An 81164-nucleotide genomic window follows, 5' to 3' on the forward strand; every position below is an offset into this window, starting at 1 on the left:
TCGCCGCCCAGGTACGCATCGTCTATCTCCACGCGCTCGTCCAGGCGCCGCGCGGCCTCGCGCAGCAGCATGGTCTGCATCAGCTTGTGTTTGAGCAGCCAGGCCGTTTTATAGGACACCCCCAACTGGCGCTTGAGCGCCAAGGCGCTGATGCCGCTCTTGTGCTGGGTCAGCAGGTACAGCGCCAGGAACCAGGTGCGCAAAGGCAGCTTGGTGTGCTCGAACACCGTACCCGCGATGCTGGAGCACTGGTAGCCGCAGATAAAACACTCCCACAGCTGGCGACCTTTGCCGTTGCGCGTGAGAAAAAAACGCTTGCAACCGCAGTGCGCGCACTGCCAGCCGTGGGGCCAGCGACAGGCCGCGCTGGAATTGGATGGCGTTCATGGACATATCGCTCTCCTTGGCCTCCCGGTGCATTGGGCCTGTTGGTTGGAGGCAAAGCTTTGACGCGGAGTTCCAAGGAGGTCTGAGGCAAGTCGCTAATCAGGCAGTTTTATGCCTATTCGAGGATTTTCTTGGCCAGCCGGCAGAGGCTAGGGGGTGTCAAGGCGGCCGGAACGGCCTACAGTGAAGGCTCCGCTTTTTGGAGAATCACATGCTCAACTATTCCATCATGAAATCCGAAGGCATTTTGGTGCTCAGTCCCAGCGCGCCCTTGAGCAAGGATGACTTCGTCGGCCTTAGCGCAGATGTTGACGCCTATCTCTCCGAGCACCCCAGACTTCAAGGCGTCATGGTTCACGCCAAAGGTTTTCCCGGCTGGGAGAGCTTTGCCGGCTTCACCGCCCACATGCACTTCGTCCGTGAGCACCACAAGCAGGTCGAACGCATCGCCGTGGTGACAGACAGCCCGCTGGCCGGCATGGCGGAATTGCTGGGCAAGCACTTCACCTCGGCCGAAGTCCGGCACTTCGCCTTTGCCGACGACGCCAAGGCGCTGGAGTGGTTGCTGGCGGCTTGAGGTGGGTGTGGGGGAGCGGGCGCATGGGCGGCTATGGCGTGTCCGCTCTATGGCCCTAATGAGGCTCTCTCGCAGTGCCCGAGACCTCAGTCAAACTTGAGCTTTACCTGCTGCGCCAGCTTCTTCCACTTCTGATTGTCGCCAGAGATGAAGCGCGCCGTCTCTTGTGCCGTGCCGCCTCCCTTGACGGTACCGGAGGCGCGCAGAACGTCCTGTAAGGCTGGTGAGCCAACAATGGCGTTGAACCAGCCATTGAGTCGCTGCACGTAGGCCTCAGGCGTTCCCACCGGCACGCCGACAGCAAACCACTGGGACGCCTCGTAGTCTTTGAAACCCGCCTCCTGGAAGGTGGGCACCTGCGGCATGGTTTCCAGTCGATAGCGAGTGGTTACGGCGTATGCCTTGAGCTTTCCCGACTGCACATGGGGCAACACCGGCGAGGCTCCCAGGATGGCCAGAGGCACCTGGCCGCCGACCACGTCGGCAATGGCCTGTCCGCCTCCTTTATAGGGGATGTGCGTCGCCTGAATACCCGCTACCTGGTTGAACAGCTCGCCCGCCAGGTGCTGCGATGTGCCGGTGCCAGAGCTGGCATAGCTCCAGTCCTTGGGGGACTGCCGGATCGCCTTCACGAGCGCTTGCAAATCTGGCGCTGCGGTGCTGGCTGGACCGACCAGCACCATGGGGCCCTGCGCCAGCATGGCCACAGCCTGCAACTCCTTACCAACTTCCGGCACCTGCTGCGCAAACAAAATGGGGCCAGGCAGGGTGATGAGGGTGTAGCCGTCGGGCGCCGCCTTGGCAGCCTGGTGCAAAGCCAGCACACCGGAGGCACCGGGCCGGTTGTCGACCACAACGGGGCGGCCGGTCTTTTCGCTCAGCTGGCGCGCCACGGCGCGCGTCAGCACGTCAGCCGATCCACCGGGCGCGAAGCCCACCAGCCAAGTAATGGGCTTGGCGTTGGGCCATTCAGGGTCTGCCGCACGGGCGACCGACGGCAAGGCCGCCGCAAGGCCGGCGCACATCAAGGCCAGTGCGTTGCGACGACGGACGGAGAGGGGACGATTCAACATGGCATCACCGTTGGATTGAAAAGATAAGAGCACTCAAAAAAACGTCAATCACCCTGACCGGGGGACGTATTCGGAAACTGCTGGCAACTGAGCTGAAATTGGCGCACCAATTTCAGGATGGGGCCCAGCACCCAGGTGTTATGGATGCACACGTCCGTCTCTTCCTTGGGATCACGGGTGACATTGAACAGGTAGGGCGACTCCAGTTTGCCCTTGCCCTCGTTGACCTCGGGTTCCCAATAGAAATGCAACTTCCAGTCGCGCCACTTGACGGCCCGCAAGTCTCCCTTGATGTAAAACGGGAAACCTTCCCGCGCTGATTTTTCCTGTGCGCCTAGCAAAAATGGCAATTGGTCAAGGCCGTCGATGGGGCGATCCTGCGGCGGCTCGGCGCCTGCAACGCCGGCGAGCGTGGTGAACAAGTCGGTGACGTGGACGATCTCATTGCTGACGCGTCCTGCGGCCACCCGGCCCGGCCAGCGCACGATACAGGGCACTCGCAAACTGCCTTCCATCGCCGTATGGTAAGTGCCGCTCCATGGACCCGCCGTGCCGCGGTAGGGCACCCGGTATTCAGGCCCGTTGTCGCTGCAAAAGATCAGCAGTGTGTCCTCCGCGAGGCCGAGTCGATCAATCTCTTGCACCACCTGTCCGACACGGTAGTCCATTTCAACCATGGAGTCTGCGAAATCACCTGCACCGGTACGTCCGGCGAAGTCGCGGTGAGGCAAGGTCGGAAAGTGCAAATGCACCAATGGCAGGTAGAGGAAGAAGGGCTTGGCCGCTGCCTGCTGGCGGCGCATGAACGACAAGGACTGTTCGACCAGGTCTTCGTCAATGCTGCGGCGCGACTCGAGGTCATAGACTTTCACGCCTTCGGTGGCCTCGCCCGCCTTGCCCTGCATGATCCAGGGCAAGTCAACAACGGTGGGATCGAAGCCCACCGTTGAGGTGAACTGGCTCTCGTCGGTGGTGCGCGGTATGCCATACCACTCGTCAAAACCCCGGTCTGACGGATACCGGCCGGGCACATCGCCCAGATGCCATTTGCCGTAGTGAGCGGTGGCATAGCCCTGCTGTGACAGCAGTTGCGCCAAGGTAACTTCCCAGCGCGTGAGGCCTTGGGGCAATCCGGGTGGCACCGACTGCAGGCACCCGGTTCGTATCGGGTGGCGCCCGGTCATCAAGGCCGACCTGGTGGGAACGCAATCGCTCTCCACGTTGAAGTTTTGCAGCAGCAGGCCTTGGCGCGCCAGCGCATCGATGTGCGGCGTGGGCGCGCCACGCAGGGCGCCGCCACCATAGCAGCCCAGCTCACCCCAACCCAGGTTGTCGGCGACGATCAGGACGATGTTGGGAGGACGTGTTTCCATAGTTGGCCTTTGTGCTTGCTGAGCCTTCAATATATGAAGGTTGAGCATCCAAGGGCATTCCACAGAAATCAAAAAGTCATAAAATTTAGGAATGCCTCTAGCCATTCGAGACGTTCAGTATTTCCTGGCGGTCGCCCAAGCCGGCCTGCTGTCGAGCGCTGCCGAAGAATGTGGCGTAACCCAGCCCACGCTCACCAAGGCGGTACAGCGTGTGGAAGCTGAGTTTGGCGTACCGCTGTTCGAGCGCACCGCCCGTGGCATGGCATTGACCTCGGCCGGTCTGCGTGTGGTGGAGCAGGCCCAGCGCTTGCATGCCGGCTATGCCGACACCATGCTGCTGGCCAGCGAGATGCGGGCCCAGCATGCAGGACTGCTACGCATCGGAGTGACCGACACAACAGGAGAGAACATGATCGTGCCGGCGCTGGCCAGGCTGATAGAGCAGCGTCCGGCGATGCGGGTGCGCATGCGCTACGGCCGCTCTGACGCCTTAGTGTCACAGGTGCGGGATGGCGACCTGGATGTGGCGCTCGTGCCCGCCTACGAAGGCCAGCCTTTGGAAGGCGAGAGAACCCTGATCGGCAACGACCCCATGCAGATCGTGGTGCGTGCGGCCCATCCCTTGGCGGGAAAATCGCGCCCCACGCTGGAAGACCTGGTGCCCTATGGCTGGATCATGGGCAGCAGCACATCCGCAGCCTACCGCGCCTTGGAAGCGGTCTTTGCGCGCAGCAAGTTGCCTACGCCGCGAGTCATCATGGAGGTTCCATACGTATCGGCATTGACTGTCGGCGTACTCGCCAGGACGGACCTGGTCGCCGTGGTGCCGGCCTCGTTCTTGCGCCACGAGGCGAGCGGAAATTTCGCCGTGTTGAACATACCGCAACTGCAACTGGCTCGGGCCGTGTTGCTGATCACGCGCGAGGGCTCTTCCTGGTCACCGTTGATGACGGCATTGAGGGACATGCTGATGCACGGTCGACGGCCGGAGACAAGCTGATGAGCCAATGCGAGTTGCTTGCAACATGACACGCAATAACTCCTAAACGGTTGCTGCGGCATTTCAAATTACTGCGGCAGCCATCAGCGCGTGGCCGTTTTCTGGCCGCCACGAACGACTCCTGAGCGGCAATCAAAAAATCGCAGTCGGGCTTGCGTAAAGCGGCCGGTGAGCAATCCCCGCTACCGCTGCGTTGCTGACGATCAAAGGGGCTCGGCGACCAACTACAAAAGACTGGTAAGCGACATTCGACTTTCCGAACTGCCTGCTCCAAACCTGACGTTGACATCTATAGTCCAACGGGCGGCTATATGACGATGATTTCGTCAAAGGGAGCAACTGTCATCGGCCAACATCGGGCCTTCGGATTTATAAGGACCTATAACTGTCAGGGTCTCCCCGGAAGCGCATACGGGCCAGAGCGCAGGCGGCTTGGTTTTTGATCTCAATCAGTCTGATGGTCCCTAAGCCGCCATGAAGGCGGTGACAGCGCGTTTGACCGTCGCGTTGATTTCTTCCATGGTGACATCCTTCAGGACTTGAAACAGTAAGCGGTCAAACCACTTTGCTTCCATCAGCCCCCGGAGATGAAAGGCTGCGACCCGGGCATCGGCTTTGGTTTGATGCACCTGCTGGGCTTCCGCTTCGCGCCGCGTATCCGTGACCTGGGCGACACCAAGCTGTTCATCCCCAAAGGCGATGCTGCCTATGCCGCGCTCAAGCCGATGATTAGCAGCGACAGCCTGAACATCAAGCAAATTCGCACCCATTGGGACGAAATTCTACGGCTGGCCACCTCGATCAAGCAGGGTACGGTGACGGCCTCGCTGAGGCTCAGGAAACTCGGCAGCTACGCCTGTCGGTCGGCCTGGAGGACATAGAGAACCTGATCGAAGACGTGGACCGGGCGATAGCGGCATCGCGGCAGGGAAGCAGACGCCCTCATCAAGCAACGCGCTACAAAATAGAGAGCGCATCACGTCCGCCCTGCTCGGACTTCATATCCGGCGCGTGCAGTCCTCCGGCCGCAGCGAAGCCAGCATGGCCTCGATCAGGTTTTGGGCGAAAGCATGGCGCAAAGGGGCCTCCTCAAGTTTGCCGAGTGACGCGAGACCCACCTGGTACGCAATACGCGGCCGGAAAGGCCTGCTCGCGAAGCCCATGTCGCGGCAGTAACTCGCAAGCAGTGCGTTGACGATAGAAACGCCCAAGCCCCTGGACACAAAACTGCAGGCGATGCCGACGGAATGAACTTCTGCGCAGATGCGCGGGATGAAGCGGGCCTGGCGAAACGCCATATCGATTTCATGCCGCATCAGCCGTTGCCGGCCCAACAAGATGAGCGGAAGATCTTCCAGGTTCTCAATTGCCACCGTGTCGAGCCGCTCCAGCGCATGTCCCTTGGGCATGATGCAAACCGCCTCCGATTCCAGGCAGGGCACAACCTCCAGCCCTGGCAGCTCGGTCGGCAGCCGGACAAAGCCGATATCGGCTTCTCGGCTCAGGATGGCTCGTTCGGCGTCAGCGTAGGAACCCGACAACACCTCCAGCACCACCCCCGGTTGCTCACGCATGAAGTTTTCGACGACGGCGGGCATGAGCTGCAAGGCCAATGTGCCGGGCACGGCCACCTTGAGCAGCTTGCGCCGGAAACCGCCCAGGCGCAACTGCTCCGAATGCCGGCGAAAGCATTGGGCTGAATCGACCAAGCCCTGCGCGTCCTGCAGCAAGGCATGGGCCTCTGCGGTAGGCACCAGGCGCCCCTTCTCGCGCACGAACAGGCGCAGACCCAGGTCTTCCTCGAACTGCGTCAGCAGCCGGCTCACGGCCGACTGCGACAGTCCCAGGCGCTCTGCCGCACCGGTGGTGGAGCCGGTGCTCATGATCGCCTGAAACGCTTCTAGCTGCCTGAAATTCATGGAGGAAATAGAGTCGGACATGCTGGCCCACAAGCAAAGAAGTGATTGAGTGGTACTGCCGTCACGCGCTTCGTTGCGTCGCAAGTCGCATAGGGCAATGCTGAAGCGTCATACCGTTGCGCACTTTGCAAGCCGCAACAAGAATTCAACCCAGGCAAGTCTATTCACAACCTCTCAACGGAGCAACACCTTCGTGAAACGACAAGTCCCGGCGACCGTTCTGGGCGCGGCCATGGCCGCGCTGCTTTCAGAATGGCATTTCTGAAAATTTGAAACGATGAATCGTTTGACAAAACATAATTACAGGAGCATTAACTTGAAGATCGCATTGAGCAGACTTACATTCGCCGTGGCGTGCGCCGCAGGCGTCCCCTTGGCCGCCGTGGCGCAAAGCACAGTCACGATTTACGGCAGGCTGGACACCAGCCTGGAAAGCACGAAAACAGGGTCACTCACGCAAACACAGGTGCGAGACAACGCCTCGCGCGTCGGCTTTCGGGGCACTGAAGACTTGGGCGGGGGCTTGAATGCGGTATTTGGCCTCGAGATGGGCTTCGCCTCCGACACGGGTGCGGCGACCACGCCGGCCTATCGCAATTCCTATGTCGGCCTCACGGGTGGATTCGGGGCGGTCGCCGTTGGACGACTCGATTCCGCCAACCCGACCGGGTCTCCTATCTATTCGCTGATCACGCGCCACACCGAGTTCGTGATCCATGATGCGGGTGCCACCGCGATCGGCACCTCGGTGCTGAACTCGCGCAATCGTGAGTCCAACGCCATCGGCTACATCAGCCCTAAGTTTGGCGATGTTGTCTTTCGCGCACGCTACTACATGAACGGTGAAGGCGTGGCCGAGGTGCCCGTCGGGCCGGTACGTTTCGAGAGCGATATCAAGCAGACCGATCTCTCCCTAAGCTATGGCGAGGGCAAAGGCCCGTTCGGACTTGGCGTGGCCTACGGTCAGGACAAAAGGAACGGCGGAGCCACCCTTAACACCTTCAAAGACAAATGGATGCTGGTGGGCGCGTATGACTTCGGAACAGTCAAAGCATGGGCGGTTGCCGGGCGCGATAACTACCAGGGTGCGTCTACCACGCGCAGCCAGGTGAATATCCGGCTGGTCGGCGCCTCGCTCAAGGTCGGAAACAGCGACAGCAAGGTCGTTGCCAACTACATGACGCGCGATGTGCAGAGCGATCCCAACGGAACCCTCAAGAAATTTCAGCTGGGTTACGCCCACCCGCTCAGCAAGCGATCCATGCTGTACGCCTTTTACGATCGCCAAGACCCCAATTCACGGCTGCCCAACGACACCATCCGCAGCGTCGGCGTCGGTATTCAGCACAACTTCTAAAGCATCATGATCATGATCAAGACCCGACGTTTCCTGCTGGCCGCCCTTGCGGCGCTCGCCACGCAAGCCGCTTTTGCCGCTTATCCCGAAAAGCCCGTGCGCATCATCGTGCCCTTCCCGGCAGGCGCGGCTGCCGACACGGCCATGCGCGTGGTCGCGCGCAAGATGTCGGAGATCTGGCGCCAGCCCGTCGTCATCGAAAACCGTGCCGGTGCGGCCGGCATGCAGTCCGGTGCCACCGCGCGGGCCGACGGCTACACCCTCATGGTGGGCGCGGGCTCGCTCATGGTCACGGCGCCGCTGCTGTCCAGCAAGCTCGCCTACAACCCGTCGCGCGACTTCGTGCCCGTGGGGCGCGTGTTGATCAACGTGCCCATCCTCACCACGCACCCCAGCCTGCGCACCAACACGCTGCAAGAGCTGATAGCGTTGGCGCGCAAGAACCCCGGCACGCTCAACTACAGTTCCAGCGGCAACGGCAGTCCGGGCCATTTGTCCATGGAAATGTTCCAGGCCGCCACCGGAACGCAGATGGTGCAGATTCCCTACAAGGGCGGCGCACCCGCCGTGAATGAGCTCGTGGGAGGCCATGTGCAACTGGGCATCAATGCCGTGCCCAGCGTGCTGAACCAGATCAAGGCCGGCCAGCTCATTCCGCTGGCCGTGGCCAGCGCCAAGCGCTCGCGCGCGCTGCCCAATGTGCCCACCATGGCCGAGGCGGGCGTGAAGGACTTTGAGTATGACATCTGGTACGCGCTCTTCGCCCCCGCGAACACGCCTGCCGGAGCCGTGGAGAACGCCAGTGCGACACTGCGCCGCGCGCTCAGCGATCCCGAGGTAGCGAATCAGCTCATCGCCCAGGGCGCGGAGCCTGCGCCCACCACTTCGCAAGAGCTGTCGCGCTTCATCCAGGACGACACGGCGCGCTGGGCCAAGCTCGTCAAGGAACGCAACCTCAAGCTGGACTGATCGGGCCCCATATGAGCGAACAACTGATTACCCTGAGCGGCGGTGTTATACGGTCCACCCACCGGGTGGCCATGCGCGACGGCGTGCGCCTCGCGACGGACCTGTATCTGCCCGTGGATGCCCACGGTCCGTTGCCCGTGCTGCTGGAGCGCACTCCCTACGGCAAGGATGCCGAGGCCCGGCGCGAGCGCAGCGTGGCCGATCCACGGCCCCTGCGCCGCGGCGAGGCGGCGGCGCGCTTCGCGCAGGAAGGCTACGCCGTGGTGGTGCAGGACTGCCGCGGGCGCTTCGACTCTGAAGGCCAGTTCACCAAGTACCTGGGCGAGGCAAACGACGGCGCCGACACCATGGCATGGATCACCGGCCAGCCCTGGTGCGACGGCAGCGTGGGCACCTATGGCCTGTCGTATGCCGCGCACACGCAGACGGCGCTGGCCAGCCAGCGGCCCCAGGGGCTCAAGGCCATGTTCCTGGAATGCGGGGGCTTTGCGAATGCGTACCGTGGCGGCATACGCCATGGCGGCGCGTTCGAGCTCAAGCAGGCGACCTGGGCGTTTCGCAATGCCCAGAACGGCATCAATCACGATGACCCCGCCGCGCAGCAGGCCCTTGCGGCGGCCGACATTGGCGCCTGGTTCAAGCGCCTGCCCTGGACACGCGGCGACTCGCCGCTGCAATGGGTGCCCGAGTACGAGGACTACCTGTTCGAGCAATGGGAGCGCGGCAGCTTCGACGACTACTGGCGCCAGCCCGAGCTGTATGCGGCCGGGCATTACGCGGCGTTCGACGGCGTGGCCGTGATGCTGCTGTGCGGCTGGTGGGACCCCTATGCCCAGACCACGACCGACAACTACCTGGGCCTCTCGCGGCGCGCGCCCGGCCAGGCCCGGATGGTCTTGGGCCCGTGGACGCATGGCGAGCGCAGCGTCACCTACGCGGGCAACGTGGACTTCGGCCCCGCGGCCACGCTCGATGGTGCGCTGGCCGAGGACTATGTGCGCATGCGCCTGGCCTGGTTCGACCACTGGCTCAAGGGCCGGCCTATGCCGCAGGGGCAGGACGCGGTGGTGCGCTACTTTCGCATGGGTGGCGGCTCTGGCCGGCGCACGCCGGCGGGGCGGCTCGACCACGGCGGCGGCTGGCACACTGCAGCGGACTGGCCAGTGCCTGGCACCCAGTTTGAACCCTGGTATTTGCACGCCAACGGCACACTAGCGTTGCAGCCTGCCGAACAGGACGGTGTGCTGGCGTATGAGTTCGATCCGTCCAACCCGGTGCCCACGATAGGCGGCTCCATCACGTCCGGCGAGCCGCTGATGACCGCCGGTGCCTACGACCAGCGTACCCACGAAAACATATTCGGCGCGCGGCTTCCCCACGGACCACTGGCCGAACGCGAGGATGTGCTGGTGTTCGAGTCGGCGCCGCTGGCGCAGGATCTCGAACTCACGGGGCCTGTGGTGATCAAGCTGTGGATTTCGTCGAGCGCACCCGACACGGATTTCACCGCCAAGCTCATCGACCTTTATCCACCCAGCGCCGATTATCCGCAGGGTTATGCCATGAATCTCACGGACGGCATCCTGCGCTGCCGTTACCGGCGGTCCTGGGAACAGCCCGAACTTCTAGCGCCCGGTGAGGTGGCTGAAATCACGATCGAGCCCATGCCCACATCAAACCTGTTCAAGAAGGGGCACCGCATCCGCCTGGACATTTCAAGCAGCAATTTCCCACGCTTCGACGTGAATCCGAACACGGGCGCGCCGGAAGCCAGCGCCGGCCCCCGCCAGACGGCCTTCAACCGGGTCCATATGTCGCCGGGACGGCCCTCGCAGTTGCTGCTGCCGGTCGTGCCACTCCGTGCGCCGCTAGCGTCAGCCCCCGGTTTCGGCCACCCTCAACCAGATGTCGGTCATTCCGACTTGAACTCATAGGAGCGATGATGTCCATCAAGATAGGTGCAATGCTGGCTGCAGCAGCCATGGTGTTGGGGAGCACGGCAGCGGCAGCGCAACAAGCAACAGCGAATCCGACGGCGCAAGCAGAGGAAGGCAAGTTGTCCCCAAACTGGATCAATGCCAGCGTCCCCAATGGCTTTACGCTAGTGGCTGCGGGAGATCTCATCATCACCGAAGCGGTATCGCCGATGATGAAGCGCAAGTCCCCGGACTTGATCAAACTGTTGCAGAGTGCGGATGTCAGCTTCGCTTGTATCCGAGGGGTCGAAATAGAAAAGGTCGTAGTCCTTGATTGCGGCCTCGGGCTCACACTCGGACTGGACATTCCAGACCGTCTGGAAAAGGCAGCTTGCTACCAGCCAACCGACGAGGAGCGCAAGCTCATCCCAGCGCTCAAGGATGGCGCGGTTGTGTGGGTTGCGGAGTACGTCAGTGAAGAAACGATCTTTCATGGACGAACGTCCGTAAATGGCCGACTCCGGCCTGAGGTGGAACTGCAGTTTACGACCGCTTCCGATGGCGGATTCAACCGGTCGATGCAACAAGTTGGCTGAATCGTTCAGCGGGCGTCTCGTAGTTTAGAGTTTTCCTTGGGCGCTCGTTCAGTTTTCTCGCAATTGCATTTAGCTGTGCCTGCGAGTAATGCGAGATGTCGATTCCCTTGGGGAAGTACTGCCGCAATAGTCCGTTCGTATTTTCATTGCTCCCTCGCTGCCAAGGGCTCTGGGGATCACAGAAATAAACGCTGATGTCAGTGGCCAATGTGAAACGCTTGTGGCCCGCCATTTCATGACCCCGATCCCAAGTCAACGACTTGTAGAGTTCCTGGGGTAGCTTGCGAGCATTTTTGATCAGTGCATTGATGACCGTCTGGGTATCTTTGCTGGCAACCTTCACCAGCATCACGTAACGCGTCTGACGCTCAACCAGTGTCGCAACCTGGGTGTTGAGGCTACCAAACAGCAAATCGCCTTCCCAGTGGCCCGGTACGGCCCGATCATCCGCCGAGGCTGGACGCTCACTGATGGATACGGCGTTGGTGATCTTGCCGTGGTTGTCTGTCTTTTGGGTGTGGTGGCGCGAACGGCGCATGGCCCTGGTGCGCCTCAAATGTTGCTGCAGTTCTTTCTTCAGGGCACCGCGGGCCTGTATGAAGAGACTTCGATAGATGGTTTCGTGTGACACCTGATAGTTCTCGTCGTCCGCATAAGCCTGCTTTAGCCATCCAGCAATTTGCTGTGGTGACCATTGCAATTGGAGCTTACCAGCCACGATGTTCGCCAGCTTGCGCTTCTCCACCAGCTTGCAAGTCTTGGGGCGACACGCCCGATCCCAAGTCGCCAGGTCGGCCTGGGTCGCGCGGTAGCAGCCTTGGCCACCGTTGCGCTGGATCTCACGGCTGCCTCTCGAATCACCTAGTCCCATATGCGGACATTGCAGACGCTCTGCACCTAGTAGCACCCCGGTCTGGTCAGCTCATCCCGGCACACCGGATTGTTGCGCAAGGGTCGGATAGTCGGTGTAGCCCTTTGAGCCTGGCGTGTAGAACGTCGCCATATCTACGGTATTCAGCGCCGATTCGGCTCGCATGCGCTCCACCAGGTCGGGGTTGGCGAGGAAAGGACGGGCGAAGGCGATGAGGTCTGCCTGACCCGCCTGAAGCGTCGCTTGCGCAGAGCTGCGATCGAAACCTCCGGCCAGGATGAACACACCCTGAAAGGCAGCACGAAGCCGCGCTTTCAACTCGGCCGGCACGGGCGGTGCGCCCATGGCGGAATGGTCCAGCAGGTGCACGTACTGCAGGTCCAGCTTCGACAGTTCCTGAACGAGCGCCAGGTACTGAGCATCGACGTCGGAGAACACGCCCGTGCCCTGGAGCGCGCCATAGGGCGACAGGCGAATCCCTACGCGATGGGCCCCGATGGCGGCTACCGTGGCACGGGCGACCGCTAGCGCAAAGCGATTGCGACCTTCGATGCTGCCGCCGTAGGCATCGGTGCGCTGGTTCACATTGGCGTTCAGAAATTGTTCGATCAGATAGCCGTTCGCTGCATGCACTTCGACGCCATCGAAGCCTGCTTCGATGGCGAGCTGGGCCGACTTGGCATACTCCCCTACGGCATGGGCAATGTCTTCTGTGGTCATTGCGCGTGGAGCGCTGTGCGGCTGCATGCCCTGTGCGTCGGTGTACATCTCGCCGGGGCACACATTGGCCATCGGCGCGAGCACTTCCGCGCCCGCAGGCAGGTTGGCCGTGTGGGTTACGCGGCCGGTATGCATCAGTTGCACGATGATCTTGCCGCCCTTGGCGTGAACCGCATCGGTGACCGCCTTCCATCCGCGCACCTGCGCATCATTGAAGAGCCCCGGGATGCGCGCGTAACCCAGGCCGTTGGGCGACGGCGAGGTGCCCTCGGTGATGATCAGGCCAGCCGTTGCACGCTGGCCGTAGTAGTCGGCCATCAATGCATTGGGGGTGTTGGCATCAACGGCGCGGCTGCGCGTCATCGGCGCCATGACGGCGCGGTTGGCGAGTTGAATCGAGGGGGTGACGAGAGGGTCGAAGAGCATGGGGTTCCTTGGATGGACGGGTGGCGATCTGGTTGAGGGAAGTGGGTTGGCGAGGTTGACCGAGGTGTCCCTCAGGACGCTTGCGGCAGATAGCTCGGCCGGGCGGCCGTCAAACCCAGCTTGACCCGCTGGGTGATCGCGTCTGCCAGCACCTCGTCGGCGCCGGATTCGATGCCGTCAAGCGCGCGCTTGACGATCTCCTCGGAGCTGGATTTCGGGGCTTCCAGCCCGCGTGTGAGGTCGGTATCCACATAGGCCATGTGCAGGCCGAGAACCTGCGTCTTCTGCGCGGCAAGTTCGTTTCGTAGCGCGTTGGTCAGGGACCATGCTGCGGACTTGCTGGCTGCGTAAGCGGCCAATTCGCCGCCGTTCAGCCAGGAGGCGACGGACAAGACATTGAGCAGCGCGCCACCGCCGTTGGCCTTGAGAATCGGCGCAAACGCCTTACTCATGCGCAACACGCCGAAAAAATTGGTCTCAAAGATGCGCCGTGCGACGTCTTCGCTGTCGGCCGCCAGAAAGCCGCCAGGCTGGGCAATACCGGCGTTGTTGATGACCAGCGTCACATCCGATGCCAGCGCGGCGGCGGCAGCCACATCTTCGGGCTTGTTGACGTCAAGTCGCAGGGCTTGCACGCCGGATTGGGTGACGGCCTGCGGATCCCGCGCGCCAGCGTAGACCTTGCGGGCGCCACGGGCGAGCAGCTCGTGAGCGAAAGCTTGGCCGATGCCGCGATTGGCACCCGTGACAAGAACAACAGCGTTTTTGATTTGCATGAGAAAACTCCAGTGGTTAGGGAAAACAGGCTCACTTGACCTTGACAACAACCTTGCCCTTTGCGCGGCCTGAATCGACGTAGGTCATGGCCTCGGGGGTGGATTCGAACGGGAAGACCTTGTCGATCACGGGGCGGATCGCACCCCCTTCGATGAGACGGGTGATCTCCCGCAGCTGGGCGCCGTTCGCTTTCATGAAGAGGAAGGCGTAGCCAACGCCCAGGCCTCGCGCCTTTCGCCGGACGCCCGCGCTCAGCAGCCTCATGACCAGTCTGACGAACCCGGGGGCCGCGATCTCCTTGCCAAACTCGGGAGCCGGCGGTCCGGAGATGGAAATGAGCTGACCGCCACGCTTGAGTACGCGCAGGGATTTTGCTAGCGTCTTGCCATCCTGGCTGTGCAAAACGATGTCGTAGTCGCGCAAGACGCTCTCGAAGTCCTGCGTCTTGTAGTCGATGACGACATCCGCGCCCAGGCGCTTCACGAGCGCGACGTTGGCCGTGCTCGTCGTCGTGGCAACGGTGGCGCCCAGCTGTTTGGCCAGCTGGATGGCGAACGTGCCGACGCCGCCGGAGCCGGCCTGGATGAAGACTTTCTGCCCTTTCTTCAGTTCGCCCTGCTCGACCAGTGCCTGCCAGGCCGTCAGGCCCACCAGGGGAATAGACGCGGCCTCCTCCATCGTGAGGCCCTGGGGCTTGAGCGCCAGGGAGGCTTCCTTGACCGGGACGAATTCGGCGAACGTACCGATCCGGAAGTCGTCCGCTCGTGCATACACCTCGTCGCCCGACTTGAACTGCCGCACACGCGAACCGACCTTGACCACCACCCCGGCCACATCGTGCCCCAGGATGAGGGGCAGGCGATAGGGCAGGATGAGCTTGAACGCGCCGTCCCTGATCCTGGCGTCCAGCTGGTTCACGCCCGCCGCATGGACCTGAACCAGAACCTCGTCATCGCGCAATTCCGGTTCCAGCATGTCGGCCAAGCGCAAAGCGCGCTTTTTCCCGTAGCGCTCGAGAATGAATGCTTTCATGGTTTTTCCTTATTCCTGGTGCATCCAAGCTTGCGAATGGTCCAAGGCGGCCGGCCGATATCGGCGCGTGTCCTGTGCTTCCTGCCGGTGTCGGCTCCTGCGGTTGAGGCTGCTTGGCCAGCGAGCAGCAGCGTGGGGATGATTGATGACATGTGTGCTCCTTTCTCAATGACTGCATTGCCAAACAGAATGACTCGCCAAGAGACAGAATTTTTGCATCGCATGATGATCGTCATATATTTATGCGAACGAAAAGAAGGTGTGTCTCAGTGGATTCAGGCGGGGGGCAGATGCTTCAATGCGGCCGCGCACAGGCTGTCCGATAGCGCGGGTTCGTCGACTGCACGAGCCAGCAGCAATGTGCCCACCATGGTCGCGACAGTCACGAGGGCGCGTTCGTGGGCGCCGGGTTGCCCCCAGTCAGGCGACTGACGGGCGACAAGATCGATCATTTCCTTGATGTGCCGGGTGGTCACGCGGCGGACTTCGGGGGCCTGGCGAGGCGTCTCCGAGCCCAGCGCGGCCAGGGGACATCCCATTTCAATCTGCTCCAGGTGCTCCCGCGAGAGGTAGCTGCGAAGCATGGATGCCAAGGCCTGCGCGGAGGGCACGCTGGCGACAACCTCCGCCACTACGGCGGCTGACTCCGCGCACGCCCGACCCGCTGCTTCCGCCAGCATGGCCTCGCGCGACGCGAAGTGGGCGTAGAAGGCGCCATGGGTCAGGCCGGCCTCCTTCATGATGTCGGCGACTCCGGTACCGTCGTAGCCGCTACGGCGGATCGCCCGTGCAGCTGCGGACACGATGCGCTCGTGCGAGGCCTCCTTGGCTGCCGTTCTGACGTTGTGCTTCGTATTTGACATGATGCATATCATACGACATTTTGCGAAACACGTACTGAGATGTTTTTGGAAGCGCCGACAGTCGGCCCTGCGCAAGCGCAAGGGGTGTTGCCCCCCCCTAGTGAGAAGTGTTGCGCTGTAATTGAGCAGCGAAAAACTTATACCTGGCCAGGGAAATTGCGGGTTTTAGCCTAGTTGGAGCTGGTCAGAGAATGAATGACGTACTTGGTCAAATCTGCGCCGGCGCCAGCAGAGTAGGCTTACTCAGCAGTCTCGCCAGAATCCTTGATAACCTTGGTCCATCGCTCCATCTCGCCTTGAACGAATGTCTTGTGGCCAGCCGGAGCGAGTCTCGAGTCCGTTACAACCCGCAATCCGAGGGCCTCCTGGCGTTTGATCAGGTCTGGGTCCTTTAGGGCTGTTCGCATCGCTGCATTCAAGCGCGCCAATACATCGGGAGGTGTGCCGCGCGGCGCGTAAAGCCCATGCCAAACCGTGACGTTGAAGCCCGGGAGACCCGCCTCGGACAGTGTCGGTGTCTGCGCAAGAGACGGCAGGGCGAGGCGGTCCGTGCTGCTAACGCCATAAACCTTTACCTTGTTGCCTTCGATCTGCGGCACTGCGTTGGTAGCCTGTTCACACATCAGGTCCACCTGGCCGCCTATCAGGTCCGTCATGGCCGGGGCGGTACCCTTATAAGGAACCGTGGTCATTTTGGATTTCAGCGCGCTTTGCAGCATCAGCCCGCAAAGGTGGGATGCCGACCCTACGCCGGCATTGGCGAGATTCACACGCCCGTCAGAATCTGCCATCCATTTTCTCAATTCACTCAAATTGTTGGCGGCCAGCGTCGTTCTGCCTATCAGCACGGAAGGCGCTTCGTTGATCAGGCCGAGATACTCGAAGTCGGTCAGCGTGTTGTAGGGCAACTTTTTATAGAGCGCCGGCGCGGTGGCCAGACCAATATGGTGAACCAATAGCGTGTAGCCGTCCGGCTTGGCACGTGCGACGCGCGCTGCACCGATAGTCCCGCCGGCGCCGGCGGTGTTGTCAACAATGATGGTTTGGCCCAGCGGTTTTCGCAAGGCTTCCGCGAGGTCGCGAGCGATTTTGTCGCTTGGGCCGCCCGCCGCGAAGGGCACCACCAGGGTGACCGGTTTATCGGGGAACTGAGCCCAGGCCGCATGGGTAAATACGGCCAGGCTTGCCCCTGCGATCGTCAGATTCCGTTTGAGATTTTTCATGTCTTTGTCTCCGTTGTATTTATCGAACGAATCAGGCCGAGAGCGCGTACATCTGGGCGTAGAGGTCTGTCTTGCCTTCAAAGCCGATGCCTGGTAACTCCGGCAAGGTGACGTGGCCGTCGATGACCTTCACGCCATCCGGGAAGCCGCCGTAAGGCTGAAAAAGGTCGGGATAGCTCTCGTTTCCGCCGAGGCCGAGGCCGGCGGCGATGTTGAGGGACATCTGATGCCCACCGTGCGGGACGCAACGCGACGGTGACCAACCAAACTGTTTGAGAACCTCCAGGGTCCGCAAATACTCGACCAGGCCATAGGAGAGCGCGCAGTCGAACTGCAGCCAGTCGCGGTCGGGTCGCATGCCGCCATGACGCAGCAGGTTGCGCGCGTCCTGATGCGAGAACAGGTTCTCGCCGGTCGCCATAGGTCCGGGATAGTATTCCGAGATCGCGGCCTGCAGCGAATAGTCGAGCGGGTCGCCGATCTCCTCGTACCAGAACAGCGGATACTCGCGCAGCATCTTGGCGTAGGCGATGCCGGTCTCCAGGTCGAATCGGCCGTTCGCGTCCACCGCGAGCTGAGCTTCGGAACCGATCTCTTTCAGAACTGCTTCGATGCGGCCGCGATCCTCGTCGATCGAGGCACCACCGATTTTCATTTTCACGACGTTGTAGCCACGGTCCAGATAACTGCGCATTTCCGCGCAGAGCGCACTGTTGTCCTTGCCGGGGTAGTAATAGCCGCCGGCCGCATAGACAAAGACGCGCGGATTTGCCTCCCGGTCGTTGCGTTCGGCCAGCATTCGGAACAGCGGCTTGCCCTCGATCTTGGCTACCGCGTCCCAGATAGCCATGTCGATGGTGCCGACAGCGACGGAGCGTTCACCGTGTCCACCCGGTTTCTCGTTGCTCATGACCGCTGCCCACACCTTGGAGGGATCGATATTGGTGCCGGCTTGATCGAGCAAACTCTCGGGCGCAGCCTGAAGAATGCGGTCGCGGAAGCGCTCACGGATGAGCCCCCCCTGCCCGTAGCGGCCGTTGGAGTTGAAGCCGTAGCCTACGACCGGCTTGCCGTCCCGAATGACGTCCGTGATCACGGCCACCAGGCTCAAGGTCATCTTGCTAAAGTCGATATAGGCGTTGCGGATAGGCGAACTGATAGGGACTGTTTTTTCTCTGATCTCGACGATTTTCATGTTTGATTCCGTGAAAGGTTTGGCTCGGATCGCTATGATCGTCAAGACCGCTGCATTTGACCAATGCTGTTTTTCTTCTCTTCAATGCTTTCAAGGCACTGGGCATGAACGTCTCCTGGCTCGAAGATTTTTTGGTGCTGGCGACGACGGGCAACTTTTCCCGCGCCGCAGATGAGCGCCACATGACCCAGCCGGCTTTCGGTCGCCGGGTACGGGCGCTGGAGGAGTGGATAGGCACCGAGCTTTTTGACAGGAGCTCACAGCCCGTTCGCCTGACAGAGGCAGGGCAGTGGTTTCACGGCGTTGCGCATGATTTGCTGGCCCAGGTGGCCCGTGTACCGGGCGAGGCCCGGGCCGTGGCCGAGGCCAGTTCGAATTCACTTCGTTTTGCGGCCACACATGCCTTGTCCTTTACCTTTATGCCGGGCTGGCTGCGCAGTTTCGAGGCGCACACCATGGCGGGCACCATCCAGCTGGAGTCCGATGTGCTGCTGCGCTGCGAGGCCCTGATGGAGCAGAGCAAGGTGCAGTTTGTGGTGTGTCATGCGCATCCCCAAGCGGTCGGCCGGCTGCAGGCGGATGGTTATCCCTCCGTGAAGATCGGCGCGGATGTTCTCGTGCCGGTGACAGCTGTGAATTCCGCTGGTCACCCGGTACACACGCTCCAGGCCGGCAAAACGCCTGTTCCGCTTCTGAGCTACAGCGCCGAGTCGGGCCTTGGACGCATCTTGCGCGAAACACGGCTTGATGCCCTGGAGAACGTTTCAACGCAGATCGTGTTCACGGCACATCTCGCATCGGTTCTCAGGACCATGGTGCTGGACGGACGCGGCGTTGCCTGGCTGCCGCAAACTCTTATCCAGGACGATCTTGCCAGTCATCGTGTCACCAGGGCAGGAGTGGAGGACTTGTGCATAGAGCTTGAAATAAGGCTTTTCCGGTCTCGCAATTCGATGGGGCGTGCAGCAGAGGCGCTGTGGGACGCCGTAGTTGGTTCTGGCGTTGCTATCGCGTAACCGGAAGTGACTAGTTTGTCATCCTGCGTCGTGCCAAGAAGCTCACACAAACGAGCGAAAAATATTGCTTGCTAAAACTGCGGTCCATGACCAGCGCGGATAAAGGAACAGTGGCCGACAGGCCGCGCGCACCTTCGCGCAATCGTGGCGATCGATTTCGAGCATCGGGTTCGTTGCCAGCAATCCGGATGCGGGCATTCAGTGCACGCGGCCGTGCATATCGTCAAGGAGTCCAGCCTGGTTGTGGGTTCGACATGCTTCGCCAAGCGACACGGATCGGCTGGCACGCTCGGCGCCGTACAGCACGGCGGTGACCTCGGCCGAAAGCTCACCAATAAAGAGCGCATCTTGCTCGCCGAGAATTCTCAAATGTTGCTGGCCCATTTCGAAGAACAAGAGACGGTTTCTATGGCCAACACTGTTCAAGCTATCAAGCTATCAAGCTATCAAGCTATCAAGCTATCAAGCTATCAAGCTATCAAGCTATCAAGCTATCAAGCTATCAAGCTATCAAGCTATCAAGCTATCAAGCTTTTTCAGAGCTGCGGATTTCGCGGCCCCAAGGTCGGTCGTTGACCGGCCGCTCTCAAGTCACCGCCACGACGCGGGGCATGAACATGAACGATGGGAAGGCTTCGGGCACGAAGCTGGCCGCCACGAGATATGGCTGACAGGTAGCCCAACCCATGGAATTTGGTCGCCAGGAAGCGGGCACTGCCCATCGGCAGCTACCGCTTGCAGATTCAACCGGTCGATGTATTTTCCTGCTGACCACTTCGAGGCTGACAGCAGCCAGCCAGAGCGCGGCGATCTGTACATGATGACGACTCAAAGAGGGCTATTCGTGAGGTCTGAATCGAGGGCCATAGGATACGCTTGAGGTCTGATCTCGGGAGCAATGTTCAGGATGCGGATTGCTCCGTCCCACCATAGGACAAATGCTGCATTCGCTTGATGTCCCGCTGGGGCGGCGCACCAAACAGGCGGCTGTAATCACGACTGAACTGTGAGGCGCTTTCGTAGCCCACGCGCGCCGCTGTACTGCTCGCATCCAGGGCCTGATTCAGCATCAATTGCCGCGCCTCTTGCAGGCGCAATTGCCTCTGGTACTGCACGGGGCTCATGCCCGTGAGGTTGCGGAAGTGTTGCCGGAATGTCGATGGACTCATGTGCACGCTGGCGGCAAGTTCGTTTATCAGTACGTCGCGGCTGAAATTCTGTTTGAGCCATGCCATGGCTTGTGCTATTTGGTGGCTGGGTGAGCCCGCTGCCACCAGCTGCCGAAGGTAGGGCCCGTGAGGGCCGGACAGCAGTCTCACCATGATCTCCCGCTGAATCAAGGGAGCAATTGGGGTGATGAGTTGGGGCTCATTCAGCAGTTGGACCAGGCGGGTTAACGCGTCGAGCAAAGGCGCTTCCAGCAGGCTCAGAGAAATCGCGCGCGGCACCTGCTCTCGTGACAGAGGCGGCAGATCCATCTCTGTCGCCAATTGCACAAGGGCGCTCCCATCCAGCCGCAGCATCATGCCCAGAAAAGGCTGGGCCAGATTGGCCTGGGTGACATGTGAAACGACGGGCAGATCAACCGTCGTCAGCAAGGATTGTCCTGGCCCATAGGCAATCACCTGCTCGCCCAGGGTGACCTGCTTTCCGCCCTGTGCCGTGATGCCCAGCCCCAGCCCGTAAATGCAGTGCATGGGCTCCGTCGTGGCACTGCGCCGGTGAAGAGTGAGTCGCGGGATGCCCGTTTGGTGATCGCCGTCATTTTGAGCAATCCGGCCAATCTCGTAGGCCAAGGTTTCTATGGACATGGTCAGCTCGCCTGGGTGGGGTGATTTGTTTCTGAAATTGAAGGAGAGAGTCAAGGAGGCCGAGATAGGGCTCGCTGAGGAGGACTGTACATCTGGTGCATCCAGGCAGATCAATTTTTGGTGGTGAAACATCAAAAAAGGCAAGACAAGAATCAAAAATGGCAAGCTTGTCACAAGGCAAAAGCAGATACTTCCATGCAACGATCCCCGTTTGGAACCATCAGATGTCTTCTCTCTTCGCGCCCTTCACGCTCAAGGGCATCACCCTGCGCAACCGCATTGCGGCCTCGCCCATGTGCCAGTACCAGGCTGAGGACGGGCGCCTGAACGAATGGCACCAGTCCCACTACACCAGCATGGCCCGGGGTGGTGCCGGTCTGGTGGTGGTAGAAGCGACAGCCGTGGTCCCTGAAGGCCGCATCACGCCAGGGGATGCGGGCCTGTGGAGCGATGCCCAGGTTGCCGGTTTTGCGTCTGTGTCCAGCGCCATCAAAACTGCCGGCGCCGTGCCGGGTATCCAGCTGGGTCATGCTGGCCGCAAGGCGGGCTGCAAGCGTCCATGGGAAGGCGGCGAACCGCTGGACAAGGCCGACCCGCAGGCATGGCAGCCGGTGGGCCCCAGTGCCGTACCATTCATGCCCGGTTCCGGCTACATTCCCCGCGAGATGACGCTGGACGATATCCGCCAAGCAAAGCAGCATTTCGTGGACGCAACCCAACGCGCGCGCGAAGCGGGATTCGAGTGGCTGGAACTGCACTTCGCCCATGGCTTTCTGGGTCAGAACTTCTTGTCGAAGCACGCCAACCAGCGCCAGGATCAATACGGTGGCTCGCTGGAAAACCGAGCCCGATTCCTGATTGAGACGGTGCGTGAGGTGCGCGAGGTCTGGCCAGAGCAGTACCCGCTAACGGTGCGCCTGGGGGTGGTCGAGTTCGATGACGGGCAAGCCGAATCGCTGACCGACGCCATCCAGGTGCTGAAATGGCTCAAGGACGCCGGTCTGGATCTGGTGGATGCCGGTTTGGCCCTGTCCACCCCCGGCGAGCTGGTGCCCTGGGGGCCGGACTTCATGGTTCCTTACGCGGCGCAGATTCGCCAAGTCACGGGTCTGCCCGTGGCCACCAGCTGGATGATCACCGACGCCCTACAGGCCGACGAGTTTGTCCGCAGCGGACAAGTCGACCTGGTGTTCCTGGCGCGCACCCTGCTGGCCAATCCGCACTGGCCCTACCAGGCTGCCCGTGAGCTCCAGATCGCGCGCCCGGCCGAAGTGCTGCCCACCCCTTACGCCTTCTGGTTGCAGACCTGGTCGAACTGACCCGCAGGACCCGAAGACTCATCGCCATACATCGTTCCGCCCCACCTACCCTACGGAGAACTGACCCACCATGAACACGCTCAACGTTAACGGCAATGACCACACGGTCGACGCCGACCCCGGCACCCCCATCCTCTGGGCCCTGCGCGACACGCTGGGCCTGACCGGCACCAAGTTCGGTTGCGGTGCCGCGCTGTGCGGCGCCTGCACCGTGCATCTGGACGGCCAGGCCATCCGCTCCTGCATCACACCCATCTCCGCCGCCGAAGGCAAGAAGATCACCACGATCGAATCAGCAACCGATGGCAGTGACCGTGTCGGTACAGCCGTACACGCCGCCTGGGTCAAGCACGACGTGGCGCAGTGCGGTTACTGCCAGAGCGGCCAGATCATGAGCGCCACCGCCTTCCTTAAATCGCAGCCCAAGGGCAAGCAACCCACAGCAGCTGAAATCGACTCGGCCATGGCTGGCAATATCTGCCGCTGTGGTACCTACGCCCGCATTCGCGCCGCCGTGGCCGATGCCGCCAAAACCCTGGCCTGAAGGAGTACCCGTCATGATGCCCATCCCTATGTACCCCAGCGAGTTGCCGCGCGTCCTGCAGCACATGCTGGAACGCGACCAAGCCGGCGAAACTGCTGCCGCCACGCTGCCACGCCGCAGTTTCTTGAAAATGGCCGGCATCGGCGGCCTGACGCTCGGCGCCTTTCCCCATCTGGCCATGGCACAGGCCGATGGTGTTGCAAAGCCGGCCGAGGCCCTGAAGCCGACGCAGCAACCCTCGGCTTTCGTGCAGATCGCTCCCAACGGCGAGGTCACTGTGACCATCAACCGGCTGGAGTTCGGCCAAGGGGTGCAGACCGGCTTGCCGATGATCCTGGCCGAGGAGCTTGATGCCGACTGGAGCCTGGTGCGCAGCAAGAGCGGCACCAACGATGCTGCCTATCACGACCCGCTCTTTGGGATGCACCTGACCGGCGGCTCCAACTCCATCAAGAACAGCTTCACGCAGTACCGCGAGCTCGGCGCGCGTGCGCGGGCCATGCTGTTGTCTGCTGCGGCTATGAAATGGAAGGTCGATGTTGCCACGCTGCGCACGCAGGCCGGCCAGGTGCTGGCGCCTGACGGGCGCAAGCTCGGCTACGGTGAACTGGCCGAAGCCGCCATGGCCCTGCCGGTGCCCGAGAAGGTCACTCTGAAAGACCCCAAGGACTTCCGCATCATCGGCCAGCCGACCACGCGATTGGATGCTCGCGCCAAGAGCAGCGGACGTCAGGACTTCGGCATCGACGTCAAGCATCCCGGCCAACTCACGGCCGTGGTGGCGCATCCGCCGGTGTTCGGTGCCCGCCTGAAGTCGGTCGACGACAGCGCGGCGCGCGCCATCAAGGGTGTGAAGACGGTACTGCGCATCCCATTGGACCGGGGCGGCGAAGGCGTGGCCGTGGTGGCCGACGGCTACTGGCCGGCCAAGCTGGGCCGCGACGCACTGAAGCTGCAATGGGACACCGCCGCCGTGGAGAAGGTGGACAGCGAAAAGCAACTGGCGCAGTACCGGGAACTGGCCAAGCAGCCCGGCGCGCGCAAGTTTGATGCGGACATGTCTGCGCTGGACAAGGCACCCCGTCAGCTCGAGGCCGAGTTCGTGTTCCCCTACCTCGCTCATGTGCCGATGGAGCCATTGAACTGCACCGTTCAGCTGACCAGCGATCACGCCGAACTGTGGGTCGGTACCCAAAGCGCCGGACTGGACGCGGCCGCAGCTGCGAAAGCGCTAGGCCTGAAGCCCGAACAAGTGAAGCTGAATGTGCAGATGGCGGGCGGTGGCTTCGGCCGGCGTTTCGTTGGCAGCAGCGACTACGTGGTCGAGGCCTGCGAGATCGCCAAGGCCGCGCAAGCCGCGGGCCTGAACGCGCCGCTGCGCCTGCTGTGGAGCCGTGAGGACGACGTCAAGGGCGGTTACTACCGCCCCATGCACCTGCACCGCGCCCGCATCGGCTTCGACGAGCGCGGCAAAGTATTGGCCTGGGATCACGTCATCGTCGGCCAGTCCATCCTCGCGGGAACGGTGTTCGAAGCCTTTCAGGTAAAGGATGGCGTTGACGCCTCGGCCACGGAGGGCATGCGCGATCCGTATCCGTTGCCTATGCGCTTGACCGTGCATCACCCCAAGCTCAACGTGCCGGTGCTGTGGTGGCGTAGCGTGGGCTCCACCCATACCGCGTTCGTGATGGAAACCTTGCTCGACGAGATCGCGCGCAGCATCGGGCAAGACCCGGTGACTTACAGGATGCAGCTGTTCGGCGCCAAGCATCCGCGCCACCGCGCAGCGCTGCAACTGGCGGTAGACCAGAGCGGCTACGGCAAGAAACAGCTGCCCGCCGGCCGCGCCTGGGGCGTGGCTGTGCACGAGTCCTTCGAGTCCGTGGTGGCCTACGTCGTGGAGGCATCCGTCAAGGACGGCCAGCCGGTGCTGCACCGCGCCACTGCCGGCGTGCACTGCAATCTGGCCGTCAACCCACGCAGCGTGGAAGCCCAGGTGCAGGGTGCGGCGGTCATGGGACTGTCGATGTGCCTGCCAGGTTCGGCCATCACGCTCAAGGACGGCGTCGTCGAGCAGAGCAACTTCGGCGATTTCACGGTAGCGCGCATCACCGACATGCCAGAGATCGCGGTACATGTGGTGCCCAGCGCCGAGCCGCCCAAAGGCATGGGCGAGCCCGGCCTGCCACCGCTGGCGCCGGCGTTTGCCAACGCCATCGCACGGCTGACCGGCAAGCCGCTGCGCCAGCTGCCGTTCAAGCTGGCCTGAACCCAGAAGGACCCGGCACCATGGAAGACCTCGACACTCTGGTCCTGCGCACTGCGCTGCGCTGGCAGGCCGCAGGCCAGCCCGTGGTGCTCGTCACCGTTGCGCGGACCTGGGGCTCCTCGCCCCGGCCGCCCGGATCGCTCATGGCTATCAATGGCAGGGGCGAGACGGTCGGCTCGGTGTCGGGCGGCTGCATCGAGGATGACTTGATCCAGCGCATCCGGGAAGGCGGCGTGCGGGCGGCCTGCGCTACGCTCACGCCCGCCGTACTGCGTTATGGCATCTCGGCCGATGAGGCGCACCGCTTCGGTCTGCCCTGTGGCGGCACGGTGGAACTGGTGCTGGAGCCGGTATCAAGTCACAGCCGGCTGGACGAATTGCTACTGGCCTGTCAACAGCGGCGTAGCACCGAGCGGACACTGGACCTGCGCACGGGCCGGGTGGCTCTGCACGAAGGCCAGCGCGACGGTGTGCCCCGGCTGGACGACCGCCACCTCACCACCTACCTGGGTCCGAAGGCACGCCTCATCTTGATCGGCGCCGGCGATCTCTCGCGCTACCTGTGCCAGATGGCCTTGAGCCTGGGCTTCGAAGTGATCGTCTGCGACCCGCGCGAGGAGCACCGCGCCAGTTGGAGTCTGGAGGGCGTGGTGGTGAGCCATGAGATGCCCGATGACCTGATCCTGCGGCTTCGCCCCGATGCCCGCACCGCCGTGGTGGCCCTGACGCACGACCCGAAACTCGATGACCTGGCATTGATCGACGCATTGCAGTCCGACGCGTTCTACGTCGGTGCCATCGGCTCCCGCCGCAACACCGCCCAGCGCCGGGAGCGGCTGCGTGAGCACTTCGATCTCTCTGAAGCTGCATTGCAGGCCTTGCATGGACCGGCAGGCCTGTACATCGGCAGTAAGACGCCCGCAGAGATCGCACTGTCGATCATGGCGGAAGTGGTGGCCGTCAAGAATGGCATTCAGTTGAGCATGTCGGCGCAGGTCGCGGGTGGCAAGTGGCACCATGAAGTGCCAGGATTCGAGGCTGTAGCCATGGCCGGCTGTGTGGTCTGATTATGAGCGTCCGCTTTCGGGCGGATCAACGGGGGACACCTTCTGGTCGGAAGCAGCCCACAGGATCAGTTGACGCTTTAAAGAATCGCTGCGCGCAAACAGCGGCATGACTTGGTTCGAGGCCAGCAGATCGTGGAGTTCAACATTCACCGATTGGCCCGCTTGCTGTCGTGCGCCTAAGACGGCACACTGGCATAGTTAGTTTCCATAGCGCAATGCAAATTGGAGGTGAGAAATGGCCGGATCTGAAGGAACCCCAATTGACCCGCTGCTGCTCGTGGGCCAGATTGAAAATCAGGTCCGCGTCGCTATCGGGGAAGCGAGGTCCGATGTCGGCACTGCGAGAAGTGAGGACAATATAAAAGTTTCCCTTCAGAAATTAATTAAGTTACATTTAGATACTTTTTCAATAATAGAGCAATTGGATGAAGTCGGAAGGGCGAGGCATTTGGAAAACAAAAAGAATTTTGATCGAATTTCTGAGAATATTGATTCAGTGAGAGATTACTTCTCCGCCGACCTAAAACGTGTTTTTAAGGAAATCTCGAATCTGCGCAACGACGCAAAAGAACGAGATGCACGTTTAGCAACCAAAACGGAACTCGCCTCGTTTGCCGCCATTTTTGAAGGTCAGTTGGAGGCTATTAATTCGAAGCTGGAAGTTCTTCTTCAACAACGCCTGGGCTAGCTATATGCCAGTCAAAGGTGAAAAATTCGGAACGAAGCAGGAAGACTTTGAAAATCTTAGAGTCGATGGCAATGATCTTTACTGGCACGACAAGAAGATTAAGGTCGGCGGGTGGACACGGGCCGAAAAGATATCTTTGATTGGCGTGATCGTGAGCGCGTCTGTCGCGCTTCTCGTCGCTGTGCTTGTCTACTTCGACAAGATCGAAACAACAATTCGGACAGTAGAAGAGCAACTTTGCCAGACCGGGCAGTTTCAATTCTGTAAGTCAATCTCACCGGCAAAACCCACATCCGGCACTGCCTCGGCCCCCCGCTAGGTGCTTGGCGGTATGGTTTGATCGGGTCAAGCTCTCGGCGGGTATGCATGCTCAAACCGCGCGGCATTCAGCCTACTGTCCCAACTTGTGTGTCTGATGGCACTCTGCGGATCGACACGAAACGCTGTTGACCTGAAGAAAATTGGGCAGCCAGAAAGCTGTCGCTGGCGGATGCCCACTTCCGCTGCAAAACGGAAGTCCGTTTCAGACTGACTGCGGCTGTAGAGGTTTCAGAACTGTTCGCTCCAAAGCAGTCCCCGAACTCTGCAAGTCGAATGTCGGCTATGTGGCAATGATTTCAATGATTGCGGCACCGGCACCCGGCCAATTTCAGCCTTTCAGTTTCCTTCCCCAAATCAGGCATTCACGCTTTGATCAAATCATCTTGGGAAAATATAACTTGATTGACAGCCGGTCATTAACTCCTTAGCCTCAAAGAAGTTGTTAATTCGCTGCCGCGCTTCACAATTTTTATACTGCTGTAAATATTCAGTACATACGCCACAACGCGTTTAGGTAAGCCATTCTGGAAGGCTTTTTGTGACCAGCGCTATTCGTTAGGCCCATACACTCACAGCCCGTTCATTTCCACCTCGAAAGGAGATGCAATGCTTACGTCCCACCTTGCACGGTCAGTCGGTCGCTGCCTCATCAGCGCGATTTTTGTCGCATTGGCGGCAGGCGCCCCCACTGCGGGCAATGCGCAGGTGGCGCGGATGGAGGTTCATGTGTTCCAGTCGACGACGTTAACGGATCAGGAGTTCCTGAGCGGCCGCAAAGAGGGCAAGCCAGTCACCTTGGCGGGGGAGCTTCGCTTGCCACGTCCGGGAAATGATCGGTTGCCGGTCGTCGTCCTGTTGCATGAGTCGGGCGGAATCGGTGGGCATGTCACCGATTGGGAGCAGTACTTCAATGGGATGGGCGTGGCCACCTTTGTCATCGACAGCTTCACGGCACGAGGCATCGTCAGCACCGTTAACGATCAATCCCAACTTGGACGCCTCGCGATGACCGTCGACGCCTATCGGGCGCTCGATCTGCTCGCCAAGCACCCGAGAGTCGATCCAGCGCGGATTGCACTTATGGGCTTCTCACGGGGTGCCCAGTCAACTCTCTACGCGAGCATGAAGCGCTTCCAGCGCATGCACGGTCCGGTGGGCCAGGAGTTCGCCGCCTATATCCCGTTCTATGCGGACTGCGGCACGAGTTATCTCGACGACGAGGACGTGACTGATAAGCCTATTCGGTTGTTTCATGGCAGCGCAGACGACTACAACCCCGTTGCGCCGTGTCGCACCTACGTCGAGCGGCTGAAAGCGAAAGGCAAGGATATTCAGTTGACCGAATACGCTGGCGCGGGGCACGTTTTCGATGGACAGGCGTTTAAGAAGCCCCTGAAGCTTGAGAGGGCGCAAACCACAAGACAATGCCAGCTCGCTGAAGCGCAAGATGGCGTGGTTATCAATGCCAAGACAAAGCAGCCGTTCAGCTACGCCGATCCGTGCGTGGCATATGGCCCGACGGTTGCTTATGACGAGAAGGCGTATCTCGAGGCGAGAAAGGCGGTCGGGGAATTTGTAGCTGCCACGCTCAGACCAAAATGAAAGCATCAACCGGGCCTAACCATCGAGCGGACACACAAGGGCGGGACACGTTTGCTCGCTCCGCCAAGGTCTGCGGCGCCGTTGTGTGCCGCTCATGTCAAACGTTGAACGTCCGGCTTTTCGATGCTCGACAGGCTGCGAAGGGTCGTCAAGTGCCGGTCATGACCGACCGCTGACTGGAAATCAATTGGGTTGCCGGTAAGCCGACACCGACAATCGGCAGCTACCGCTGCGAAGCAGTCTCTGGGATGTGACTGGCGAGCGACTGCAGTGGGTCAAAAGCTGCAGTGCGCTTCGTCTCAAAGTAGGCTCTGCTATTCCATGAACACTTGCCGTGAAGCATCTCGAAAACTTCGTCAATGAAATTTGCGATGACTTAGCCAGCGGTTCTTTTGGGCGCAAGATTGGTCAACAGGAAAGTGTGGCTGCTGGAACTGCTCAGACCTATCCGATGGAGGGGAAAGGGAGGAACAGCTCCCAAACGTCGAGGCGTGGCGACTATAGCTGGCGACATGGCTGCATTGCGTGCATAACGATGGACGGATCAGGCAAGCAGTATGTATATTCCAAACTGCTATATCAAACTCTATATATTCGTTTGCGTCACACACCATCCAAAAGGAATGCATGTCTATCCAATCCATCCTGAAATCCACCGTGGTCGCATTGGCGATCGTGACCGGTGCACCGCTTTTCGCACAGGGCACGCCCATCAATACTGCGGCGTTTGATGCGCTGGTCGCGCAGGGCCCCGTCGCCGATGCAGCGACCATCGCGTCGAGCACCTGGGCCAGCAAGATCAAGCAGGCCGGCTCGCTGCGCCTCGGTAGCACCCAAACTTCGAATCTTTTTTCGCTGCTTAACGAGAAGGACGGCAAGATCCGAGGCTTCGACGCAGGTCTGGCCCAGCTCATCACGCGCTACATCTTGGGCGATGGTGCCAAGTACCAGTTCACGCAGGTGACCTCGTCCACGCGCGAACAGGTGCTGATCAACGACCAGGTGGACATGGTGTTCGCCACCTACTCCATCACCCCCGCTCGCGCCGAGAAGATCTCGTTCGCCGGTCCTTACTACACCTCGCAGGCCGGGGTGCTGGTCAAGGCGAACAACAAGACGATCCAGTCGTACAACAATCTCGCTGGCAAGAAGACCGCCACGCAGGCCGGCTCCACCGGGCCCGCAATCCTGGCGCAAGTCGCGCCCAAGGCTACCGTACAAGAATTCCAGACGCACCAGGAGGCCCTCGACGCACTGCGCCAGGGGCGCGTGGACGCCTACGTCACCGACTACACGCTGCTGCTCAATGCCCTGAGCCTCGGAACCGGCGACGCGCAACTGGCGGGCGCGCCCTTTGGTGCGCAGGACCCCTACGGCGTTGGCCTGCCCAAGGGCTCGGATGGCGTGGCCTTCATCAATGCCTTCCTGAAGAAGATTGAAGCCGACGGCACCTGGGCCAAGCTTTGGACAGTGTCCATCGGACAGCGCACCGGCAGCACGGCCGTTCCGACGCCGCCCGCCCTCCCGTAACCGATGGGCAGTTTCTCCCGGCTCCTGGCCGACTACGGGCCTGCCTTCGGGCAGGCCCTTCTGCTGACATGGAAGCTCACAGTGGTGTCGTTCGTGGCCGGCTTCTTGCTGGGCATGGTCGTGACGGTGCTCCGGCTCTTCCCGCTGCGGCCACTCCGCTTCGTCCTGACCGGCTACGTCGAGATCTTCCGCAACATTCCGAGCGCTGCGCTGCTGATCTTCATCGTGTTCGCGTTGCCCGATCTCCAGGTCTTGATCGACTATGAGCCCGCCGTGATCCTGACGTTGACGCTGGTCTGTTCCGCATTCACGGCGGACTACCTGCGTGCGGGCATCAACACCGTCGACGGCGGCCAAGTGGAGGCCGCACTCAGCCTGGGCATGCGCCCGATGCGCATCATCACTGCGGTGGTATTGCCGCAGGCGCTGCGCGCGGTGGTGCAGCCGATGACCTCGCTGCTCATTGCGCTGATGCTGTCGACCTCGCTGGCGTCGCAGGTGCCGTTTCCGGGCCGGGAACTCACCGCGCTCGTGGCCAAACTCGCCAACGACTCCGCCGCCGGCATGCCCGCGTTCGCGGTGGCCGCTGCGATGTACGTGGCGTCGGGGCTGCTCATCGCCTGGGCTGGTGCCACCCTGGAAAAGAAAGTGCGAATATTGCGATGAGCCGCCCTCTGGAAGACATTCTGTTTGGTGATCCGAGCCGCGAGGCCCAGACCGTCACTCGGGCCGTGAGCGTGACCGCCGCGGTCGTGCTACTCCTGCTGGCTGCGGGCATCGTGTTCCGGTTTCATGCCGCAGGGCAGTTCGACGCGCGGTTCTGGGAATTCTTCGCCTGGCCGACGACCTGGGCCTTCCTGGGCACGGGCCTGCTCGGCACGCTGGCATCGGCGGCGACGGCCGCCGTCATTGCGCTGGTGCTCGGGCTGGTACTGCTGGTGGGGCGCCTGTCGCGGCTGCGGCTCGTGCGTTGGCCGAGCGTCGCGGTCATCGAGTTCCTGCGTGGCGTGCCAACGCTGCTGCTCATCTATGTGTGTTTTCTGGTGCTTCCGTCGGCCGGGATTAAGCTGAGCACGTACTGGATGTTGACGTTGCCCATCGGCCTTAGCACCGCCGCAGTGGTGGCCGAGGTATACCGCGCGGGCGTGCTCGCCGTTCCCCGCGGCCAGACAGATGCTGCGCGAAGCCTGGGGCTGACCGAAGCCCAGGTCTTCTTCCTCATCGTCTTCCCACAGGCCCTACGCTACATTGTCCCGGCACTGGTCGCGCAACTGGTCATCGTGGTCAAGGACACCACCTTCGGCTACGTCGTCACCTACGGCGAATTGATGCAGAACGCCAAGGTGCTCATAGCCAACTACCACGCACTGGTGCCCGTATACCTCGTTGTAGCTGCACTTTACTGCCTCGTGAACTACGCGATATCAAGGGCGAGCAAACGGCTCGGCCGGCCGATGCATTGACCGTCACCAGGCTGCTCAAGTGTCGGTGACGCGGCGCTCTGGCAAAGGAAAAAGGTGTAGGTCCGGTTATGGCCGGGAACGGTTGCTCAGCTCGCGCTCATCGATGCAAGCTAAAGACTGAAGGCGGCTGTAGAGCACTCCGAATTGGGCGCTTCATTCCTGACATTGACGTCGGCCGATTGGGTGTCGGCAATGTGGCGACGATTTCGTCTACCGGAGCACCTGCAACCGGCCAACGCCTGCCGTTCGATCTGTGGCCAGATCGCAGACGGTCAACCGACATCGGCGCCAAGATGCGGCCCTTCATCCGGACAGCGGCTGTGACGCTTTCCCGAATTTCTCTGTGTGACTGACAAGGCCCGTGCGATTTCACTTAACGCATCAAGCCCGGATCAATCCGCCGGCTCTGTCAGCGCTATCTTGGTCTCGAACTTGGAACAGTTCATGGCGAAGGTGCTTTTGAAATTGCGCACGTTGTTGTTGGATGAAAACACCTCACGCGTGAACGCGTGGTAGCGCTCCATGGACGCCGAGTTGACGATCAGCAGGAAGTCGAACTCCCCCGATACCTCATAGCACGCCATCACGTCAGCCTCGGCGGCCATTTTCTTCTCGAAGTTGCGCAGCAGCGCGTCGTTCTGCTTGTCCAGTTCGACCGAGACGAACACCGTCAAGGGTCGGCCGACGCGCAGGCGGTCGACGATGGCCACTTGCTTGAGCAGAACCCCCCTGGCCTTGAGCTGGGCAATGCGTCGCTGGCAGGTGGCGGGCGAGGCATGTACCTGTTCGGCCAACGTGCGCAGTGGCACGGTCGCGTCCTGCTGCAGCAGATTCAGGATCTGGGTGTCCAGCCGGTCCAGGATCATGGACGGCCTCACGAGTTGATTTGTCATGGGAAATTATTTCACCAAGCTTCCATGAATGGGTCAAAACACTCAAATTGTGCAAATGATTGATAAATTGTCTCAAGCAGGCTTTCTAAGATCGGTCTATGGATCACCCGACACTGGAGCCCGTCATGACCGACCCTGACTTCGAGCCGCAACTGGTGCGCTGGCGTCACCACTTGCACCGCCACCCCGAAACCGGGTTTGAAGAGCTGCACACCGCCGACTATGTAGCCAGCGTGCTCAAGGCGCTGGGCCTGGAGGTGCACCGCGGCATAGGCGGCACCGGCCTGGTGGCAAACCTGACGGTGGGCGACGGCAAGGGCGTGATTGGCCTGCGTGCTGACATGGACGCGCTGGCCATCACCGAGACGGCAGAAAGCCGGGAACATGCCTCGCAGACGCCGGGCCGCATGCACGCCTGCGGCCACGACGGTCACATGGCGATGGTGCTGGGCGCGGCCCAGTTGCTGCGCGAACGGCGCAACTTCAATGGCACGGTGCGTTTTATCTTTCAGCCGGCCGAGGAGCATGGGCGCGGCGCCAAGGCCATGATGGACGATGGCCTGTTCGAACGCTTTCCTGTGGACGAGATCTATGGTGCGCACAACATGCCAGGCCTGCCGGCCGGCCACTTTGCGACCCGGGCTGGCGGCATCATGGCCAGCGAGGACAACTTCGTCATTCACGTGAAAGGGCGCGGCACCCACGCCGCGCGCCCGCATATGGGCGTAGACCCTCTGGTAATTGCCGCCGAGATCGTGCTGGCGCTGCAGACCATCGTCTCGCGCTCGCTGGACCCGAGCCTGCCGGCGGTCATTTCCTGCACCGAGTTCATCACCGACGGCATACGCAATGCCATTCCGTCCAATGTCATCATCAAAGGCGACACGCGAAGCTACGCGCCCGAGGTGCAGGCCTTGCTGGAAAAACGCATGCGCGAGGTCAGCGTTGGCATCTGCCGCACCCATGGCGCCGAATGCGCCTTCGAGTACACGCATGAATTCGCGCCCACCGTCAATTGGGACCAGTGTGTGCCCACGGCCCTGGCTGCGGCCACCGCCATCGTGGGAGCGGACAAGGTGGATGGCAACGTGCAGCCCATGATGATTTCGGAGGACTTCGGCGCCTTTCTTCGCGTGGTTCCGGGGGCCTTTGTGTTCATCGGCAATGGCGACAACGGTGCCCCTGGCAGTACGCCGCTGCACAACGCGCGCTACGACTTCAATGACAGCGTGCTGCCCGTCGGGGCGCGCTATTTCGCCGAATTGGCGCGCATCCGCTTGCCTCAATGATTCCCGCCCTGAAAGACCCTCCCATGCTGATCCCCAACCCACTCGCCCGGCGTGGCACCTATGAGGCCGCCCTGCAACTAGTCATGAACATCGCCCTGGCGCGCGAAAGCCGGCGCTGGCTCTCACACTGGGCGGTCCTGAACCCCGGCGCCACGCCAGTCTGGCAACTGCCGCAACTGGCGCAGCGCCTGTCCGTCGGACAGATCAGCGTCAAGGATGAATCCACGCGCTCGTCGCTGGGCAGCTTCAAGGTGCTGGGCGCGCCGATTGCCCTGCTGCGCCTGATCCAACGCCGCTGGCCCGACAAGGCTTTCAAGCCGGAGGACCTGCTGGCCGGCCGCCATGCGCAGGACTTGCAGGGCTTGGTGGTCATCAGCGCCACCGACGGCAACCATGGCCGCGCGCTCGCCGCCGCGGCCCAGAGCATGGGCTGCCGCTGCGTGATCGTGCTGCACGCCCAGGTGAGCGTTGAGCGCGAAGCGCCGATTGCCGCATTCGGCGCCGAGATCGTGCGTATCAGCGGCAACTACGATGAATCCGTGCAGGAAGCTGCTCGTCTGGCAGCGGCCAACGATTGGCAGGTGGTTTCCGACACGTCTTATGAGGGCTACGAGGAAATTCCGCGTGATGTGATGCAGGGCTATGCCACCATCGTCGATGAGCTGCTGGAGGGCCAGGCCGCTGCAGCCGCACCTTGCCCTTACACCCATGTGATCCTGCAAGGCGGCGTGGGCGGCATGGCTGCAGGCGTCGTGAGCTACTTCTGGGAACGCTACGGCGAGCGGAGGCCGACCTTCATCGTGGTCGAGCCGGAGCAGGCCGACTGCCTCTACCAAAGCGCGCGGCTGGGCCGCCCGGCCCAGGCCACCGGCTCGGTCGACTCGGTGATGGCGGGCCTGGCCTGCGGTGAGACCTCGCCGCTGGCGTGGCGCTTTCTTCAGCCGGCCGTGGACTTCTTTATGACGGTCTCCGACGAACAGGCAGTGGATGCGATGCGCACGCTGGCCTCGGGCGAGGCCGGCGATGTGCCCGTGCTGAGCGGCGAATCGGGCGCTGCGGGGCTGGCGGCCCTGAAGGCGCTGGCGGGTTCGCCCGAGTTGCGCCGGCAAACCGGTCTGGGCGCCGATTCCCATGTGCTGCTCATCAGCACCGAGGGCGCCACGGCGCCTGCCGTGTATGCGCAGCTAACGGGTCGTTCCGCCCCCTCAGTGCTGGCGGCGCAGGTCGACTGGCAGCAACGGGTCGTCAAGAGCCGGTCATGAACGACCGTTGGCGGGAAATCAATTGGGTTTCCGGTAAGTTGACATGGACGATAGGCAGCAAACTGTGCAATCCGGTCCCTCTACAGGGCTTGCGGCGACTGGCTGTAATAGGCTGAACCCCGACATACACACGTCCCAATGACCCACGTAGAACCCGGGTGCGATACTTGAGCCCATGCGCTGCATCTCCGTCTGCGCGGGCCTTTGAAGGCGCAAGATGCGGCGCATGCCCCCATCCTTCATCGCTTCCTGTCATGTACCAACTAGCCGCCCCCGCCAGCGCTGAAATCGAGGTCAAAAAAAGCCGTTTTATCGGTATGCTGTTCGCGGTCGGCAGTCGGGCCGAGGCGCAATTGCTGCTGGCCGCGCAGCGCAAGCAGCATCCGGGCGCTTGCCATGTGTGCTGGGCGCTGGTCTGCGACGGCGATTCCGGCCTGGACGACGATGGCGAGCCGTCCGGCACAGCGGCCAAGCCCATGTACAACGTGCTGATGCACAAGGATTTGATGAATGTGCTGGCGGTGGTCGTGCGCTATTGGGGCGGCATCAAGCTGGGCGCGGGCGGGCTGACGCGGGCCTATGGCCAGGCGATTTCCGAGGCGGTCAAGAATGCTGATCTGCAGCCGGTCGAGCCACAATGCGAGCGGCGCTGCGTGCTGCAGTTTGCCGATGAATCCAGCTTGCGCCGGCTGTGCGAACAGCAGCAGATCACGGTACTGGATGCCGCTTACGCCGATGCCGTCACGCTGGTGCTGCGCATGAAGCAGCGCCAGGCCGAGGCGTTTGAAGAGGCGGCGCGCAACCTGCTGCGCGGCGCGCTGCATTTCAGCCGGGCGCCTACGCCGCGCAAGCATCCATAGCGAGCCCACCATGGAAATCGGCAAGCTGTTCGACGCGATTCCGGCCAGCCTGCCGGACGAAATCAGCGAATGTCTGCTGCGGTCAGGTAGCCTCAGGGTAGAGTGCATCGTCTCCAAGGGCCAGCATTCGGCCCCTGGCTTTTGGGATGCCTAGAAAACGAGAGCGACAAAAAGTCGAATGAACGAGGCACAGTGGCCCAATCCATTCGGTTTGCGTGGATGTGTTGACGACTAGGCGGTCAGAGAGGCGCAATCGATGACGAAGCGGTACTTCACGTCGCCCTTGAGCATGCGCTCATAGGCGTCATTGATCTCGTTGGCCGGGATCATCTCGATATCGGACACGATGCCATGCTCGGCGCAGAAATCCAGCATCTCCTGCGTTTCGGGAATGCCGCCGATCAGCGAACCGGCCAGGCTGCGGCGCTTCATGATCAGGTTGAACACTTGCGGTGAGGGATGTGGAGAGGCCGGCGCACCGACCAGCGTCATCGTGCCGTCACGCTTGAGCAGGGTCAGGAAGGCGTCCAGATCATGCGGTGCGGCGACCGTGTTGAGAATGAAGTCAAAGCTCTTGGCATGTGCTGCCATTTCATCGGCATTGCGAGAGACGACGACTTCATCCGCGCCCAGGGCCTTGGCCGCTTCGCGCTTGGATTCGGACGTGGTGAAGGCCACGACGTGTGCGCCCATCGCGTGTGCCAATTTAAGGCCCATATGGCCGAGGCCACCGATGCCGACCACGCCCACCTTTTGACCCGGCCCTACCTTCCAATGCCGCAGCGGCGAGTAAGTCGTGATGCCCGCGCAGAGCAAGGGCGCGACAGCTGCCAGCTGGGCCTCGGGATGGCGGATGCGCAGCACATAGCGCTCGTGCACGACGATTTGCTGCGAATAGCCGCCCAGCGTATGGCCAGGCGCGTCCGGTGTCGGGCCGTTGTACGTGCCGACCATGTGGTCGCAGTAGTTCTCCAGGCCTTCGCCACAGTCCTCGCAGTGCTTGCAGCTATCGACGATGCAGCCGACGCCCACCAGGTCACCGAGCTTGAGGCCCGACACGTGTACGCCCACGGCGGATACGCGGCCAACGATTTCGTGACCCGGCACGCAGGGGTAGAGCGTGCCCGCCCACTCGGAGCGCACCTGGTGAACGTCCGAGTGGCATACGCCGCAGTAAGCGATGGCTATCTGAACGTCGTGTGCGCCCGGCGTGCGCCGGGTGATGTCGATCGGTTCGAGGGGGCTGTTACCCGCATGGGCGCCATAGGCTTTGATGTTCATGATGTGGACTCCTTCGTTAATCTGGAAAAACTAGTCTTTAGAAAAAATGACTCGTACGCCACGCCGGCCTAGCGCCTGAGCCAAACCAGAGGGGTCGTCTACGCGGCCAAGGCGCGTGTACGCATACGACGACTCGAATGCCAAATAAAAAACGACCAGCGTGTCAGGTCCATACAGCATGAGGTCGCCATTGCGAATCGCGCCCGGTCGGCTCGGATCCGTAGGCAGCGCTTTCGGCAAGTTGGCGTGCTTTTCGTTGCCATTGAGCTCGGCCATGTCGAGCATCATCGGTAACTGATCGGCGAACGCAAGGGCAGCCGCGCTGTCAGCCAAGTTGATGGCGAAACGACGTTCGCCGACGGTCATCCACATACGTGATTCCTCAGGTTTGGCGACCGTCGCACCGACACGTCCGGCAGCCACAGCGAGTGGACTCTGAGCCGGTTGAGTGCCGGCATTGCAAGCGCTCAACACCAGCAGAGCGAGCAGCGGGCTCAGCACGCGCAGGCAACTGCGGCCCCGGGTATGGTGATGTTCAGTCTCCGTGGCGCGGGGACGCTGGCCATGCTTCCATGCTGTGAGGTAGTTTATGCGCATGGCGTCATCTTTGCTACGACCGTGTCCTATATGGTGCCAGGGGCTTGCGAGCGTGAGGTCAGGAAGGTCAGAGAAGCCGCGATCAGCAGCACGACCGCGCTTGCGACAAATGTGCTCTGGTATCCGCTAGCATCGAACAGCAGGCCGCCGATGGTGGAGCCCAACGCAATGGCGAGTTGGACCACGGCAACCATCAGCCCTCCGCCAGCCTCTGCATCACCAGGCAAAGTTTTTGCCAACCAGGACCACCAGCCTACCGGCGCTGCGGTGGCAACCAGCCCCCACAGGCCTAACAGCGCTGCCACTGCCGCAACCTCGCTGCCAAAGGCGGTGAGTGCCACGGCAATCGCCGCCATCAGAATTGGAATGCCGATCAGCGTGCGGTAGAAGTCCCACTTCAGAAACGTGCTGATGGCCGTGGTGCCGATGAATCCAGCGACACCGATCGTCAACAGAACGAGCGACAGCGTGGTCACGTCCACACGGGTCACTGTTTCAAGGAACGGGCGCAGATAAGTAAACAAGGCGAACTGTCCCATGAAGAAGGTGCTGATAGCCAGCATGCCGACAAGGACCGCCGGGTTCTTGAGCAGTCTGAGGACGTTGCCGGAACCCGCCGAGCGGGCCTGCGCCGGCATGGAAGGCAGGCTGATCCACTGCCAGACAAAGGCGATCAGTGCTACCGGCAACAAACAGAAGAAGGCACCACGCCACCCGATGATCGAACCCAGGTAACTACCCAAGGGAGCAGCGATGACCATTGCCAGCGCATTGCCGCCATTGAAGATGGCCAAAGCTCGCGGCACCAGATGGGACGGCACCAGACGCATGGCAGTGGCTGCCGACAAGGACCAGAATCCGCCGACCACCACCCCGATCAGCGCACGGCCGGCCATGTACGTCAGATAGTTCGGCGCCAACGCTACAACGACCCCGGAGACGGCCATCAGCGCGGTCAGCCCCAGCAAAAGCACCTTGCGGTTCATGCTGCCGGCGATGAACGAGATCGACAGACTTGTCAGCACCGCGAACGCGCCAGAGATGGCAATGCCCTGTCCGGCAAGTCCTTCGCTGACCCGGAGATCGTTGGCCATGGGCGTCAGCAGGCTGACGGGCATGAACTCCGAGGCGATCAGCGCAAAGACGCACAGCGTCATCGCGAGGACGCCGCCCCACATCGCGGGCGGTGCTTCGACGGTGCGCTGCCTGTGCGCGCCATGGAGGGTGGCGGTGCCTATTGGTGCTGTCATGGAGTGCGCTTATGCCAGGTTTTTGTGGAAGAACAAGTTCAGCTTGTCCCACGGAATGAGGCTCACCCTGTCATACAGGTCGACGTGTCCCGCGCCCGGAACAATGACCAGCTCCTTGGGCTGGCCAGCAAGCCGGAACGCTACTTCGCTGAACTCTTTTGAATGGGCCTGGTCGCCCGTGATGAACAGCATAGGGCGCGGCGAAATCGTCTCGATGTCATTGAACGGGTAGAAGTTCATGAACTTGACGTTGCTGGTCAGCGTCGGGTGGGTCGTCAGCGCGGTCGAGGAACTCGCGGGGGTGAACTCACCGCGCGGCGTGCGATAAAAATCGTAAAACTCGCGCTGAATCGGATGGGTGTCCTTGTCCAGCTTGTGCACCGTCCCGCTGGTGTACTGGGTCTTGCCGCCGGTGAACTCTGCATAGCGCTGTTGCGCCGCCTGCGCGATCATCTGCTTGCGCTGTTCGAGCGACTGCGAATGATTTAACGCATCGCGGTTGGCCGCGCCCATGTCATACATGCTGACCGTGGCGATGACCTTCATGCGCGGGTCGATCTTGGCGGCGCTGATGACGAAGCTGCCACTGCCGCATAGGCCGAGAACGCCGATGCGCTCTCGGTTTACAAACGCCTGGGTGCCCAGGTAGTCCACCGCTGCGCTGAAGGCTTCGGCATAGATGTCAGGAGCGACGACGTTGCGCGGCTGGCCCTCGCTCTCGCCCCAGAACGACTGGTCGATCGCCAGGGTGACGAAGCCCTGTTCGGCCAGCTTTTGTGCGTACAGCTTAGCGCTTTGTTCTTTCACCGCGCCCATGGGATGGCCGACGATGATTGCCGGATGTTTGGCATTGCGGTTGAGGTTCTTGGGCGTGAACAGATTCCCAACCACCTTCATTTGGTACTGGTTGTTGAAAGTGACCTTCTGTGCGGACACTGTCGCGCTCTTGTAGAAGTTGTCGGCACCATTGGATATGTCTGGCACTGGCTTGTTGTCCGCAGCCAAGGCTGCGTTGCCAGCTAGGGACAAGACACCCAGCGCAGCCACGGTAGAGCCAGTTGTCTTCAGGAACTCGCGGCGATCCGATTCTTGTTGGGGCATATACAAGTCTTCATTCATGGTTAAGTTGGAGGCGCAGGCGTCAGATGGTCTGCCTGCCGTCGCTTTTCATACCCAGAATTTTGGCGAATAGAGTGCTTCTCTACTAGCTAATGAATGCTTATATTGCCTATTAGTACTGCTAATCAATATTCATGGGAAACTTCACCATGGCCAGACGAAACCTCAACGATCTCTTGTCCTTCGTGACGGTGGCCCGTGAAGGCAGTTTCACCCGTGCCGCCGCACTGTTGGGCGTGACTCAATCGGCCCTCAGCCAAGCCATCAGCGGCCTGGAGGCCAAGCTCGAAATCCGGCTGCTTACCCGCACCACGCGCAGCGTGTCTCCGACGGCGGCTGGCGAACAGCTCTTGCAAGCCATTGGCCACCGCTTTGATGAAATCGAAGCGGAGTTGGACGCTTTGACCGAGCTGCGCGATAAACCCGCAGGCACCGTGCGCATCACCTGCGGCGACCACGTCGTGCGAACAACGCTGCTGCCGAAGATCGCGCCGCTATTGACCGAGTTTCCCGACATCAATGTCGAGTTCGACATCAACTATGGTTTTCGGGACATCGTGGCGGATCGCTTTGACGCTGGCGTGCGCCTGGGCGATACCATCGACAAGGACATGATTGCGGTACCGATAGGCCCGAAGCTGCGCATGGCTGCGGTCGCCTCGCCAGCGTACTTCGCCAAGCACCCGGCGCCGAAGACCCCGCGTGAGTTGGTGGCGCACTGCTGCATCAACATGCGCTTTCCTACGCATGGCGGGCTGTATGTTTGGGAGTTTGAGCGCAGAGGTGAGCCCTTGAATGTTCGCGTCGATGGGCAGGTCGTGCTCAACAGCTCACCCCATATCGTGCTCGCGGCGCTCGAAGGGTTGGGAATTGCCTTCCTCCCGGAAGAGGAGTTCGCACCGCACATAGAGGAGGGGCGGCTGATGCGTGTACTGCAGGACTGGTGCGCCCCCTTCGAGGGCTATTACCTCTACTATCCGAGCCGGCGACAGCCGTCTCCGGCGTTCTCGCGTGTGGTTGACGCTGTGCGTTTCAAACAAGAAAAGCGTTGATAAGGCCGCTCCCGGCACGAAGGCGCAACGCTGACAAATCGGGCGGCCATGCCGTTTCGAACACGGCTTTTTTCCAGTCGCTTTGCGCAGCTGCAAAAGGGGCTGCTGGCGGATCTTGACAATGAAAAAGAGCACGCTTGAAATAGATCGCAAGCGTGCTCTTTTTTCGATAGCTGTCAGCGACCGACCACAAAGGGCTAGAGCGCTATTTGACCGATATTTTTCTTAATCACCCATCACCACGCCCTCGCGCCGTGGATCGGCGCCGCCCAGCCAGACTGGCGTGCCGTGGGCCTGGCCGCGCGTGATGGCTTGCAGGCCGCTGGTCATGGTCACTTCGCGCACTTCGGCGCCGCGGGCCCGCAGGGCTTCGACGGTGGCCGGGGCGAAGCGCTTTTCTTCCAGCAGGCTGGGGCCGTTGAGCGAGCCGAAGTTGGGCAGGTCAATCGCCTGCTGCGGCATCATGCCCCAGTTCAGCACGCCGTACAGCGTCTTGGCCGTGAAGTGGATGATGAGCGCGCCGCCGGGGCTGCCGCCGCTCATGATGAGCTGGCCGCTGGCCTTGTCGAACACCAGCGTGGGTGCCATGGACGAACGCGGCCGCTTGCCGGCCTGCACGCGGTTGACCACCGGCTTGCCTTCGGCGTCGGTGGGGGCAAAGCTGAAGTCGGTCAGCTCGTTATTGAGCAAAAAGCCGCCCGCCTTGCCGGTGCCGCCATCGGTCATCAGGCGCGAGCCAAACTGGTCTTCAATCGTCGTGGTCATGGCCACTGCGTTGCCGAAGCCGTCCACGATGCTGATGTGCGAGGTGCCGTATTCGGGCTGGTCAGGCATGGGCGCGTAGGAGGTTTTGCCCGCGCCGGGCACGCCGGGCTTGGCAACTTTCATGCTCGGGCCCGCTGGCTGGATCAGCTTGGCGCGCTCGCTTAGGTAGCCTGGGTCTAGCAAGCTCATCCAGCTGCCGGCGGGCGGCTGCACAAAGTCCGGGTCGCCCAGGTACTGGCCGCGGTCGGCAAAGGCCAGGCGGGAGGCTTCGGTGTACAGGTGCAGCCAGTCGGCCGAGGGCGTGGGGCCCACGGTGCCGGGCACGCCGCCCATGCCGCTGACCAGGGGCAGGGTGGCGGCATTGGTGTTGTTCAGGATGCCCAGGATTTGCCCGATGGCAATCGCGCCCGAGCTGGGCGGCGGCATGCCGCACAGGCGGTAGGTTTGCTGGTTGGCGCTGTAGTCGGAGCAGATCGGCTCGCGCTTCTTGGCCTGGTAGTTGGCCAGGTCGCTCAGGGCCAGCTTGCCGGGATTGGTCGGGTGGCTTTGCACCTTGCTGACGATGGCCTGGGCCACCGGGCCGGTCAGCAGGGCGTTGGAGCCTTTGCTGGCGATTTGCCGCAGCACCTCGGCCAGGGCCGGGTTGCGCAGCGTGACACCGACATCGACCGGCGTGCCGTCGGGCTTGTAGAAATAGGCGGCCGCCGTGCGGTCGTTCTTTAGATACTTCTCGTCCTTGAGCAAGGTGTTGAGCCTTGCGCTGACCTTGAAGCCGTTTTCGGCCAGCTGGATGGCGGGCACAAAGAGCTGGGCCCAGGGCAGCTTGCCGTATTGCTTGTGTGCCATTTCCAGCATGCGCACGGTGCCTGGCGTGCCGACCGCGCGGCCGCCCACCACGCCGTCGTAAAACGCCAGCGGCTTGCCATCGGCGCCTATGAAGAGCTTGTCGTCGGCGGCGGCCGGAGCGGTTTCCCGACCGTCGAAGGCCTCGACCTTGCTGCCGCTGGAATGCAGCAAAAAGGCGCCCCCGCCTATGCCGCTGGACTGCGGCTCCACCAGCGCCAGCACCATCTGCACCGCAATCGCGGCATCAATCGCCGAGCCGCCGGCCTTCAAGACCTGATAGCCGGCATCAGTGGCCAGCGGGTTGGCGGCAGCGACGGCGAACTTGGTGGTGGCCCAGCCCGGTTTCGCGCTGTAACCCGAGGAGCCTTCGGGCTGCGCCGGCACGGTGTAGCTGAATTGGCTGGATGGGCCGGCGCAGGCCGCCAGCAGGGCGGCTGCGGCAACCGGGGCGACGACGAGGGTCAACAGGCGTTTCATGCAATCTCCTCTGGGTTGATGGTGAGCCGCCATGGTACGCCGGAGCATTCGCCTCAGGAAGAATTTGCCGCTATTTAGTCATTTCGGCCTCTAGCCCTTGTTGGATGGCCGGTAGCAGCTATCAAAAGGTGAGTGAGATGGTGCTCAGGCCCCTAGGGCCGTTTCAACAGCTGCTGGACCAGTGGATGCATCACCTTGCGTTCTGTGCTGATGGCGTAGTAATGCTCCTGCACGCTTTCACAAGCGCCTATCAGCCGGACCTGGCTGCGCTTGAGCAGGTCGTTTTGCGCCGCCAGCGCCGCCGGAAAGACACCCAGGCCGGTGCCGCCGAAGGTTTCCAACAGCGCGCTGTCTTCAAACTCTCCCACCACCCGCGGGCGCAGGCCTTGCTGTGCCAGCCATTTGTCCAGGGGATTACGCACGATGGAATGCGTGGTCGGCAGCAAGATGGGCACGTCTTGCAGTGACGCCGGAAAGCCCGCATGCGCCAGCTCCCACCAGTGCTGCACCCCGTACCAGCCCATTTCCGAGCTGCCTAGCGGGTGGCTGTGCACCTTCAGGCGCGGGTTGAAGGGCGCGGGGTGATCGGTCAGCACCACATCGAGCTTGTGCACGGCCAGGTCGGCCAGCAGGTCGGCCATCTCGCCCTCGTGGCAGATCAGGCGCAGATCCGGCACCTGCAGCACCGGATGCAGCAGGCGCTGCACTTCCAGCTTGGGCAGCCCATCGGCAATGCCCACGGCCAGGCGTACCGACGGCGTCTGCACGGCCGCGTGCACCTGCGCGGGCAGCGCCTCGCCCAGCTGGAAGATCTGTTCGGCCTGTTGCAGCGCCACCAGCCCGGCTTCGGTGAGCGTCAGGCCGCGGCCGGCAGGCTTGAGCAGCTGACAGCCCAGGTCCCGCTCCAGTTCGCGCACCTGCGCGCTCACGGTTTGCACCGCCATGTCCAGCCGTGCGGCCGCGTGGGACATGCCGCCTTCCTTGGCCACGACCCAGAAGTAGTAGAGGTGTCGGTAGTTGAAAGCCAGGCTCATATTCAGGATTTACAGGAAGATAGTTCATGCATTGTCTGCTTTTTCATGTGGCGTTAAGCCCTTATCGTTAACCGCTTGATGTGCAGCTCCCTGCACGCACTAAAGGTAAACCTCATGAAATGCCCCCATTGCAATGACACAGCCCTGGTGATGTCCGATCGCCAAGGCGTTGAAATAGACTACTGTCCTCAGTGCCGCGGCGTGTGGCTGGACCGTGGCGAGCTCGACAAGCTGATTGAAAGAAGCACGGCAGCCGCGCCAGCGCCTCAGCCGGTGTATCAGCAGCAGCCAGGGCGCAGGCCCGACTTCGTGGACTCTGACCACCATTACAAGCAGCCTGGCTATGGCCAGCGCAAGCAGAAATCGTGGCTCAGCGAAATTTTCGACTGAGCCTAGCGACCCTGTCGCCCTAGTCCCTGTGGCTGCCGGCGACTTCTCTTTTTTACTTTTTTTCAGGAAACCTCATGCGTACTTCTTTTGTCTCCGCCACCGCCGTGATCGCTTTGACCGTTGCCTCGCTCGCGGCTCCGTCGCTGGCACAGGCCAAACGCTTTGCCAGCAAGGCCAAACCCATGGCGCCTGCAAGCATCAACAAGGCACCGGCCGCTGCTCCGGCCGCCCCAGTGGCCGCTAAAGCCGCTGCGCCGGCAGCGGCAGCACCGGCTGCGGCGCCTGCAGCTGCGGCAGCGCCTGCCGCCGGCTCGGGCATGATGGGCACCATGGGCGCTGTCGCCGTGGGCGCGGTCGTTGGCTCCATGGCGGGCAATGCGCTGGCCGGCTCCCCTGCCGACAAGGAAGCCAAAGAGAAGGAGGCCAAGGCCAAGGAAGCAGAAGCCGCCGCCAAGGCCGCCCCTGCCGCAGCCAAGTAAGCCTGCTGGCACGATGCCTGTCGGATTCGATGGATTCAAGCCCTGAGTCGGCTGCGCGTTAAAGCGCAGCCGCTGGGCACGTGCCGGGGCGCCGCCCATTGCAGGCGGCGCAGGGTTTTTAGCGCGGTGCCAGGCGGATCGCGCCGTCCAGGCGAATCACTTCGCCGTTGAGCATGTCGTTTTCAATGATGTGTTTGGCCAGCTTGGCATAGTCCTGCGGCGTGCCCAGGCGCGACGGGAAGGGCACGCCAGCGGCCAGCGAGTCCTGCACTTCCTGCGGCATGCCAAACAGCATGGGCGTGCCGAAGATGCCGGGGGCGATGGTCATGTTGCGGATGCCGTTGCGCGCCAGGTCGCGGGCGATCGGCAGGGTCATGCCGACGATGCCGCCCTTGGAGGCGCTATAGGCGGCCTGGCCGATCTGGCCGTCATAGGCCGCCACCGAGGCGGTGGAGATCAGCACGCCGCGCTCGCCGGTGGCTTCGGGCTCGTTCTTGCACATGGCGTCGGAGGCCAGGCGGATCATGTTGAAGCTGCCCACCAGGTTGACGGTGATGGTCTTGCTGAAGGTGGCCAGGCTGTGGGCGCCGTTCTTGCCCACGGTTTTCTCGGCGGGCGCAATGCCGGCGCAGTTGACCAGGCCCATCAGCTTGCCCATGGCCACGGCCTTGGCCACCACGGCCTGGCCGTCGGCTTCCTGGCTGACGTCGCACTTCACAAAGGCGGCTTTGTCTGCGCCCAGCTCTTTGGCGATGGCTTCGCCTTTTTCGGCTTGCATGTCGGCAATCACGACCTTGGCGCCATTGGCTACCAGCATGCGTGCCGTGCCTTCACCCAGGCCGGATGCGCCGCCGGTGACGATGAATACTTTGCCTGCGATTTCCATGAGCTTGTTCCTTGAAGTTGAACGGTTGAGATAGGGGCTGGCTGAGCGCCTGTGTGGATGTTGACGTTAACGTAAACGTAAATGCAAACATCAATTATGACCCATGAAAAAAGCCCGGTCACCGATGGCCGGGCTTGTGGCAGCTGCAATTACTGCTTACTTGGCTTACTTGTAGCCGACGCGGTCAAGCATCTGCTGGACTTTCAGCTGGTTGTTGCCAATGGCGCTGACCGGAATGGTGTCTGACTTGAAGCTGCCGCCCGTCATGGCCTGCAGGGCCGGGTTGCGGAATTTCACGCTGGGCACGGCAGGCCATTCGTTGTTGCCGTTGGCAAAGTAGTTTTGTGCATCGGCGCCGGCCAGGTATTCCATGAATTTGACGGCGTTGGCGGGGTTTTTGGCGTTTTTGGCGACGGCGGCGCCGGCGATGTTCACGTGCGTGCCCCAGCTGTCCTGGTTGGGGAAAACCACACCGACACGATCGGCCACCAGTTTGTCCTCGGGGGCGTTGGAACGCATGATGCGCGCCAGGTAGTAGGAGTTGGTCAGCGCAATGCCGCATTCGCCGCTGGCCACGGCCTTGATCTGGTCGGTGTCGCCGCCCTTGGGCGCCCGCGCCATGTTGGCCACCAAGCCCTTGAGCCACTGCTCGGTCTTGGCTTCGCCCAGGTGTTCGGTCACACCCGAAAACAGCGACAGGTTGTAGGGGTGAGCGCCGGAGCGCGTGCACAGCAAGCCCTTGTTCTTCGGATCAGCCAGCTCTTCGTAGCTGTCCACGTCGGCTTTTTTCACCTTCATCTTGTCATAGACCACGATGCGGGCGCGGGTGGAAAAACCGAACCAGGTCGTGCCTTCGGCGCTGGCAGAAGCGCGCAGATGGGCGGGAATGGCGGCTTCCAGCTCGGCAGATTTGATGGGCTTGAACAGGCCGTCGGCATCGCCCTTGCCCAGGCGGGCAGCGTCAACCAGCAAAATCACGTCGGCGGGAGAGGCCGCGCCTTCGGCCTTGAGCCGCGCCAGAATGCCAGCGTCGTCAGCGTCCACGCGGTTGACTTTGATGCCGGTCGCCTTGGTGAAGTTGCTGTACAGGGCTTCGTCGGTCTGGTAGTGACGTGCAGAATACAAGTTGACGACCTGATCCTGGGCGCTGGCGTTGCCTACCGCACCCAACAGGGCGGCAGTGGCAAGGGCGGTCACTACTGGCACTTTTTTGAACATGAAAAAATCCTGATGAATGGTAAGTTAATGAGTTTAATGCAAACGCGAATTAGTCGTAATAACCTTGCGGCACTAAAAACCCGTGCTAGCCAGGGCCGTCGTCGCCTTCTCGGGCGTTTGGGTGCTTGGCTCTTGCCCGCCTTGCTGCTGGCCGGCTGCGCCACGCCGCCTGCTGGTCCGGTTGTCGTGCCGCCAGCCGTGACGGTGAAGAAACCGCTCAAGATCGGTTTGGCGCTGGGCGGCGGTGCGGCGCGCGGTTTTGCCCATGTTGGCGTGATCGAGGTGCTGGAGGAGGCCGGGCTCAGGCCCCAGGTGGTGGTCGGTACCTCGGCCGGCAGCTTGGTGGCGGCGATTTATGCCAGCGGCAAGAACGGTGCTCAGTTGCGTCAGACGGCGCTGAATATGGAAGAGGTCGCCATCACCGACTGGATGCTGCCCATCATTGGCCGCGGCATGTTTCGCGGCGAGGCGCTGGGCCGCTACGTGAACCAGCTGGTGGGTGGGCGTCTGATTGAGAACATGGCTATTCCGCTGGGCATTGTGGCCACCGACCTGAACAGCGGCGATGCCGTGCTGTTCCGGCGCGGCGACACCGGCACGGCGGTGCGCGCCTCCAGCGCGGTGCCGGCGGTGTTTGTGCCGGTCAAGATCAGTGGTCGCGAATATGTCGATGGTGGCCTGGTGTCGCCGGTGCCGGTGCGCTTCGCTCGGCAGATGGGCGCTGAGCTGGTGATTGCCGTCGATATTTCCAACCCGCCGGAAAGCAACCCGGCCGACGGCACCCTGCAAATCCTGCTGCAGACTTTTGCCATCATGGGCAAAAGCATCAACCAGTACGAGCTCAAAGACGCCGATGTGCTGGTGCGGCCTTCGCAAGCGGGCTTGAAGAGCGCCGACTTTTCCGCCCGCAAGCAGGCCATAGACGCCGGCCGGGCCGCCATGCTGGCGGCGCTGCCAGCGCTCAAGGCCAAGTTGGAGGCTGGGGTGGCGCTGGCCCACAGCCCATGAGGGCCGCAGAGAAACTATTGTTTTAATAGCGCCTTGCGCCCTCTGCTATTGGGCTGGAGGCATTTTTGATCAAAAAAAAGCCCAATCGGAAGATTGGGCTTTAAACGGATCCGTGAAACTGAATTTCTGGAAGGACCCGAGGAGACAACTGGTTTTCTTTCAGCGCTCAGGGCGCTGAAAGCGTTGGCAGTGATTCGCTAGTGATTAGCGCTTTTTGGCCAAGTTCTTGGAAGCGTTCACTGCAGAAGCTGCTGCCGTATTGAAGTTGGCTTCGGCGATGTCGCCGGCTTGCTTGACGGCTTTTTGCACGGATTCGTAAGCGTTGTTGGCAGCTGCCACGGCGCTTTTCATCACGGCAACGGCGGACTCGGAGCCGGCTGGTGCGTTCTGGGCGGCGGTTTCAACCAGGCCGGTGAATTTCTTTTGGGCTTCGGCCGTCTGGGCTTCAAAGGCCTTGCCGAGTTCGGCGCCGGCGGCTTGAGCGATGTCATACAGATGACGGCTGTAGGCGGCGGTTTTTTCGGCCAGGGGCTGGGCCAGACCGGATTGCAGTGCCAGCAGTTCCTGGGCATCTTTCACGCTCAGCACGGCTTGTGTGTGGCTGGCGCTTTCGGTCAATGCGGCCTTGGTGGCTTGCACGTTCAGTTCGACCAGTTTTTCAACGCCTTCAAAGGCTTTTTGGGTCAGACCAAACAGGGTGTCGATGTTGGCTTTGTGGGCGGCCATGAGTTGTTCAGCAGTCAGCATAGGTAATCTCCAGATAGTGGTTTAACGGTGAATAGTTGCCTTGAGCCAAATTGCTGCACTGCAACATAATTGAAAGTATAGGGCTTGTTGACGGCATTGCAAGTGTTTTTTGCTGCACTGCAACATTTTTAGGTCTGGCGACCTAACTGGGCGCTGTTTGCCAGGCCTCTGGTGGGTCCGGCTATCAGTCTAGCCGGGGGGGCTCGCGGCCACAATGGCAATAGGACGGGTGTCTGCCAGGTTTTTTGTGTCTATTTATTTCCTTTGAGGTCAAGCGCCGGTGCAAGCCTTTTACGCCACTCATTTTGTGTTGCCGCTGCCGCCCGGGCACCGCTTTCCCATGGCCAAGTACCAGCTCTTGCACGATCGCCTGGCCCATGAATTGCCGGCCGTGCGCATGGACCAGGCGCCCATCGCCAACGATGGCGAACTGGCCTTGGCGCACACGCCTGCCTATATAGAGGCCATCACGCAGGGCACCTTGGCGGCGCCGGCCCAGCGCGAGATCGGTTTTCCCTGGAGCCCGCAAATGGCCGAACGCGCACGCCGTTCGGTCGGCGCCACGGTGGCGGCGGCGCGACTGGCCTTGGGCCTGGCAGCCGGCGGCGTGGCCGGCATTGCAGCCAATCTGGCGGGCGGCACCCACCATGCTTATGCCGACAAGGGAGCTGGTTTTTGCGTTTTTAACGACGCCGCCGTGGCGGCCAAACTGATGCAGGCCGAATGGGCGCGCCAGCATCGCCAGGCGCGCCGTCCTTTGCAGGTGGCCGTGATCGATCTTGATGTGCACCAGGGCAATGGCACGGCCAGCATCTTCGCTGGCGACGACAGCGTGTTCACCTTGTCGCTGCACGGGCAAAAGAACTTTCCCTTTCGCAAGGAGGCCAGTGACCTCGATGTGGAGCTGCCCGATGGCTGCCTGGATGCACCTTATCTTCAGGCACTGGAGCTGGCCCTCGATGAGCTGGAGCGGCGCTTTGAACCGGGGTTGATCCTGTTTCTGGCCGGCGCCGATCCGTTTGAAGGCGATCGCCTGGGGCGTCTGTCATTGAGCTATGACGGGCTGGAGGCGCGCGACCGCCGCGTTTTTGACTGGGCTTGGCAGCGCCGCATCCCGCTGGCCCTAGCCATGGCGGGCGGCTATGGCGTCAACATTGATGACACCGTGCAGGTGCAAATGAACACCTATCGCGTTGCGCTGGAATATTGGCGGCGCTGGCATTTATAGCGTCTCTACGCTGGCAAAATAAGCCTTCATGATTAACTCCCCGCGCCCCCAAGCCGAGGCCCGTAGCGCCTACCCTGTGTTTCGCGATATCGGCACGCGCTGGTCCGACAACGACGTCTACGGCCACGTCAACAACGTCGTCTACTACAGCTGGTTTGACACCGCCGTCAATGGCCTGTTGATAGCGCGCGGCGCGCTCGATATTCATGGCGGCAGCGTGATTGGCCTGGTGGTCGAGACCCAGTGCAACTACTTTGCACCGCTGGCCTTTCCCGAGCCGGTGGTGGCCGGCATTCGCGTGGCGCACATAGGCGCGTCCAGCGTGCGTTATGAGATAGGCCTGTTTCCCGGTGATGAGGCCTTGCCCTGTGCGGCCAAAGGCCATTTTGTTCATGTCTATGTAGACCGTGCCACGCGCCGCCCGGCGCCTTTGCCCCCCGAATTGCTGCATGTATTGGAGACTCTGAAGTGAAACACGCCGTGCCTACTTCCAAGCCCATCGTTGCCGGAGACTTTGCCGCCGTTGACGCGCCGGACAGCGCACTGGCCCAGCCGGCCAACCCGGTGGACCACGCCATCGAAAGCCGTCAGTCCATGCGCGAATTCCTGCCCACGCCGGTGTCCCGCGCCACCATCACGCATCTGCTGGAACTCGCCAGCCGCGCACCCTCGGGCACCAATACCCAGCCCTGGAAGGTCTATGTGCTGCAGGGCGCCAGCAAGAACAGCCTGATGGACAAGGTCTGCCGGGCGCACGATGCCTTGCGCGACAACCCGGCGCTGGCCGAAGAGTACAAAGAGGAATACGCCTACTACCCGGAGAAATGGGTCTCGCCCTATATCGACAGGCGCCGCGAAAACGGCTGGGGCTTGTATGGCCTGCTGGGCATCACCAAGGGCGACAAGGACAAGATGCACGCCCAGCACCAGCGCAACTACCGCTTCTTCGACGCACCGGTGGGCCTGATGTTCACACTGGACCGGGTGATGGGGCGCGGCTCGCTGGTGGACTACGGCATGTTTTTGCAAAACATCATGGTCGCCGCGCGCGGCCATGGCCTGCACACCTGCCCGCAGGCCGCCTGGAACGGCTTTGCCAAAATCATCCTGCCGCATATAGGCGCAGCCGACAACGAGATGCTGGTTTGCGGCATGGCGCTGGGCTATGCCGACGAAACGGCGCGGGTCAATACCTTTCGCACGCCGCGCGTTGGCGCCGCTGAGTTCACGAGCTGGCTGGACTGATGAGCGCTGCGCACAACCATCAGCCTCTTGAAGACTCAACTTCTTTTTTGGCCGAGCTTGATCAGGCGTTCAGGGACTGGGATGACTTGACGGCAGGCCTGCCGCACAGGGAACGGACGCAGAACCCCGAAGACCCGTCCAGCGGCGGTATGAACTCGGTCTGCGGGGCAGGGCCGGGGGCGTGAATTTTTCGCTGCTCCAGCTGCTGGCCGCTCACGCCGACCAGCTTGTCTGGCTGGTTGCGGGTAAAGTCAGGGATTCGTAAAAAAGCCCGGATTTATTCTTTCGGACCCGTTTTTTTAGTTTGATTTTTCGATTCATTTTCAGAAGGACTTTGTCATGACCACCACCACCACTCCCTCAGGACTGCAATACGAAGACACCGTGCTGGGCACCGGTGCCATCGCCAAGGCCGGACAACATGTCAAGGTGCATTACACCGGCTGGCTTTTCAACGACGGCGTGCAGGGCGCGAAGTTCGACTCCAGCAAAGACCGTGGCCAGCCGTTCCAGTTCGCGCTGGGTGCCGGGCAGGTCATCAAGGGTTGGGACGAAGGCGTACAGGGCATGTCGGTTGGCGGTACGCGCCGTCTGGTGATCCCGGCCGAACTCGGCTATGGCGCACGCGGCGCCGGCGGTGTGATTCCTCCCAATGCCACCTTGCTGTTTGAAGTGGATTTTCTGGGCACCTGATCCAGCCTGAATCTGTCCGAGTATTGGCCAGACCCGTAATGGGTCTGCGCACCTGATTACCCACCATGGGCCACAAGCGTTCTCCATGATCATCACCAGCCTGCTCGATACCGATCTGTACAAGTTCACCATGATGCAGGTGGTGTTGCACCAGTTTCCTGGCGCTGAGGTGGAGTACAAGTTCAAGTGCCGCAATGCCGGCGCGCCCGGAATTGAAAATCTGGCGCCCTTTGTCAGCGAGATTCGCGAAGAAATCCGCGGGCTTTGCGGTTTGCGCTTTGAGGCGGAAGAGCTGGCTTACCTGAAGGCCATGCGCTTCATCAAGAGCGATTTTGTTGATTTCCTGGGTATTTTTCAGCTCAACGAAAAATACGTCAGCGTCAGTGCCTTGCCCTCGGGCGAGATTGAGGTGTCCATCAAGGGCCCGTGGCTGCACACCATCTTGTTTGAAATCCCGGTGCTGGCCATCATCAACGAGGTCTACTTTCGCAACACGCAAAAGCAGCCCAACCTGGTTGAAGGCCGCAAACGCCTGGACACCAAAATACTTGAGCTGCAAACCAAGGGCCTGGGTGAACTCAAGATTGCCGACTACGGCACACGCCGGCGCTTTGGCAAGGCTTGGCACGAAGAAGTGCTGCGCACGCTGGTGACACGCCTGGGCACGGGCGCGTCCGGGCAGCTGGCCGGCACCAGCAATGTGTTGTTTGCCATGAAGCTGGGCTTGATCCCCCTGGGCACCATGGCGCACGAGTATTTGCAGGCTTGCCAGGCGCTGGGCCCGCGCCTGCGTGACAGCCAGGTGTTCGGTTTTGAAATGTGGGCCAAGGAATACCGCGGCGACCTCGGCATTGCGCTGTCTGATGTCTACGGCATGAGCGCCTTTTTGCGCGACTTCGACCTCTACTTCTGCAAGCTGTTCGATGGCGCCCGTCATGACAGCGGTGACCCGTTTCAGTGGGGCGAGCGCATGCTGGCGCACTACCTGGCCAATCGTGTTGACCCGAAAACCAAGACGCTGATTTTTAGCGATGGGCTGACCATGACGCGCACCATAGAGCTTTACCAGCAGTTCAGGGGCCGCTGCCAACTGGCCTTTGGCATAGGCACCAATCTGACCAACGACCTGGGCCACGAGCCGCTGCAGATCGTGATCAAAATGCTGCGCTGCAATGGCCAGCCGGTGGCGAAGCTTTCCGACACACCGTCCAAAAACATGTGCGAGGACGAAAAATATCTGGCCTATCTGCGCCAGGTATTTGATATTCCGTCAGTCGCCTGATGAGGCGCCTCGATAATGGCGGGCCGCGCAAGCCGCCGGTGGGTGCGCGCAATAAGGAGAGACTGATGAACATTTTCCGTTGGGCTGCAACCTTGGGCCTGCTGCTCTTGCCTGGCCTGAGCTTTGCTGCTGACCTGGATGGCGGCCAGCTTTCGACGCTGTGGGGTGTCCCTTTTGCCGGGCTGCTGCTGTCGATTGCCCTGATGCCGCTGCTTGTGCCGGCTTTCTGGCACCACCACTACGGCAAGGTGACGGCCGCCTGGTCGCTGGTTTTCCTGCTGCCCTTTGCGCTGGTTTACGGCCCGGCCCTGGCCGGTGTCAGCTTCATGCACGCGCTGCTGGCGGAATACATTCCTTTCATTCTTTTGTTGACGGCGCTGTTCACGGTGGCCGGGGGTATTCATATCCGCGGCAATCTGCACGGCAGCCCGGGCCTCAATACCGCCATCCTGGCTATAGGCGCAGTGCTTGCCAGCTTTATGGGCACCACCGGTGCCTCCATGCTGCTGATTCGTCCGCTGATTCGTGCCAACGACAACCGTGTGCACAGGGCGCATGTGGTGGTTTTCTTTATCTTTATTGTTTCCAATGCCGGTGGTTCGCTGACGCCGCTGGGTGATCCGCCGTTGTTCCTGGGCTTCCTCAAGGGCGTTGATTTTTTCTGGACCGTGCGCCATATCTTTCCTGAAACACTGTTCTTGATTGGCGCCTTGCTGGCCATTTTTTATGCGCTGGACTCGTGGTTCTATCATCGCCGGGAAGAGATCAAACCGGTGGATCCGACACCGGACACCAAGCGCATCGGCTTTGATGGCGCGGCCAACTTCTGGCTGCTGGGCGCGATCGCCGGGCTGGTGCTGCTCAGTGGCTTCTGGAGGTCGCCGCTGGCGTTCAATATCGCCGGCACCGACGTGGGTCTGCCCGGTCTGGTGCGCGATGCCGGCCTGATCGCGATCACCTGGCTGTCCTTGAAAATCACCTCGGCCAAGGTGCATGCCGACAACCAGTTCTCCTGGGGCCCAATGGCCGAGGTGGCGAAGTTGTTTGCGGGTATTTTCCTGACCATCATTCCGGTGATTGCCATGCTCAAGGCAGGTACCAGCGGCCCCTTTGGTGCGGTGGTGTCGGCGGTGACCCGGGCCGACGGCTCGCCTGATCCAGCCATGTACTTCTGGGCCACTGGCGTGCTCAGCTCTTTCCTCGATAACGCTCCGACTTATCTGGTGTTTTTCAATACCGCCGGTGGCGATCCCCAGGCCATGATGACCACCTTTGCCTCGACGCTGGCCGCCATTTCGGCCGGCGCCGTGTTCATGGGGGCCAACACCTACATCGGCAACGCGCCCAACCTGATGGTCAAGGCCATTGCCGAAGACCGCGACGTGAAGATGCCCAGTTTCTTTGGCTACATGCTGTGGTCGGGCGCGGTGCTGATTCCGCTGTTCATCGTCATGACCTTCATCTGGTTCAAATAAAAAGCGAGTCTTTCATCATGAGCAAGCCAAAAATTCTTGTCGCGCGCGCCATCTTCCCGGAGGTGATCGCACGCCTTGAGCAGCATTTCGAGGTCCAGGCCAACCAGCAAGACCAGACCTGGTCCAAGGCGCAATGGATGGAGTACCTCAAGGACAAGGACGGCGTGTTCACCACCGGTACCGACCGGATTGATGCCGAGGTGCTGGCGGTGGCAACCCGGCTCAAGATCTGCGCCAACATGGCGGTGGGCTACAACAACTTCGACATCGCCGCCATGACGGCGGCCGGCGTGCTGGCCACCAATGCACCCGACGTGCTGACCGAAACCACGGCTGATTTCGGTTTTGCCCTGTTGATGGCGACCGCCCGCCGTGTCACCGAAAGTGAACACTATCTGCGCGCCGGCAAATGGACGCGCTGGAGCTACGACATGTTTGCCGGCTCCGACATTCACGGCACCACCCTGGGCATTCTGGGTATGGGCCGCATCGGCCAGGGCATTGCCAGGCGCGGCGCGCACGGCTTTGGCATGAAGGTGATTTATCACAACCGCTCGCGCCTCGATGCCGGCCTGGAAGCCGAATGCAAGGCCAGCTACGTCAGCAAGGAAGAGCTGCTCAAGAGTGCCGATCACCTGGTGCTGGTGCTGCCTTATTCGCCGGCCTCGCACCACGCCATTGGTGCGGCCGAACTGGCGCTGATGAAGCCGACCGCCAACCTGATCAATATCGCGCGCGGCGGCATCGTCGACGATGCCGCGCTGGCCGCCGCCTTGCGCAACAAGACGATTGCGGCCGCCGGCCTGGATGTGTTCGAGGGTGAGCCCAAGCTAAATGCCGATCTGCTGACGGTGCCCAACGTGGTGTTGACGCCCCACATTGCCAGCGCCACCATGCCGACGCGCCTGGCCATGGCCAGCCTGGCGGCTGATAATTTGATTGGGTTTTTCACGGAAAACAAGCCGCTAACCCCCTTGAATCCTGCGGTTCTTGCTTCGAAATAAATAGCGAATGACAGATTTTCTTTCCTGGATTCTGGCCGCGCTGGCCGTCGTCAATCTGCTTTTGCTGCTGTGGCTGCTGTTGCGCCCGGCGCCCGAGACGGGCCAGCAGAAATTACTGGCGGAGCTGGGCAAGCTAATGGCTGCCAACGAGCGGCTGGAGCGTGAGCTGCGCAACGAGGTGCAGGGCAGCGCCCGCGACACGCGCGGCGAATTGAGCCAGGGCCTGTCGCTATTCCAGCAAGCCTTGCTGGCGCAGTCTGGCGATGTGGCGCGTACCCAGAATGAGCAGATCGACTCCTTTCGCGTGCAGCTGGCCGCCATGCAGCAGCAGGTCGCACAGAACTTGCACACCGCCACGCAGTCGCTGGCGCAGCAGGCGCAGTCGGGCAGCGAGGCCGTGGCGGCGTCCCTGACGCAGGCTAGAGAGGCCCAGGCCAGCGGACTGATGCAGGCGCGCGAAGCCCAGGACATGGCGCTCAAGCGATTTGCCGATGGCCTGAATGAACAGCTGCGGCAACTGGCCGAAGGCAATGAGCGCAGGCTGGGCGAGGTCCGCCAGGTGGTGGAGCAGCGGTTGGCTGCGTTGCAGGAAGGCAACGAGAAAAAGCTCGACCAGATGCGCGCCACGGTGGACGAAAAACTGCAGACCACGCTGGAGACCCGGCTGGGTGAAAGCTTCAAGCAGGTGGCCGACCGGCTGGAGCAGGTGCACAAGGGCCTGGGCGAGATGCAGACGCTGGCGCAGGGCGTGGGCGACCTCAAGCATTTGCTGACCAATGTGAAAACGCGCGGCATTTTTGGCGAGGCGCAACTGTCTGCCTTGCTGGAGCAGGTGTTCACCGTCGACCAGTACGCGGCCCAGGTCGTGACGCGGCGCGGCGGCAAGAATCCGGTCGACTTCGCCATCAAGCTGCCGGGGCGGGCTGATTCGGGCGAGCCGCTGTGGTTGCCGATTGACGCGAAGTTCCCCAATGAAGACTACGAGCGCCTGCTCGATGCCCAGCAGCGCGCCGATGGGCCGGGCGCTGAGGTGGCGGGCAAGGCGCTGGAAATGCGCATCAGGCTTGAGGCCAAATCGATTGCCGAAAAATACATAGAGCCGCCTTACACCACCGACTTTGCCATTTTGTTTTTGCCCACGGAGGGTCTGTACGCGGAGGTGCTGCGCCGCCCCGGCCTGATGGAGAGCCTGCAGCGCGATCACCGCATCACGCTGGCCGGCCCCACCACCTTGCTCGCCATGCTGACTTCCCTGCAGATGGGGTTTCGCACACTGGCGCTGGAAAAACGTTCCAGCGAAGTCTGGCAGGTGCTGGGCGCGGTGAAAACCGAGTTTGGCAAGTTTGGCGACGTGCTGGCCAAGGTCAAGTCGCAGACCGAAACCGTGCTCAATACGCTCAACAGCGCCGAGCAGCGCAGCCGGGTCATGGGCAAGGCCTTGCGCCAAGTCGAGGCGCTGCCCGAGGCCGAGTCGATCAAGCTGATTCCCCTGGACAAAGACCCGGACGAAAACTGATGAACCTCTCATGAACCGCGAGCTGGCCCGCCTGATTCTGGCGCAGGTCTTCCTGCATGCCTGCATGGCGGGCACGCGCATGGCGGCCCCGCTGCTGGCGCTGCGCGAGGGCTACAGCGCGGTGGCCGTCGGTGTGCTGCTGGCGCTGTTTGCCCTGATGCAGGTTTTTCTGGCCTTGCCAGCAGGCCGCTATGCCGACCGTCATGGTCTGCGCCGCCCCATAGGCTACAGCGTCGTGGCCGCCGTGGCGGGGGCCGGCGTGGCGGTTGCTTTCCCGGTGTTCCCGGTGCTGTGCCTGGCGGCACTCCTCACGGGTGGGGCCACTGGCGCGGCCGTGATTGCGCTGCAGCGCCACGTCGGACGCGCTGCCGTCGGCGCCTTGCAGCTCAAGCGGGTGTTCAGCTGGCTGTCGATTGGTCCGGCAATTTCCAATTTCATAGGGCCTTTTTCCGCCGGCCTGCTGATTGACCATGCCGGTCCGACCTCGGGCAGTCTCTGGGGTTATCGGGCCGCTTTTTTACTGATGGCGCTGTTGCCGCTGGCCAGTTGGTTTTTGATCCGCCGCACCCGCGAATTGCCGCCGGTGATTGCCGCCAGCGGCGGTCCTCAGCCCAATGCCTGGGAGTTGCTGCGCGAGCCGACATTTCGCCGCTTGATGCTGGTGAACTGGTTTTTGTCCTCATGCTGGGACGTGCATACCTTCGTGGTGCCGGTGCTGGGCTTTGAACGCGGCATCAGTGCCTCGGTCATAGGCACCATCCTGGGTGCTTTTGCCGTGGCCGCGGCCCTCATACGTACCGTGATGCCCCTGGTGGCGGCGCATTTGCGCGAGTGGCGCGTGCTGGCCTTTTCCATGCTGACCACGGCGGTGCTGTTTGGCGTCTATCCGCTCATGCAATCGGCCCTGGGCATGGGCGTGTGTTCGGTGTTGCTGGGAATTTCGCTGGGCATGGTGCAGCCCATGGTCATGAGCATGTTGCACCAGATCACCCCCGAGGCGCGGCATGGCGAGGCACTGGGTTTGCGGCTGATGGCGATCAATGCTTCCAGCGTGCTCATGCCCATGATGTTCGGCTCCGCCGGTGCACTGATAGGCATTGCCGGCGTCTTCTGGACCACGGGGGCCCTGGTGGGGGTCGGCTCACGCCTGGCCTGGCTGCTCAAAGACGGACTGCCCCAGCTGGGTGGTCACGCAGCCGAGGCGAGCAAGCCTGGCGGCTAGCGGGGGCTTAGGCCTTGTCCCCTGCGCACGCTCTGACCCTAGCCATGGCGTGCCAGATTAGAGTTTGTAAAAAGCCTTGATGGCGTCCCAGGCCGCTTGTGGCTCATCGACATACTGGAAGAGCTTGAGGTCGTCGGGCGAAATGGCCCCTTCTTCGATCAGGACGTCAAAGTTGAGCAGGCGCTTCCAGTAGTCGGAGCCAAACAAGATGATGGGTACCGGCTTGGCCTTGCCGGTTTGTACCAGCGTGATGACTTCAAACAACTCGTCCAGCGTGCCGAAGCCGCCCGGAAACGCCACCAGCGCCTTGGCGCGCATCATGAAGTGCATCTTGCGCAGGGCAAAGTAGTGGAACTTGAAGTTCAGCGAAGGTGACACATAGGGATTGGAGCCCTGCTCGTGCGGCAGCACGATGTTCAGGCCGACGGTGAGCGCGCCCATTTCATGGGCTCCCCGATTGGCCGCCTCCATGATGCCGGGGCCGCCACCGGTGCAGATGAATATTTTCTCTGCAGCCGGCCGTGGCTTGCTGTAGCCGGCCACCAGACGTGCAAATTCCCTGGCTTTTTCGTAATAGTGGGCGTTGCGCATCTGGCGATGCGCCAGTGCCAGGGCTTTGGCATCGTCACCTTGCTCGGCCAGTTGGAGGGCGGCGCTGGCCTGCTCGGGGGCGGGAAAGCGGGCGCTGCCAAACACCACCACAGTGTTTTCAATGCCTTGTTCGTGTTGGTCAAGCTCGGGCTTGAGCATTTCCAGCTGGAAGCGGATACCGCGGGTTTCCCGTCTGAGCAGGAACTCCGGGTCGGCGAAGGCCAGGCGATTGGCATCGGCCCGCAGTGGCGTGGCGTCGCTGGAAAGGGATTGCAGTTCTGCCCAGGCGTGGGCCAGGCGGCTTTCTGAGAGGTCTTGTGTTTGGTCCATAAGCCATTGTCAACGATAAAAATGACGATTTATGCACCTGCGGCTCAGTGCGCCTGCCAATGCAAAAAGGCTCCGTGAGGAGCCTTTTTTGGGACTGAATCCGGCTGCACAGAGGCAGCACTGATTTAGACGCGCTTGCGGTACTCGCCGGTGCGGGTGTCGATTTCGACGACATCGCCCTGAGCCACAAAAATTGGCACGCCGATTTCAAAACCGGTAGCCAGTTTGGCGGGCTTGAGAACCTTGCCGGAGGTGTCGCCCTTGACGGCGGGTTCGGTCCAGGTGATCTCGCGCTGCACGCTGGTGGGCAGTTCAACCGAGATGGCTTTGCCGTCATAAAACACGACTTCGAGTTCCATGCCGTCTTGCAGGTAGTTCAGCGAGTCGCCCATGTTTTCGGCTTCGACTTCGTACTGGTGGTACTCGGAGTCCATGCAGATGTACATAGGGTCGGCGAAGTAGGAGTAGGTGCAGTCCTTCTTGTCCAGAATGACCTGATCCATTTTGTCGTCGGCCTTGAACACCACTTCGGTGTTGAAGTTGGCGATCAGGCTTTTGAGCTTCATGCGCACGGTGGCGGAATTACGCCCACCACGGCTGTATTCGGTCTTGAGCACGACCATCGGATCCTTGCCGTGCATGATGACGTTACCAGCGCGTATTTCTTGAGCGATTTTCATAGCAGTTCTACTGAAGGAGTTGGCCGCCAAACCTTGGTACGGGCGGTGCCCGGCATACAGGTCTGTGCGGTGGGTTGGGTTGCCAATTTTGCGGTTTGCCCCGTCAGGCCTATCCGCAGAGCCACTGATTTTAGCGGTTTTTTGCAACCAGGCCTAGCAAGTGGGTAGTCAGATCGTCCTGGGCCAGCAGGCGCGCGCGGGCTGTGCGTGCGCAGGCTTGCCAGAGCGGCAGATCGGGCGTGGTGACGTTGTCTGAGGCTTGCTGGTGGCTGCCATCGTTCCAGCGGGCGTGAAAGGCGCGCAGCGACTCGGGTGCTCCCAGCCAGTCCAGAAAAGCCTGCAGCTTGTCCAGATGGGCCGCGTCATGCTGGGGATAAATCTGCCAGACAAAGGCTTGGCCGGCCCAGAGCGCGCGCACCACGGAGTCTTCGCCGCGCACAAAATTGAGATCGCAGGACCACAGCAAATGGTCGAAATCCGCTTGCGTCAGCAGGTCAAGATATGAAATTGATAGCTGGTAGCGCTCGTCCATCAAGGGCTGCAGGCCTATTTCATGACTTAATGCGGCTTTGACCGCCTTTTCGGCGCGTCCGGCCGCCACCAGCAGGCGCACCGGCTGGCCATCGAGTCCGTTGTGGGCAAACTGCCTGAGCAAGCCGGCCAGCGCGGGCGGCTCGTAGCAAAACAGCGAGACCAGCTTTTCGCCGCTAGCTTCACCCTGGCACGCTATGCCCTGGGCCGTCAGCCAGGCCCTGCGATCAAAGCCGGCCTGCCGCTCGGCCAGGTCTGGCTCGCGCAACAGGCCGCCCGTGGCTGGCGTGAAGCCGGGGTAGAAAAACCATTTCAGCCAGCCGGCCGCCGGCCCGCCTTGCACCGGCGAGGGCAGGGCGTGGCAGCGTTCGACATAGTCCTCGGCCGACAGGTACTCCAGGTTGATCCATACGGTTTTTTGGCCTGTAGCGCTTGCTGCATGGGCGCAAGAAGCTATGAATTCGGGAGCAATCTCACAGCCGAAGGCCTCTATCATGACCTCGCTGGGTTGCGCCTCAAGATCTGCCGCGGCCAGCTCCAGCGGCTGGCACCAAGGCAGCACGCGCACGCCGGCGCAACCCTGGGGCGCCATCCAGCCGAGCGCGCTGGCGTCATCCACCCATAGCCGGACTTTATGGCCGCGCCCGGCCAGATCGGCGCAGAGGCGCCAGCACACGCCAATGTCCCCGAAGTTGTCAATGACTTTGCAAAAAATGTCCCACTGCAGGCTGCGATTCATGAAAGGATTGTCCACAATACGGCCAGCCCGTTCGCCTTGCCATTTTTCAGCCCATGACCGCATGACCGCACCCCACGAATTCGACCCTCAGCTGCTTAGCGAAGTCGCCGCCTTGCCGGCGCTGCCCGGCGTCTACCGCTACTTTGATGCCGAAGGCGGCGTGCTCTACGTTGGCAAGGCGCGCAACCTGAAGAAACGGGTCACCAGCTATTTCCAGAAAAACCATGGCGGCACCCGCATTGGCCACATGGTGACCAAGATTGTCCGCATGGAAACCACCGTGGTGCGCTCGGAAGCCGAGGCGCTGCTGCTGGAAAACAACCTCATCAAGACGCTGCACCCGAAATACAACATCCTGTTTCGAGACGACAAGAGCTATCCCTATCTGAAGCTGACGGCGGCCCAGACCAAGGATGCGGGCGGCGCACCGACGGCGGTGGCCTATCCGCGCATTGCCTACTACCGGGGTGCGGTGGAGAAAAAAAACCACTACTTTGGCCCTTATCCGAGCGCCTGGGCGGTGAAGGACACGATTTTGCTGCTGCAAAAAGTGTTCAAGCTGCGCACCTGTGAAGACACGGTGTTCAACAACCGCACCCGGCCCTGCCTGCTGTACCAGATCAAGCGCTGTTCCGCGCCCTGCGTCGGCCATGTATCGGCCGAGCAGTACGCGCTGGACACGGCGAATGCCCAACGTTTCTTGCAAGGCCAGACGCAGGAGATCCTGAGCGAGCTGGAAAAGAAAATGCTGGCGCATGCGGAGCGGCTGGAGTTTGAGCAGGCCGCCGAGCTGCGTAACCAGATGGCGGCCTTGTCCAAGGTCTTGCACCAGCAGTCCATGGATTTGGGCGGCAAAAACGGCGACGTGGACGTGGACATCCTGGCGGTGAAGGTGCAGGGCGGCAAGGCCTGCGTCAACCTGGCCATGGTGCGCGGCGGCCGTCATCTGGGCGATCGGCCCTACTTTCCGACGCACGTGGAAAACGCCACCGATGCGGCCGCGCTGGATATCGAGCCGGAGCCCTCAGCACCGCAAGCGAAGGAAAAGTCACTGGAGGCGCTGATTCTTGAGGCCTTTATTGCGCAGCACTATATCGACGTGCCCGTGCCGCCCATTCTGGTATGCAGCGAGCCGGTCGACAAGGCATTGATGGACGCGCTTTCAGAGCAGGCCGGTAGTCGCGTGACGGCCCTGCATCAGCCGCATGAGCAGCGCCGTATCTGGCTGGAGATGGCGCAGAAAAATGCTGGGCTGCAGCTGGCGCGCCTGCTGGCCGAAGAGGGCTCGCAACAGGCGCGTACCCGGGCGCTGGCCGAAGCGCTTGATCTGTCCCTGGACAATCTGGATGCGCTGCGCATCGAGTGCTTTGACATCTCGCACACCGCCGGCGAATCCACTCAGGCCTCTTGCGTGGTGTTCAAGGAGCACAAGATGCAGAACAGCGAATATCGGCGCTACAACATCGAAGGCATCACGCCGGGCGACGACTATGCGGCCATGCGGCAGGTCTTGACGCGCCGCTATACCAAGCTGGCCGAAGCCGCCCGCAATGGCGAAGCCAAGCTGCCCGACCTGGTGCTGGTCGATGGCGGCAAGGGCCAGGTGTCCATGGCGCGCGAAGTGTTCGTCGAGCTGGGCCTGGATCTGGGGCTGATTGCCGGTGTCGAAAAAGGCGAGGGCCGCAAGGTCGGTCTGGAAGAGCTGGTGTTTGCCGACGGCCGGGACAAGGTCTATCTGGGCCGCGACTCCGCGGCGCTGATGCTGATTGCCCAGATCCGGGACGAGGCGCACCGCTTTGCCATCACCGGCATGCGTGCCAAGCGCGCCAAGGTGCGGGTGGGCAGCAGCCGGCTTGAAGATATCGCCGGCATTGGCCCGAAGCGGCGCGCCAGCTTGCTGCAGCGCTTTGGCGGTGTCCGCGGAATTGCCTCGGCCAGTGTCGAAGACATCGCCATGGTCGATGGCATCTCGAAAGACCTGGCCGAGGAAATTTACCGCGCTCTGCACTGATTCACAGGGTGTGCGGGCGCCAGCAAAAACGTCTGTACAGACGTTTTTGCACCACTAAGCCGCGCTAATTGGCCGGTCTGCTTCAGTCCTTTGGCAAGGTGGTCCCGGCTCATGCCAAAATCGGAACCATGTTTTTGACCATTCCCACGTTGATGACCTGGACCCGCATCGTTGCGATTCCTCTGATCGTGGGGGTGTTTTATCTGAACATCGCCCCGGCCGAGCGCAATTTGATTGCCACCGTGATGTTCATCGTTTTTGCCGCGACCGACTGGTTGGACGGCTTTTTGGCCCGCAAGCTCAACCAGACCTCGTCCTTTGGCGCCTTTCTTGATCCGGTGGCCGACAAGTTCTTGGTGTGCGCTTCCTTGCTGGTGCTGGTGCAGCTGCAGCGCGCCGACGTGTTTGTGGCGCTCATCATCATCGGCCGCGAGATCGCGATTTCCGCCCTGCGCGAGTGGATGGCCTTGATTGGCGCCACCAAAAGCGTGGCGGTGCACATGATAGGCAAGGTCAAGACCACGGTGCAGATGATTGCGATTCCCTTTTTGCTGTTTGACGGCCGGCTGTTCGGGCTCATCGATACCCATGTCTGGGGCACCTGGCTGATCTGGCTGTCGGCCATTTTGACGGTCTGGTCCATGGTTTACTACCTACAAAAAGCCATTCCCGAAATCCGCGCGCGCGCCAAGTGAGCTTGCCCGCATCCCCCAGTATCTGGATCAGGGCCATGCCCGCCGTGTTCGTGCTGATCTGGAGCACGGGCTTTATCGTCGCCAAGTTCGGCCTGCCTTACGCGCCGCCGCTGACCTTTCTGGCGATCCGTTATTTGTTGTCCATCGCCTGCTTCCTGGTCTGGATCGTCCTGGCCGGTGCGGCCTGGCCGCGCGGCCGTCGCCAGTGGCTGCATCTGGCCGTCACCGGGGTGCTTATGCATGCGGCTTACCTGGGCGGTGTCTGGGTCGCCGTCAAGGGCGGCATGGGTTCGGGCCTGACGGCGCTGATTGTGGGCTTGCAGCCGGTGTTGACGGCCTTATGGGTGTCTTGGGCTGGTTCGGCGAACGATTCAGCGCAACCCAAGGTAACGCCGCGTCAGTGGCTGGGCCTGGTGCTGGGCTTGGGCGGTCTGCTGCTGGTGGTGGCACGCAAATTCGGCACGGGCAGCGAGGTCACGGCGCTGACCTTGGGTTGCGCGGTGTTTGCGCTGTTCAGCATCACGGCGGGAACGCTTTACCAGAAGCGCTTCGTGCAGCCCACCGATGTGCGCAGCGCCAACGCCATCCAGCTGGGTGCCGCCTTGCTGGTGAGCCTGCCCTTTGCCCTGTTGGAAAGCGAAGCCATTGTCTGGAACCCGCAATTCATGGGGTCCATGGCCTGGTCGGTGCTGGCACTGACCTTGGGCGGCAGCTCGCTGCTTTACCTGCTGATTCAGCGTGGTGCGGCGACCTCCGTGACCAGCTTGCTCTATCTGGTGCCACCGACCACGGCGATCATGGCCTGGCTGCTGTTTGCCGAGCCCATCACGCTGGCGACGATTGTCGGAACTGCGCTTACGGCGCTGGGCGTGAGCCTCGTGGTGCGGCCCGCGAAGCCACGGGCGGCGTAGTTTTCCAGGGCGCGTCCTGGAACTGCGTGAGCAGGAAATCTATCAGTAGTCGGATACGCCGCGGTGTATCCGTGCGGTAGGGCGCGAGCCAGTGAATGTCGGCATCCGGCATGGTATAGGTAGGCAATACCCGCACCAGTTGACCCGAAGCCAACTGGGGAGCAATGTCCCAGAGACTGCGCAGCATGATGCCGCGGCCCTCGACGCACCAGTCGCGCACTAGTTCTCCGGAGTTGCTCGATAGCGGCCCGTGCACGCGAATCCGCTCGGCTGTTTTGCTTCGCTCCTGGTGTAGCGGCCAGATATCAAAACGCTGGTTTGTCGCATTGCCGTTTTCCCGCACGATCAGGCAGGCATGATCTTGCAGGGCTTGCAGGTTGAGGGGCGCGCCATGCTGCTTGAGGTAGGCCGGCGAGGCCACCAGCACGCGCTGGTTGTGAGCCAGCCGGCGCGACACCCATTGCGCGGTTTGCCGGCCCTGTGCCGACCATAGCCAGATGGCAGCGTCAAAGCCTTCGAGCGCCAGATCTGGCAGTTGCTCGGTCAGTTGCAGCTGAATCTCAATTCGGGGGTGGCGCTCCTGAAAGTTGGCCAGCGCCGGGCCCAGCCAAAGACGGCCAAAGCCAAAAGTGGCGGCCAGGCGTATCAGTCCGGCGGGCTCGGTCTTGCGTTCCTGCAACTCGGCCTCCAGCGAGGCAAAACCCTGAAGCAAGACACGCGCGCGCTCGCACAGGGTTTCGCCCTCGGCGGTTGGGCTGACGCGCCGGGTGGTGCGCTGGAACAAACGTTGACCCAGCCGGGCTTCCAGCGCGGCGAGCCGCTTGGTCACCACGGGCGGGGCGACATCCAGGCTGCGTGCAGCGCCGGCCAGGCTACCCTGGTCGCGGACGGCCAGTACCAGTTCCAGATCGCTTCGGTCCATTCATGCCTCAAAGCTAATAATCAATTGCCAGATTATTGCTTGAATAAAGGTGCTAGGTTCTGCAAAATCGCTCACATGATGCTCATCAGAATCGTCCGCAACAATCCACCAAGGCCTGTCAATGTTTGAGGGGTTTTCGTCCTGCGAGGTCGCAGGCCCGGCCGGAATGCTGCACACCTTGCGGGGTGGCCGAGGCACGCCGCTTCTCCTGCTGCACGGGCATCCGCAAACTCATGTGATGTGGCATGCTGTGGCCGACGAGCTGGCCAAGGTGTTCACCGTTGTCATGATGGATTTGCGCGGTTACGGCGATTCGGCCCGCGTCAACAGCGATGCGGAACACCAGGCCTATTCCAAACGCACGATGGCGCTCGATGCCATGGCCGTGATGCGTCACCACGGGTTCGAGCAGTTTCAGGTGCTGGCGCATGACCGCGGTGCCCGCGTTGCGCATCGCCTGGCGGCGGATCATCCTGCAAGCGTTCAGCGGCTGTTGCTGCTCGATATCGCGCCCACGCTGGCCATGTACGACAACACCTCGGATGCTTTTGCACGCGCCTACTGGCACTGGTTCTTTTTGATCCAGCCGCCGCCTTTGCCGGAAGCCTTGATAGCGTCCGACCCGGTGCGCTACCTACGCAGCGTGATGGGCAAGCGCCACGCGGGCCTTGGCGCTTTTGTGCCGGCCGCGCTGGCCGAGTACGAGCGCTGTGTACAGATTCCCGGCACCGCCACCAGCATTTGCGAGGACTACCGGGCCTCCGCCACGATTGACCTGCTGCATGATCGCGCCGATGTGGCGGCGGAGCATCGCCTGACGCAGCCGCTGCGTGTGCTGTGGGGCGAGCATGGCGCGGTGGGCCAGTGTTTCGATGTGCTGCAGCTCTGGCGCGAGAGAGCCCGCGATGTGTCGGGGCGTAGCCTGCCTTGTGGGCACTATATTGCCGAAGAAGCACCGGAGCTTCTGCTGGCCGAAGCCCTGAATTTTTTCAAACCCTGATTCAAAGGATCACCTGATGAACACCCCAAACAAGGCCGGTAAAAAAAGAATCGCAGTCATTGCCGGTGACGGCATCGGCAAGGAAGTCATGCCCGAGGGCTTGCGCGTGCTGGAAGCCGCCGCCGTCAAATATGGCATTGAACTGCAGTTCGACCATTTTGATTTTTCCAGTTGGGACTATTTTGAAAAACACGGCCAGATGCTGCCGGACAACTGGAAAGACCAGATCGGTGGACATGACGCGATTTATTTTGGCGCGGTCGGCTGGCCCGAGAAAATTGCCGACCATGTATCGCTGTGGGGTTCCCTGTTGCTGTTCAGACGCGAGTTTGACCAGTACATCAATTTGCGTCCGGCGCGGCTGATGCCAGGCATCATCGCGCCTGTGGTCAGGCGCGATGGCAGTCCGCGCCAGCCCGGTGAGATTGATTTTTATATCGTCCGCGAAAACACCGAAGGCGAATATTCCAGCATAGGCGGAAGGGCATTTCCGGGAACTGAGCGTGAGTTCGTGTTGCAGGAGTCGGTGTTTACCCGCGTCGGCGTGGATCGCGTGCTGAAGTTTGCCTTCGAGTTGGCCCAGTCCCGGCCCAAAAAACATTTGACCAGTGCGACCAAGTCCAATGGCATTTCCATCTCCATGCCTTACTGGGATGAGCGCGTGGCCGAGATGGCGAAAAACTATCCGGCAATTCAGCTGGACAAGTTTCATATCGACATCCTGACGGCACACTTTGTGCAACGGCCGGATTTTTTCGACGTGGTGGTGGCCAGCAATCTGTTCGGCGACATCCTCAGCGATCTGGGGCCGGCCTGCACCGGAACCATAGGCATTGCGCCCAGCGCCAACCTCAACCCGGAGCGCAAGTTCCCCTCTCTGTTCGAGCCGGTACATGGCTCGGCGCCGGACATTGCAGGGCGTGCTATCGCCAACCCGATCGGCCAGATCTGGTGTGGCGCGATGATGCTGGAATTCTTGGGGCACAAGGATGCACATGATGGCATCCTGGCTGCCATTGAAAAAGTACTGAGTCCCCAGAGTGGTGCGCCACGAACGCCTGACTTGGGTGGACAGGCCAGCACGGCAGATGTCGGCAAAGCCATTGCTCAGGCGCTGATCGAGGCGTAGCGGGTATTTTTGTCAAGCAGGAAAATTACGCACCAGAGTCGAGAGTGAGCGCGGAAGGGTGAAAAAACAGACTAGAATTCTTGTCCGCACGTTGTAAAAAGTTGATGCTGTATTGACAGGTTAGAGGTCCATGGCTCTAATCGAGAACAGCAGATGACCTGCACATGCCGCTCCCGTTGACACCCTCACCACAGTGTCCCGGGAGATATTTTTTAGCGACAACCAGATTAACTTTTATCAACGAGAGGCTACTTGTGAACAAGACTGAACTGATCGAGCACATTGCCAAAAATGCTGATATTTCCAAAGCTGCTGCCACGCGCGCACTGGAGTCCACCATTGGTGCAGTGAAGTCCACCCTGAAAAAAGGAGGCTCGGTGTCTCTGGTGGGCTTTGGCACTTTTGCCGTGGGCAAACGTGCTGCTCGTACCGGTCGTAACCCGCGTACTGGCGATGCGATTAAAATCAAGGCGGCCAAGGTTCCAAAGTTCCGTCCGGGCAAGGCCCTCAAGGATGCTTTGAACTGATGTAGAGATTTTTAGTGGGGTGCTTAGCTCAGTTGGTAGAGCAGCGCCCTTACACGGCGTAGGTCGGCGGTTCGAGCCCGTCAGCACCCACCACCCACTAGCGAAAAAAAGGCGAACCTGGGTTCGCCTTTTTTGTTGTTGAGCCCTCTGGGCCCGTCGTACAGGAATTCTTAGATGTTTGATTTCATTCGCAAGCACACCAAGTGGACCATGGCGCTGCTGTTTTTGCTGATCGTTCCTTCCTTTGTACTGGTCGGCATGAACAGTAGCAAGCTCTCTGGGGAAAACGGCGGTGTGGTTGCCAAGGTGGATGGCAAGGACATCACGCAGCCCGAGTGGGATAGGGCGCATCTGAGGGAAGTCGACAGGCTGCGGGCCTCCATGCCTACGCTGGATGTCAAACTGCTGGACTCTCCTGAGGCTCGTTATGCCACGCTTGAGCGTCTGGTGCGTGACCGTGTTATCGCCGTGGCTGCTGACAAGTTGAAACTCGCCACCAGTGACCAGCGCCTGGCACGGGAGCTGCACGACAGCCCCGAGATTGCCGCGTTGCGCCGGGCTGATGGCACGCTGGACATGGAGCGCTATCGCCAATTGCTGGGCAGCCAGGGCATGAGCCCTGAAATGTTTGAAGCCAATGTGCGGACCGATCTGTCGACTCGTCAGGTTTTGGCGGGTATTGCGGCCAGCGGGTTTGCTGCAAACTCGGCCGCCGATATGGCGCTCAACGCCTATTTTGAAAAGCGCCAAATTCAGCTGGCACGTTTCAATGCTGCTGACTACGCAGCTAAATTGAATCCGACGGATGCCGATCTCGAGCAGTTCTACAAGGCTAACGAAAAGCTGTTCCAGGCACCCGAGCAAGCCGACATCGAGTATGTGTTGCTTGATCAGGATAGCGTGAAGAAGGGCATCACGGTCAATGAGTCCGACCTCAAGACCTATTACGAACAAAATCTTCAGCGACTCAATGCTGCTGAAGAGCGACGTGCCAGCCATATCCTGATTGCTTCTCCCAAGACTGCGCCAGCAGCTGATCGCGAAAAAGCCAAGGCCAAGGCTGAGGCGTTGCTCGCGCTGGTCAAGAAATCCCCGGATACTTTTGCTGATGTGGCACGCAAGAATTCGGAGGACCCCGGCTCCGCTGCCAACGGCGGCGATCTTGATTTCTTCGCTCGTGGCGCCATGGTCAAGTCCTTTGAAGATGCCGCTTTTGCGATGAAAAAAGGCGATGTCAGCGACGTGGTTGAGTCCGACTTTGGATACCACATCATCAAGCTGACCGACATTCGGACGCCCAAGCAGCGCAGTTTTGAGGACATGCGAGCAGAACTTGAAGCCGATCTGAAAAAGCAGCAAGCCCAGAAGATGTTTTCTGAAGCTGCCGAGACTTTTTCCAATGGCGTATACGAGCAGGCCGATAGCCTTAAGCCGATTGCCGACAAGCTCAAGCTGGAAATCAAAACCGCCAGCCAAGTGACGCGTCAACCGGCGGCCGGCGCCACGAGTGTGCTGGCCAATCCAAAATTTCTAAATACGCTGTTTTCGCCTGATGCGATCGAGAAAAAACGCAATACCGAAGCCATCGAGGTTGCGCCCAGTCAACTCGTTTCGGGCCGTATCGTTCAGTACAGCCCTGCGCATACTCAGTCCTTTGCCGATGTGAAAGCTCTCGTGCGTCAGCGCTGGCTGGCTCAGCGCAGTGCAGAAGAGGCGCGCAAGGATGGCATGGCTAAATTGGCTGCCTGGAAGGCCAATCCGGCTAGCGCTACCTTGCCTGCCCCGGTACTGGTTTCGCGTGATCAGACACAAAACATGCCCGCGCAGATCATCGATGCGGCACTGCGTGCCGATGCGAGTACCTTGCCTGCGTTTGCTGGCGTCGATCTGGGCACCCAGGGTTACGCCATCGTCAAGATTGACAAGGTTGTACCTCGCGATGTGCCAGCCGAGGCAGTCGCCAAACAGGAGCACAGCCAATATGCGCAGTGGTGGACCTCGGCCGAAGGTTTGGCCTATTACAACGGTCTAAAAGAGCGCTTTAAGGCCAAAATCCTGGTGGACAAGCCCGTAACAGGCAAAGCAAATGCAGAAGAAGGCGTGACGCAGTAAATTTCGGGCACTTTGCCGCTATAATTTAGAACTCCGGTGGCTGTAGCTCAGTTGGTAGAGTCCAGGATTGTGATTCCTGTTGTCGTGGGTTCGAGCCCCATCAGCCACCCCAATATTCAATGAATAGCTTATAAGTGCTTGATTCCTAACGGAATCAGGCACTTTTTGTTTTGGGCATAAATTTGGTTGTTACACGGTCTGTCACACACAGAAAGAAAGACCATGAAAGTAATAGCCGAACATAGCCTCCGGGCACGTCTGCTGACCTCGGCCAATTCGGCGTGGGCTTGCTTGCGGCTTAATGAACCCGCAGCACCTCAAACTGCTGTCGGATTGGAGCGACCTGTATCCACACCTCATCACCCTCGCATTTACCCAGCATGGCCCTGCCCAAAGGGGCTTCGCTGCTGATGACCTGAACGAGCTGAGCGCCGCTGACCAACTTCATGCTGCCCCCATCCGGCCCGAGAAAGAGCTGTTGCTGCTTGTCGTCGGAATCGACTAGGCAGACCAGCGCGCCGAGCTGTATACCTTTGCTGGAGTCGTAGGGGCGCGGGCGGAATTGGCGCCAATTGGCCATCGCCTGGCGGATGCCTTCGGCGCGCCGAGCTTGGCCGGTGGCCAGGTATGCGGCTTCGAGTCCCAATGTGTCGTATTTGTTTTCGGCGATGTTTTCTTCGTGAGTCGCCGTTTCATGGGCCGCCCGCACTGCCTGTTCGGCTTGCAGCAGGTCTTCGGCGAGCCGTTCCAGCACCTGCTGCTGCAGCAAGAATTTATCCATGATGAAAGGTAGGCATCTCGAAAAAGCGGGGGGCAGGCCTTGATTATGAAGGGCTCCACCAGCCTTAGACGCTTTTGTTGGCTGCAGGTTAACTTCAGCTACGCGTTGAATCATGTAGCGCTCATGGTTGCAAATTGGTTTAGGGTTGACCGCCGACGCGACGACGTTCCGACAGAACGCGGCCACAAGTGGACATCTGCTTCGAGGTAGTCAGTGAATGTCTCATATCTTGAACATTAATCTAATAATTGCTCAAGATATGACTTGAATTGACTTGGCAAAAAATACGACTCTCTATAAAATGAACAAAATGCACCATTTTTGTTGTAAATATGGAGCACTCATGCCGCGCACTCAACACCCCCTTTCTCTGTCCTTGACGAAGCTCGCCACTGGCCTCGGCCAACGTATCGAGCTCGCCCGTTGCCGGCGCGACCTCCCGGCGACGCTCTTCGCCGAACGCGTGGGCATCTCTCGCAACACCTTGGCTCGGCTAGAGGCTGGTGACCCTGCGGTCGCGCTCGGAACGTACCTGAAGGCGCTGCGCGTGTTGGGCCTCGAGGGCGACGTCAACAACGTGGCGAGCGATGACATCCTGGGCAGGAAGTTGCAGGATTCCGTTTCCCTGCGCACCCGGGGACGCGTGAACGGCCCCTGACCCTGAAGGAACCCGATGGCTACGAAAAACGCACGCGCGAACCGCCCCGGGCTGGAGGTTCACCTGGACGCCCCGGAGCTCAGCCCAGCCATGCACATCGGGAACCTGTTTCCCGCTGCCGAACGGGTCGACCTGGCTCCCTCCTTTGAGTACACGCAGGCATGGCTTGAGGCCCCAGCGGCCGTGCCGATAGACCCACGGCTGCCGCTGTACGCAGGCGAGCAGCACTCTGCGGACGGCAAGGGGTTTGGCGTTTTTTCTGACTGCGCGCCGGACCGCTGGGGCCGGGTGTTGATGGAACGACGCGAGGCCAATGCGGCCGAAAAAGAAAAGCGCCCCATGGTGAAGACGAACGAGCTGTTCTACATGCTCGGCGTGAATGACTTCACCCGGGCCGGCGCCCTTCGATTCCGGCGTGGCCCTCAAGAAGCGTTCCTCGACAACAGCCCAATGCCCGCGCCCCCCGCGACCGACCTGCGTGAGCTGGCCGAGGTCGCCAGGAAGCTTGACGGCCCCCGCCCTGAGGCAATGCCCGAATACGAAAAGTGGCTGGCCATGCTCATCTCACCCGGCTCGTCGCTGGGGGGGGCGCGACCCAAGGCCACTTTCACCATGCAGGACGGCACGCTCTGGCTGGCCAAGTTTCCAGGGCACAACGACCAGTACGATTGGGGAAGCTGGGAATACCTGGCCTACCTCCTGGCTCACGATGCCGGCATTGTGATGCCCAAGGCAAACCGAGTGCTCTTGAGCGACCGGTACTACACCTACTGCGTCAGCCGATTCGACCGCCAGGCTGCCATACCGGGCGGCGACCACAGGCGCCGCATGTATGCATCGGCGATGACGTTGCTCGAGCGCCGCGATGGCCAGGAGGGGGGAAGCTACCTACACATTCTCGAGGCCATTGAAACCTACGGCGGTGCAGGACTGACCGAGGACATGCACCAATTGTTCAGGCGCGCCGTCTTCAATCTCTTGGTGGGGAACCGGGACGACCATCTACGCAATCATGGTTTTTTTCTGACGCCCACGGGCTGGCGGCTTTCCCCTGCTTTCGACATCAACCCCAACCCCGCCAAGAGCGAACACTCGCTGACGTGGGACGGCAAATTCGCAGCGCCCATCCTTCAGACCTTGGTGGCCACGGCAGGCTACTACCGCCTCAGCGCGACCGCCGCACAGGCCATCGTTGATGAGGTCACTAACGTCGTGGCCACATGGAAAGACCGGGCAGCAAAACTTGACCTCTCCAGTATTGAAGTCAAGATGATGAGCTCCGTTTTCGCGGTCTGATGACCCAGGAATGGCCAAGCCATACGTTTTCCAATGTCCGCGTCTGCTCGGGCCGCAGGTCGACTTCGGGCCTTAACGGGCGGTCAATCTTCGTCGAAGCTGGCGTTGGTGGTCAGCTTCTATCGGAATGGTGGTCAATGATTGCCAGCATATGTACATGTCACAACGGCGCAACTTCACGGCGGAGTGCGCATCACTTTTGTCGTCAAAAGTAGTCAGCGCACCCAGCTCTTCGCGGTGCGGCTGCAAGGGCCTCGTCTGACACGATGTGAATTTGATGCTGATGGCCTTGTTCACGATGAGGCGGGGGACTCTTGTATGGATGGTGACGCGGTGAGGGACGTCCGGGTCGTGGGGCGAATTTTCGACTGCAGCGGACTTGGCGCTGAGGCACCCAGCGGCCGCACCGTCCACAGTAGCGGCAGCAATGGAGCACCTGTCGCATCGGGATGTGTCAGTCCGGGCGATGCGGCGCAGGAAGGCTGCATAGGGTGACGAGGGGTGCCTCCTCGTGTGCAAAAGCCCGGAATACAGCTTCCTTTGTGAACAGATGCCGGTTTTCGGGAGCGGAAATCTTGGCAAAGAGGCGCAAGTCACTGACCGATTCACAGGTCATAGCCGCGATGCGGGCAACGACCTCATCTTTAGTCTCTTTACGACGATATTTCAAAGGAGGGCGTTTTTACTTGGCATCCCAGTTTGTGCATGATTTTCCTGCGGCATGGCCGAAGGGTCAATGTGCAGAGGGTGGACAAGGACGGCAAAGTGCCGGCTTCGAGTTGCGCAGGATGCGCGGCTAATCGAGTACCGGGAAGACCTCTGAAAAACCTGCTTGGAAGTCAAAAAAGTAGCCTTTTGGAGCCCATTTTTGATACACTGGTTGTCACACATGGCTGTGTAACAACCTCTTGGAACCCGCGCCAGGCTTGGATTCGAAGTTGGCCAGTGGTGCCCCATCAGCCACCCCAAATAAAAAACGCCCACAGCTTGTGGGCGTTTTTCATGGCGTTTGCGCTTTTAGTTGGTCATGACCAACTTGCCCATGACGCTGCGTGAGCCCATGTCGGCGTAGGCGCTTTTCAGCTCGGCCATTGGCATGGTGCGGTCAATCACCGGTTTGATCTTGCCCTGGGCGTACCAGCCGGCCAACTCGGCCATCATGGCCGCATTGGCCTTGGGCTCGCGCCTGGCAAAGTCGCCCCAGAACACGCCGACGATGGACGCGCCCTTGAGTAACGTGAGGTTGAGCGGTAGCGCGGGAATGGGGCCGGAGGCAAAGCCCACCACCAGATAGCGGCCACGCCAGGCGATGGAGCGAAAGGCCGGCTCGCTGAAGTCGCCGCCCACCGGGTCGTAAATCACGTCCGGGCCCTTGCCCTCGGTCAGCAGCTTGAGCTCGTCGCGCAGGTTTTTATGGCTGTAGTTGATGGTAGCGTCGGCGCCTATGGCGCTGCACAGAGCGCATTTTTCATCGGTCGATGCCGCGGCAATGACGCGGGCGCCGACGGCCTTGGCGATCTGGACGGCCGCGCTGCCCACGCCGCCCGCCGCGCCCAGCACCAGCACGGTTTCACCGGCCTTGAGCTGGCCCCGGTCCATCAGCGCATGCCAAGAGGTGGCGTAAATCATGATGAAGGCCGCCGCATCGACATGGGAAAACCCGGCCGGCAGCGGCATGCACAAGGCGGCCGGGGCGACGGTGTGGGTGCCGAAGCCGCCGGTGCCCGACAGGCAGGCGACATTTTGGCCGACCTGCAGGTGTTTCACGCCTTCGCCCAGGGCTTGCACCACGCCGGCGTATTCGGAGCCGGGTACGAAGGGCAGGGGAGGCTTGATCTGGTATTTGTTTTGCACGATCAGCAGATCGGGGAAGTTGAGGCTGGCGGCCCGGATTTCTATCAGCACCTCACCGGCTTTGGGCTGCGGCGTTGGCAGCTCCTGCCAGCTCAGGGCGTCTACGCCTATGGGATTGTCACAAAGCCAGGCATGCATGGGATGTCTCCGGGTGAGGTGTACAAAGAACAATCAAGGCGAATGAAAACGAGCTCGCCATGCATCATAGGCATGGCCGCCGCTTGGCTGCGGCTCCAGGCGCTGCCAGCTGTCGCAGCCGTGACCGTAAAATCGCGCTATGAAAATTCTGATTTGCAACGATGACGGTTATCAGGCTAGCGGCATCGTCGCCCTTTACGAAGCGCTAAAAACCGTCGCCGATGTCGAGGTGGTGGCACCAGAGCAAAACAACAGTGCCAAATCCAACGCCCTGACCCTGCATTCGCCTATGTATGTGCAGACGGCGGCCAACGGTTTTCGTTACATCAACGGCACGCCTGCTGACTGTGTGCACATCGCGCTCACCGGCTTGCTGGGCTATCGGCCTGATCTGGTGGTTTCCGGCATCAACAACGGCGCCAACATGGGCGACGACACCATTTATTCGGGCACGGTGGGGGCGGCCATGGAGGGCTATTTGTTTGGCATTCCAGCGATCGCCTTTTCGCAAACCGAAAAAGGCTGGTCCCACATCGAAGTGGCGGCCCAGCGCGCGCGCCAGTTGGTGCAGCAACTGCTGCCTTCGCTGGAAGCCGTGGCCGAGGGCGCGCAGCCGACGCAGGCGCCCTGGCTGCTCAATGTGAATATTCCGAATTTGCCGGATGAAGAGATACAAGGCGTCAAAGTGGCGCGTCTGGGGCGCCGCCATGCCGCGGAGCGGGTGATCACGCAGACCAGCCCGCGCGGTGAAACCATGTACTGGATAGGCGGCGCCGGGTCGGCCAAGGAGGCCGGCGAGGGCACCGACTTTCATGCGACCCGCCAGGGCTTTATCTCGGTGACGCCCTTGCAGGTGGACCTGACCGATCACGAGCGCCTGCCTTACTGGGCGCAAACTGCGGCGCAACTGATGCCCGCACGCTGAGGACAGGCGCATGAAGTCCCCGCTCAAGCCACCTTTCAATCCCACGGCCAAAACCCCCACAGTGACGGAGCGGCCCAGCTTTCCGGTTCGACTCAAGCCCGATACAGGTGTCCCGTCCGCTACTAAATTGGTAGCTGCTTCCGCTTATCCGGAAAGGGCTGTGGCTATTAATAGCTTAAGAAATGCACTGCCGGCCAGTGCGCCCGGCGGTGTCGGGCCGGATTCCCAAGCCCTGCGTGCGCGCATGCTGCAAAAGCTCGCGGCGCAAGGCGTGTCGGATGACCATGTGCTGGCCGCCATGGGGGCGGTAGAGCGCCACCGTTTTGTGGATACGGCGCTGGTCAACCAGGCTTATGAGGACACCAGCTTGCCGATAGGTCTGGGTCAGACCATCTCCAAGCCCAATGTCGTGGCGCGCATGCTGGAGTTGCTGCGTCAAGGCTGTACCGGCAAGCTCGGGCGCGTGCTGGAGATCGGTACTGGCTGCGGTTACCAGGCCGCCGTGCTGAGCCATCTGGCGACCGAGGTCTACAGCATTGAGCGGCTGCGCGGCCTGCACGACAAGGCCAGGGAGAATTTGCGGCCTTTGCGCCTGCCCAATGTGCATCTGCTTTTTGGTGATGGCATGATCGGTTTCCCCAAAGGCGCGCCCTATGCGGCCATCATCGCGGCGGCCGGTGGCGAGGCCATTCCGGCGGCCTGGATAGAGCAGCTGGCCGTGGGTGGGCGCCTGGTGGCGCCGCTGCAAACCTCCAATGGTGCGCAGGCGCTGGTGCTGATTGAGAAAACCCGCCTCGGTGTCAAGCAGACTTTGCTGGAGGCCGTGCACTTTGTCCCTTTAAAATCAGGCACCAGCTGAGGCTCAGCCAATAGATCGACCTGAATCAGGTCAAGATGGAAGACGAAAGTAACAATGAATCAAACCACACGGCCAAATAAGGCGGCGTCTGTCGTCACCAGTGCAGGGCCTGGCGCCCGCCTGGCTCGCAGACTGACTCTGCCATGCGCCCTGGCTGCGGTCATGCTGCTGGCGGCAGGTTGCGCCACGCGCTCCCCAGGCAATGCGCCGGTTGAAGACCGGGGCACCGGCATGTCGCGCCAGCAAAGCACGGTGACGGAAGCCGTCAAGCAACTGCCAGGCTTTGAAAATGCCGGCAAACCCGGTTACTACACCGTCAGGCCCGGCGACACCATGATTCGCATCGGCCTGGAAAGCGGTCAGAACTGGCGCGATATCGTGCGCTGGAATGCGCTTGAAAACCCCAATCTGATTGAGGTTGGACAGGTCTTGCGCGTGGCGCCACCGGTCAGCGAAGCCTCCCAGGTGGTGACGCGTCCGGTGTCATCCGGATCAGTGGCTGCCGCGCCGGTTCCAGCCGCCAGCGCCAGCGCCACCGCCAAGCCCGCATCGGCGCCAGCCAGCGCCGCGGCGCCGGTAGTCGCAGCTGCCCCGACGCCCGCGCCCACACCTGCTGCCATCAATGGCGATGAAGACGTGGGTTGGATCTGGCCGGCCCAGGGCCAGCTGATTGCCGGCTTTGACGATGCCAAAAACAAGGGTCTGGACATTGCGGGCAAGGCCGGCGATGCCGTGCTGGCCTCGGCCGATGGCCGGGTGGTCTACTCAGGCGCCGGTTTGCGGGGCTATGGCAACCTGATCATTCTCAAGCACAACAACACCTTTTTGACGGCCTATGCGCACAACCAGACCTTGCTGGTCAAGGAAGACCAGGCGGTTAAAAAGGGCCAGAAGATTGCCGAGATGGGCAATAGCGATGCCGACCGGGTCAAGCTGCATTTCGAGATTCGCCGTCAAGGCAAACCGGTCGATCCGGCCAAATACCTGCCGGCCAAATAAGCGGCCAGCGCCTTCAACAAAAGGGAGTCCTGCTGTGCAGGACTCCCTTTTTTTATACCCAATGGCCTCCGGTCCTTACGTGGTAAGCAGAAGTTGCTATTGATTTGATAGCGATTGCTGCGGCAGCAAGGCATCGTAGCCACGCCCCTTGAACTGCAGCAAATCCAGGCCGTGGCCGAAGGGATCGGCCAGCCCGGCGATGCGGCCCCAGGCGCGTTCGGTGACCGGCATTTCCAGCACCGCACCGTGTTGCTGTAGCCGATCGACCGCGGCCTCAATATCCTCGACCACAAAATCCAGGTGTACCGGCGTCCAGTGACGCTGGTAGTTGCGGCGGTCGCTTCGGCCAACCAGGGGCTGCGTGCCGGGGGCATTCAACAGCAGATCTATGGCGCTGCCTGCACCTAGGAGCTCCACAAAAGCGCCCTGAAAACGCCGGCCCACCCTCAGGCCCAATCCGGCGGTGTAAAACGTGATGGCACGCTCCAGGTCGTCCACGTCAATGCAGATGCGTATCTCCATGCAAGTCTCCCCGGCAGGTTTCTGCTGCTCTAAAAAACGGCAGCGTAGCCTGAGACAATAGGGTATGTCCAGAAGAAAACAGAATCCGCCGCCGAACCAGCCGGCGCCCGTATCGGCCGAATACCCGCCTGATCTGCTCACCGTTGAGTCGCTTGATATCGAAGCCCAGGGCATTGCGCACCGGGACGACGGCAAGGTCGTTTTTATCGAAGGCGCGCTGCCTTTCGAGCTGGTGACCGCCAATGTTTACCGCAAGAAAAGCAGCTTTGAAAAAGCCACCTTGACGGCGATTCACCACGAGTCGTCCCAGCGTGTGCGCCCGGCTTGCCCGCACTTTGGCATGCACACCGGCGCTTGCGGTGGCTGCAAGATGCAGCATCTGCATGCGAGCGCGCAAGTTGCGGTGAAGCAGCGCGTGCTGGAAGACAATCTGCGCCATATCGGCAAGGCCAAGGCGGAGACCCTGCTCCGGCCGATTGAGGGGCCGGCCTGGGGCTACCGTTACCGCGCCCGGCTGTCGGTGCGCTATGTGCGCAAAAAAGGCACGGTGCTGGTCGGCTTTCATGAGCGCAAGAGCGGCTATGTGGCTGACATGAGTGAGTGCCATGTGCTGCCCAAGCATGTCAGCGACATGCTGCTGCCGCTGCGCGCATTGATAGGCAGCATGGATGCCAGGGAAAGCATTCCGCAGATCGAACTGGCCTGTGGCGACGAGGTGACGGCCATGGTGCTGCGCCACATGGAGCCGCTCAGCCCGGGCGACCTGGTGCTGCTGCAAGCCTTTGCCGACGCGACGCCTGGCGTGCAGTGGTGGCTGCAGCCCGGTGGCCTGGAGACAGTCAAGCTGCTTGAGCTCCCGGCTGGTTCGGTCCAGACGCCTGAGCTGAGCTACGGCCTGCCCGAATTCGGCGTTGTCATGCCCTTCAAGCCGACCGACTTCACCCAGGTCAACCCGCACATCAACCAGGTGCTGGTGTCGCGTGCGCTGCGGCTGCTGGATGTGCAGCCGCAGGAGCGGGTGATTGACTGGTTTTGCGGCCTGGGCAATTTCACGCTGCCGCTGGCGACGCGCGCGCGTGAAGTGCTGGGCATTGAAGGCAGCGAGGTGCTGGTTGCCCGTTCACGCCAGAATTATGAAAGAAACAGGGCTGCTTCGCCCGTCCGACCTGCGCTGGCTGCTACTGAATTTGTAGCGAGAAACCTGTTTGAGATGACGCCGGCCATGTTGGTGAAGGATGGCATGGCGGAAAAATGGCTGGTTGATCCCCCGCGCGAAGGCGCGTTCGAGCTGTTCAAGGCGCTTGCCGCACTACACCAGCAAATCGTCACCGGCGTGCCTTGTGATGACGGTGCGCAGCAGCAAAGCCTGCAGCTGAACGGCTGGGCCTTGCCGCAGCGCATTGTGTATGTGAGCTGCAACCCGGCGACCTTGGCGCGCGACGTCGGTGTGCTGGTGGAGAGTGGCGCTTACCGCTGCACGGCGGCCGGCGTGGTGAACATGTTTCCGCACACGGCCCATGTGGAGTCCATGGCGGTGTTTGAGCGCATCGGCTGAGCACCCGCAGTCATCAGCATGCGGACGTGAAAAAAGGGCCAGAGGTCAATGCCAGTCAGTTAAGAGCTGACTGGCATTTTTTTGATGGGTACTTGCTGCGGGTGGATCGCTTGACCTCGCGTGGGAAGCTGCGATCAGGGCGGCGCGGCGGCAGCACAAAGTAACGAGCCTGATCGAGCAGCAGTTGCAAGTGCTTTGGCAAAGTGCCTGCTCGCGCCAGATGCACGGTGTTCAAGGCTCCCATGATGGCGTGCTTGGCCGTATGAAAGCTGATCCTCAGTGGTGCCACACCCACGTGCTCAGCCATCAAACGCATCCACCGCCGAAGCAGTGTATGGGCGAGTAACACGCCCCAGACCTCTTGCATCACTAATTCT

Annotated in this window: 77 protein-coding genes, 2 tRNA genes and 4 pseudogenes; 50 read left to right on the forward strand and 33 right to left on the reverse strand. The window is 61.2% G+C overall.

Going from position 1 to position 81164, the window contains the following annotated elements; genetic code table 11:
• Positions 1 to 356, reverse strand: a pseudogene (locus BM160_RS22980) (IS1595 family transposase); the annotation flags it as partial.
• Positions 357 to 598: 242 nt separating this feature from the next.
• On the opposite strand from BM160_RS22980, the gene BM160_RS16895 reads away from it, so the two are divergent.
• On the forward strand, positions 599 to 964 hold the full coding sequence (locus tag BM160_RS16895) for a SpoIIAA family protein (protein WP_092007343.1): 366 nt from the start codon (positions 599 to 601) through the stop codon (positions 962 to 964).
• Positions 965 to 1050: 86 nt separating this feature from the next.
• On the opposite strand, the gene BM160_RS16900 is transcribed toward BM160_RS16895, so the two are convergent.
• Positions 1051 to 2037 carry a Bug family tripartite tricarboxylate transporter substrate binding protein gene (locus BM160_RS16900; protein ID WP_092007344.1) on the reverse strand — a complete coding sequence of 329 codons (987 nt, stop codon included), beginning with the start codon at positions 2035 to 2037 and terminating at the stop codon, positions 1051 to 1053.
• A gap of 44 nt (positions 2038 to 2081) precedes the next feature.
• Positions 2082 to 3410, reverse strand: a complete 1329-nt coding sequence (locus tag BM160_RS16905) for an arylsulfatase (protein ID WP_092007345.1) — start codon at positions 3408 to 3410, stop codon at positions 2082 to 2084.
• 91 nt (positions 3411 to 3501) lie between these two features.
• On the opposite strand from BM160_RS16905, the gene BM160_RS16910 reads away from it, so the two are divergent.
• Entirely contained in the window at positions 3502 to 4410 is a 909-nt protein-coding gene (locus BM160_RS16910) for a LysR family transcriptional regulator (protein ID WP_092007346.1), read from the forward strand.
• A 464-nt stretch (positions 4411 to 4874) separates the two neighbouring features.
• Here BM160_RS16910 and BM160_RS22985 read toward each other — a convergent pair whose 3' ends face one another.
• On the reverse strand, positions 4875 to 4985 hold the full coding sequence (locus tag BM160_RS22985; RefSeq protein ID WP_092007347.1) for a hypothetical protein: 111 nt from the start codon (positions 4983 to 4985) through the stop codon (positions 4875 to 4877).
• A gap of 39 nt (positions 4986 to 5024) precedes the next feature.
• Between BM160_RS22985 and BM160_RS16920 the strand changes: the two are divergent.
• A pseudogene (locus BM160_RS16920) lies at positions 5025 to 5264 on the forward strand (Tn3 family transposase); the annotation flags it as partial.
• A gap of 144 nt (positions 5265 to 5408) precedes the next feature.
• On the opposite strand, the gene BM160_RS16925 reads toward BM160_RS16920, so the two are convergent.
• Complete coding sequence (locus tag BM160_RS16925; RefSeq protein WP_092007408.1) at positions 5409 to 6329, reverse strand: LysR family transcriptional regulator; 921 nt, start codon at positions 6327 to 6329, stop codon at positions 5409 to 5411.
• 316 nt (positions 6330 to 6645) lie between these two features.
• Here BM160_RS16925 and BM160_RS16930 point away from each other — a divergent pair, with 316 nt between their 5' ends.
• From BM160_RS16930 to BM160_RS16940, 3 genes are read left to right on the forward strand one after another with little or no spacing between them, the layout of a single operon-like run.
• Positions 6646 to 7686 (forward strand): porin, encoded by a 1041-nt coding sequence (locus BM160_RS16930; RefSeq protein ID WP_255368980.1) that lies wholly within the window; start codon positions 6646 to 6648, stop codon positions 7684 to 7686.
• Between the two features lie 12 nt (positions 7687 to 7698).
• Positions 7699 to 8655 (forward strand): Bug family tripartite tricarboxylate transporter substrate binding protein, encoded by a 957-nt coding sequence (locus tag BM160_RS16935; RefSeq protein ID WP_255368981.1) that lies wholly within the window; start codon positions 7699 to 7701, stop codon positions 8653 to 8655.
• Positions 8656 to 8666: 11 nt separating this feature from the next.
• Positions 8667 to 10589 carry a CocE/NonD family hydrolase gene (locus BM160_RS16940; protein WP_092007350.1) on the forward strand — a complete coding sequence of 641 codons (1923 nt, stop codon included), beginning with the start codon at positions 8667 to 8669 and terminating at the stop codon, positions 10587 to 10589.
• Between the two features lie 167 nt (positions 10590 to 10756).
• Here the strand turns inward: BM160_RS16940 and BM160_RS16945 are convergent, their stop codons facing one another.
• The 8 genes and pseudogenes from BM160_RS16945 to BM160_RS16980 form a co-directional block, all read right to left on the reverse strand.
• Positions 10757 to 11065: a nucleotidyltransferase family protein gene (locus BM160_RS16945; RefSeq protein ID WP_092007351.1), complete on the reverse strand. Its 309-nt coding sequence runs from the start codon at positions 11063 to 11065 to the stop codon at positions 10757 to 10759.
• Between the two features lie 73 nt (positions 11066 to 11138).
• Positions 11139 to 12014 (reverse strand): annotated as a pseudogene (locus BM160_RS16950) (IS30 family transposase); the annotation flags it as partial.
• Positions 12015 to 12089: 75 nt separating this feature from the next.
• Complete coding sequence (locus BM160_RS16955) at positions 12090 to 13184, reverse strand: alkene reductase (RefSeq protein ID WP_092007352.1); 1095 nt, start codon at positions 13182 to 13184, stop codon at positions 12090 to 12092.
• Between the two features lie 71 nt (positions 13185 to 13255).
• The gene (locus tag BM160_RS16960) at positions 13256 to 13960 is read right to left on the reverse strand and encodes an SDR family oxidoreductase (RefSeq protein WP_092007353.1); all 705 of its coding nucleotides are present in this window, start codon (positions 13958 to 13960) and stop codon (positions 13256 to 13258) included.
• Between the two features lie 31 nt (positions 13961 to 13991).
• Positions 13992 to 14993, reverse strand: coding sequence for an NADP-dependent oxidoreductase (locus BM160_RS16965; protein ID WP_092007354.1), 1002 nt, complete (start codon positions 14991 to 14993; stop codon positions 13992 to 13994).
• A gap of 275 nt (positions 14994 to 15268) precedes the next feature.
• Complete coding sequence (locus BM160_RS16970) at positions 15269 to 15868, reverse strand: TetR/AcrR family transcriptional regulator (protein WP_092007355.1); 600 nt, start codon at positions 15866 to 15868, stop codon at positions 15269 to 15271.
• A 227-nt stretch (positions 15869 to 16095) separates the two neighbouring features.
• Positions 16096 to 17079: a tripartite tricarboxylate transporter substrate-binding protein gene (locus BM160_RS16975; protein ID WP_092007356.1), complete on the reverse strand. Its 984-nt coding sequence runs from the start codon at positions 17077 to 17079 to the stop codon at positions 16096 to 16098.
• A 31-nt stretch (positions 17080 to 17110) separates the two neighbouring features.
• Entirely contained in the window at positions 17111 to 18274 is a 1164-nt protein-coding gene (locus tag BM160_RS16980; protein ID WP_092007357.1) for a mandelate racemase/muconate lactonizing enzyme family protein, read from the reverse strand.
• A 104-nt stretch (positions 18275 to 18378) separates the two neighbouring features.
• Between BM160_RS16980 and BM160_RS16985 the strand changes: the two genes are divergently transcribed.
• Both BM160_RS16985 and BM160_RS16990 read left to right on the forward strand, forming a co-directional pair.
• Positions 18379 to 19290 (forward strand): LysR family transcriptional regulator, encoded by a 912-nt coding sequence (locus tag BM160_RS16985; RefSeq protein ID WP_092007409.1) that lies wholly within the window; start codon positions 18379 to 18381, stop codon positions 19288 to 19290.
• 144 nt (positions 19291 to 19434) lie between these two features.
• Positions 19435 to 19866, forward strand: a complete 432-nt coding sequence (locus BM160_RS16990; protein WP_143093281.1) for a hypothetical protein — start codon at positions 19435 to 19437, stop codon at positions 19864 to 19866.
• A 326-nt stretch (positions 19867 to 20192) separates the two neighbouring features.
• Here the strand turns inward: BM160_RS16990 and BM160_RS16995 are convergent, their stop codons facing one another.
• Positions 20193 to 21266 (reverse strand): AraC family transcriptional regulator, encoded by a 1074-nt coding sequence (locus BM160_RS16995; RefSeq protein ID WP_255368982.1) that lies wholly within the window; start codon positions 21264 to 21266, stop codon positions 20193 to 20195.
• Between the two features lie 59 nt (positions 21267 to 21325).
• On the opposite strand from BM160_RS16995, the gene BM160_RS17000 reads away from it, so the two are divergent.
• The 10 genes from BM160_RS17000 (at position 21326) to BM160_RS17045 (ending at position 31904) form a co-directional block, all read left to right on the forward strand.
• Entirely contained in the window at positions 21326 to 22420 is a 1095-nt protein-coding gene (locus BM160_RS17000) for an NADH:flavin oxidoreductase/NADH oxidase (RefSeq protein WP_092007360.1), read from the forward strand.
• 70 nt (positions 22421 to 22490) lie between these two features.
• Positions 22491 to 22964: a (2Fe-2S)-binding protein gene (locus tag BM160_RS17005; RefSeq protein WP_092007361.1), complete on the forward strand. Its 474-nt coding sequence runs from the start codon at positions 22491 to 22493 to the stop codon at positions 22962 to 22964.
• Between the two features lie 16 nt (positions 22965 to 22980).
• Positions 22981 to 25233 carry a xanthine dehydrogenase family protein molybdopterin-binding subunit gene (locus BM160_RS17010; RefSeq protein WP_369821800.1) on the forward strand — a complete coding sequence of 751 codons (2253 nt, stop codon included), beginning with the start codon at positions 22981 to 22983 and terminating at the stop codon, positions 25231 to 25233.
• Positions 25234 to 25253: 20 nt separating this feature from the next.
• Positions 25254 to 26300, forward strand: a complete 1047-nt coding sequence (locus BM160_RS17015) for an XdhC family protein (protein ID WP_092007363.1) — start codon at positions 25254 to 25256, stop codon at positions 26298 to 26300.
• Positions 26301 to 26535: 235 nt separating this feature from the next.
• Complete coding sequence (locus BM160_RS17020; protein WP_092007364.1) at positions 26536 to 26988, forward strand: hypothetical protein; 453 nt, start codon at positions 26536 to 26538, stop codon at positions 26986 to 26988.
• Positions 26989 to 26992: 4 nt separating this feature from the next.
• Complete coding sequence (locus tag BM160_RS17025; RefSeq protein WP_092007365.1) at positions 26993 to 27307, forward strand: hypothetical protein; 315 nt, start codon at positions 26993 to 26995, stop codon at positions 27305 to 27307.
• Between the two features lie 608 nt (positions 27308 to 27915).
• On the forward strand, positions 27916 to 28911 hold the full coding sequence (locus BM160_RS17030; protein WP_092007366.1) for a dienelactone hydrolase family protein: 996 nt from the start codon (positions 27916 to 27918) through the stop codon (positions 28909 to 28911).
• Positions 28912 to 29538: 627 nt separating this feature from the next.
• A complete protein-coding gene (locus BM160_RS17035; protein WP_092007367.1) occupies positions 29539 to 30441 on the forward strand; it encodes a glutamate ABC transporter substrate-binding protein in 903 nt (300 codons plus the stop codon).
• A 3-nt stretch (positions 30442 to 30444) separates the two neighbouring features.
• Positions 30445 to 31107, forward strand: coding sequence for an amino acid ABC transporter permease (locus BM160_RS17040; RefSeq protein ID WP_092007368.1), 663 nt, complete (start codon positions 30445 to 30447; stop codon positions 31105 to 31107).
• Complete coding sequence (locus BM160_RS17045) at positions 31104 to 31904, forward strand: amino acid ABC transporter permease (protein WP_092007369.1); 801 nt, start codon at positions 31104 to 31106, stop codon at positions 31902 to 31904. The genes BM160_RS17040 and BM160_RS17045 overlap by 4 nt, the downstream gene beginning before the upstream one ends.
• 392 nt (positions 31905 to 32296) lie before the next feature.
• Here BM160_RS17045 and BM160_RS17050 read toward each other — a convergent pair whose 3' ends face one another.
• Positions 32297 to 32770 carry an Lrp/AsnC family transcriptional regulator gene (locus BM160_RS17050; protein WP_092007370.1) on the reverse strand — a complete coding sequence of 158 codons (474 nt, stop codon included), beginning with the start codon at positions 32768 to 32770 and terminating at the stop codon, positions 32297 to 32299.
• Between the two features lie 152 nt (positions 32771 to 32922).
• Here BM160_RS17050 and BM160_RS17055 point away from each other — a divergent pair, with 152 nt between their 5' ends.
• From BM160_RS17055 to BM160_RS22660, 4 genes are all read left to right on the forward strand, one after another.
• Positions 32923 to 34086 (forward strand): M20 aminoacylase family protein, encoded by a 1164-nt coding sequence (locus BM160_RS17055; protein WP_092007410.1) that lies wholly within the window; start codon positions 32923 to 32925, stop codon positions 34084 to 34086.
• Positions 34087 to 34109: 23 nt separating this feature from the next.
• Positions 34110 to 35348, forward strand: coding sequence for a diaminopropionate ammonia-lyase (locus tag BM160_RS17060; RefSeq protein ID WP_092007371.1), 1239 nt, complete (start codon positions 34110 to 34112; stop codon positions 35346 to 35348).
• A 254-nt stretch (positions 35349 to 35602) separates the two neighbouring features.
• Entirely contained in the window at positions 35603 to 36208 is a 606-nt protein-coding gene (locus BM160_RS17065) for an IMPACT family protein (protein ID WP_092007372.1), read from the forward strand.
• A gap of 10 nt (positions 36209 to 36218) precedes the next feature.
• Entirely contained in the window at positions 36219 to 36362 is a 144-nt protein-coding gene (locus BM160_RS22660; RefSeq protein WP_177219051.1) for a cupin domain-containing protein, read from the forward strand.
• A gap of 77 nt (positions 36363 to 36439) precedes the next feature.
• On the opposite strand, the gene BM160_RS17070 is transcribed toward BM160_RS22660, so the two are convergent.
• The 4 genes from BM160_RS17070 to BM160_RS17085 all read right to left on the reverse strand — a co-directional run bounded on the left by BM160_RS17070 (position 36440) and on the right by BM160_RS17085 (position 40455).
• Complete coding sequence (locus BM160_RS17070; RefSeq protein ID WP_092007373.1) at positions 36440 to 37489, reverse strand: NAD(P)-dependent alcohol dehydrogenase; 1050 nt, start codon at positions 37487 to 37489, stop codon at positions 36440 to 36442.
• 30 nt (positions 37490 to 37519) lie between these two features.
• Positions 37520 to 38086 carry a cyclophilin-like fold protein gene (locus BM160_RS22990; RefSeq protein WP_177219052.1) on the reverse strand — a complete coding sequence of 189 codons (567 nt, stop codon included), beginning with the start codon at positions 38084 to 38086 and terminating at the stop codon, positions 37520 to 37522.
• Positions 38087 to 38112: 26 nt separating this feature from the next.
• A complete protein-coding gene (locus BM160_RS17080) occupies positions 38113 to 39243 on the reverse strand; it encodes an MFS transporter (protein WP_092007412.1) in 1131 nt (376 codons plus the stop codon).
• Between the two features lie 102 nt (positions 39244 to 39345).
• Positions 39346 to 40455: an alpha/beta hydrolase gene (locus BM160_RS17085; protein ID WP_255368983.1), complete on the reverse strand. Its 1110-nt coding sequence runs from the start codon at positions 40453 to 40455 to the stop codon at positions 39346 to 39348.
• Positions 40456 to 40604: 149 nt separating this feature from the next.
• On the opposite strand from BM160_RS17085, the gene BM160_RS17090 reads away from it, so the two are divergent.
• Positions 40605 to 41507, forward strand: a complete 903-nt coding sequence (locus tag BM160_RS17090; protein WP_092007414.1) for a LysR family transcriptional regulator — start codon at positions 40605 to 40607, stop codon at positions 41505 to 41507.
• A gap of 225 nt (positions 41508 to 41732) precedes the next feature.
• Here the strand turns inward: BM160_RS17090 and ggt are convergent, their stop codons facing one another.
• Entirely contained in the window at positions 41733 to 43595 is a 1863-nt protein-coding gene (gene ggt, locus BM160_RS17095) for a gamma-glutamyltransferase (protein WP_092007374.1), read from the reverse strand.
• A 152-nt stretch (positions 43596 to 43747) separates the two neighbouring features.
• Positions 43748 to 44629, reverse strand: a complete 882-nt coding sequence (locus tag BM160_RS17100; protein WP_092007375.1) for a LysR family transcriptional regulator — start codon at positions 44627 to 44629, stop codon at positions 43748 to 43750.
• Between the two features lie 114 nt (positions 44630 to 44743).
• On the opposite strand from BM160_RS17100, the gene BM160_RS17105 reads away from it, so the two are divergent.
• Both BM160_RS17105 and BM160_RS17110 read left to right on the forward strand, forming a co-directional pair.
• The gene (locus BM160_RS17105) at positions 44744 to 45019 is read left to right on the forward strand and encodes a TFIIB-type zinc ribbon-containing protein (RefSeq protein ID WP_092007376.1); all 276 of its coding nucleotides are present in this window, start codon (positions 44744 to 44746) and stop codon (positions 45017 to 45019) included.
• Between the two features lie 74 nt (positions 45020 to 45093).
• The gene (locus BM160_RS17110; protein WP_092007377.1) at positions 45094 to 45498 is read left to right on the forward strand and encodes a hypothetical protein; all 405 of its coding nucleotides are present in this window, start codon (positions 45094 to 45096) and stop codon (positions 45496 to 45498) included.
• Positions 45499 to 45616: 118 nt separating this feature from the next.
• On the opposite strand, the gene BM160_RS17115 is transcribed toward BM160_RS17110, so the two are convergent.
• Together BM160_RS17115 and BM160_RS17120 are read right to left on the reverse strand one after the other, a co-directional pair.
• Positions 45617 to 46384, reverse strand: a complete 768-nt coding sequence (locus tag BM160_RS17115) for a 3-hydroxyacyl-CoA dehydrogenase (protein ID WP_092007378.1) — start codon at positions 46382 to 46384, stop codon at positions 45617 to 45619.
• A gap of 165 nt (positions 46385 to 46549) precedes the next feature.
• Positions 46550 to 47602: an extracellular solute-binding protein gene (locus BM160_RS17120; protein ID WP_092007379.1), complete on the reverse strand. Its 1053-nt coding sequence runs from the start codon at positions 47600 to 47602 to the stop codon at positions 46550 to 46552.
• 132 nt (positions 47603 to 47734) lie between these two features.
• On the opposite strand from BM160_RS17120, the gene BM160_RS17125 reads away from it, so the two are divergent.
• A complete protein-coding gene (locus tag BM160_RS17125) occupies positions 47735 to 48610 on the forward strand; it encodes a patatin-like phospholipase family protein (protein ID WP_255368984.1) in 876 nt (291 codons plus the stop codon).
• A gap of 204 nt (positions 48611 to 48814) precedes the next feature.
• On the opposite strand, the gene phaP is transcribed toward BM160_RS17125, so the two are convergent.
• Positions 48815 to 49357, reverse strand: a complete 543-nt coding sequence (gene phaP, locus BM160_RS17130) for a TIGR01841 family phasin (protein WP_092007381.1) — start codon at positions 49355 to 49357, stop codon at positions 48815 to 48817.
• A gap of 280 nt (positions 49358 to 49637) precedes the next feature.
• Between phaP and BM160_RS17135 the strand changes: the two genes are divergently transcribed.
• The 9 genes from BM160_RS17135 to BM160_RS17180 all read left to right on the forward strand — a co-directional run bounded on the left by BM160_RS17135 (position 49638) and on the right by BM160_RS17180 (position 59022).
• Positions 49638 to 50585 (forward strand): histone deacetylase family protein, encoded by a 948-nt coding sequence (locus BM160_RS17135; RefSeq protein ID WP_092007382.1) that lies wholly within the window; start codon positions 49638 to 49640, stop codon positions 50583 to 50585.
• 28 nt (positions 50586 to 50613) lie between these two features.
• Positions 50614 to 51057 carry an acyl-CoA thioesterase gene (locus BM160_RS17140; RefSeq protein WP_092007383.1) on the forward strand — a complete coding sequence of 148 codons (444 nt, stop codon included), beginning with the start codon at positions 50614 to 50616 and terminating at the stop codon, positions 51055 to 51057.
• Between the two features lie 71 nt (positions 51058 to 51128).
• The gene (locus tag BM160_RS17145; RefSeq protein ID WP_255368987.1) at positions 51129 to 51830 is read left to right on the forward strand and encodes a nitroreductase; all 702 of its coding nucleotides are present in this window, start codon (positions 51129 to 51131) and stop codon (positions 51828 to 51830) included.
• A gap of 339 nt (positions 51831 to 52169) precedes the next feature.
• A complete protein-coding gene (locus tag BM160_RS17155) occupies positions 52170 to 52523 on the forward strand; it encodes an FKBP-type peptidyl-prolyl cis-trans isomerase (protein ID WP_092007386.1) in 354 nt (117 codons plus the stop codon).
• Between the two features lie 85 nt (positions 52524 to 52608).
• Entirely contained in the window at positions 52609 to 53805 is a 1197-nt protein-coding gene (gene pncB, locus BM160_RS17160; RefSeq protein WP_092007387.1) for a nicotinate phosphoribosyltransferase, read from the forward strand.
• Between the two features lie 65 nt (positions 53806 to 53870).
• On the forward strand, positions 53871 to 55280 hold the full coding sequence (locus BM160_RS17165) for a sodium:proton antiporter (RefSeq protein WP_092007388.1): 1410 nt from the start codon (positions 53871 to 53873) through the stop codon (positions 55278 to 55280).
• Between the two features lie 17 nt (positions 55281 to 55297).
• Positions 55298 to 56284, forward strand: coding sequence for a 2-hydroxyacid dehydrogenase (locus BM160_RS17170; RefSeq protein ID WP_092007389.1), 987 nt, complete (start codon positions 55298 to 55300; stop codon positions 56282 to 56284).
• A gap of 7 nt (positions 56285 to 56291) precedes the next feature.
• Positions 56292 to 57800, forward strand: a complete 1509-nt coding sequence (rmuC, locus tag BM160_RS17175; protein ID WP_092007390.1) for a DNA recombination protein RmuC — start codon at positions 56292 to 56294, stop codon at positions 57798 to 57800.
• A 10-nt stretch (positions 57801 to 57810) separates the two neighbouring features.
• Entirely contained in the window at positions 57811 to 59022 is a 1212-nt protein-coding gene (locus BM160_RS17180; protein WP_092007391.1) for an MFS transporter, read from the forward strand.
• Positions 59023 to 59079: 57 nt separating this feature from the next.
• Here the strand turns inward: BM160_RS17180 and BM160_RS17185 are convergent, their stop codons facing one another.
• The 3 genes from BM160_RS17185 to earP form a co-directional block, all read right to left on the reverse strand.
• Positions 59080 to 59943, reverse strand: coding sequence for an LOG family protein (locus BM160_RS17185; RefSeq protein WP_092007392.1), 864 nt, complete (start codon positions 59941 to 59943; stop codon positions 59080 to 59082).
• Positions 59944 to 60068: 125 nt separating this feature from the next.
• The gene (gene efp, locus BM160_RS17190) at positions 60069 to 60623 is read right to left on the reverse strand and encodes an elongation factor P (RefSeq protein WP_092007393.1); all 555 of its coding nucleotides are present in this window, start codon (positions 60621 to 60623) and stop codon (positions 60069 to 60071) included.
• A gap of 130 nt (positions 60624 to 60753) precedes the next feature.
• Positions 60754 to 61893: an elongation factor P maturation arginine rhamnosyltransferase EarP gene (earP, locus tag BM160_RS17195; protein ID WP_092007415.1), complete on the reverse strand. Its 1140-nt coding sequence runs from the start codon at positions 61891 to 61893 to the stop codon at positions 60754 to 60756.
• A gap of 61 nt (positions 61894 to 61954) precedes the next feature.
• Here earP and uvrC point away from each other — a divergent pair, with 61 nt between their 5' ends.
• The 3 genes from uvrC to BM160_RS17210 all read left to right on the forward strand — a co-directional run bounded on the left by uvrC (position 61955) and on the right by BM160_RS17210 (position 65510).
• A complete protein-coding gene (uvrC, locus tag BM160_RS17200; protein ID WP_092007394.1) occupies positions 61955 to 63904 on the forward strand; it encodes an excinuclease ABC subunit UvrC in 1950 nt (649 codons plus the stop codon).
• Between the two features lie 128 nt (positions 63905 to 64032).
• Complete coding sequence (gene pgsA / locus BM160_RS17205) at positions 64033 to 64599, forward strand: CDP-diacylglycerol--glycerol-3-phosphate 3-phosphatidyltransferase (protein WP_092007416.1); 567 nt, start codon at positions 64033 to 64035, stop codon at positions 64597 to 64599.
• 35 nt (positions 64600 to 64634) lie between these two features.
• Entirely contained in the window at positions 64635 to 65510 is an 876-nt protein-coding gene (locus tag BM160_RS17210; RefSeq protein ID WP_177219053.1) for a DMT family transporter, read from the forward strand.
• Here BM160_RS17210 and BM160_RS17215 read toward each other — a convergent pair.
• Positions 65455 to 66432: a LysR family transcriptional regulator gene (locus BM160_RS17215; protein ID WP_092007396.1), complete on the reverse strand. Its 978-nt coding sequence runs from the start codon at positions 66430 to 66432 to the stop codon at positions 65455 to 65457. The two genes, BM160_RS17210 and BM160_RS17215, sit on opposite strands and share 56 nt — an antisense overlap.
• Positions 66433 to 66553: 121 nt before the next feature.
• On the opposite strand from BM160_RS17215, the gene BM160_RS17220 reads away from it, so the two are divergent.
• The 6 genes from BM160_RS17220 (at position 66554) to BM160_RS17245 (ending at position 71312) form a co-directional block, all read left to right on the forward strand.
• A complete protein-coding gene (locus BM160_RS17220) occupies positions 66554 to 67432 on the forward strand; it encodes an alpha/beta fold hydrolase (RefSeq protein WP_092007397.1) in 879 nt (292 codons plus the stop codon).
• Positions 67433 to 67448: 16 nt separating this feature from the next.
• The gene (locus tag BM160_RS17225) at positions 67449 to 68561 is read left to right on the forward strand and encodes a tartrate dehydrogenase (RefSeq protein WP_092007398.1); all 1113 of its coding nucleotides are present in this window, start codon (positions 67449 to 67451) and stop codon (positions 68559 to 68561) included.
• A 254-nt stretch (positions 68562 to 68815) separates the two neighbouring features.
• Positions 68816 to 69088 (forward strand): HU family DNA-binding protein, encoded by a 273-nt coding sequence (locus BM160_RS17230; RefSeq protein ID WP_026779519.1) that lies wholly within the window; start codon positions 68816 to 68818, stop codon positions 69086 to 69088.
• 17 nt (positions 69089 to 69105) lie between these two features.
• Positions 69106 to 69181 (forward strand) — tRNA-Val (locus BM160_RS17235).
• Positions 69182 to 69262: 81 nt separating this feature from the next.
• Complete coding sequence (locus tag BM160_RS17240; RefSeq protein WP_092007399.1) at positions 69263 to 71200, forward strand: SurA N-terminal domain-containing protein; 1938 nt, start codon at positions 69263 to 69265, stop codon at positions 71198 to 71200.
• 36 nt (positions 71201 to 71236) lie between these two features.
• Positions 71237 to 71312 (forward strand) — tRNA-His (locus tag BM160_RS17245).
• Positions 71313 to 71498: 186 nt separating this feature from the next.
• Here the strand turns inward: BM160_RS17245 and BM160_RS17250 are convergent.
• Positions 71499 to 71981, reverse strand: coding sequence for a GreA/GreB family elongation factor (locus tag BM160_RS17250; protein ID WP_092007400.1), 483 nt, complete (start codon positions 71979 to 71981; stop codon positions 71499 to 71501).
• Positions 71982 to 72324: 343 nt separating this feature from the next.
• Here BM160_RS17250 and BM160_RS17255 point away from each other — a divergent pair, with 343 nt between their 5' ends.
• Both BM160_RS17255 and BM160_RS17260 read left to right on the forward strand, forming a co-directional pair.
• Positions 72325 to 72639 (forward strand): helix-turn-helix domain-containing protein, encoded by a 315-nt coding sequence (locus BM160_RS17255; RefSeq protein WP_092007417.1) that lies wholly within the window; start codon positions 72325 to 72327, stop codon positions 72637 to 72639.
• 15 nt (positions 72640 to 72654) lie between these two features.
• Positions 72655 to 73935, forward strand: a complete 1281-nt coding sequence (locus tag BM160_RS17260; RefSeq protein ID WP_092007401.1) for a type II toxin-antitoxin system HipA family toxin — start codon at positions 72655 to 72657, stop codon at positions 73933 to 73935.
• A 454-nt stretch (positions 73936 to 74389) separates the two neighbouring features.
• Here the strand turns inward: BM160_RS17260 and BM160_RS22670 are convergent, their stop codons facing one another.
• Complete coding sequence (locus BM160_RS22670; RefSeq protein ID WP_177219054.1) at positions 74390 to 74605, reverse strand: hypothetical protein; 216 nt, start codon at positions 74603 to 74605, stop codon at positions 74390 to 74392.
• Positions 74606 to 74952: 347 nt separating this feature from the next.
• Entirely contained in the window at positions 74953 to 75927 is a 975-nt protein-coding gene (locus tag BM160_RS17265; protein ID WP_092007402.1) for an NADPH:quinone oxidoreductase family protein, read from the reverse strand.
• A 139-nt stretch (positions 75928 to 76066) separates the two neighbouring features.
• On the opposite strand from BM160_RS17265, the gene surE reads away from it, so the two are divergent.
• The 3 genes from surE to BM160_RS17280 all read left to right on the forward strand — a co-directional run bounded on the left by surE (position 76067) and on the right by BM160_RS17280 (position 78710).
• Positions 76067 to 76852: a 5'/3'-nucleotidase SurE gene (surE, locus tag BM160_RS17270; protein WP_092007403.1), complete on the forward strand. Its 786-nt coding sequence runs from the start codon at positions 76067 to 76069 to the stop codon at positions 76850 to 76852.
• 10 nt (positions 76853 to 76862) lie between these two features.
• Positions 76863 to 77711: a protein-L-isoaspartate(D-aspartate) O-methyltransferase gene (locus BM160_RS17275; RefSeq protein ID WP_255368986.1), complete on the forward strand. Its 849-nt coding sequence runs from the start codon at positions 76863 to 76865 to the stop codon at positions 77709 to 77711.
• A gap of 162 nt (positions 77712 to 77873) precedes the next feature.
• On the forward strand, positions 77874 to 78710 hold the full coding sequence (locus BM160_RS17280; RefSeq protein ID WP_255368988.1) for a peptidoglycan DD-metalloendopeptidase family protein: 837 nt from the start codon (positions 77874 to 77876) through the stop codon (positions 78708 to 78710).
• A 96-nt stretch (positions 78711 to 78806) separates the two neighbouring features.
• Here the strand turns inward: BM160_RS17280 and BM160_RS17285 are convergent, their stop codons facing one another.
• Positions 78807 to 79232 (reverse strand): VOC family protein, encoded by a 426-nt coding sequence (locus BM160_RS17285; protein WP_092007406.1) that lies wholly within the window; start codon positions 79230 to 79232, stop codon positions 78807 to 78809.
• A gap of 64 nt (positions 79233 to 79296) precedes the next feature.
• Here BM160_RS17285 and rlmD point away from each other — a divergent pair, with 64 nt between their 5' ends.
• Positions 79297 to 80787, forward strand: a complete 1491-nt coding sequence (rlmD, locus tag BM160_RS17290) for a 23S rRNA (uracil(1939)-C(5))-methyltransferase RlmD (protein WP_092007407.1) — start codon at positions 79297 to 79299, stop codon at positions 80785 to 80787.
• Between the two features lie 55 nt (positions 80788 to 80842).
• On the opposite strand, the pseudogene BM160_RS17295 reads toward rlmD, so the two are convergent.
• Positions 80843 to 81164: pseudogene (locus BM160_RS17295) on the reverse strand (DDE transposase); the annotation flags it as partial.

This window comes from Polaromonas sp. OV174 (assembly GCF_900112285.1).
In the GTDB taxonomy this organism is placed as follows: Bacteria; Pseudomonadota; Gammaproteobacteria; order Burkholderiales; family Burkholderiaceae_C; genus Polaromonas.

Coding starts and splice junctions, on each gene's coding strand:
- BM160_RS16955 (WP_092007352.1), bottom strand. CDS start 13,184: ATGCTCTTCGACCCTCTCGTCACCCCCTCGATTCAACTCGCCAACCGC.
- BM160_RS17185 (WP_092007392.1), bottom strand. CDS start 59,943: ATGGACCAAACACAAGACCTCTCAGAAAGCCGCCTGGCCCACGCCTGG.
- BM160_RS17260 (WP_092007401.1), top strand. CDS start 72,655: ATGGCTACGAAAAACGCACGCGCGAACCGCCCCGGGCTGGAGGTTCAC.
- BM160_RS17100 (WP_092007375.1), bottom strand. CDS start 44,629: ATGAGCCTGGCTTTCAACTACCGACACCTCTACTACTTCTGGGTCGTG.
- BM160_RS17055 (WP_092007410.1), top strand. CDS start 32,923: ATGACCGACCCTGACTTCGAGCCGCAACTGGTGCGCTGGCGTCACCAC.
- BM160_RS16970 (WP_092007355.1), bottom strand. CDS start 15,868: ATGATATGCATCATGTCAAATACGAAGCACAACGTCAGAACGGCAGCC.
- pgsA (WP_092007416.1), top strand. CDS start 64,033: ATGTTTTTGACCATTCCCACGTTGATGACCTGGACCCGCATCGTTGCG.
- rlmD (WP_092007407.1), top strand. CDS start 79,297: ATGTCCAGAAGAAAACAGAATCCGCCGCCGAACCAGCCGGCGCCCGTA.
- BM160_RS16960 (WP_092007353.1), bottom strand. CDS start 13,960: ATGCAAATCAAAAACGCTGTTGTTCTTGTCACGGGTGCCAATCGCGGC.
- BM160_RS17225 (WP_092007398.1), top strand. CDS start 67,449: ATGAACACCCCAAACAAGGCCGGTAAAAAAAGAATCGCAGTCATTGCC.
- BM160_RS16985 (WP_092007409.1), top strand. CDS start 18,379: ATGAACGTCTCCTGGCTCGAAGATTTTTTGGTGCTGGCGACGACGGGC.
- BM160_RS17170 (WP_092007389.1), top strand. CDS start 55,298: ATGAGCAAGCCAAAAATTCTTGTCGCGCGCGCCATCTTCCCGGAGGTG.
- BM160_RS17215 (WP_092007396.1), bottom strand. CDS start 66,432: ATGGACCGAAGCGATCTGGAACTGGTACTGGCCGTCCGCGACCAGGGT.
- BM160_RS17015 (WP_092007363.1), top strand. CDS start 25,254: ATGGAAGACCTCGACACTCTGGTCCTGCGCACTGCGCTGCGCTGGCAG.
- BM160_RS17085 (WP_255368983.1), bottom strand. CDS start 40,455: ATGAATGAAGACTTGTATATGCCCCAACAAGAATCGGATCGCCGCGAG.
- BM160_RS17115 (WP_092007378.1), bottom strand. CDS start 46,384: ATGGAAATCGCAGGCAAAGTATTCATCGTCACCGGCGGCGCATCCGGC.
- BM160_RS17140 (WP_092007383.1), top strand. CDS start 50,614: ATGATTAACTCCCCGCGCCCCCAAGCCGAGGCCCGTAGCGCCTACCCT.
- pncB (WP_092007387.1), top strand. CDS start 52,609: ATGATCATCACCAGCCTGCTCGATACCGATCTGTACAAGTTCACCATG.
- BM160_RS17105 (WP_092007376.1), top strand. CDS start 44,744: ATGAAATGCCCCCATTGCAATGACACAGCCCTGGTGATGTCCGATCGC.
- BM160_RS17255 (WP_092007417.1), top strand. CDS start 72,325: ATGCCGCGCACTCAACACCCCCTTTCTCTGTCCTTGACGAAGCTCGCC.
- BM160_RS17110 (WP_092007377.1), top strand. CDS start 45,094: ATGCGTACTTCTTTTGTCTCCGCCACCGCCGTGATCGCTTTGACCGTT.
- BM160_RS16965 (WP_092007354.1), bottom strand. CDS start 14,993: ATGAAAGCATTCATTCTCGAGCGCTACGGGAAAAAGCGCGCTTTGCGC.
- BM160_RS16945 (WP_092007351.1), bottom strand. CDS start 11,065: ATGAAAGATCGTTTCTTCACTGACGTACTCCGCAACCCACACAACCGC.
- BM160_RS17250 (WP_092007400.1), bottom strand. CDS start 71,981: ATGGATAAATTCTTGCTGCAGCAGCAGGTGCTGGAACGGCTCGCCGAA.
- BM160_RS17065 (WP_092007372.1), top strand. CDS start 35,603: ATGTACCAACTAGCCGCCCCCGCCAGCGCTGAAATCGAGGTCAAAAAA.
- BM160_RS16940 (WP_092007350.1), top strand. CDS start 8,667: ATGAGCGAACAACTGATTACCCTGAGCGGCGGTGTTATACGGTCCACC.
- efp (WP_092007393.1), bottom strand. CDS start 60,623: ATGAAAATCGCTCAAGAAATACGCGCTGGTAACGTCATCATGCACGGC.
- BM160_RS17025 (WP_092007365.1), top strand. CDS start 26,993: ATGCCAGTCAAAGGTGAAAAATTCGGAACGAAGCAGGAAGACTTTGAA.
- BM160_RS17280 (WP_255368988.1), top strand. CDS start 77,874: ATGCTGCTGGCGGCAGGTTGCGCCACGCGCTCCCCAGGCAATGCGCCG.
- BM160_RS17080 (WP_092007412.1), bottom strand. CDS start 39,243: ATGACGCTGTGCGTCTTTGCGCTGATCGCCTCGGAGTTCATGCCCGTC.
- BM160_RS17220 (WP_092007397.1), top strand. CDS start 66,554: ATGTTTGAGGGGTTTTCGTCCTGCGAGGTCGCAGGCCCGGCCGGAATG.
- BM160_RS16935 (WP_255368981.1), top strand. CDS start 7,699: ATGATCAAGACCCGACGTTTCCTGCTGGCCGCCCTTGCGGCGCTCGCC.
- uvrC (WP_092007394.1), top strand. CDS start 61,955: ATGACCGCACCCCACGAATTCGACCCTCAGCTGCTTAGCGAAGTCGCC.
- BM160_RS16895 (WP_092007343.1), top strand. CDS start 599: ATGCTCAACTATTCCATCATGAAATCCGAAGGCATTTTGGTGCTCAGT.
- BM160_RS17030 (WP_092007366.1), top strand. CDS start 27,916: ATGCTTACGTCCCACCTTGCACGGTCAGTCGGTCGCTGCCTCATCAGC.
- phaP (WP_092007381.1), bottom strand. CDS start 49,357: ATGCTGACTGCTGAACAACTCATGGCCGCCCACAAAGCCAACATCGAC.
- BM160_RS17275 (WP_255368986.1), top strand. CDS start 76,863: ATGAAGTCCCCGCTCAAGCCACCTTTCAATCCCACGGCCAAAACCCCC.
- BM160_RS17265 (WP_092007402.1), bottom strand. CDS start 75,927: ATGCATGCCTGGCTTTGTGACAATCCCATAGGCGTAGACGCCCTGAGC.
- BM160_RS16980 (WP_092007357.1), bottom strand. CDS start 18,274: ATGAAAATCGTCGAGATCAGAGAAAAAACAGTCCCTATCAGTTCGCCT.
- BM160_RS17120 (WP_092007379.1), bottom strand. CDS start 47,602: ATGTTCAAAAAAGTGCCAGTAGTGACCGCCCTTGCCACTGCCGCCCTG.
- BM160_RS17060 (WP_092007371.1), top strand. CDS start 34,110: ATGCTGATCCCCAACCCACTCGCCCGGCGTGGCACCTATGAGGCCGCC.
- BM160_RS16925 (WP_092007408.1), bottom strand. CDS start 6,329: ATGAATTTCAGGCAGCTAGAAGCGTTTCAGGCGATCATGAGCACCGGC.
- BM160_RS22990 (WP_177219052.1), bottom strand. CDS start 38,086: ATGCGCATAAACTACCTCACAGCATGGAAGCATGGCCAGCGTCCCCGC.
- earP (WP_092007415.1), bottom strand. CDS start 61,893: ATGAATCGCAGCCTGCAGTGGGACATTTTTTGCAAAGTCATTGACAAC.
- BM160_RS17045 (WP_092007369.1), top strand. CDS start 31,104: ATGAGCCGCCCTCTGGAAGACATTCTGTTTGGTGATCCGAGCCGCGAG.
- BM160_RS22985 (WP_092007347.1), bottom strand. CDS start 4,985: ATGGAAGCAAAGTGGTTTGACCGCTTACTGTTTCAAGTCCTGAAGGAT.
- BM160_RS17165 (WP_092007388.1), top strand. CDS start 53,871: ATGAACATTTTCCGTTGGGCTGCAACCTTGGGCCTGCTGCTCTTGCCT.
- BM160_RS17000 (WP_092007360.1), top strand. CDS start 21,326: ATGTCTTCTCTCTTCGCGCCCTTCACGCTCAAGGGCATCACCCTGCGC.
- rmuC (WP_092007390.1), top strand. CDS start 56,292: ATGACAGATTTTCTTTCCTGGATTCTGGCCGCGCTGGCCGTCGTCAAT.
- BM160_RS17240 (WP_092007399.1), top strand. CDS start 69,263: ATGTTTGATTTCATTCGCAAGCACACCAAGTGGACCATGGCGCTGCTG.
- BM160_RS16910 (WP_092007346.1), top strand. CDS start 3,502: ATGCCTCTAGCCATTCGAGACGTTCAGTATTTCCTGGCGGTCGCCCAA.
- BM160_RS22660 (WP_177219051.1), top strand. CDS start 36,219: ATGGAAATCGGCAAGCTGTTCGACGCGATTCCGGCCAGCCTGCCGGAC.
- BM160_RS17005 (WP_092007361.1), top strand. CDS start 22,491: ATGAACACGCTCAACGTTAACGGCAATGACCACACGGTCGACGCCGAC.
- BM160_RS17035 (WP_092007367.1), top strand. CDS start 29,539: ATGTCTATCCAATCCATCCTGAAATCCACCGTGGTCGCATTGGCGATC.
- ggt (WP_092007374.1), bottom strand. CDS start 43,595: ATGAAACGCCTGTTGACCCTCGTCGTCGCCCCGGTTGCCGCAGCCGCC.
- BM160_RS16905 (WP_092007345.1), bottom strand. CDS start 3,410: ATGGAAACACGTCCTCCCAACATCGTCCTGATCGTCGCCGACAACCTG.
- BM160_RS17040 (WP_092007368.1), top strand. CDS start 30,445: ATGGGCAGTTTCTCCCGGCTCCTGGCCGACTACGGGCCTGCCTTCGGG.
- BM160_RS17020 (WP_092007364.1), top strand. CDS start 26,536: ATGGCCGGATCTGAAGGAACCCCAATTGACCCGCTGCTGCTCGTGGGC.
- BM160_RS16975 (WP_092007356.1), bottom strand. CDS start 17,079: ATGAAAAATCTCAAACGGAATCTGACGATCGCAGGGGCAAGCCTGGCC.
- BM160_RS17180 (WP_092007391.1), top strand. CDS start 57,811: ATGAACCGCGAGCTGGCCCGCCTGATTCTGGCGCAGGTCTTCCTGCAT.
- BM160_RS17155 (WP_092007386.1), top strand. CDS start 52,170: ATGACCACCACCACCACTCCCTCAGGACTGCAATACGAAGACACCGTG.
- BM160_RS17010 (WP_369821800.1), top strand. CDS start 22,981: ATGCCCATCCCTATGTACCCCAGCGAGTTGCCGCGCGTCCTGCAGCAC.
- BM160_RS17210 (WP_177219053.1), top strand. CDS start 64,635: ATGCCCGCCGTGTTCGTGCTGATCTGGAGCACGGGCTTTATCGTCGCC.
- BM160_RS17050 (WP_092007370.1), bottom strand. CDS start 32,770: ATGATCCTGGACCGGCTGGACACCCAGATCCTGAATCTGCTGCAGCAG.
- BM160_RS17090 (WP_092007414.1), top strand. CDS start 40,605: ATGGCCAGACGAAACCTCAACGATCTCTTGTCCTTCGTGACGGTGGCC.
- surE (WP_092007403.1), top strand. CDS start 76,067: ATGAAAATTCTGATTTGCAACGATGACGGTTATCAGGCTAGCGGCATC.
- BM160_RS17070 (WP_092007373.1), bottom strand. CDS start 37,489: ATGAACATCAAAGCCTATGGCGCCCATGCGGGTAACAGCCCCCTCGAA.
- BM160_RS16900 (WP_092007344.1), bottom strand. CDS start 2,037: ATGTTGAATCGTCCCCTCTCCGTCCGTCGTCGCAACGCACTGGCCTTG.
- BM160_RS17285 (WP_092007406.1), bottom strand. CDS start 79,232: ATGGAGATACGCATCTGCATTGACGTGGACGACCTGGAGCGTGCCATC.